The following is a 114,903-nucleotide window of genomic DNA, read 5'->3' on the forward strand; positions in this document are numbered from 1 at the left end:
AACGGCAAAAGTGTCAGGGATGTCTCCGAACACATGTCAACTATGTCTCAAGGCCATACAACAGAGGCGAGGATGACGGAGGGTGGGGAGGTTTCATCGCGCCGTAGGTGCTCACGCATGGCGGTGAGCGCCGCATTGTCTAATGGCGCATGGCAAGCACAGGGGCTTCGGCGACGAGGGCTACTTTAAGCTTTTCCAGGGCGCGGGTTTCGATCTGGCGGACGCGTTCCTTGGAGATGCCGAGGTCGGCGCCGAGTTCTTCGAGCGTGGCGCTGTCTTCGCAGAGGCGCCTGGCGCTGATGATCTTCATCTCGCGCTCGTTGAGCTGGCAAAGCGCGTGGCTGAGCCAGGTGCGGCGGCGCTCGCTGTCGATCATGTCGGAGACCTGCTCGTCGGGCAGGGGAGCGTCGCAGGCGAGAAGGTCGAGGCGCTCGCCGCCGTCTGATTCGCCCGAGGAGGAGATCGGCGCCTGCAGTGATGCGTCATTGCCGGAGAGGCGCGCGTCCATGGTCTGCACATCAGCAAGGCTGACGCCGAGCGCCACGGCGATTTCTTCATGCACGGCGCGCGCCGTCAGCTGGCGGTCGCCCTGGGCGAGCTTGGCGCGCAGGCGGCGCAGATTGAAGAACAGGGCTTTTTGCGCCGACGAGGTGCCGCCGCGCACGATCGACCAGTTGCGCAGCACATAATCCTGCATAGAAGCGCGGATCCACCAGCTGGCATAGGTGGAGAAGCGGACGTCGCGGCTCGGCTCGAACCGGGCTGCGGCTTCCAGAAGGCCGATATGGCCTTCCTGAACGAGATCGCTCATCGGCAGGCCGAAATTGCGGAACTTAGAGGCCATGGAAATCACCAGGCGCATATGCGCCATGGCGATCTTGTTGCGGGCATCCTGGTCCTGGTGGTCTTTCCAGGCCAAGGCCAACGCATGTTCCTCATCCCGTGCGAGATAGGGTGCCGCCATGGCGATCTTGATCATCCGCCGGTCTGCTGAGAGATTTTTCATCGGCTACTCCATGACGGGCACGAGGCGTGCCGCTGAACGATAGGTCGATAGGTAATTCGGGATTTCCAACGCCTGGTGCTTGACCAGAATTCGAACCGCCCTACTTCCCGTTAAGAGCCGAGGCCGGAGAGAGTGGCCGCGGCTGCCCGGATTTGCGCAAGGCACATAATCCGGACGCTTTCAAACGCGCGACCTGACGAAAAGGTTCCCTGCTGCGCTGCCGTATTTTTGCGGCGGCGGGCATTTTTTGCGGCGTGGCTGTGTTTGCGGCGAACAGCACAACCAGCGCGCGTTGCCTGGTCCGCTCGAATCACCTTGAGAAGCAAAAAGTGAAATCCGTCCTGCATTTAGCTTCTGCAGGACGGGCAAATCTTGTGTGACGTGATGATTGCTGCTTGCCGGAAAAGTTAAAAAAGCGTTAACTTTTGATGGTTGTCCCCATAAGTTGCCTGTGAGTTAGTTAAAGACAGGGCTTGGACGGGATTCCTGTTTGTCCGGCACGGGTCTAGAGTCGCGTTATGAAAACACTTTCCATCGAGGTGCGCCCGGGCGAGCCGAGGGACGCCATGTCCATATCGGACGTGCATCGCGTCTCGTGGCTGCAGGCCTATGGTGGCCTCATTCCACACAAGCCGCTGACCCAGATGGTGCACCGGCGCGACCATGCATGGTGGCGCAAGGCGACGCGCGGACCCTCGACGCTGCTGGTCGTCGAAGTGGCCGGCGTGATTGCCGGTTATGCGACCCTGGGCCTCAACCGTTCCCGCTCGCTGCCGCAGGAAGGCGAGGTCTATGAGATCTACCTGCGCCCGGAATATCAGGGCATCGGCCTTGGCCGCATCCTGTTCGGCGAAGCCAAAAGCCTGTTGAAATCGCTGGGCTGCCAGGGGCTCGTCGTCTGGTGCCTGGAAGACAGCCACCATGCCGACCGTTTCTTCCGCATGGCTGGTGGCCGCGATATCTGCGAGGGTATGGAGGATTTCGGCGAGAAGAACCTGAAAAAGATCGGCTATATCTGGGATTGATATTTTTGCCGGTCCTCAGGGATTTCGGAAGGAATGGCTGGGATCGGTTGCAAGCACGCCGCGAACCCCATGAAAAACCGCCTTATCTTTAGCGCAAACAAAACCCGCAGCATTTGCATCGGCGGCCTGACGGGCCAGCACGTTCGGCTCCGGATTTGACAGCGCATCGACATAACCGACGACACAGCCCCTGCCATCGCTTGCAGCAACTTTCGAGATGACGAGAACCTGACCGGTATCGGCGGGGGCGGGGCCAGGCTGCATGATGCCGGAATTGGAGATGAACCAGCGCTGGACGGCTGCTACCGGCAGTCCGCCATCGTCGAGCCGCCATTCGATCGTCCGTCCCGTATAGTTGTAGGCGCCAAAGGTCTCGAACGTGCCTTTGATAAAGGCTTGAGCCACCTTGCCGTAGAGAATGGCCTGGCGCAGTTCGACCTCCGTATAATAGACGGGATAATCGGCGTAGCCCTTGCACATCAGCACGATGGCGCCGCCCGGTTCGTCGTCGCCCGACAGCTGTTTGCAATGATCGGTATCGAGGGTCGTGTAGACGCTCTCATTGGCGCGGGCAGCCTGCGGCACGGCGATGATCAGGGCCAGCGATGCGAGAATGCAGACATGCTTCATCCTGGATGCTCCTGTTCACCGATCCTTCATATCCGGCACGAATATCCGCTGAAACGTCGCATTTTTCGGACGAAAACGAAAGTCATGTTGCGCCGCGTCATGTTTCCCGTTATCGGACTTGCCATCCGAAAAACTGGCCCGTGGGGGAAAACTCATGCGTATTGATGCAATTTCGATTGGAAAGAATCCGCCTGAAGATATCAACGTGATCGTCGAGGTTCCGGTTGGCGGGCATCCGATCAAGTATGAAATGGACAAGGAAGCCGGTACGCTGGTGGTCGACCGTTTCCTCTACACGCCGATGACCTATCCGGGAAATTACGGTTTCGTGCCGCACACGCTGTCGGAAGACGGCGATCCGATCGACGTGCTGATCGCATCCACCCGTCCGCTGGTTCCCGGCTGCGTCATCAACGTGCGCCCAATCGGCGTTTTGATGATGGAAGACAATTCCGGCAAGGACGAAAAGATCGTCGCCGTGCCGAACTACCAGCTAACCAAGCGCTACGACAAGGTGAAGGACTATACCGACCTTCCGGAAATCACCCTGCAGCAGATCGAGCATTTCTTCGAGCACTACAAGGACCTGGAGCCCGGCAAGTGGGTGAAGATCTATGGCTGGAAGGATGTCACCGTTGCCCAGCAGCTGATCCTCGAAGCTGTCGAGCGCGCCAAGGGCGAGAAGTAACAGCGCTGCAGATGCCTTGTCTTCCTTAGCGAAGCAAGGGTTTGTCGGGAATTCAATGCGTATGGCCACCTCATCCGGCCCTGCGGGCCACCTTCTCCCCGGTGGGGAGAAGAGGGTGGGTGGGGTGGCCGCCGCTCCGTAAAACAAAACCTCCGGATTGGGTGATCCGGAGGTTTTTTGTTGTTTGGGGTTCAAGCCTTGGGTTCGAAGGCTCGGGAAGGTTAGCTGAGCAGGGCGGCAGCGACGGTGGTGTTGAGGAAATACCAGAGGAAATAGAGAATGACCAAGACGACCAACGGCGAGAGATCGACGCCGCCCATATTGGGCAGCACGTTGCGGATCGGCCGGTAGAGCGGTTCCGTCAGCTGATAGAGCGAGCGGCCGATCATGTTGATGGCGTTGTTGTTCACGTTGATGACGTTGAAGGCGTAGAGCCAGGAAAAAATGGCCGAGGCGATGACCAGGAACCACGCAATGTTGATGATGAAATTCAGGGTCGCAATGACAGCAAGCATGCCGGTCTCCAATTCGTTGTTGACAGACATGTAGACATTGACGACTAAACCGGCAAGTCCGTGCTTTCGCGATGGGCCAAACATGTTTAATACGGCGGGATAGCCTGCCGTTGTTCGGAAAGATCGCCGCATGTCCGTCCTTCAGGGTGCTGACCGGTTCGCCGCGTTCCGGCATGTCTCCTACGCCCGGTTCTTCTTCGCCCGCTTCCTTGCATCCTTCGCCATCCAGATCATCAGCGTCTCGGTGGGCTGGCAGATGTACGAGCAGACGCAGAATACGCTTTATCTCGGCCTGATCGGCCTTTTCCAGTTCCTGCCGTCGCTGCTGTTGATCCTGATCACCGGATCGGTAGCCGACCGGCATTCGCGGCGCATGATCGTGTCGATCTGCATGATCATCAGCGCACTCTGCGCGGCGGCGCTGCTGGGGCTGACCATCGCCGATGCGTTTTCGCCCTGGCCGGTCTTTGCCATCCTGATCGTCTTCGGGATCGAGCGCGCCTTCATGGCGCCCGCCGTGCAGTCGCTGGCGCCCAACCTTGTTCCGGCCCGGGATCTCGCCAATGCCATCGCCTGGAATTCCTCCTCATGGCAGACCGCCGCCATTCTCGGTCCCGTCGCCGGCGGCCTGCTGTATGGGCTGAGCGCGCTTGTCGCCTATTCCGTGGCGCTTGCCTTCCTCGTCCTGTCGGCCATCCTCGTTTTCATGATCGAGAAGCCGGCGCAGCATAGTCTCAGCGAACCGCGCGACTGGACCTCGGTTCTGGCCGGCTTCAGGTTCATCCGTTCGGAAAAGATCGTGCTGGGGGCGATCTCGCTCGACCTGTTTGCGGTGCTTCTGGGCGGTGCCGTGGCGCTGATGCCGGTCTTTGCCAGCGAAATCCTGATCCTTGGGCCTCTCGGCCTGGGCCTGTTGCGGGCGGCGCCCGGCATCGGCGCGATCCTCGTGGCGGTGACGCTCGCAGCCTACCCGATCCGCCACCATGCCGGCCGGCTGATGTTTGCCGGGGTGGCGCTGTTTGGTCTCGGCACGGTGATCTTCGGCCTGTCGCAGGTTGCCTGGCTGTCGATCATGGCGCTGATGCTGATGGGCGGGGCGGACATGATCTCGGTCTATGTGCGCGAAACGCTGATCGCGCTGTGGACGCCGGATGCGGTGCGCGGCCGGGTCAATGCGGTCAACATGGTGTTTGTCGGCGCGTCAAACGAACTGGGCGAATTCCGCGCCGGTACGATGGCGCATTTCATCGGGGCTGTCCCGGCCGTCGTCATCGGCGGGGTTGGCACGCTGGCGGTCGCGGTGATCTGGGCGCTCGGCTTTCCGCAACTGCGCAAGATCGATTCGCTGGATGCGCCGGATCGTTCTGTTTCGGGGTGATGATCGGGTTTTGCGTGCGTGGTTGGCACCCCCTCTGCCGGCACTGCCGGCATCTCCCCCGCAAGGGGGGAGAGTGGCGGCACGCTTTCATGACCGGTCAGGCCGCCGCGATGGTGCGCCGATCATCGGTCCTGTCACCGAAAAGCATGTCACTTTTCCTCGTGCGCGGTTGCCTCCTCCACGACGTCGAGCTTCGCGGCCACCTCCTGCCGCTTGATGATCCGGTCCCTGCCGGATACGCCGAGCAGGTCAGCGATCCGCCAGATCACATGATCCTCCATCTCGCTGCGCTTGCCATCGGCATAGACAATCTCCCACAGCATGCCGATCAGGTCTATCCGCTGCTCCTCGGAAAAATGCCGCTTGATATCGGAGGTGAAGCGGAAGAAATCGATGGCCTGGCTTTCGGCGGTCTCGCCGGCGGCAATGAGGGCGTCGAGCGACGCATCGTCCAGTTGGTAGTGGTCCTTGACCATCGAGCGAATTTTCTTGCGCTCTTTCTCATGGACCTCGCCATCGGCCTCCATCACCTGGATGCAGAGGGCGGCGATGGCAATGCGGGGATCGCCGGGCTCGATGACAGGCGTTCCACTGCCGGTCAGGCCGTCGAGGAAAGTTCGAAAACGTTCAAACATGGCTTTCCGTTAAAGATCGGGGTTTCTTAAAACAGGCGAAATGTGGTCTTTTCCAAAGGCTTGCTGGCGTCTTCGCGCACGCCGGGATCATCCGGCGGGCGGCCGAAGAAGGGCTCGACGACCGTCTCAACAGGCTTGCCATCTGCAGTCGTCCTGCCGTCGCCAGCCTTGGCCGGGACCGGTTTTGGCTCCGTCTTCACCGTCTGCGGCACGATGACCGATTCGCTCGGGGCCGGAACGGCGATGGTCTTGACCACCGGCTCCTCCGGTTTTTCCTCGACTTCGATAACGTGGCTGGGGGCGTCGCCGGGCAAGGCGGAGGCCACGTCCTGTTCCGGCTGCGGCTCGTCCTTCGGTTCCGGTCGATGATGGACGATGGCCACCGGCGGCAGGCTGCGGATCGCCTCATCGGCGGCATCCGGCGTGCCGTCCTCGATCGGACCGGCGATCTGGGCGACCGGCTGTTTCCATTCGAACGCATCGAGACGGCCGCTGACGGGCGAGACGGGCAGCCATTCGGGTGCAGTGACGCCATCTGCGGTCCAGGCGGGGTCACGCGGGCTTTTCAGTGCCTGGTTCATCCAGTGGCGGATCCGGCCGTCATCATTGGTATCGGCCTCCTCGATATCGGCGAGCAGCAGAAAGATGCTTTCGCTCGGCTGGATCCGGGCTGCGGCTTCCGCCTTGGAGCGGGCAAGCGGCAGCTGGCGGGCCTCGAGCGCGCTTTCGGCAACGGCTGCCAGCGCAACCGCGTTGTTGGGGCGCAGCGCCTCCAGCTTGTTGGCACGCTTCAGCCGGTCGCTGGCGGAATCGCCGCTGCGGGCGCGGACATAGAGCTTGGCCACGTCCGGATGCGGGTCCTGCTTCCAGAGCTTTTCCAGAATACCGGCGCCCTTGCGCAGGTTGTCCTCGCGAAACAGCGCCTTGGCGGCGATGAGGCCGGCGGGAACGAGATCCTCGGCCAGCTTCAAGGCGGCCTGCGCATCGTCGCGGGCGCCCTTCGGATCGGCCTCCAGCTTTTCAGAGGCGCGCGCGGTCAACAGCACGGCCTTCTTGCGGTCGGCCTCCTTGCGTTCGATGACATGCGCCGTGCGGCTCTGGTCGAGCAGGCGGATGGCCTCATCCCACTGGCCGGTCTGGCTGCGGTAATCGAGCGCGGCCAGCGTTGCCCAGGGCAGGTGCGGCGCCTTGTCGGCGGCGCGCTCGGCATATTGGCGGGCCGCCTCGTTGGCGCCCAGCCGCTTGGCTTCGAGATAGAGACCGCGCAGGCCGAGTTCCCGGGTTTCCGGATCGTCGGCCATCAGCTCGAATTTCTTGCGGGCGTCGTCATATTTGCCTTCGATCAGCGCGGTCTGGGCTTCGAGCAGATGGATCAGCGGTTCCTGGTCGGCGCTCAACAGCCCACGGGTGCGGGCGGTCATCTTGCGGGCAAGGGCGCTATCGCCGGCGCCTGCGGCAATCAGGCCGGACGAGAGCGCCTGATAGCCACGGTCGCGCTTGCGGGCGCGGAAATAGCGGGAGATGGAATGGGGCGAGAGCCAGACGACGCGCACGAGCCAGACCGCAATCAGGATGGCTGCGATCAGCGAGGCGAGCAGCGTTGCCGCCACCATCAGGCTCATTTCGATGCGTTGACCCTGCCAGATCAGCGACAGTTCGCCGGGACGGTCGGCAAGCCACGCGAAGCCTGCGCCAAGGGCAAGGACGATGAGAACATAGAACAGAATACGGATCATGAACTCTTCCTTAGCCCTGGTTGGCCGTCATCGCGCCAGCAACGGTGGCGTCGATCAGACCCTCGACGCGGATGCGCTGGTCCAGCTTGGTCTTGAAGTCGGCACCGGCGGCCTTGGCCGGCTCCGGCAGAGTGTCCCATTCCAGGCTCGCGCCCTTGAGATCGCCATTGGTGAGCCTGTCCTCGATCCGGGCAACGACGGCCTCAGGGCCTTCGCCCTCGACGCTGCCGACGGGGCGGACGCGGATGGCCGAGGAGGCGCTGTCCATCAGGCGGGAGAAAACGCCCTGGTTGGGATCGGTGTGCCGCGTCGCCTCAAGCATCGCATCGGCAACATCCGGGAAATCGCGGACCAGATCGGCGCGTGGCGCGACCCCAGTTTTGGCATCCTCGGCAAGGCCCGTGACGGCTGCGTCTGTTGCGGCAATGCTCTTCAGTGCGTCGAGTTCGGCCAGGAACGGTCCGCCGCGGTCGATCGCTGTCTTTAGCGCGGTGACGGCGATGGCGCGCGCGAGCTGCACGTCGCTTGCCGGTTCGTCGATCTTCTTTTCGGCTGCATCGAGGCGGGTCGAAAGCTCGGATTTCGCGGCTTGCGTCGATTGCTGCGCATCGGCAAGCGCCGATTTCAGCGTGGCGATCTCGCCCGTCAGGTTGGTGATCTGGGCATCCAGGCCGGAAACATCGGCGGCCGCGCCATTGCCGGCTTCGGCTGTTTTCTTTTCCAGGTCGGTGATGCGGGTTTCCAGCGGGCCGAGATCGGCCGTCGCTGCCGGGGCGGATGCCAGCTGCGCCTTCAGCGCCTCGATATCGCCGGCAAGGCTCTGTTCGACGGCGCTATTGCCCGGCCCAAGCGAGGGCAGGATGCCGGCATATTGTAGGCCGCCAGCACCCAGAAGCGTGATCAGGCCGCCGAGAATGCCGGCAGCAAGCGCACCGGAATTCGACACGCGGCGCGGCTCGGAATAGGCCGGATCTGCGGAATGCTGCGTTGCCGTTGCAGCCGGTGCCGGTTTCTCGGCAAAGGCGGCAGCAGCGGCTTCGGCGCGGGCTTCTTCCTGTTCCGCTTCGGCTCTCGCCGCAGCAGTATCCAGAATATCTTCGCGCACCGGCTCAGCGGTTTCGCCGAGAGCGGTCTGGCCGTGATCCGGTTCATCCTTTATCTCAGCGGGCCGAATGCCCGTTGCGGCCTCTGCGGCTGCTTCGCGCTCTGCGGCTGCGTTGCCGTCATCGGGTCCCTCCGGTGGCACAGCGGTGGCATCGAGGTCGATCGTCAACGGCTCCTGCCCGGACTTCGAGCGGCGCGGAGGATTTTCCGGTCCCATGATGATCTCTTTCCGTTATCGCATGAACTTGGCGTACTGTCTTAAACCTAGACACGCGGCATGGATAGGGAAAGCCCCCAAGCGACAATTCCTTGACCGGACTGTGTTAACGCGCCGCCGGTCGCGTGGCGCTGACGCAATCAGAGCAGGGCGAGAAGGGCGTCTTCGGAGGGTTGCGAGGCGACGGCAACCGGGCCGAAACCAGGCGGTACCGCGTCTGCCACATGCTGACTGAGGCAGATCAGCCGCAGGCCGGACAGCGTGGCTGCCGTTTGCGGAGACAGCAGCGCGAAAAAATACCGCGCGGTTTCATGCGAATAGAGCAAAGCCAGATCCGGTACGGGCGGACGCAGCACCTGGTCGACCATTTCAGGCGGGTGGGCGATGGCTGACATGCGGTAGGTTTCGGCGGTGCGGCAGGCAATGCCTGCGGCCTTCAAGCCTTCTTCGAATGCCGGAGAGCGCGGCCAGCCGGCGAGATAGACCAGGCCGGCGGGAAGGCTTGCCGATGCACCGGCGGCGATGCCTGCCAGCGACACTCCGGTTCCATCGCCGGTGATCACCTGCCGGAAGCCCAGGCGCTGCGCCGCCAGCGCCGTTGCCTTGCCGACACAATAGACCGGTGTTTCACCATGCGGCGCGATACGGTCGAGATAGGGCGCCAGTGCCCGGCAGGCTTCGGCGCTAGTGATCGCGATGGCGCTGTGGGGATGGCTGAGCGCTTCCAGCGCGACCTGAGGCTGATGGGTGGCTTCCATGACCGGCAGGAGAATGGCGGTGTGGCCCATTGCTTCCAGCCTTGCCGCCGTCACCGCTGCCGCAGGCTGCGGCCGGGTGACGAGAATGCGCAAGGGCACAGATGAGGCGACAGGCATGGGCTCAGGCCCAGCTCGAAAAGAAATCCGGTCCCGCATCGATGCGGATATCGTCTCCGGCCTTGGCGCCGAGCTGTTCGGCATCCGACGCCTTGCCTTCGGTGGACACGCGGAAATATTCGCGGCCGTCCGGGGTCAGCACCATTCCGGAAAAGCGGATGTATTCGCCGTCCGAGACCGCGTAACCGGCGATCGGCGTGCGGCAGGAGCCGTCAAGCGTCGCCAGAAATGCCCGTTCGCAGGTGACGGCTTCGTGGGTTCTCAGGTGGTTGACCGGTTCGAGCAGCGCATTGATGGCGGCGTCGCCGATGCGGCTCTCAATACAGATGGCGCCCTGCGCCGGGGCAGGCGGGAAGCTTTCGGGATCGAGCAGTTCGGTCGGCACGTCTTCCTTGCCAAGCCTTTTCAGGCCGGCAAACGCAAGCAGCGTCGCATCCACCTGGCCTTCTGCCAGTTTCCTTAGCCGGGTATCGACCAGGCCGCGATAGGTGATGACGTTGATATCCGGGCGCAGGCGCTTGATCAAAGCCTGGCGGCGCAGCGACGAGGAACCGATGGTGGCGCCCTCCGGCAGGTCGAGCAGCTTAGCGGCAGTGCGGCCAACAAAGGCATCGCGGGCATCTTCGCGCGGCAGGTAGGCGGAGAGGAACAGGCCGGTTGGAAGTTTGGTCGGCATGTCCTTGGAGGAATGCACGGCAAAATCCAGCCCGCCGGAGATGAGCATATCCTCCAGTTCCTGGGTGAAGAGGCCCTTGCCGCCGATTTCCGACAGCGAGCGGTCGGTGATCCGGTCGCCCATGGTCGAGAGCACGACGATCTCGAACATTCCAGCGGGAAAGCCATGCGCCGCCATCAGCCGGTCCCGTGTTTCATGGGCCTGCGCCAGCGCCAGCGGGCTGCCCCGCGTGCCGATCCGGAAAGGTTTTGTTTGCATCCACTGCGATCCGTTGTTACCGGAGTTCCGTGTAACCGCCTTTCCCCGTGACCGCAATATTCGAGTCCCATCGCCCATGTCCGCCCCCTTGCGCATTCTCGGTATCGAAACAAGCTGCGACGAAACCGCCGCTTCCGTCGTATCGCGCGATGAAAACGGCCATGGCGAAATCCTGGGCGACGTGGTTTTGAGCCAGCTGGAAGAGCATAGCGCCTATGGCGGCGTGGTGCCCGAGATCGCCGCGCGCGCCCATGTCGAGGCGCTGGATACGCTGATCGAGGAGGCGCTGTTGCGCGCCGGCGTCACGCTTTCGGATATCGATGCGATTGCCGCCACCAGCGGGCCCGGCCTGATCGGCGGGCTGCTGGTCGGCCTGATGACCGGCAAGGCGATGGCGCGCGCTTCGGGAAAGCCGCTCTATGCCGTCAACCATCTGGAGGGCCATGCGCTGACGGCGCGGCTGACCGACGAGCTGGCCTTTCCCTATCTGATGCTTCTGGTTTCCGGCGGCCATACGCAGCTGATCCTGGTGAAGGATGTCGGCTCCTACGAGCGCTGGGGCACGACGATCGACGATGCGCTAGGCGAAGCCTTCGACAAGACGGCAAAGCTTCTCGGCCTGCCCTATCCGGGCGGACCGGCGGTCGAACGTGCGGCAAAAAGCGGCAATCCGGACCGGTTTTCCTTTCCGCGTCCGCTGGTCGGCGAGGCGCGGCTCGATTTTTCGTTTTCCGGCCTGAAGACCGCCGTTCGCCAGGCCGCGCAGTCGATCGCGCCGGTGAGCGAGCAGGACATCGCCGATATCTGCGCCTCTTTCCAGAAGGCGATTTCGCGCACGCTGAAGGACCGGATCGGCCGGGGGCTTGCGCGCTTCAAGGAGCAGTTTTCCGGGACGGTGGCGCATCCCGCACTTGTGGTCGCGGGCGGGGTCGCCGCCAACCAGGCGCTGCGATCCACGCTGCAGGAACTCTGCGACACGAACGGCTTCCGCTTCATCGCGCCGCCCCTGCAGCTGTGCACCGACAATGCGGCGATGATCGCCTGGGCGGGCGCCGAGCGCATGGCGGCGGGATTGCCGGCCGATGATCTCGATGTGGCGCCGCGCTCGCGCTGGCCGCTGGATGCGGATGCAAAGGCCCTGATCGGTTTCGGCAAGCGGGGAGCAAAGGCTTAGATGGCGGACCTTGGGCGGACAGATCGTATCGTCGTCGTCGGTTCCGGCGCTTTCGGAACCGCGCTGGCGGCGGTTGCTGCCGCATCCGGCAAGGTGCCGGTGACGCTGCTGACCCGCCGCGAAAGCATTGTCGAGGATTTCAGGCAAACCGGCCGCAACGACAGCGCCCTGCCGGGCATCGACCTGCCGGGCACGCTCGATGTTTCCGACGATCCGGCGGCGCTGGAGGGTGCCGGCATCGTGCTCTTCGCCATGCCATCGCAGGCGCAGCGCGAGGCCGGGCGTTCGCTGCATGGTTTTATCGGCAAGGGTGCCGATGTGGTGATCTGCGCCAAGGGTATGGAGCGCGCCAGCGGCCGGTTGCTCACCGATGTCGTCGAAGAAGAATTGCATCTGCAGAATGTCGCCGTGCTGTCCGGGCCGGGTTTTGCCGCCGATATCGCCAAGGGTCTGCCCACCGCGATGGTGATTGCGGCCGGCACGATCGAGCGGGCGGCTGTTCTGGCCGAAGCGCTGTCGGGTGCGACATTCCGGCTTTATCCGTCCGCTGACCGCATCGGCGTGCAGCTTGGCGGCGCGTTGAAGAATGTGCTGGCAATCGCCTGCGGCATTGTGGAAGGCGCAGGTCTTGGCGATTCGGCCCGGGCGGCGCTGATTGCGCGGGGCTTGGCCGAAATGTCGCGCTTCGTGGCGGCGCGCGGCGGCGAGGCCGGTACGGTGCGCGGGCTTTCCGGGCTGGGCGATCTCGTGCTGACGGCCACCAGCCACCAGTCGCGCAATCTGCGCTACGGCATCGCGCTCGGGCAAAGCGGCAGTGCAAAAGGGCATTCTGGAGAACTGGTCGAGGGCGCGTTTGCCGCCTCGGTGGCCGCCGATGTCGCCCGCAGTCTCGGCGTCGATATGCCGGTGACCGGGGCGGTTGCCGATATCATCGATGGAAAGATGGATGTGAGGACAGCGCTGGAACAGCTGATGTCGCGGCCGATCACCCAGGAATAATCACCTCTCAAAAACGGACAACCAAGGAGAAGACCATGCTGTTTGCGGTTCTGTGCACGGACAAGCCGAATGCCCTGCAGGTGCGGATGGACGCCCGTCCCGAGCACGTCGCGTTTCTGAACGATCTCAATGCCAAGGGCGAGCTCGCCTTCGCCGGACCGTTCCTCGACGATGCCGGCAAGCCGAACGGCAGCCTGGTGGTCATCCAGGCCGAGACGATCGACGATGCGCGGGCAATCGCGGACGCCGACCCCTATGCCAAGGCCGGCCTGTTTGCCAATGTCGATATCAAGCCCTGGAACTGGGTCTTCAACAAGCCGGAGGCTTGAGCGTGGGTTACTGGCTCTACAAGTCCGAACCGTTCAAATGGTCCTGGGCGATGCAGAAGGATGCGGGCGCCAAGGGGACCGAATGGACCGGCGTGCGCAACTATCTCGCACGCAACAACATGCGGGCGATGCAGATCGGCGACAAGGGCTTCTTCTACCATTCCAACGAGGGGCTGGAGATCGTTGGGATCACCGAAGTCTGCGCGCTGTCGCATCCCGATTCGACCGCCGAGGGCGATCCGAAATGGGACTGCGTCGATATCCGCGCCGTCTGCGACCTGCCGAACCCGATTTCGCTGAAGGACATCAAGGCCAATCCGAAATTCGAAAAGATGGCGCTGGTAACGTCGATGCGGCTTTCGGTGCAGCCGGTCACCGAGGTGGAATATCTGGAGATCTGCCGGCTGGGCGGGCTGGATAATCCGCCGCGGTGACTTTTCGCGATCGGCTATGATGGCTGGGACAGGATTCCCTTTGGACGGGGAAAGCCGGCGATTTCCTCTTCTCCCCAGCGGGGAGAAGTGCCGAGCGTAGCGAGGCGATGAGGGGGCGTTTCGGCAAACTCAGAAGCCTATGGAGGTGGCCTTCGGCCCCCCTCATCCGGCCCGTTGGGCCACCTTCTCCCCGCTGGGGAGAAGAGGGACCGTTACCCCCGTCGGCCAATCATAAACCGGAAGACTGATCACGCGTGAAAACCGATCCCGAAACCTTCATCCGCGACAACACGGATATCATGGCGCCGCCGCATGTGCCGGAAATACGGCTGCATCTGGCGAGCGAAGCCCATGATCTGTGGCTGAAGACGGAGGAGGAGCTGGAGGAGATCGGTTTGCCGCCGCCGTTCTGGGCGTTTGCCTGGGCGGGCGGGCAGGGGCTGGCGCGGCATGTTCTGGATCATCCGGACCTGGTTGCGGGTAAGCATGTGATCGATTTTGCCTCAGGCTCGGGTCTCGTGGCAATTGCGGCGATGAAGGCGGGGGCGGCGTCCGTGCTGGCCGTCGATATCGATCCGTGGACCGAAACGGCGATCCGGCTCAATGCCGGGCTGAACGGCGTTGATGTTTCCTCGGCGGGACTGGACATGATCGGCACCGGGCGCGATGCGGATGTCTATCTGGCGGGCGATGTCTTCTATGACAAGGCTTTTGCCGACCGGATCGTGCCCTGGCTGAGCGCGCTGGCAAAAAGCGGTGCCGATGTTCTCGTCGGCGATCCCGGCCGCGCCTATTGCCCGCGAGACCAGATGCAGATGCTGGCGACCTATCAGGTGCCGGTGACCCGGGCGCTGGAGGACAGCGAAGTCAAGAAGACCACGGTATGGCGGTTTCTATAGGGGGTGCCGGATCCTGCGGTGCCGGCTGATCCTGACCGTCTATCACCTGCGGATGACGCAGACGCCGGATTCCCAGGAGCAGGCGCGGTCGGCGGTCGAGGGGGTGACGCGGATGATTTTCGGGCGGGCAGCAGGATAGGTCATGCCGGTATCATCGGAATAATAGCCGTAACCGTTGCGTTCCGAGCGGAAATAGGTGCCGTTGCCGGGATCGGTCCAGGCGGAAAGGCCGCCGAAATAGGTGCCGCCATTGGCATGCGACGGGAAACCGTCATCGCCATAGGAATGGTCCCAACCGTTCCGGCGCTGGCCGCGATCGTCGCGCATCCGATCGTTTCGCACTCTGTAGTCGCGCACTGGAATCGTCGGATCGTAGCGGTCGCGTCCATAGCGTGGTGCAAAATGACCGCGATTGGCATGGCGCCGGTCGAACCGGAACCGGTCATGGCGGCGATCGTGGCGATCCCAGCGCGCTCTGCGGTCGCGGCGGTCAAAATGATGATCGGCAGTCACGCCGGAAATGGCTTCGTGGCGGCTGCGGTTGGGGCGATGGTCATGCGACCGTTCGACATGCGGCCGGCGGGCATGGTGTCTCTCGCTCGTGCGATCACGCGCTTCGGCAAAATTGGCAAACGAGAAGATCACGGCGAGCGCCGCAATCACGACTTTTGTCGCATTCTGCATGATGATTGGACGCATTTCCTGCAGCCCTCCGGATGGTTCTTAACAAATCCTTAAGAGCCAATGTGGGGCAGGTGCCGGAGAAAGTCACGGATTGCCTTGAATTTTCACGGCTTATCGTTAACGCGACGGCCAAAGGCACCCGCCAAGCCGTCCTGTTTTCGTCTAATCGATTAAATTGATTTTGCAGTGCAAACACACTTGTCGTTCATCAATATGGTGATTAAACGTCGGCTGACTGAATTGCGCACAATCAGGTGCAATACCGGATGAAAATAGTCCAGTTTTTGGGCATCTTTCCGGGTCTTCCGTGAGGTTCAGATGACGAATGTCACCAAAAGCCGGCCGCTTTCGCCGCATCTACAAATCTATAAGCCGATTCCGACCATGGTCATGTCCATTGTGCACCGCATCACCGGTTGTGCCCTGTACTTCGGCACGGTGCTTGTTGCCTGGTGGCTGATCGCCGCTGCCAGCGGGCCGGCATATTACGACTGGGCCATGTGGGCCTTCGGTACGATCATCGGCCAGCTCATTCTGTTTGGTTATACCTGGGCGCTGGTGCATCATCTGTTCGGGGGTCTGCGGCACTTCGTCTGGGATCTCGGTTACGGGTATGAAAAGCATTTTGCGACCAAGCTTGCCATTGCCAATCTGATCGGCTCGGTCGCGGTGACCGCGCTGATCTGGATCGTCGGCTACGTTGTTCGCTGAGAGGACAAGAATTCCATGGATATGCGTACTCCCCTCGGCAAGGTTCGCGGCCTCGGTTCGGCCAAGGAAGGCACCGATCATTTCTGGCGCCAGCGGCTGACCGCCGTTGCCAACGTGCCGCTGATCATCTTCTTCGTGCTGTTCCTGATCAAATATGCAGGCGCGCCCTATGCCGAGGTTGTCGTTGCCTTGTCGAACCCCTTCGTGGCGGTGGTCATGGGTCTGGTCGTCCTCTCTGGCCTGATCCATATGAAGCTCGGCATGCAGGTCGTCATCGAGGACTATGTCCACGGCGAAGGCGCCAAGGTCGTCCTCGTCATGCTCAATACATTTTTTGCGATCGCAGTTGGCGGGCTCTGTCTTTTCGCCATCCTGAAGATCGCGTTTGCAGGGTAATTCAAAATGGCACCCACCTCATCGCCTGTTATTAACGGCCACGCCTATGATTATGTCGATCATGCCTATGACGTGATCGTCGTCGGCGCCGGCGGCGCCGGATTGCGCGCCACGCTCGGCATGGCCGAACAGGGCTTCAAGACGGCCTGCATCACCAAGGTTTTCCCGACGCGCTCGCACACGGTTGCAGCCCAGGGCGGTATCGCCGCATCGCTGACCAATATGACGCCGGATAGCTGGCAGTGGCATCTCTACGATACGGTCAAGGGTTCCGACTGGCTCGGCGATGTCGATGCCATGCAATACCTGACCATGGAAGCGCCAAAGGCCGTCTATGAGCTCGAACATTACGGCGTTCCGTTCTCGCGCAATGCCGAGGGCAAGATCTACCAGCGGCCGTTCGGCGGCCACATGCAAAATTACGGCGAAGGCCCGCCGGTACAGCGCACCTGCGCCGTTGCCGACCGCACCGGTCATGCCATTCTGCACACGCTCTATGGGCAGTCGCTGAAGAACAATGCCGAATTCTTCATCGAATATTTCGCGCTCGACCTGATCATGTCGGATGACGGCAGCCGCTGCACCGGCGTCGTCGCCTGGAATCTCGACGACGGTACGATCCATCGCTTCTCGGCCAAGATGGTCGTTCTCGCGACCGGCGGCTATGGCCGTTCCTATTTCTCGGCGACCTCCGCCCATACCTGCACCGGCGACGGTGGCGGCATGGTGGCGCGCGCCGGTCTGCCGCTGCAGGACATGGAATTCGTCCAATTCCACCCGACCGGCATTTACGGCTCAGGCTGCCTGATCACTGAAGGTGCGCGCGGCGAAGGCGGCTATCTCGTCAATTCCGAAGGCGAGCGCTTCATGGAACGCTATGCGCCGTCGGCCAAGGATCTGGCCTCGCGTGACGTCGTGTCGCGTTGCATGACGCTGGAAATCCGCGAAGGCCGCGGCGTCGGCAAGAACAAGGACCATATCTACCTGCATCTCGACCATCTCGACCCAGCCGTTCTGCACGAGCGCCTGCCGGGCATTTCCGAGAGCGCCAAGATCTTTGCCGGTGTCGATGTCACGCGCGAGCCGATCCCGGTCCTGCCGACCGTTCACTACAATATGGGCGGCATTCCGACCAATTATTGGGGTGAAGTCCTGAATGCCGACGGGGAAAATCCCGAACGCATCCTGCCCGGCCTGATGGCCGTCGGCGAAGCCGGCTGCGCCTCCGTGCACGGGGCAAACCGCCTCGGCTCCAACTCGCTGATCGACCTCGTGGTCTTCGGCCGTGCCGCTGCAATCCGTGCCGGCGAAGTCATCGACCGGGCGGCACCCATTCCGGCGATCAACGAAAAAGCCTGCGAAAAGATCATGACGCGCTTCGACAAGCTGCGTTTTGCCAATGGCTCGACGCCGACGGCCGTGCTGCGTGAAAAGATGCAGCGCACCATGCAGGACGACGCCGCCGTGTTCCGCACGCAGGAATCGCTGGAAAGCGGCTGTAAGCGGATGAGCGCGATCTGGCAGGAACTGAGCGACGTCAAGGTCACCGACCGCTCGATGATCTGGAATTCCGACCTGGTGGAAACGCTGGAACTGGAAAACCTGATGGCCAATGCCATCGTCACCGTCTATGGCGCCGAAGCCCGCAAGGAAAGCCGCGGCAGCCACGCACGCGAGGATTTCGTCGATGGCCCGTTTGGCGGCCGCGACGATATCAACTGGCGCAAGCATACGCTGTCCTGGGTGAACGAGGCCGGCGAAGTCAGGCTCGACTACCGCCCGGTTCATACCGAGCTTCTGGCCGAGGGCATCGATCCGAAAAAGATCGAGCCGAAGGCGCGTGTGTATTGAGGGTGTTTGTGGCAGGATAAAACAAGGACCAGATCCGCGAAGGACCCTGATATGGGTGAAATGAATATCAGAATTGAGGACGAACTGCGCACGAAGATAGAAGATTTGGCGAAGAGCAATGCACGTTCGCTCAACGCGGAAATTTCCGATCTTCTGACAAAAGCCGTCAACTATGAGCGCCGCCAGGAGAGCTTTGCCGACATAGCGCGAAGGATCGCTGCCATGACGCCGAAGGATGTGCCGCAAACCGGCAGCCTGGAGATGCTCAGAGAGGATCGCGATCGGTGATCCTCGTGGTTGATGCCTCCGTGGCCGTGATGTGGTTCATTAAGGAAGTGGGGCACGACAAAGCTTTGGCGCTTGCCGAACATGGGAACATCTTGATTGCCCCTGACCTTATCTTTCCCGAGGTCGGCAATGTTCTTAGACGGAAAGTGCGGCAGGGCCTGATATCGGAAACCCAGGCATCGATGGCGGTGCAGAGACTTCCGGATGCTTTTAGGCGGATCGTGCCGTGTGCGGATTTGATCGACAATGCCTTTTCCATGGCATCGCAGCTCGATCATTCGGTTTACGACGCGCTTTATCTGGCCTGTGCGATGGTGCAGCCGGATGGAAAGCTGGTCACGGTGGATGAAAAGTTCAGATCCAAGGCCACCGCTGCCGGGTACGGCGAGAAGATTTTGAATTTGGACGCAGCTTACGCGCTCGTCACGACGTCACAGGAAAACGACAATGGTTGAACTCGCTCTCCCCAAGAATTCGACGATGACCGAAGGCAAGGTTTGGCCGAAGCCGGCTGGTGCCACCAATACCCGCGAGTTCCGCATCTATCGCTGGAGCCCGGATGACGGCAAGAACCCGTCGATCGATACGTTCTATATCGATGTCGATGATTGCGGCCCGATGGTTCTGGATGCGCTGCTCTATATCAAGAACAAGATCGATCCGACGCTGACATTGCGCCGCTCCTGCCGTGAAGGCATTTGCGGGTCCTGCGCCATGAATATCGATGGCACCAATACGCTGGCCTGCACCAAGGGCATGGATGAGGTGAAGGGTACGGTGAAGGTCTACCCGCTGCCGCATATGCCTGTCGTCAAGGACCTGGTGCCGGATCTCACCAATTTCTACGCCCAGCACCGCTCGATCGAGCCCTGGCTGAAGACGGTCTCGCCGACGCCGGCTAAGGAATGGAAGCAGAGCCATGAGGACCGCCAGAAGCTTGACGGTCTCTACGAGTGCATTCTGTGCGCCTGCTGTTCCGCCTCGTGCCCCAGCTACTGGTGGAACGGCGACCGCTATCTCGGTCCGGCCGTGCTGCTGCAGGCCTATCGCTGGCTGATCGACAGCCGTGACGAGGCCAAGGGCGAGCGTCTCGACAATCTGGAAGATCCTTTCCGTCTTTATCGCTGCCATACGATCATGAATTGCGCCCAGACCTGTCCGAAAGGTTTGAACCCGGCCAAGGCGATCGGGGAAATCAAGAAGATGATGGTGGAACGGCGGGTTTGATAACGTCGGGATCGCGGGCAGGGCTTCCACCCCCCTCTGTCACTGCGTGACATCTCCCCCGCAAGGGGGGAGATTGTTCTTTTCCCGGGCTTGCCCCTTGAGGAGGAAATGTCGGCGTCGCCGACAAAGGGGGATGGCCGCATACGCTGACCGTGCTGGACGCTCAAAGTGCGCTCCAAGCGTCCGCTCCATCCGGCAACCTCGCGACGCACGGTTCCAACCGTTTCAATCATGCCACAGGTCTCAAAGATTCCGCCGCATCTTGATTTTAAAGTTAGTTTTAAGCTAATTCCGCCTATATTCCCCTGGACAAAGCGATAGCAGAGATGATCGGGAGCAAAAACATGCGGACAATACATGCGGTGGCGGGACTGGCCGTGGTGCTGGCGCTGGCTGGATGTCAGAGAACGTCCACGAGCGATTTCGGTGGAAACCCCGTTTCGCCGGCTCCCCTGCAGGCGCAGCCTGTGCCGACGGTATCGTCGGGCCAGCTGGCTGCACCCGGCGATACATCGCAGTTTCCGGCAGCGCCCGTCAGCGGCACGGCTGCGGTCGGTGGTGTCACGACACCCGGCGGCACCGAGGTTGCAGCGGCAGCCAATGCGCTTGACGTGACCAAGGAATCGATGGTCGGCAACTGGCGTGTTTCGAACGGCGGCAGTTCCTGCGACATGTTCTTGACGCTCACCAATCTCGGCAGCGGCTCGCGCGGCGGCACGCGCGGTTGCGCTGGCGAACTGACGGCGATGGGCTCCTGGGAAGTGGCCGGCAAGCAGGTCGTGCTGAAGGACCGCAACGGCAATCCGCTCGCCCGCCTGTTCAAGACGGCCGATGCCCGCTTTGACGGCTCGACGAATGGCGGCCAGCCGGTCAGCCTCAGCCGCTAATCCATCAGCCCAGCAGCCCGGCTCCAGCCGGGCTTTTTCTTGCCGTCGTTTCCGACATAGAACCGGTAAAGCGCGTGCCCAATCCACAAGACAGTATTTCGCGAAAACTCGAAGCCATGATCGCGGCGGGAACGCTGACGCGTGACCCCGCGCAACTTGTCATCGCCAAGCGCCTTGATCAGCTCTCCTCGGAACTGGCCGCCAGCCGCGCCCAGCGCAAGTCGAATGCGCTCGGCTGGTTGTTTGCCTCGCGCAAGACCGAGCAGCCGCCGTTAAAGGGGCTCTATCTCTATGGTGGCGTCGGGCGTGGCAAGACGATGCTGATGGACCTGTTTTTCGAGACGGTGCCGATCCAGCGCAAGCGGCGGGCGCATTTCCATGAATTCATGGCCGATGTGCACGAGCGCATCTTCAAGCACCGGCAGAAGTTGAAGAACGGCGAAACGCGCCAGGCCGATCCGATGCCGCCGGTGGCGGCGGAAATCCTGTCGGAGGCCCGGCTTTTGTGCTTCGACGAATTCTCCGTCACCGACATTGCCGATGCGATGATCCTGTCGCGGCTGTTCGGCGAGCTGTTTTCCAAGGGCTGCGTGCTGGTGGCGACATCCAATGTCGAGCCAGGCAATCTCTACAAGGATGGGCTGAACCGCGGGTTGTTCCTGCCGTTCATCGACCTGTTGAAGGCGCATGCGAACATCGTGCCGCTGGATACGGCGACGGATTACCGGCTGGCGAAGATCGAGGGTCTGCCGGTCTGGTCTTCGCCGCTCGGGCCGGAAGCGGATGCCGAGCTCGACAATGCCTGGAAGCTGGCAACGGCCGGGCTGACGGTCAATTCCGCCGAAGTTGCCTTCAAGGGCCGCAAGATCATCGTTCCCAAGGCTGCCGGCGAATGCGCGCGGTTTTCCTTTGCCGATCTCTGCGAGAAGCCGCTCGGGGCTGCGGATTATCTCGCCATTCTCTCGCAGTACCGGACGATCTTTGTCGAGCATATCCCGCATCTGGGGCCGGAGCGGCGCAATGAGACCAAGCGCTTCATCATGCTGATCGACACGATCTACGATCACGGCGCGCGGCTATTTGCCTCCGCAGCGGCGGCGCCGGTCGATCTGCTGACGGCGAAAAAAGGCACCGAAGGGTTCGAGTTTGACCGTACGGTATCGCGCCTGATCGAGCTTCAGAGCAAGGAATATGCCGCAAACCATGACGGCAATTCTGCTGTTTTGTGACACATTGACGACGCATTATATTACGTTTACGTAAGAATTTTATGATCTAACCGATTGAAATTGCTCTACGCAAAAGTATCGGTTGATATTTGAATTTTTGAAGTTTAATTCCTTGCGCCGAAGGTTTGCCATAGCTCGCGCTCGAGGCGCCACGTCAGGCCTTGTCAGATTTGGATCGCAAAGGAAGCACTTTCATGGCGCGCAACAAGATCGCACTTATTGGTTCTGGAATGATTGGTGGCACGCTGGCGCATCTCGCCGGCCTGAAAGAACTGGGCGACATCGTCCTGTTCGATATTGCCGACGGCATTCCGCAGGGCAAGGGTCTCGATATCGCTCAGTCCTCTCCCGTCGAAGGCTTCAATGCCAATCTCACGGGTGCCAGCGACTATTCCGCAATCGAGGGTGCGGATGTCTGCATCGTCACCGCCGGCGTTGCCCGCAAGCCCGGCATGAGCCGAGACGATCTGCTCGGCATCAACCTCAAGGTCATGGAACAGGTCGGCGCCGGCATCAAGAAATATGCCCCGAACGCCTTCGTCATCTGCATCACCAACCCGCTCGACGCGATGGTCTGGGCGCTGCAGAAGTTCTCCGGCCTGCCAAAGAACATGGTCGTCGGCATGGCCGGCGTGCTCGACAGCTCGCGCTTCCGCCTGTTCCTGAGCCAAGAATTCAACGTGTCTGTCCAGGACGTGACTGCCTTTGTTCTCGGCGGCCATGGCGACACGATGGTGCCGCTCGCCCGTTACTCGACCGTTGGCGGCATTCCGTTGACCGATCTGGTCAAGATGGGCTGGGTCACCAAGGAGCGCCTGGAAGAGATTATCCAGCGGACCCGTGACGGCGGCGCCGAAATCGTCGGTCTCCTGAAGACCGGTTCGGCTTACTACGCTCCGGCCGCATCGGCGATCGAAATGGCTGAATCCTTCCTCAAGGACAAGAAGCGCGTGCTTCCGGCTGCCGCCTATCTGTCGGGCCAGTACGGCGTCAAGGACATGTATGTCGGCGTTCCGACGATCATCGGTGCCGGCGGCATCGAGCGCATCATCGAAGTCGAATTCAACAAGGCCGAGCAGGAAGCCTTCGAAAAGTCGGTCGCTTCGGTGGCAAGCCTTTGCGAAGCCTGCGTCGCCATCGCTCCGAGCCTCAAGTAAGAGCGCTCCCGGTATTGCCATCAGGCTGAAACAGGAAATTTCCCGATGAACATTCATGAATATCAAGCCAAGGCTCTGTTGAAGACCTTTGGCGCACCGGTTGCGGAAGGTGTCGCCATCTTCTCGGCGGATGAAGCAGAAGCGGCGGCAAAGTCGCTTCCAGGCCCGCTCTACGTGGTCAAGAGCCAGATCCATGCTGGCGGCCGCGGCAAGGGCAAGTTCAAGGAACTCGGCCCGGATGCCAAGGGCGGCGTTCGCCTGGCGTTTTCCATCGACGAAGCCAAGGCGCATGCCAAGGAAATGATGGGCAACACGCTGGTGACAGCGCAGACCGGCGAAGCCGGCAAGCAGGTCAACCGTCTCTATATCGAAGACGGCGCCGACATTGCCCGCGAGCTTTACCTCTCGCTGCTCGTCGACCGCTCGGTCGGCCGCGTTGCCTTCGTGGTATCCACCGAAGGCGGCATGGACATCGAGGCTGTCGCCCATGACACGCCCGAGAAGATCCACACCATCGCCATCGATCCGGAAACGGGCGTGACGGATGCGGATGTTGCCGCGATCTCCAAGGCTCTGGAGCTTTCGGGCGCTGCTGCCGAAGATGCCAAGTCGCTGTTCCCGATCCTCTACAAGGCCTTCAACGAGAAGGACATGGCGCTGCTCGAGGTCAACCCGCTGATCGTCATGAAGAACGATCATCTGCGTGTTCTCGATGCCAAGATGTCGTTCGACGGCAATGCGATCTTCCGTCACGACGACGTCAAGGCGCTGCGCGACGAGACCGAAGAAGATGCCAAGGAAATCGAGGCCTCGAAGTGGGATCTCGCCTATGTGGCGCTCGATGGCAACATTGGCTGCATGGTCAATGGCGCAGGTCTTGCCATGGCAACGATGGACATCATCAAGCTGTACGGCAAGGAGCCGGCAAACTTCTGCGACGTTGGCGGTGGCGCCGGCAAGGAGAAGGTGGCTGCGGCCTTCAAGATCATCACGGCCGACCCCAAGGTCGAAGGCATTCTCGTCAACATCTTCGGCGGCATCATGAAATGTGACGTCATTGCCGAAGGCGTCGTCGCTGCCGTGCAGGAAGTCGGCCTCAAGGTTCCGCTCGTCGTGCGGCTTGAAGGCACCAATGTCGAGCTCGGCAAGAAGATCCTGAATGAATCGGGTCTCGCGATCACGGCGGCAGACGACTTGGACGATGCGGCCAAGAAGATCGTCGCTGCGATCAACGCCTAATTTGAAGGACCCGAACGTATGTCTATTCTCGTCAATAAAGACACAAAGGTCCTGGTTCAGGGCCTGACCGGCAAGACCGGCACATTCCACACCGAGCAGGCGCTTGCCTATTACGGCACGCAGATGGTCGGCGGTATCCACCCCAAGAAGGGTGGCGAAACCTGGACGGGTTCGAAGGGCGAAAGCCTGCCGATCTTCGCAACGGTTGCCGAAGCCAAGGAACGCACCGGCGCCGACGCGTCCGTGATCTACGTTCCGCCGGCGGGTGCTGCCGACGCGATCATCGAGGCGATCGAAGCCGAGATCCCGTTCATCACCTGCATCACCGAAGGCATTCCGGTCATGGACATGGTTCGCGTCAAGGCCCGCCTCGACCGTTCCAAGTCGCGTCTGCTCGGCCCCAACTGCCCGGGCATCCTGACGCCGGAAGAATGCAAGATCGGCATCATGCCGGGCTCGATCTTCCGCAAGGGTTCGGTCGGCATCGTCTCGCGCTCCGGCACGCTGACCTATGAGGCCGTGTTCCAGACCTCGAACGAAGGCCTTGGCCAGACGACGGCTGTCGGCATCGGCGGCGACCCGGTCAAGGGCACGGAATTCATTGACGTGCTGGAAATGTTCCTCGCTGACGACGCCACGACCTCGATCATCATGATCGGCGAAATCGGCGGCTCGGCTGAAGAAGATGCGGCACAGTTCCTGATCGACGAAGCGAGACAAGGCCGCAAGAAGCCGATGGCAGGCTTCATCGCCGGCCGGACGGCGCCGAAGGGCCGGACCATGGGCCATGCCGGTGCTGTCGTTTCCGGCGGCAAGGGCGATGCGGAATCGAAGATTTCGGCCATGGAAGCGGCTGGCATCAAGGTATCGCCTTCCCCGGCGCGCCTCGGCAAGACGCTGGTCGAAGTCCTCAAGGGCTGAGACAGACCATACCAAGACGTGACCGGGCTTCCCATTGCGGATGGCCCGGTCTGCACCATTTGAAGATGTGAAGGCGCATCAAGCGCTTTCGACAATGCGGTTTACTTTCGCAAATGCGGTTTACCGGGGCCAGCACCCGGCAGAGTTAACAAGTCAGGAGGCGGACGGACAGGTCCGCAGAGCACCATGGCACGGCAAGAAGCCAACGAGCAATTTCAGCTGACTTCGTTCCTTGATGGAGCGAATGCCGGCTATATCGATCAGCTCTATGCGCGCTACGAAAACGATCCCTCGTCGGTCTCCGGCGAGTGGCAGTCGTTCTTCAAGGCGCTGCAGGAGCAGCCGGAAGACGTGATCAAGGCCGCCAAGGGCGCTTCCTGGAAGAAGCCCAACTGGCCGATACCGGCGAGCGGCGACCTGGTCTCGGCGCTGGACGGCGACTGGGGTACGGTCGAAAAGGTCATCGAAAGGAAGGTGCAGGCGAAGGCAGAAGCCAAGGCCGTCGAAACCGGCGTTGCCGCAGCACCCGCCGACGTCCACCAATCGACCCGCGACAGCGTGCGCGCGATCATGCTGATCCGCGCCTACCGCATGCGCGGCCATCTGCATGCCAAGCTCGACCCGCTGGCGATTGCCGCTCCGGTCGACGATTATCATGAGCTGTCGCCGTCCAACTACGGTTTCGGCCCGGAAGACATGGACCGCCCGATCTTCATCGACAACGTGCTGGGCCTGGAATATGCCACCCTGCGCGAGATCGTCGATATTCTCGAGCGCACCTATTGCTCGACGCTCGGCGTTGAGTTCATGCATATTTCCGATCCGGAAATCAAAGGCTGGATCCAGGAGCGCATCGAAGGTGCGGACAAGGGTGTCGATTTCACGCCGGAAGGCAAGAAGGCCATCCTGCAGAAGCTGATCGAGGCCGAAGGTTTCGAGCAGTTCATCGACGTCAAGTACAAGGGCACCAAGCGCTTCGGCCTCGATGGCGGCGAATCGCTGATCCCGGCGCTCGAGCAGATCATCAAGCGCGGCGGCCAGGAAGGCCTGAAGGAAATCATCCTCGGCATGGCCCATCGCGGCCGTCTGAACGTCTTGACCAACGTCATGGGCAAGCCGCACCGCGCGGTGTTCCATGAGTTCAAGGGCGGCTCGGCTGCTCCCGACGATGTCGAAGGCTCCGGCGACGTAAAGTACCATCTGGGTGCTTCTTCAGACCGCGAGTTCGACGGCAACAAGGTGCATCTGTCGCTGACGGCCAACCCGTCGCATCTGGAAATCGTCAATCCTGTCGTCATGGGCAAGGCCCGCGCCAAGCAGGACCAGATGGCCAAGATCTTCGAAGGCGACGTCATTCCGTTGTCCGAGCGGGCGCAGGTCATGCCGCTTCTGCTGCATGGCGACGCGGCCTTCGCCGGCCAGGGTGTCACGGCTGAAATTCTCGGCCTGTCGGGTCTGCGCGGCCACCGCGTCGCCGGCACTGTGCATTTCATCATCAACAACCAGATCGGTTTCACCACCAATCCGGCGTTTTCGCGCTCGTCGCCCTATCCGTCCGACGTTGCCAAGATGATCGAAGCGCCGATCTTCCACGTCAATGGCGACGATCCGGAAGCGGTTGTCTATGCCGCCAAGATCGCCACCGAATACCGGATGAAGTATCACAAGCCTGTCGTCGTCGACATGTTCTGCTACCGCCGCTTCGGCCATAACGAGGGTGATGAGCCGTCGTTCACGCAGCCGAAGATGTACAAGGTGATCCGCGCCCACAAGACGGTTGTGCAGATCTATGGCGAACGCCTGATCGCAGAAGGCCTGATCTCCGAAGGCGAACTGGAAAAGATGCGTGCCGACTGGCGTGCGCGTCTGGAGCAGGAATTCGAGGCCGGACAGTCCTACAAACCGAACAAGGCCGACTGGCTTGATGGCGTCTGGTCGGGGCTTCGCGCTGCCGACAACCAGGATGAGCAGCGCCGCGGCAAGACCTCGGTGCCGATGAAGGTGCTGAAGGATGTCGGCCGCAAGCTGTCGGAAGTTCCGGCCGGCTTTGCCGCTCACAAGACCATCCAGCGCTTCATGGACGGCCGCGCCAACATGATCCAGACCGGTGAAGGCATCGACTGGGCGATGGCGGAAGCACTCGCATTCGGCACGCTCTGCGTTGAAGGCACCAAGATCCGTTTGTCGGGGCAGGATTGCGAACGCGGCACGTTCTCGCAGCGCCATTCGGTTCTCTACGATCAGGAAACCGAAGAACGCTACATCCCGCTTGCCAACCTTTCGCCGGCCCAGGCCCGTTACGAAGTCATCAACTCGATGCTTTCGGAAGAGGCGGTGCTCGGCTTCGAATACGGCTATTCGCTGGCCCGCCCGAATGCGCTGACGCTCTGGGAAGCCCAGTTCGGCGACTTCGCCAATGGTGCACAGGTCGTGTTCGACCAGTTCATCTCGTCGGGCGAACGCAAGTGGCTGCGCATGTCTGGCCTCGTCTGCCTGCTGCCGCACGGCTATGAAGGCCAGGGTCCGGAACATTCCTCGGCCCGGCTCGAACGCTGGCTGCAGATGTGCGCCGAAGACAATATGCAGGTGGCCAACGTCACGACGCCGGCCAACTATTTCCACATCCTGCGCCGTCAGACGAAACGCGACTTCCGCAAGCCGCTGATCATGATGACGCCGAAGTCGCTGCTGCGCCACAAGCGCGCCGTCTCTTCGCTGTCGGAAATGGCTGGCGAGACCTCGTTCCACCGTCTGCTTTGGGACGATGCCGAGGTCATCAAGGACGGTCCGATCAAGCTGCAGAAGGACGCCAAGATCCGCCGCGTCGTGCTGTGCACCGGCAAGGTCTATTACGATCTGCTGGAAGAGCGCGAAAAGCGCGGCATCGACGATGTCTACCTGCTGCGCGTCGAACAGCTCTACCCGTTCCCGGCCAAGGCGCTGATCAACGAACTCTCGCGCTTCCGCCATGCCGAAATGGTCTGGTGCCAGGAAGAGCCGAAGAACATGGGCGCCTGGTCGTTCATCGACCCCTATCTGGAATGGGTGCTTGCCCATATCGATGCCAAGTACCAGCGGGTGCGCTATACCGGCCGTCCGGCCGCTGCCTCGCCGGCAACGGGCCTGATGTCCAAGCATCTCGCCCAGCTTGCCGCATTCCTCGAAGACGCGCTTGGCGGCTGAAAAACGGGAGGCTGAAAGGCCTCCCTCATCTGCCTCACCAGAAACAGACACCCGATCAACGGACGACAAAAAATCATGGCCACAGAAATCCGCGTTCCCACTCTGGGCGAATCCGTCAGCGAAGCCACCATCGGCACCTGGTTCAAGAAGGTCGGCGATACCGTCAAGGCCGATGAGCCGCTGCTTGAACTCGAAACCGACAAGGTAACGATCGAAGTACCATCACCTGCCGCCGGCATATTGTCGGAAATCGTGGCTGCCGCCGGCGAGACCGTCGGCCTCGGCGCACTGCTCGGCAACATCACCGCAGGCGCTGCGGGTGCAGCACCCGCAGCGCCTGCTGCGGCTGAAAAGAAGGCGGCCGAGCCGGCGCCTGCCGCGCCTGCAGCCGCTGCTGCGGCACCCGCCGCAACGCCTGCCGCTTCCGCCATGCCGGCAGCACCGGCTGCTGCCAAGATGCTGGCTGAAAACAACCTTTCGGCTGAACAGGTCGATGGTTCGGGCAAGCGTGGCCAGGTTCTGAAGGGCGATGTCATCGCCGCCGTTGCCAAGGGCATTTCAGCACCTGCAGCCGTGTCCGAGCCGGTCAAGGCCGTGACGCGCGGCCCTTCGGCTGCCGAGGACGCACCGCGCGAAGAACGCGTCAAGATGACCCGTCTGCGCCAGACGATCGCCAAGCGCCTCAAGGATGCGCAGAACACGGCTGCGATGCTCACCACCTATAACGAGGTGGACATGAGCGCCGTCATGAGCCTGCGCACCAAGTACAAGGACATTTTCGAGAAGAAGCATGGCGTCAAGCTCGGCTTCATGGGCTTCTTCACCAAGGCGGTGACGCATGCCCTGAAGGAAATTCCGTCCGTCAACGCCGAGATCGACGGCACCGACATCATCTACAAGAACTTCTGCCATATCGGCATGGCCGTCGGCACCGACAAGGGCCTCGTCGTTCCCGTCATCCGCGATGCCGACACGTTGTCGATCGCCGAAGTCGAGAAGGATCTCGGCCGTCTCGCCAAGCTTGCCCGCGATGGTGCGCTCTCCATGGCCGACATGCAGGGCGGCACGTTCACCATCACCAATGGCGGCGTCTACGGTTCGCTGATGTCCTCACCGATCCTGAATGCGCCGCAGTCGGGCATTCTCGGCATGCACAAGATCCAGGACCGCCCGGTCGTGGTCGGCGGTCAGATCGTCATCCGTCCGATGATGTATCTGGCGCTCTCCTACGATCACCGGATCGTCGACGGCAAGGAAGCCGTGACCTTCCTGGTGCGCGTCAAGGAAAGCCTGGAAGATCCGGAACGTCTCGTTCTCGATCTGTAATTGGACGATCTTGGGGCTCAAGGCCCCTCATCCGGCCTGCCGGCCACCTTCTCCCCGCAGGCGGGGAGAAGGGACAAGCGGCAAACTCCGTCATCCCCTCTCCCCGCGAGCGGGGAGAGGGTTAGGGTGAGGGGCACTTCCCAACACGAGAGCCCAGCCGATCAAAAGGAATAGTCTTCAATGGACGCAGCAGTTCTGGCCGTATCGCCTTTCATTACGCTTCTCGCCTGGAGCGTGGTGCTGCTTTTGGTCCATATCGGGCTGCAGAGCATTCCCGCCACGCTGGAGCTGGGTTCGTCCTGGAACGCCGGCCCGCGTGACGATGGGCAAAAGCCGTCCGGCGTATTTGCCGGCCGTGCGGAACGGGCCTTCGCCAATTTCCGCGAAACCTACCCGGCCTTTATCGGTCTCACGCTATCGCTGGCCATTACCGGCGATCTCAGCGGCTGGGGACTGGTTGGCGCTTGGCTGTGGCTTGTCTGCCGGATCGTCTATATCCCGCTCTACCTCGCAGGCATTCCCTATATCCGCTCGCTCGTTTGGGTTGGATCGTTGATCGGCTTGCTCGTCATGACGGCCGTGCTTATCTTCTGACGGATATCGGAACCCGTAAACGACCGGAGACACCGCCGTGCATCCCCATCTGTTCGAACTTGCTTCCTTGATGGCGATTTTCTCCTTCGCCATTGTCTCGCCCGGTGCCGATCTTGCCATGGTCATGCGGCAGTCGATCGTCAACGGCCGCCGCTCCGCCGTCATCACGTCTTTTGGCGTCGGCACGTCGCTGATGTTTCATGTGACCTATACGATCCTCGGGCTCGGGCTGTTGATCTCGCAGTCGATCTACCTGTTCAACATCGTCAAATGGTGCGGTGTCGCCTATCTCCTTTATATCGGCATTAAGTCTCTGCGCGCCGGAAAGACTGACATGACCACGCAGGCTGACGGCATTGCGGCCAGCGAAAAGCGTCAATCCGGACTGAAAGCCTTTGGTCTCGGCTTTGCCGCCAATGCGCTCAATCCGAAGCCGGTGTTCTTCTTCCTGTCGATCTTCTCGACGGTGGTCAGCGCCCATACGCCGATCATGGTCAAGTTCGGCTATGGCCTGGTGATGGCAAGCTGCCTGATCCTCTGGTTCGTGGGCGTCAGCCTGTTCATGACGACGCCGAAGATGCGCGCCGCGTTTTCGCGTGCCAGCCAGTGGATCAACCGCGCCAGCGGTCTGGTCTTCATCGCGCTTGGCCTGAAGCTCGCCACCGAAAAGGCAGCCTGAGCATGCGCATTGCCGTTTCCGCATCGTTCTTGAGCGCATTGCTGGCGGTTTCGCCGGCAATGGCTGCCGATTGCCTGCAGGAGCGGGCCATTTACGGCGATGCGGACGGTGCCTATGAGCTGCGTTTCGAGCCGGTCGGCTCGACGAGTGCGGTCACCAGCAATCATTTCAAGGTCACGGTCGGCAAGACCGGCCTGGTGCTGGACGGCATCGTCATGCAGTCCGGTGAGCCCGAGCGCGCCAATGGCATGATCATGAACAATTGCCCGGAAGGCGATGTGACCGGCGACGATATCGCTGCCTGCACCGTCTGGCAGGGCGTTATCTATTCCGTCGGCGCCGACGGCAAGGTCGCTTCGCTGCCGGGCGAAGGTATTGCGGCTGCCTCACAGGTGCTTTTGCCCGATTTCGGCCCCTCGATACGCAATTCCGCGATCTGGGGCAAGGCGACGGTCGCGCCGTGGGACGCTCTCACCCTCAAGGGATGCGGCCAATGACGCGCGATGATGTGCCCGTTCTGCTGGTAACCGGCGGCAGCCGCGGCATCGGTGCGGCCATCTGCCGGTCGGCCGCAGCGCAGGGCTGGGCGGTTGCCGTCAACTATACCTCCAATCGTCCCGCCGCCGACGCGGTCGTGGCTGCAATCGAAGCGGATGGCGGTATGGCCATTGCCGTGGAAGGCGATGTCGGCACCCAGGCTGGGATCGATGGTATCTTTGCTGCGGTGGACAACGCGTTCGGCAGGCTCGACGGTCTGGTCAACAATGCCGGTATTGTCGATGTTCCCGTGCGGATCGATGAGATCACGGCGGAGCGGCTGGAGCGGATGCTGCGGATCAATGTCTCCGGTTCGATCCTGTGTGCCTCTGCCGCGATCCGGCGCATGTCGGTGCGTCATGGCGGCAAGGGCGGCGTCATCGTCAATATATCCTCGATGGCCGCCGTGCTCGGGTCCGCCGGGCAATATATCGATTATGCCGCCTCCAAGGGCGCAATCGATACATTCACGGTCGGGCTTGCGCGCGAGGTCGTCGCAGACGGCATTCGCGTCAATGCGGTGCGCCCCGGCGTCATCGATACGGATATCCACGCGTCCGGCGGGCTTCCCGACCGCGCCCGCGATCTTGGACCAACCATTCCCATGCAACGGCCGGGCACCGCGCAAGAGGTTGCCGACGCCGTTCTCTATCTGCTTTCGCCTTCGTCGTCCTATGTAACGGGCGCCATTCTCAACGTCAGCGGCGGACGCTAGCCGCTCTCAGGAAGGACTTTTCCATGGCTTATGATCTCATCGTTATCGGTACCGGCCCCGGCGGCTATGTCTGCGCCATCAAGGCGGCCCAGCTCGGCCTCAAGGTCGGCGTCATCGAGAAGCGCGCCACCTATGGCGGCACCTGCCTCAATATCGGCTGCATTCCATCCAAGGCGCTGCTGCATGCGTCAGAGGTCTTCCACCAGACCGGCCACGGCATCGATGTGCTCGGCGTCGAAGTCGCCGCGCCGAAGCTGAACCTGGAAAAGATGCTCGCCCACAAGGATGCGACCGTCAAATCCAATGTCGATGGCGTCGCCTTCCTGTTCAAGAAGAACAAGATCGATACGTTCCAGGGCACCGGCAAGGTGCTCGGCGAAGGCAAGGTCTCCGTCACCAGCGACACGGGTGAAGAGCAGATCATCGAGACCAAGAACGTTGTCATCGCGACAGGCTCCGATGTTGCCGGCATTCCCGGTGTCGAGGTCGATATCGATGAAAAGATCATCATTTCGTCCACCGGCGGTCTGGCGCTCGAAAAGGTCCCGGCCACCATGGTCGTGGTCGGCGGCGGCGTTATCGGGCTCGAACTCGGCTCGGTCTGGTCGCGTCTCGGCGCCAAGGTCACCGTGGTCGAATATCTCGATACCATCCTCGGCGGCATGGACGGCGAGGTTTCCAAGCAGTTCCAGCGTTTGCTGGTCAAGCAGGGCATCGATTTCAAGCTGGGTGCCAAGGTGACCGGCGTTGAAAAGTCCGATAAGGGCGCCAAGGTGACCTATGAGCCGGTCAAGGGCGGCGATGCCGCAACGATCGATGCCGATGTCGTCCTGATCGCCACCGGCCGCAAGCCGTTCACCGACGGTCTCGGCCTTGCCGAAGCCGGTGTCGTGCTGGACAAGCGCGGCCGCGTCGAAATCGATCATCATTTCCTCACCAACGTGCCCGGCATCTATGCGCTGGGTGACGTCGTGCGCGGCCCGATGCTGGCGCACAAGGCTGAGGATGAAGGTGTTGCCGTTGCCGAGATCATCGCCGGGCAGGCGGGTCACGTGAACTATGACGTCATCCCGAGCGTCGTCTATACCCAGCCGGAAGTCGCCTCCGTCGGCAAGACCGAGGAAGAGCTGAAGGCTGCCGGGATCGCCTACAAGGTCGGCAAGTTCCCGTTCACCGCGAATGGGCGCGCCCGCGCCATGCTGGCCACCGACGGCTTCGTGAAGATCCTGGCCGACAAGGACACCGACCGGGTTCTCGGCGGTCATATCGTCGGCTTCGGTGCCGGCGAAATGATCCACGAAATCACCGTTCTCATGGAATTCGGCGGCTCTTCGGAAGATCTCGGCCGCACCTGCCATGCGCATCCGACCATGTCGGAAGCGGTGAAGGAGGCAGCACTCGCCACCTTCTTCAAGCCGATCCATATGTAAGAAACCTTACATCGAAAACCGGAGGGGGCCGTGACAATCGGCCCCTTTGCGGCTCTGCCATGCGCGGTCTAGGATCGGCGTATTCAAGGAGTGCCGCCATGCCGCAACGTCCCCGCTCAGTTCCGGTCAGTTTCCCGCACCCGGCCTTGCCTTTGGCCGATTGGGCGGATTGTTACGAGCTTCTAGTCCCGGGACAGGCGACCACTGCGATCTCTGCCGCAAGACGGGCCTTGGGTGATTTTCCGGCCTGGGTCCGCGCCATGATGTGGCTGCGAAATGCTGTTGTCAGCCCCTTTGGCCTGAAGGGGCCGGGTGCCGGGGGAAAGCATGAGATGATCGGCTTCTTCCCCATCATCTCGCAATCCAGCGAACAGGCCGTGCTCGGCTTTGACGACACGCATCTGGATTTCCGCATCGTCGTCGATGTGCGCCAGGCGGGCGAACTTGCCCAGCGCGTCAGCGTCACGACGCTGGTGCGCCGCAAGATCCTGTTGGGTAAAATCTATATCGCCGTCATCACGCCGTTTCACCGGCTGATCGTCAAGACCATGCTGGCGCGGCTTGCCCGTCCTCTCGCTTCGATAAGCTGAGCCGGATATTCTTTTTCGCCGTCGATTCGCCCTTGTAAAGCCAAGGTTCAGCACCATTTTTCCTTGGCGGCGCAACCGGTGCCGGTGGCCCAAGGCAGGTATCCGTGGCATCCGATTTCAGTGCGCCCAAACTCTCCCGCCCCAAAACCTCGACGGTCATCCGGCGGATTAGCTATGAGGCGGGGCAGAACCTGCGGCTGATCACGGTTGGCGTGGCAGTCTTCATCATCCTGCTTCTGGGGGCGTCCTTCTGGGTGTCCAAGAAGGGGCAGGAGGCGGACGAGGCCGTGGCGCATACGGTCCACAATGAGCGGCTGATCTCGGTCGTGCAGTCCCAGCTCCAGGATGCGGAAATTGGCCAGCGCGGCTATCTCCTGACCGGCGATCCCTTCTATCTCGAGCCCTATGACAAGGCGCTGAGCGGGCTGGGCGCCAATGTGGAAAGCCTTGCGGTCGGCGTTTCCGACAATCGCCGCCAGGATGGCAATGTTGCCGTGCTGCGCTCGCTTGCGGCGCAGAAATTGTCGGAACTGCGCCAGACCGTCGAGCGCCGGCGTGCCGGCGATGAAGCCGCAGCCGTTGCCGTTTTGCGCAACGGGCAGGGCAAGGTGCTGATGGACGGGGTGCGCGACGTTTTGGAGCGCATGCGTGTAGAAGAGGAAAGCCTGATGACAGTGCGGGCCAACCAGGCGCGCCGCGCCGGGTTCGTGCTGGAGATGATGGTGATCGGGCTGGCGCTTCTGACGGCGCTGCTGGGCGTGATCGCGGTGCGGGCCTCGCTGCGGCGCGCGCGCTCGGCGGAGGCGTCCCGCGACGAGCTGCTGCAGCATCTCGACCGCAAGCTCCTGGCCATCATGGCCGCCGATATCGTCGGCTACAGCAGGATGATGGAGGGCGACGAAACCCAGACACTGTCGCGGCTCAAAGATGTGCGCGACCGCATCGATCCGATCATTGCCAGCCATAGCGGCAGCATCGTCACCACGGCCGGCGACAGCGTGCTGGTCGCCTTTGCCAGCGCCCTGTCGGCGATCGATTGTGCAGTGGAGATACAAGGGGCAATGGCGGCCGACAATGAGGAACTGCCGGAGGCCGAGCATCTGATGTTCCGCATCGGCATCAATGTCGGCGATGTCATCGTGCAGGATGGCGATGTCTTCGGCGATACAGTGAATGTGGCGGCCCGGCTTGAGCCAATGGCCGATCCCGGCGGCATCTGCATTTCACGTGCGGTGCGCGATCATATCCGCAAGCAGAGGCACCTGACGTTCGACGATCTGGGCTTTCTGAAGGTGAAGAATATCGCCCATCCGGTCAGCGCGTTTAAGGTGCGGTTCGATCCGGCGGTGCAGTTGGAAGCGTTGGGTTGATACTGGGTTTGTGGCGGCGTTTTTATATGGTTTCCTGCCACAAGGCCGGAGGTTGAGGAGGCCCACCCCCCCTTTGTCACTTCGTGACATCTCCCCCGCAAGGGGGGAGATTGTTCTTTTTCCCTTTTAGCCACAGAGCTAGCGGTTAATCTCCCCCCTTGAGTGGGAGATGTCGGCGTCGCCGACAGAGGGGGGGGTTAAACCAACCCCGATCTCAAATTCGACGGCCGCGCGATGAGGCGCTTACTGCAGCGTCCGTGGCTGCAGCTGGGCCGGCTGTTCGACGGCGACATTGGCGCCCGTGCCGGCGGCCTGGGCGTCAAGGCCCGTGGCAACGACGGAAACGCGGAATACGCCGTCCAGGCTCTTGTCGAAGATGGCGCCGACGACGATATCGGCATCCTCGTAGACTTCCTCGCGGATGCGGGTGGCGGCCTCGTCGACTTCGAACAGCGTCATGTCGGAGCCACCGGAGATCGAGATCAAGACGCCCTTGGCGCCCTTCATCGACACTTCGCTCAAGAGCGGATTGGCGATTGCCGCTTCGGCGGCCTTGGAGGCGCGGCTTTCGCCGCTTGCTTCGCCCGTGCCCATCATGGCGCGGCCCATACCCTTCATCACCGATTTGACGTCGGCGAAGTCGAGATTGATCAGGCCTTCCTTGACGATCAGGTCGGTGATGCAGCCGACGCCGGAATAGAGCACCCGGTCGGCAATGACGAAGGCGTCGGCAAAGGTGGTCTTGGCGTCGGCGATGCGGAAGAGGTTCTGGTTGGGAATGACGATGACGGTGTCGGCCGCTTCGCGCAGCCGCTCGATGCCTTCCTCGGCCGATTGCATGCGGCGCTTGCCCTCGAAGCTGAACGGCTTGGTGACGACGGCCACCGTGAGAATACCGGCATTGCGCGCGGCCTGCGCGATCACGGGCGCTGCACCCGTGCCTGTGCCGCCGCCCATGCCGGCGGTGACGAAGCACATATGCGTGCCGCCGAGATGATCCATGATCTCGTCGATCGATTCTTCGGCTGCCGCGCGGCCGACTTCTGGCAGCGAGCCGGCGCCGAGACCTTCGGTCACCTGCGCGCCGAGCTGGATCAGCCGGGTCGCCTTCGACATGGTCAGCGCCTGCGCATCGGTATTTGCAGCCACGAATTCGGCGCCCTGCAGGCCCTCGGTGATCATGTTGTTGATGGCATTGCCGCCGCCGCCGCCGACACCGATGACTGTGATCTTCGGCCTCATTTCCGAAATCACGGGTTTCTTGATCTCTGTCATCTTGTCTCCTTGGACGTAAGCGCGGCCCCGGCAAATGGAAGCGCGTTCCGGGGGCTGCATCGAATGCGAAGCGGAGCGGGCGCGAATCAGGCTGCCGCAGGTTATGCTGGCAAAAAGGCAGAGAGACGGCGCGGGTGCAAGAGTCACAGCTAAAATTGCTGTGCCGGCGAAGTTTCTGGGGGGTATCTGTCCCTTCTCCCCGGCGGGGAGAAGGTGGCCTGAAAGGCCGGATGAGGGGGACCGCAGGTGCGGAATGTGCCGGGCCGCCCCCTCATCGCCNNGCAGGGGAGAAGGGAAAAAGAGAGCGCAGGGCTCAGTTCGCAGCCGGCATGCCGGTGACGGTGAAGCCGTCCTTTCGCAACAGTTCGATGACGCCTTCGGTTCCGGGCAGATGCAGGGCGCCGACGGCCATGAAGGCGGCGCCTTGGTCGAGGATCGGCTTGGCGCGGATCGCCATGGTCTTGTTGCGGTCGGTGATGATGCGCTGCTCGAAATCGGCATAGCCTGCGTCATCTCCAGAGGATTTCTCGTCCGAAACGGCTTTCATCATCGGCATGATCATGCCGGTATCGCCGGAGAGGTAGAGTTCGGTCGTCGTTTCCATCACGTCGGTCACGGTGTCGCCGAGCGCCAAGGTTTCGATCAGCGCTTCCAGATGAAACTGCACCGGCAGCGCGTCCATGGCCTGCAATTGCTCGACGAGAGTTTCCAGACCCTTCAGGCTTTTCCCCTGGCTTAAGGCGTCTTGCGCCAGCTTCTTGTCGAGGAAGGCAGCGCCTGCGGCCTTGCGGCTCATTTCGCAGGCCGGCAGGGCAACGAAGCTGGCAATCATCCATGGCTTCATCTTGGCCACCAGCGTCAGCGGGATGCCGCGCGCCTTCAAGCCGGCCTCCAGCTTTTCCGTGTCTCCGGGTTTCAGGAAATCCTTGATCGTCTTGCCATCGGCAAACATCGTCAGACCCGGTTGCATCATGATCGCCGCTGCTGCCTTGCGGTCATCGACGATCTCGTCGGATTCGACGATGACGGTTTTGGCCGTGTCATAGGCCTGGCTGGCGCCTACCGGCATGGCCAGAACGCGCGGATCGGTCACATGCATGGTGCCGAGCAGATAGGATGGCGCAATGCCCGGCTTCTCGATCTTCCAGAACGTGCCCTTGCCGTTGGGAATGGCCGCCGCTTCCGTTTCCAGCGCCGCAAACCTGGCCGGATCAGAGACCTTCATTTCGGTGATCAGGTTCTTGCCGCCGCAGGAGGCATCCTCTGCCCGGGCTGGCGAGATCGACAGGAGGGTGACGACGAGGCTGAGCGCAAACAGGACATGCAGCGTGGCGATCAGCGCAAGGACGTTGTCGCCGAACCGGCCGGTCAATCGGTCTGCCAGGCTGCGTGCCGGTTTTGCCCAGTGCTGAAACATCGTCGATCCCGTCTGCGAAATATCAATCCGGCGATTCTAGCTGGACAGGCCTCACGGCCTGTTTAACAAAACTGGTTAATGACGGCTAACGGCCGAAATTCAAGCGCGCGGATGGGCGCGGTCGTAGATTTCAAGCAGCCTTGCCGAATCGACACCGGTATAGACCTGCGTGGTTGATAGGCTCGCATGGCCGAGCAGTTCCTGGATGGTTCGAAGGTCGCCGCCGCCGGCCAGAAGATGGGTGGCGAAGGAATGGCGCAGCGCATGCGGCGTGGCCGTATCCGGCAGGCCGAGCGCGCCGCGCATCTTCTGCATTTCGCGCTGAATGATCCCCGCCTGCAGCTTGCCGCCCTTGGCGCCGCGAAAGAGCGGGCCTTCCGGGCTAAGATGATAGGGGCAGAGTTTTTCGTAAGCGCGTACGGCATCGATCGCCGCCGATATCAGCGGCACGACGCGGGTCTTGCCACCCTTGCCGTGAATGCGCAACGCGCTCGGCGTTCCCGCAAAATCGGCGGGGGTCAGATCCAGCGCCTCGGAAATGCGCAGGCCGCAACCATAAAGCAGCGTCAGCACCGCCGCGTTGCGGGTGGCGATCCAGGGCTCCTCGGCAAGCTGTGCGTCGCTGGTGACGACCATCAGGGCATCGACCGATGTCAGCGGTTTCGGCAGCGATTTCGGCTGTTTGGGCGAGCGTACGGCGGAAGCGCCGGCGGCATTGGCAAGACCCTTCTTTTCCAGATAGCGCAAAAAGGAGCGTAAGCCCGCCAGCCCGCGGCCAAGCGTTCGGGCGCCGGCGCCGTCCCTGCGGCGGGATGCGAGGAAGCCACGCAGGTCGCCGGGGCGCAGCGCGCTGATATCGCTGAGCCTCGCCGGACCGCTGAGATGGCCGGTCAGGAAATGCAGGAATTGCCGTGTGTCGCGCTCATAGGCCTCGACTGTTTTGCCCGACAGGCGCCGCTCCTCGCCAAGGCCCGAGAGCCAGCGCTGGCGCTCGGCCATCAGTTCGGGATGACCTATGATCAGGAGTTCGTTCACAGCCATGCTCCGCGCGTTCGAGATGGCAGACTCTGCGCTCCCGCCGGTTATGTTTTTCCTAACGGCTCTTGGAATTTGTCATGCCTGGATCATATTCAACTGCGATAGCTCAAGCGCAGACGAGGCGGAAAAGCGATGGCGCGACGGGATTCGGCAGGCGGGTTCACCCATTTCGCGGAGACTTTGGCGCTGGTGTCGCATGGCCAGCCCGGCCATATCGTCGATACGCTGATTGCCGAACGCGGACAGCGCATCGTCAAGCATCCGCTCTGGCCGGTGCTGCGGCCGTTTCTCTATACGGTGCTGAATTACCGCAAGGCGATCGAGTTTGCCGATGCCGTCGCCAATGCGCCGGGCTTTCAGGCCTTCGAGCATCTGAGCCGGACCCTGTCTCTCAATATCCGCGTGCGCAATGAAGAGCGCATTCCCGAAAAAGGCGGCTTCCTCCTGGTCAGCAACCATCCGACCGGCATTGCCGATGGCATCGCGGTGTTCGATCTGTTGAAAAGCCGCCGACCCGACATGATGTTCTTTGCCAATCGCGATGCGATCCGGGTCAATCCGCGCTTCGTCGAGATGGTTATCCCGGTCGAATGGCGCGAGGATTACAAAAGCAAGCTGAAGGCGCGCGAAACCCTGCAGATCACCAACCGGGCGATCTCGGAGGGCAAGGCGACGGTGCTGTTTCCCTCCGGCCGGATCGCCTATTGGGCGGATGGACGGCTCAATGAGCGGCCCTGGAAAACCTCGGCCGTCGGCTTTGCCCGCAAATACAATCTGCCGATCCTGCCGGTGCATATGTCGGCGCGCAATTCCGGGCTGTTCTATTGGCTGGCGAAATGGTCGACGGAACTGCGCGACATGACGGTGTTTCACGAGCTCCTGAACAAGAAGGGCGACCTGTTCGATTTCACCATCGGCAACCTGATTCCGCCGGAAGTGCTGGATGGCGATCCCATGGCGGTGACGCGGGCGTTGGAGCGGCATACCGTCGTCGATCTCGCCCTTGACGGCGATGCGCGGTTCTCCAACCCGGTTCCGTTGCCGGAGATGATCGGGTAAATCTGCGTGATGCAGATTCGCTCGATGTTCGCCGCCAATTACCGGTCGCTCAAATCCATTCGCATGGATATGGCTGGCGTCAACCTGTTCATAGGCGAGAACGGCGTCGGCAAATCCAATCTCTACCGCGCCCTGCAGCTGATCCAGGCTGCCGTGCGCGGGCGGCTTGCCCATGAGATTGCCCGCGAAGGCGGCATGGCGTCTGCATTGTGGAGCGGCAAGCGCCGCAGCGGCGATCCCGTGCGGATCAAGCTCGAGGTCGAGTTGCTCGACGAGGTCCAGGCGCTCAGTTTCCTTTACCGGGTGGAGGCCGGATTGCGGCCGCCGAAAGCGGCTGCCGGTTTCGCGTTCGAGCCGCAGGTGAAGGAGGAGGAACTGAAGGCCGATGCCGGCCGGCCGGTGACCGTGATGAAACGGGCGGGGCCGGGCATCTTCGTCCGCAACGCTGCAGGCCGGATGGAGGAATATCCGGAGCAGGCGCTGACCTCGGAAACCGCGATCGCGCTGTTGGGGGATGCCGGGCATTATCCGGAGATCGGCACGTTCCGCCGCGCCATCGACGGCTGGCGTTTTTTCCATGGGTTCCGCACCGACCGCGATTCGCCGCTGCGCTCCCCCTGCCTTGCCGTCACCGCGCCGATGCTGGACGAGGACGGCTCCAATCTCGCCGCCGTCTTTGCAACGCTGTTTCATACCCGGCAGGACACGGTCGATCTCGATCGCGCCATTGCCGATGCCTTTGGCGGCGCAAGGCTCATCGTGCCGCAACCGCAAGAATTTGCCGAATTTTCGCTGGTCTTTCCGGATTTCCCGCTGCGCCAGTTTTCGCCGCGCGAACTGTCGGATGGACAAATGCGGTTTCTGGCACTTGCCGGGGCGCTGCTCTCCTATCGCAAGCCCCGCTTCATCGCGCTCAACGAGCCCGAAACCAGCCTGCATCCCGACATGCTGCCGGCGCTTGCCGACATGATCGCCCAAGCCTCCAGCGACAGCCAGATCTGGATCGTCACGCATTCGGAACTGCTGGCGACCGAAATCCAAAAACGCTGCGGCACCCGCCCGAAACGGGTCATCCGCAACGACGGCGCGACCTGGATCGAGGGGATGCGGCTGACGGGCGTGATCGATGAGGATGAGGATTGAAAACAAAAAGCCCCGCGATCATCTCGCAGGGCTTGTCTTTCATTCCATGCCTGAAAAATATCAGGCGATCTTCTGGCCGGTCTTGGCCCAGTCGGCCAGGAAAGTTTCGAGGCCCTTGTCGGTCAGCGGGTGCTTGACGAGGGCTTTCAAAGTGGCCGGCGGGGCGGTGATGACGTCGGCGCCGATCAGGGCGGCTTCCTTGACGTGGTTGACCGTGCGGATCGAGGCGGCGAGGATTTCGGTCTCGTAGCCGTAATTGTCGAAGATCTGGCGGATTTCGCGGATCAGGTCCATGCCATCGACGGCGATGTCATCGAGGCGGCCGACGAAGGGTGAAACGAAGGTGGCGCCGGCCTTGGCGGCGAGCAGGGCCTGGTTGGCCGAGAAGCACAGGGTCACGTTGGTCAGGTGACCATCGGACGAGAGGTTCTTGCAGGCCTTGAGGCCGTCGAGCGTCAGCGGTAGCTTGATGCAGATATTGTCGGCGATCTTGGAAATGACAGCCGCTTCCTTCATCATCTGCTCGTATTCGGTGGCCGCGACTTCGGCGGAAACCGGACCTTCGACGATGCTGCAGATTTCCTTGGTCACTTCGACGATGTTACGGCCGGATTTCAGGATCAGCGAAGGGTTGGTCGTGACGCCGTCGACGAGGCCCAGGTCATTCAACTCCCGGATTTCATTCACATCGGCTGTATCGACAAAAAACTTCATGGAATTCTCCCTTTCGGCGCTCGGGCGGACGATGCGCGGGCTGCTCTGTTGTTTCGGGGTTTTCTTTAACGCAATCCGGAGGCAAGGTCACGGCCGATGACTGAAGATTCGACCGATTTGTTTGACGACCTGTTCGCCCGCCGCGTCGTGCCCGTTCTGGTGCCGATGCCCGCCCCGAAACCATACTCCTATGCCGTGCCGGAGGGAATGGCCGTCGAGCCCGGATCGATCGTCCAGGTGCCGCTTGGTCCCCGGCAGGTGCTGGGCGTGGTCTGGGACGGGATCGACGACGGCAGCGTCGATCCGCAAAAACTGAAATCCATTACCCGCGTTTTCGATTGCCCGCCGCTGACCAAGGACATGCGCACCTTTCTCGACTGGGTCGCCACCTATACCGTTTCGCCACCCGGTCTCGTCGCGCGCATGGCGCTGCGGGCGCCCGCAGCGTTCGATCCCGAGCCGATGATCGAGGGTTTGCGGCTGACGGATGCCCGGCCGGAGCGGATGACATCGGCGCGCGAGCGGGTGATTGCGATGGCCGAAAACGGCTTGACCTGGACGCGGCCGGGACTGGCGCATGCGGCGGGAACATCCTCCAGCGTGATCGACGGACTGACGGCGCAAGGCGTGTTCGAGACGGTGTTCATGCCGCCGCCGCCGGTGGTGGCGGTCCCCGATCCTGATTATGTGGAACACCGGCTTGAAGGGCCGCAGAAAAAGGCGGCGCTCGATCTTCTTGCAAGCGTCGATGCTGGCGGTTTTTCCGTCTCGCTGATCGACGGCATTACCGGTTCGGGCAAGACCGAGGTCTATTTCGAGGCGATCGCCGCGACCTTGAAGGCCGGCAAGCAGGTGCTGATCCTTCTGCCGGAAATTGCGCTGACGGCGAGTTTTCTGGAGCGCTTTCAGGACAGGTTCGGCTCAAAGCCGGCCGAATGGCATTCGGATCTGGCACCGCGCACCCGCGAAAAAGTCTGGCGGCAGGTAACGGAAGGGGGCGTGCGGGTTGTGGCCGGCGCGCGCTCGGCGCTGTTCCTGCCGTTCGAGAATCTCGGGCTGATCGTCGTCGATGAAGAACACGACCCGGCCTACAAGCAGGAAGATCGCGTCTTTTACAATGCCCGCGACATGGCGGTGGTGCGGGCGCGGATCGGCGAATTTCCGGTCGTGCTGGTCTCGGCGACGCCGTCGGTGGAAAGCCGGGTCAATGGCGATCTCGGCCGTTACAATCCGATCCATCTGCCGACGCGGTTTGGCGATGCCGCGCTGCCCGATCTTGGCCTGGTCGATATGCGAAAACATCCCCCCGAGCGCGGCGGCTTTCTGTCGCCGGTGATGCTGCGCTATATCGGCAAGGCAGTGGAGCGGGGCGAGCAGGCGCTGTTGTTTCTCAACCGGCGTGGCTATGCCCCGCTGACGCTCTGCCGCGTCTGCGGTCATCGCTTCCAATGCCCGGATTGCTCCAGCTGGCTGGTCGAGCACCGGTTTCGCGGCCAGATCCAGTGCCACCATTGCGGCTATGCGCAAAAGACGCCGGAAAGCTGCCCGGAATGCGGCACGCTCGACCATCTGGTAGCCTGCGGGCCCGGCGTCGAGCGGATTGCCGAAGAAGTGGACCGGCATTTTCCCGATGCGCGCACCATCGTGCTGTCCTCCGATCTGATGGGCGTCAAGCGGCTGCGGCTGGAGCTGGAGGCCATCGCCAAAGGCGAGGCTGATATCGTCGTCGGCACGCAGCTGGTCGCCAAGGGGCACAATTTTCCGATGATGACCTTCGTCGGCATCGTCGATGCGGATATCGGCCTTGCCAATGGCGATCCGCGTGCGGCTGAACGCACATTCCAGCTGCTGAGCCAGGTGACGGGCCGGGCCGGGCGAACCGGCCTGAAGAGCTTGGGCCTGTTGCAGACCTACCAGCCGCAGCACCCGGTGATGCAGGCGATCGTCTCGGGTGATTCGGATGCTTTCTACGAGCGCGAGATCAGCGAGCGGGAAAAGGCGCTTCTGCCGCCCTTCGGGCGCCTCGCATCGATCATCGTTTCCGCCGATACCCGCTCCGATGCGGAGGGACATGCCCGCGGCCTGCGCCAGGCGGCACCCAAGGTCAGCGGCATCAGCATTCTGGGCCCGGCAGAGGCGCCGCTGGCGCTGATCCGCGGCCGCCACCGTTTCCGGCTTCTCGTCCACGGCCGCCGCAACAGCGACATGCAGGCTTTCGTGAAGACGATGATGGCCAACGGGCCGAAGATGCGCGGCTCGGTGAGCGTGCAGCTCGATATCGATCCGCAGAGTTTTTTGTGAAGGCCTGCCACCTGCATGGTCTGCGCGTCACATTATCCCTCTGGGCCTCGATTTTCACGCAGAAGGGATAATGCGTTGTATTTCAGGTGGATGCAGAAATCGGATCGTCTTCCCGGACATATCCGTCTGTGCGATAAGCGATTCGTCTGATCGAGCGAGGAGCATTGCGTGATGGAATTCTACATTCCGACCGAAACGGGAGAATTCCTGGCGTTTTGCGCCGCCGTGGTGACGTCGCTGCTCGGGCTCTTGTTTCTGTTTGCGCCGGGTATCGCCTTTCGGGCCTTGGGGATTGATCTGCGCGAGGGGCGTCGCGGGGGGTATGCCGAGGCGCGCTCGACGATGGGCGGGTTTCATCTGGGGCTTGGTATTGCAGCACTGCTGCTTGCGCAGCCGATGGTCTATCTGGCGCTGGGCGCTGCCTTTGCGCTTGCGGCGTTTGGGCGCATCCTGTCGATGCTGTCGGACAGCGGCAATACAGTTGTGAACTGGTTGTATCTGATCGTCCAGATCGTACTTTCGGCTTTACCCTTGGCCTATGTCTTTGGTTTTATCTGAGCCCGGCCAGCCAGCGCCTACAGAGCAGACCTCGTCAGCTCATACCCAATTTTTGTCAAAATTTGGCCAAACCGGGCGATCTTAAGCGCATTCGTGCGGTTCGCGTGTTGCGAGTCCAGATATCCTATGCTAGACGAACCGCGACTTGTGGGGGAAACAGGCCGCCCGGCCTGTATGTCCTTTAAAATATAGCAACAAATTCAAAGTGTTGGGTTTACGGTTCTCCGCAGACATCGCCCTTGAATTAAAATAAGAGAAGCTTGTGCCCGTGGCAGACACATCCCAGCTTATTTCCGGTGTTGCAGAAAGGTACGCGTCTTCGCTTTTCGATCTGGCCCTGGAAGCAGGTTCGGTAGAGAGCGTGGCGGCGGATCTGGACAAATTCCAGTCGCTGATCAACGAGAGCGCCGATCTGAAGCGTCTTATCGTCAGCCCGATCTTTTCTGCCGACGACCAGTTCAAGGCCATTTCCGCGCTGATCGCGAAGGCCGGTATCACGGGTCTGGTCGGTAATTTCCTCAAGGTGGTTGCACGCAATCGCCGCCTGTTTGCAGTGCCTGGCATCGTCAAGTCCTATCGCGAAACCGCCGCCCGTCATCGTGGCGAAGTTTCTGCCGATGTGACGTCGGCGCATGCCCTGACGGCCGCGCAGCAGACTGAATTGAAGGCGGCGCTCAAGGGCGTCACCGGCAAAGACGTGACGCTCAACGTCACGGTTGAACCCTCTATTCTCGGTGGTCTGATCGTCAAGGTCGGGTCCCGCCAGATTGACACTTCCCTTCGCACAAAGCTTTCTAGCCTTAAGCTTGCACTGAAAGAGGTCGGCTGATGGATATCCGCGCCGCGGAAATTTCCGCAATTCTCAAAGATCAAATTAAAAACTTCGGCCAGGAGGCAGAAGTCTCCGAGGTTGGCCAGGTGCTGTCCGTCGGTGACGGTATTGCCCGCGTCTACGGTCTGGACAATGTCCAGGCCGGCGAGATGGTTGAATTCCCGGGTGGAATTCGCGGCATGGCGCTGAACCTTGAAGCCGACAATGTCGGTGTGGTTATCTTCGGTGCCGACCGTGGCATCAAGGAAGGCGACACCGTCAAGCGGACCGGTTCCATCGTGGACGTTCCGGTTGGTCCGGAACTGCTCGGCCGCGTCGTTGACGCGCTCGGCAACCCGATCGACGGCAAGGGCCCGATCAATGCCAAGCAGCGCTCGCGCGTTGACGTCAAGGCTCCGGGCATCATCCCGCGCAAGTCGGTTCATGAGCCGATGTCGACAGGCCTCAAGGCGATCGACGCCCTGATCCCGGTCGGCCGCGGCCAGCGCGAGCTGGTCATCGGTGACCGTCAGACCGGCAAGACCGCCATCATTCTCGACACGATCCTCAACCAGAAGGCCATTCACGACAATGGCCCGGATGCTGAAAAGCTGTATTGCGTTTATGTCGCTATCGGCCAGAAGCGTTCCACGGTTGCCCAGTTCGTCAAGGTGCTCGAAGAGCGCGGCGCACTGAAGTATTCGATCATCATTGCTGCCACGGCGTCCGATCCGGCTCCGATGCAGTATCTCGCACCGTTCGCCGGTGCTGCGATGGGCGAATATTTCCGCGACAACAGCATGCATGCGCTGATCGGCTACGACGACCTGTCCAAGCAGGCTGTTGCCTACCGCCAGATGTCGCTGCTGCTGCGCCGTCCTCCGGGCCGCGAAGCTTATCCGGGCGACGTTTTCTACCTGCATTCGCGTCTTCTCGAGCGGGCTGCGAAGCTCTCCGACGAAAATGGCGCCGGCTCGCTGACCGCTCTGCCGGTTATCGAAACCCAGGGCAACGACGTTTCGGCGTTCATTCCGACCAACGTGATCTCGATCACCGACGGCCAGATCTTCCTTGAAACGGACCTGTTCTACCAGGGTATCCGCCCGGCCGTTAACGTCGGTCTGTCGGTTTCCCGCGTGGGTTCGGCCGCTCAGATCAAGGCGATGAAGCAGGTTGCCGGCTCGATCAAGGGTGAGCTTGCCCAGTATCGCGAAATGGCGGCATTCGCCCAGTTCGGTTCCGACCTCGACGCTGCAACGCAGCGCCTGTTGAACCGTGGTGCGCGCCTGACCGAACTCCTGAAGCAGCCGCAGTTCTCGCCGCTGAAGACGGAAGAACAGGTCGCAGTCATCTTCGCCGGTGTGAACGGTTACCTCGACAAGATCGCCGTCAACAAGGTTGGCGCGTTCGAGCAGGGTCTGCTGTCGTACATGCGTTCGGAAGGCAAGGACATTCTCGAGGCTATCCGCAAGGAGAAGGCAATCAGCGACGACGTCAAGGGCAAGCTCAAGTCTGCCATCGACACGTTTGCGAAATCCTTCGCCTGATCGGGTACCAGTTAGGACGGACAACGGATGCCTTCACTTAAGGATCTGAAAAACAGGATCGCCTCCGTCAAGGCGACGCAGAAGATCACCAAGGCGATGAAAATGGTCGCCGCGGCGAAGCTTCGGCGTGCGCAGGAGGCGGCCGAGGCTGCCCGGCCTTACTCGCAGCGGATGGCGATCGTTCTTGCGAACATTGCCGAAGCCGTGGGCACGGACGATAGCGCCCCTCGCCTGATGACGGGCAATGGCCGCGACCAGACGCATCTGCTTGTGGTCTGCACGGCAGAACGCGGACTTTGCGGCGGTTTCAACAGCCAAATTGCCCGCTTTGCCCGCGATCACGTGCGCAAGCTGCTCGCCGAAGGCAAGACGGTCAAGATCATCTGCGTCGGCAAGAAGGGCTTCGATATCCTTCGCCGCGAATTTTCATCGCTGATCATCGATCGTGTCGATCTGCGTGAAGTCAAACGGGTCGGCTTCGAAAATGCCGACCTGATCGGCAAGAAGGTCATCAGCCTGTTCGAAAAGGGCGAATTCGACGTTTGCACTCTGTTCTATTCGGAGTTCAAGTCGGTCATCAGCCAGGTTCCGACAGCGCTTCAGCTGATCCCGGCCGCTGCTCCTGCAGTTGCCAAGACCGACGAAGCATCCGCTGCGGCGATCTATGAATACGAGCCAGATGCGGGCGAGATCCTCAACGATCTTATTCCGCGCAACATTTCGGTGCAGGTTTTCCGGGCTTTGCTCGAAAATGTTGCGGGTGAAATGGGTGCCAAAATGAGCGCGATGGATAATGCCACGCGCAATGCCGGTGAAATGATCAACAAGCTGACATTGTCCTACAACCGTCAGCGCCAGGCTCAGATCACCAAGGAACTCATTGAAATCATTTCGGGCGCGGAAGCGCTCTAAGGTTACGGAAAGAGGGTAAGGATTATGGCTAAGGCAGCTACCCCCAGTACAACAGCAGCGGTGAAGAAGCCGACAGCAGTGAAGGCAGCAGCGGAAAAGCCGGCAGCAGCAGCGAGAACCGCTGTGGCGAAGAAGGCACCGGCAGCCCAGGCCGCCGTGACGGCAACCGGCGCGGTCGGCCGCGTGACGCAGGTCATCGGCGCCGTCGTCGATGTGACCTTCGATGAAGGCCATCTGCCGCTGATCCTCAACGCGCTGGAAACCGACAACAACGGCAACCGCCTTGTTCTCGAAGTTGCCCAGCATCTCGGCGAAAACGCCGTCCGCACGATCGCCATGGACTCGACCGAAGGTCTGGTTCGCGGTCAGCCGGTCACCGACACGGGCGCTCCGATCACCGTTCCGGTTGGTCTGGAAACACTCGGCCGCATCATGAACGTCATCGGCGAGCCGGTTGACGAAGCAGGTCCGCTGATCACCTCGGGCAAGCGCTCGATCCACCAGGAAGCACCGTCCTACGTCGAGCAGTCGACGGAAGCGCAGATCCTGGTTACCGGCATCAAGGTCGTCGACCTCCTGGCGCCTTACGCCAAGGGCGGCAAGATCGGCCTGTTCGGCGGCGCCGGCGTTGGCAAGACGGTTCTGATCATGGAACTGATCAACAACGTCGCCAAGGCGCATGGTGGTTATTCGGTATTTGCCGGCGTGGGTGAACGCACCCGCGAAGGCAACGACCTTTACCACGAAATGATCGAATCCGGCGTGAACAAGCACGGCGGCGGCGAAGGTTCCAAGGCAGCCCTCGTGTACGGCCAGATGAACGAACCGCCGGGCGCCCGCGCTCGCGTCGCTCTGACCGGTCTGACGATTGCCGAACAGTTCCGTGACGAAGGCCAGGACGTTCTGTTCTTCGTTGACAACATCTTCCGCTTCACCCAGGCAGGTTCCGAAGTGTCGGCTCTTCTCGGCCGTATTCCTTCGGCTGTGGGCTATCAGCCGACGCTTGCGACCGACATGGGCCAGATGCAGGAACGCATCACCACGACGACCAAGGGTTCGATCACCTCGGTTCAGGCCATCTACGTTCCGGCCGACGACTTGACCGACCCGGCACCGGCAACATCGTTCGCCCACCTGGACGCAACGACCGTTCTGTCGCGCTCGATCGCTGAAAAGGGTATCTACCCGGCTGTTGACCCGCTCGACTCGACCTCGCGCATGCTCGACCCGATGGTTGTCGGCGAAGAGCATTACGAGATCTCCCGCAAGGTGCAGACGACCCTGCAGCGCTACAAGTCGCTCCAGGACATCATCGCCATCCTGGGCATGGACGAACTGTCGGAAGAAGACAAGCTGGCCGTTGCCCGCGCCCGTAAGATCGAGCGCTTCCTGTCGCAGCCGTTCTTCGTAGCCGAAGTCTTCACCGGTGCGCCGGGCAAGCTGGTTGCGCTCGAAGACACGATCAAGGGCTTCAAGGGCCTCGTCAACGGCGATTACGATCACCTTCCGGAAGCCGCCTTCTACATGGTTGGCTCCATCGAAGAAGCGATCGAAAAGGCCAAGCGCCTGGCTGCCGAAGCCGCGTAATGACTTTCGACCGGGGCGCCCTTGCGGTGCCCCGGCCGTCACTCGCTGCGGCTGGCACGATCCGGCCGCGCCGAACGGGATTTTCTGCCGGGGTTTTTCGCCGGTAGCGCCAAAAGAAGCGAATGATCATGGCTGATTTCAATTTCGAACTCGTCTCCCCGGAACGGCTGCTGCTGTCCGAGCGCGTCAGCGAAGTCGTTCTTCCGGCAACGGAAGGCGAAATGACCGTCATGGCCAACCATGCGCCGACAATGACGACCATCAAGCCGGGCGTGGTGAGCGTCAAGGCTGCGGATGGCACCGTAACACGCTATGTCGTGTTCGGCGGTTTTGCCGATATCCTGCCGACCGGCTGCACGCTGCTGGCTGAATCTGCCGTTCCCGTCAGCGAAGTCGATGCCAAGCTGATCGACAAGCGCATCGAGGCAACCAAGTCGGAACTCGACGATGGCTCGCATAGCGACGAGCACAAGACGCGCCTCGAAAGCTTCCTTGCCGAGCTGACACAGCTCAACGAGATCGTCGTCGCCGCCTGAAAGGCATGAACGGTCTGGATTTCAAACCCTGCTTCGGCGGGGTTTTTTATTGTCCGGAGCTTGCGCGGTGCGTTTCCTGCATTCCCTTCTCCCCTGCGGGGAGAAGGTGCCCGAAGGGCGGATGAGGGGGAGTTACCTCCTGGGCTTGTGGCCCCCTCATCGCCTCGCTGTGCTCGGCACTTCTCCCCGCGGGGGAGAAGAGGGAGCCCGGCGTTGGGGCCGGCAGTTCTATTCTCTAGCCATTTGATATGGCAGGAGGGTCAGTGCGTTTCATTGATGAAACCGGCGCAAAAACGCCCGGGATCGTGGGATCCCGGGCGCTGCGGTTTCGAAGTCTTTTTATCCCCGCAGGTCAGCTGGCCAGCTTGTCGGCATAGGCGCGCTGTTCGTAGTGATGTCCAAAGCGGCTCTTGAGGAAGGCGTCGAGGCCTATTTCTTCTTGGCGGATGAAGCCCTTGGTGGGCAGTTCGCCCTTGGCCAGCATGTCGAGAACGGCGCAGATGCTGGTTGCCGTGGTGATCTGGATGGCGCTCATCATGCGGCCGGCAACAACGGCGCTGTAGACCTTGTTGGCATAGGTTTCCTGCACCAGGCGGCCTTCCTTGCGGCCGGAAACGGTGACGAAGATGATGACGACGTCCTGCATGGTCGATGGCAGCGAGTTTTCGAAGATGTCCTTGAGGACTTCGCGACGGTGGCGCAGGCCAAGGTCATTGAGAAGCGCCTTCATGATCGCGGCGTGGCCGGGATAGCGGATGGTGCGGTAGTTGAGCGTGCGCACCTTGCCCTTCAGCGTTTCGCACAGCGTGCCGAGGCCACCCGAGGTGTTGAAGGCTTCATAGGTGACGCCGTCGAGCGAGAATTCCTCGCGCTCTTCCAGCGCCGGCACTTCGATCAGCTGACCTTCGACGATGGCTTCGCAGGGCTCGATATATTCGTTGATGACGCCGTCGGTGCTCCAGGTCAGGTTATAGTTGAGCGCGTTGGACGGGTACTGCGGCAGGGCGCCGACGCGCATGCGGACGCTGTCGAGCGTGTCGAAGCGGCTGGCAAGGTCGTTGGCGACGATCGAGATGAAACCCGGTGCGAGGCCGCATTGCGGGATGAAGGCGGTGTTGGCGGTTTCTGCGATTTCCTTGACGCGGCGGGTGGATTCAACATCCTCGGTCAGATCGAGATAGTGCACACCGGCCTTGGAGGCAGCTTCGGCAATGGCGATCGTCAGGTGGAACGGGGCGGCGCTGAGGACGGCGAATTTGCCTGTCAGCAGGGAGATCATGGCGGCGCTGTCGGAGATGTCGATCTGCGTGACCGAGAGAGCATCGTGCTTTTCGATCATGGCGAGCTGTTCGGCGCTGCGGTCAGCCAGCGTCACCTGGTAGTCGCCGGAATGGGCGAGAAGGCGGGCGATGGTCGAGCCGATCTTGCCGGCGCCGATGACAACGATGTTTTTCATAATGGGTCCCCCCGAATTAAACTGTCTGAGCGTCCATTGTCGTCTGTCTGGTGATTGATCTGAAGCGGTGATCTGATAAAAATGCCGGTCAATAGTCGGCATAGTGCCGATAAGGATGTTCATAATGACGTTGGCAGACAAGGACCGGCATCTTCTGGCGATTCTCAGCGAGAATGCCCGCATGCCGACGGCGCTCCTGGCGCGCAAACTCGGCCTGTCGCGCACCACGGTGCAGGCCAAGCTTGAACGCTTGGAGCGGGACGGCGTGATTGCCGGCTATGGCGTCCGGCTGTCGGATGATTTCGAGAAGGGACTGGTCAAGGCGCATGTGCTGATCACGCTGGCCGCGAAAGCGCTGGGGCGGGTGACCCAGGAGCTGCACGATATCGAGGATGTGCGCACGTTGCATTCGGTCAGCGGCAGCTTTGATCTCATCGCCATCGTTGCGGCGTCATCGATCAGCGAACTCGATCTGGTGATCGACCGGATCGGCGAGATCGACGGCGTGGAAAAGACGCTGTCGTCGATCATTCTGTCGACGCGGATCAATCGGTGAACATTCGGCTGAGGTTTGCGGGATTGCCCCTCACCCTAGCCTTCTCCCCGCAGGCGGGGAGGGAGGATGACGGAATTTGCCGCCTGGTCCTTCTCCCCGTCATGACGGGGAGAAGGTGCCTGACAGGGCGGATGAGGGGCGATGTGCCCCGCAAGTTTCTCTATCCGAACAGCACCATGCTCGCCCGCAGCGTCACCCAGACGCCCCAAAGCATCGGGATGCCGACTATCGCCCAGGCGATCAGGGCCTTGCCATCGAAGCCGCCCGTGCCGATGCCGAAGGAGCCGGTCGGGCCGGCATTGGCCGCGGCGGTCTTGGCCTGCAAGGCTGCCACTTCCTCGTCCTTCATGAACCACTTGTCCGAGAGCGGCCGCACCAGCGCATTGGCAATCAGGCCGAGCGCCAGCATTCCGGCGAGGATGTACATCGTGCCGGTGTAGAGTTCCGGTCCGGGGGCGACGCCGGCCGAGATCTGCGCTTCGCGGATATAGTTGACCACAACCGGGCCGACGATCCCTGCCGTTGCCCAGGCCGTCAGCAGCCGCCCATGGATGGCGCCGACGAACTGGGTGCCGAAGATGTCGGCGAGATAGGCGGGAATGGTCGCAAAGCCACCGCCATACATCGACAGGATGATGCCGAAGGCCAGCACGAACAGCGCCTTGTTGCCAAGGCCGGCCAGCGTGGGAGCCAGCGCATAGAGCACGATGCCGAGCACGAAGAAGCAGAAATACGTGTTCTTGCGGCCGATCTTGTCCGACAGCGATGCCCAGAAGAAGCGGCCACCGATATTGAACAGCGAGAGAAGCCCGGTAAAGCCTGCGGCAATCGCCGCGATCGAAGCCTTTTGCGTAGTGTCGAGATCGGCAAAGGCGACATCCGGCAGGCCGATCAGCGAGCCCGCGAAAATCTCCTGCAGCATGGGCGAGGCCATGCCGATGACGCCGATACCGGCCGAGACATTGAGGCAGAGCACGGCCCAGATGAGCCAGAACTGCTTTGTCTTATGAGCATCGCGCAGATGCACGTGCTTGGTGGTGATCATCGTGCTCTTGGAGGCGGGGGCAGTCCAGCCTTCCGGACGCCAGCCGGCCGGCGGGATGCGGTACCCGAAGGCGCCGCCCATCATGAAGACGAAATAGATGATGGCCATGACGACGAAGGTCTGCCAGACGCCGGCCGACATATCGGTGCGGAAATAGGTCATCAAAAGGTTGGCAAGCGGCGCGCCGATCATTGCGCCGCCACCAAAACCCATGATCGCCATGCCCGTCGCCATGCCGCGCCGGTCGGGAAACCATTTGATCAGGGTGGACACCGGGGAGATATAGCCAAGGCCCAGACCGATACCGCCGATGACACCGGCGCCAAGCCACATCAGCCAGAGCTGGTGGGTGTAGACGCCAAGGGCAGCAACGAGAATGCCGCCGCACCAGCAGCAGGCCGAGACGAAACCGGCTTTGCGCGGCCCCGCACGCTCCAGCCAGCCGCCCCAGATGGCGGCCGAACAGCCGAGAAGCACGAAGAACAGTGTGTAGATCCAGCCGAGATCGGAGACACGCCAGTTGCAGCTGGTGGTGAACAGGGCGGAGGCAAGGTTCATGGTGGAGCAGGTATCGGGCGCGGGGCCGATGGCCTTGGACAAAGGCAGCCAGAAGACGCTGAAGCCATAGGCCATGCCGATGCAGAGATGGATGGCAAGCGCTGCGGGCGGTACGAGCCAGCGATTGAAGCCCGGTTGAGCGATGATGCGCTCGCGGTCGAGCAGGCCGACCGAGCCTCCATTGCCAAGGGTTTGCGTTGTTGCTGCCATGTTCGTTGTTCCTCCATTCGCCCCTGTCCCGTTGGGCGTTCCCAGTGAATGTCATGTCGGGGAATGGCCGAGTGTATCGCCCACACGCGCTCCTCCACGCGTTGGTCGCCCTGCCGTCCCTACCATCACAGAGCAATCGGCGTGCCAAATCGGGCCATTCAAGATTTCAATGACTTATGGCGGAGGCGTTACAGGTATTGGACAAAATGTCCGGACGGCAGCGGACATTTTGTCCGGTTCAGTTGGCTTCCGGCAGCCAGATGGAAAAGGTCGTGCCTTCTCCGGGCTCGCTTTGAACGGAGATCTGGCCGTTCTGGCGCGCGATCAGGCGCTGGCTGATGGAGAGGCCAAGGCCCGTTCCTTCCTGCCGCTTTGTGGTAAAAAACGGATCAAAGATCTTGCCGATCAGCTCCGGCGTCATGCCGACGCCGGTATCTGCGATGTCGATGCGCACGCCGGGCCGCGTCTCAAAATCCTGATCCAGAATGCGGATCGTCAACACGCCGCCTTTCGGCATGGCATGTATGGCATTGACGATCAGGTTGACCGCCACCTGCTGCAGTTCGGTGCGGTTCATCAGCACCAGCCGCCGGGCGCGGTCGTCGCGGACGAGCTTGATCTCGGCCTTGTGGAGCAGATGCTGGACCAGCGGCAGGCAGTCGGAGATCACGTCCGATGGCGCATGGCGCTCGACATAGCCGGCATATTCCTCGGGCTTGGCAAATTGCAGGAGCTTGGTGACGATCTGGCTGATGCGGTGGATCTGTTCGTCGATCAGCCGGAACTCGACCTTTGCTTCGTCTGCCCTTGCGCCGAGAACGCTGCGGACCACATCGAGATTGCCCTGGATGACCGCGATCGGATTGTTGATCTCATGGGCGACGCCGGCGGTGATCTCGCCGATGGCGGCGAGTTTTTCAGACATGATCAGCTGCTTGGTGGTCGCCTCGATCTGACGGTTGGCCAGCTCCAGTTCGCTGGTGCGCTCGGCCACGCGGTCGTTCAATTCCTCGTTCCATTGCCGCAGCTCGCGGTCGCGCTGCTGCAGCTGATCGAGCAACCCGTCGAGATGCAGCGCCACCCGGCCGATCTCGTCGCTTGCCGCCCTCAACTCTGTGCGGGCGCCCATATTGCCGCCTTCGACACGGGTGATGGTGTCGCTCATGCGTTCCAGCGGCTTGAAGATCGCCCGCGCCCAGCGCAGGAAGATCGGCACGCTGGCGGCGGTGACCGCCAGAAAGGCGAGCACGATGGTGAGCAGCGTCGTGTATTTCGCCTGGCGGAAGGGCGTCTCCAGAAAGCCGACATAGAGCATGCCGACGCGCTTGCCAAAACTATCGACGATCGGCTCATAGGCCGAGATGTACCAGTCGTTGACGACAAAGGCGCTGTCGAGCCAGGTGCGGCCCTCGCCCAAAACGGCTGTGCGCACGGCAGCGGACACGCGGGTTCCCAGCGCCCGGCGATCCTCGAACAGGCGCACATTGGTGCTGACGCGCACGTCATCGAGAAACAGCGTCGCGGTGCCCTTGCTGCCCTCCGGCAGGCTCGCCTCACGGTAGACGAGATCATTGATGGTATCGATGAAGACGAGATTCTGATTGAGCAGGATGCCGCCGACCAATGCGGCCTTGACGCTGTTCGCAAGTGTTACCGGACTGGCCGAATGCACGGTCATGCCGCGCGTCTCGCTCTTGCGGCCGGTCGGCACGGCGTTCGGGGTTTCGACCAGCTCGATGCGGGCGCGCTCGGCCAAGGCGGGCGACAGTGCGGCCAGCTGCTCGCTGGAGAAGATATCGATGGCGGTCGAGGAGGTGCCATTCAGTGCTGCGGCCACGACCGGCCACGCGCCCTGTGCCGGCCCTTGCGCATGCAGCGGCCGTCCCTCTTCATCGACAAGCATCAGGAAGTCGAGGCCGAGCGTCCGGCGGCTGTCTTCCAGGAAATTTGGCAGGCCTGCTGCGTCACCGCCGCCCACCGTGTCGCGAAATGCGGCGGAGACGGCCAGCGCCTGGATATGCTCGCCGGTATTTTCGAGGATGCGGGAGAGATATTGATGGGCGATGGTCAGGTCGCCATTGACCTTGGTGATCAGCAGCGCATCGAATTTTGCGTTCCAGCGGACAATGGCGATACCCAGCAGCAGCGGCAGGATGACCAGCGTCGGCAGGAGCGCGATGGCCAGAAGCCGGAAGCGGATGGAGCGGGCAGGGCGCTCCTTAAGGCGAGGCTGTTCAGCCATTCCAGACAGCGCATTTGCGGTCGATGGTCTTGCGCGAAATGCCAAGGCGGCGGGCCGCCTCATCGCGGTTGCCGCCTGTTTCCTCCAGAACGGCCAGGATATGCCGCCGCTCGACATCGTCCAGCGTTTCGCCGGCGAGTTCGGCCTCCTGCGTTCGGCCGCCGCGGAAATCATCGGGAAATTTGCCGAGGATCAGCGAGCGCTCGATGAGATTGCGCAGCTCGCGGACATTGCCGGGCCAGGCGTAGCGCGTAAGCGTCGCGCGCACCGGCGCGTCGATCGGCACCGGCGGCATCCCCAGCTGTTGCGACAGTTTCTGCATAAACAGGTCTGCCAGTTCCTGCACGTCATTGCCCCGGTCGCGCAGCGGCGGCAGATGGAGCTGCATGACGTTGATGCGATAGAACAGATCGGCGCGGAAACGGCCTTTCTCGACCTCCTTCTGCAGGTCGGCATTGGTGGCGAATACGAAGCGCAGATCAACCGGAACCTCGCGCTCCGAACCGACAGGCCGGACGCGGCGGTCTTCGATGACGCGCAGCAGCTTGCTTTGCGTGGCCAGCGGCATTTCGCCGATCTCATCGAGAAACAGCGTGCCGCCCTGCGCATGGGTGAACAGGCCTTCGCGGTTGTTTTCGGCGCCGGTAAAGGCCCCCCTGATATGGCCGAACAGCTCGGTTTCGATCATGTCGGCGGGAATGGCGGCGCAATTGACCGGGACGAACGGCTTGTCTACCCGGTCGGACAAGGTGTGCAGCGAGCGGGCGGCAACTTCCTTGCCCGTGCCGGATTCGCCGGTCAAAAGCACGGAGGTCGGCAGGGGGGCGACGCGCGCGATTGTATCGCGGACATCGCCGATCACCCGCGAGGTTCCGATCAGCCGGTCACGCAGCAGGATATGATCGGACGTAGCCTTCAGCTCGTAGCGCAGCACGAAATTTTCGCGCTGCAGCCGCATGCGATCAAGGCAGCGGGCGACGGAATTGAGGATCTGGTTGGAGCGGAAGGGTTTCAAGACAAAATCGACGGCACCGGCACGCAGCGCCTGGATCGCGGTTTCAAGGTCGGCAAAGGCGGTGATCAGGATGGCTTCGGCAAAAAAGCCGATGGCGCGCTGCTCGGCCAGCCAATCGACGCCGTTCTTGCCGGGCATAATATTGTCGAGGATCACCACGTCGAAATGATGCGCGTCGAGCTTGCGGGAGGCCTCGTCGGTATCGGCCGCCTCCTCGATCCGTTTGCAGCGCGGACCGAGCGTGCGGACGAGGAAGTTGCGCATGCCCGGCTCGTCATCGACGATCAGAATGGATGCCTGCGCAAGCCACGGACCGAACTCGGGATCCCGCTCCGGCATGGACGTTTTTCGCGCTGCCTCTCCCTGCAAAAGTCTCTATCTTTTGACAAGGCCGACCATAGCAAGGCTGACCGGCAGGGACCAAGCGGTTTCGCGTTTGTTTCGGTAAACAGCGGGATTGGTTAGGGCAGGCCGGCTGGCTGCGCCGAAACGGGGCTGGCTGAGGAGGGCCGCCTACCGCACTTTCAGGCCCAGTTCCGCAAGCAGCTGTCCTGCCTGATCGCGCGAGATGGTTGCGCCCTTGAATTGCTTGGCATTCAAAAGGCGGATGCCGCCGAGGTCGGCGCCGCGAAGGTCGGCGCCGTCAAAGCGGCAGTCGACGAGATTGGCGTCGCGCAGGCTGCAATCCTGAAAGATCGCGTCACGGAAATCGCATTTCTTGAGGTCCGCCATCTGGAAATCGAGCCCATTGAGACGGGCCTTTCGAAACGACAGGCCGGGCAGGCGGGCGTCGGCTAGGCGGGTTTCTGTGAAGGTGAGATTGAGGGTCTTTGCTTCCGAGAGGTTCGCGCCGGTCAGTTTACTGCGGACGATCTCAGCCCCGGTCAGCGTCGCGCCCCGGAAATTGCTGTTGTTGAAGTCGCATCCCTCGATCCGGCTTTCGGAGAGATCGCAGCCGGTAAAATCGGCAAGGCCGCCCTTGCAGCTCTTCCAGACAGTGCCGCTGAGCTTTGCGCCGGTGAAATGGACCTGCTTGACGTTGCAATCCTCAAGGATCCAGCCCTCGAGCATCAGGCGTGAAAGATCAGCCTCCTCCAGCACGCAGGCTGTGAGCCGGTGCGGGAGACCGGTTTTCGAAAGGCGTTCGACCGCGTTGCGATCAAGCTCGCTGTTCTCGATGATATTGGCCGGTAGAATCGGGTCCGGGGCGGTGGCCATGTCGCTGTTCCTTGTTGGTGACCGAGGACACATGGCGCAGGACCACTCACCTTGCCGGCCACTGCTGATCGAACCGGTATCGTGGAAACGCGGCAAGCACCATAGACTGCTGACGGCAGGGACCGGAACCGGGCGAACTTTTTCGGTATGGGCGGCTCACCCGGATGCCGGTCTGGCTCAACGGCGGGTGGGCAAATTGTCATGGATCAGCGTAGCCCGGAACGCCGTCATCGCGTCCAGCTCCGCGCGGCAAGGCTTTCGGCGCAATCGATAATGGTTGTCTTGCCGGGGCGCGGCTGGAAACCCAGTACATCGCGTGCCTTTTGCCCAGACAGGAGGAATTTGCGGCCGATCAGGGGTGCAAGGGGTTTCAGGCTTGGCAGGAAGGGCAGTAACAACCGGACAAGTGCCGTCGGCAACTGGTATTTCGGTGCTTTGCGTCCAAGCTGGCCAGGGCTTTCGCGCAACGCCCCGGAAATATCGGCCATCCACATGAATTCCGAAGCGGCAATGAAGCGCTCGCCCGCTGAATGTGGCGAGAGCATTGCCTTGAAATGGATATCCGCCAGATCGCGGACGTCCACGACCCAAAAACCGAGCTTCGGCATGGCTTTCGGCCGCCCCTCGACGAGATCGGCGATGATCCTGACCGAGCCGAGATTGTCTTCTGTCAGCACCGGGCCGAAAACCGCGCCGGGAAGGATGGTTGTGAATTCCGTTGCGCCGCCATGTTCTGCCATGAAATCCCATGCCGCCCGTTCGGCGAGGATTTTCGAGACCCGGTAGGCATCGAATTGCGGGTCATCGGGATCGGCCCAGATCGTTTCGTCGCTGATGCGTCCGGAATCTAGCGGCGGCCGCGCCGTCGCTGCGGCAGAGGTCATGACCACGCGTTTGACGCCTGCAGCACGGCCGCCTTCAAAACCCTGATCGTGCCGTCGCGTGCCGGGGCGACAAACGAATTCCGGTCGCCCTGCGCCCCGCCCCCAAGCGGCGAAGCCACGTGGAGAACGTAATCGCAGCCCGCCATCGCGCTGTCCCAGCCTTCGTCCTGCAAAAGGTCTGCTACGGCGAAGGACAGCCGTTCGGTGTTTTCGACCACGCGCTTCACCGCATCGCGAATGTCCGGCTCCCGCTTCAGGGCGCGTACCGTGGTGCGGACGTGGTGGTTCTGCCGAAGCAGTTCGACGATGCACCATATGGCGACATAGCCGGTGCCGCCGGTAACGAGGACTGTTGCCATGACGATTACAGCTGCGAGGATGAAGGGCTGGCGGCGGCGGCCGGGTGGATCAGACCGGAAATGCCATGCCGCCGGCTGATACGGTAGACCGATGCGGGCGGCAGATTTTGCAAGGTCGTGCCGATCCGCCTTGCCTTCAGGCCAAGCCGGTCGAGGATCGGCCGGGGCACGGGGCACCGGGGTCCATAGGTAAACTGGTAGAAATTGCCGCCGGTCCTTATCCGGGAAAAGGCACCATTGAGGATCGACATCACCTTGCGAGGCGACATGGACAGCAGCGGCAAGCCGCTGATCACGGCGCCGGCCTCCTGCGTGATCGGCAGCCGTCTGTCTCCAAGATGGGCGGCATCGAGATTGAACACGCTGGCTTGCGGAAATCTCTGCTTCAAAAGGCCGGTGAACTCCGCGCCATATTCGATCAGGACCAGATCGGCGGGGGAGAGGCCCCTGTCGAGGAGCGCCTTGGTGAAGACCCCGGTTCCCGGACCGAGTTCAATGACAGGTGCGTTTGCCAGAACGATTTCCTTCGTGATCAAACGGGCGAGAGACTGGCTGGAGGGCGCAATCGCTGCGACGCGGAACGGATCTGACGCCCAAGTCCGGAAGAAATGCCAGCGATCGGATGGGGTGCATATATGGGTCAAAGGCAGATCCTCGTTTTCCGTTGGAAACGCTGCAGCGTCGTTGCAGTCGATTGTCTACAGCTGTATACTTCGGAAGCAATGATAAGTCTACAGGTGTAGATTAAAAGAGGTATCACGATGTTTTGCCGCAAACCGACCCGCTCGCGCGATGCCGCCGCCACGCGCGCGGCGATCCTTGAATCAGCGCGTCATGCGTTTGTAACGTCGGGATATGACGGAGCTGGCGTGCGCGATATTGCCAAGGGGGCAGGCGTTACCGCCATGCTGATCAATCGTTATTTCGGCTCAAAGGAAGCTTTGTTTGAGGAGGTTTTGGCACGCGCAAACCAGAGCCCGATCATCGCCACCGCAGAAACGCTGCACGCACCCGACAGGGCTGCCAGAATCAGCAAGGCGCTGTTGCAGGTCACGCAACCCGGCGCCACGGCACTGGACGGCTTTCTGATCATGTTGCGATCGGCATCCAATGAAAGGGCGCTGGCGATCGCCCGGAATGTGATCGAGGATCACCACCAGAAAAACGTCAGCCTGGCGCTTTCAGGCGAGGCGGGGCCGCAGAGGGCGGCCGTGCTCCTGTCGCTTGTGGCCGGAATCCAGATCATGCGCCAAGTCATCGGGCTGGAGGCCTTGACGGAAAATTTCAACCCGGAGCTGGAAAAGGTCCTGCATGGGCTTGTGAGCCAGCTGGTCGAGGCGTGACGGCAGGCGGCTCCCGGTTAAAGATAAAGCGCGCGAACGGGTCTCAGGCCTTTTCCGGAATGCTCGGTTCGGACAGGGATTCGCCTGCCGCCGTGCCCTTGCCGCCCGGCGCGCCAGCGGCCGCATCGCTGCCGGTGCCGACAGCCTCGGAGCCGGAATAGGGTGGCTTGATGATGGCGGCGGCGGAGATGACGAGCGGATCGAAGCCGGCGTCGCCCTGTTCGATCAGCTCAAAGAAAGCCTTGCGCATGCGTGGCTCCCAGAACTTGTTGATATGGGTGGCCACGCCCTCGACGCGCTCGTCTTCCGGCTGCGATTTGAAGAAGGTGGCGATCTGGTTGGCCATGCGGACAAGTTTGCCATTGGTGTTATCAAGCGACATCGGCGATGGCTCCGGATTGAATGCGGTGGGGTTGCGTGAAGATCTCGAAATCGGCGCCGCGCACCAGTGCAATCAGCGTCATCCCCGCCTCGTCCGCGGTGCGGATGGCAAGGGCCGTTGGTGCCGATATGGCGATGATGAACGGGCTGCCGATGATCGCGGTTTTTTGCACCATCTCGACGGAAACGCGGCTGGTGACGACAACGGCGCCGGTTGATCCGGCATGCCCGGTCCGGGCCGCAGCCCCTACCAGCTTGTCCAGCGCATTGTGGCGGCCGACATCCTCGCGCACGGCGATCAGGCCCTTGCCGGGCACATAGAAGCCTGCGCCATGCACGGCGCGCGTTTCGAAATGCAGCGGCTGCTGGCCGTTGAGGAGGGCGACGGCCTCGATGATTTCCTGTTGCGACAGCCGCAATGCCGAGGCCGCGACCGACGGCGTCTTGCGCACGGCCTGCTCGATCGATTCGATGCCGCAAAGCCCGCAGCCGACGGGACCGGCCATGTGGCGGCGGCGCGAGACGAGCGCGTCGTTCTGCTCGTCCTTCAGCATGATCTGCAGGTCGATGCCCTTTTCATCGGCAACGGCCTCGATCGATTCGATCTCGCCGGGACGGGTGATGATCCCTTCCGTCAGGCTGAAGCCGACGGCAAAATCCTCGAAATCGCCGGGTGTGGCCATCATCACGGCATGGGTCGAGCCGCCATAGGAAAGCGCGATCGGCGTTTCCTCAGGCACCACGCGTGATCCGGCCGTGAGCTTGCCGCTGCGATGCGCAGTCTCGGAAACGGTCTGGGTGAGGTTGAGCGGGGTCATGCCGCGCACTCCCTCTTCTCCCCAGCGGGGAGAAGGTGGCGCAAAGCGCCGGATGAGGGGGGCGAAGCCACTTTAGCTTCGTAATCAATTTTACTGTTGAGAGACGAAACCGTGATTATCGGCGTATGCGGAACTGGCCTGCGGCCCCCCTCATCCGTCCTTCGGGCACCTTCTCCCCGCTGGGGAGAAGAGGGAGTTTGCCGCGCATGCAGCAACCAATCTCCCCCCTTGAGGGGGAGATGTCCCGGAGGGACAGAGGGGGGTGCATGCGTCACATTCATCATTCTTTTGTTCTTCTGCAGTCGCAGTTTGCCGCAGTTCGGCGTCACCTGCTACTCCGCAGCCTCCAGCTTGCCGGAAATCCGGCGGGACTGGCGGGCTTGTTCGTCGTAGTCGATCTGCCACTGCGAGGGGCCGTTGGACGGCGAGATCTGCACTGCGGTGACCTTATACTCAGGGCAGTTGGTTGCCCAGTCGGAGAAGTCGGTGGTGATGACGTTGGCTTGCGTCGTCGGGTGGTGGAAGGTGGTGTAGACGACGCCGGTTGCGACGCGATCGGTAATGAGCGCGCGCAGCGTCGTATCGCCGGAGCGGCTTTGCAGCTTCACCCAGTCGCCATCGCGCACGCCGCGCAGTTCGGCATCGTGCGGGTGGATTTCCAGCCGGTCCTCCTCATGCCAGACGACATTGTCGGTGCGCCGGGTCTGGGCGCCGACATTGTACTGGCTGAGAATGCGGCCGGTGGTGAGCAGAAGCGGGAAGCGCGGGCCGGTCTTTTCGTCGGTCGCAACATATTCGGTGCGGATGAACTTGCCCTTGCCGCGCACGAAGCCGTCAATATGCATGATCGGCGATCCGAGCGGCGCCTTCTCGTTGCAGGGCCACTGTACGGAGCCCATCTTTTCCAGATAGTCGTAGGAGACCATGGCGAAGCTCGGCGTCGTTGCGGCGATCTCGTCCATGATCTCGGAGGGATGGGCGTAGTTCCAGGCAAGGCCCATCGCCTGCGCCAGCTTCTGCGTCACCTCCCAATCGGCATAGCCGTTGCGGGGCGTCATGACGCGGCGGACGCGGTTGATGCGGCGTTCGGCATTGGTGAACGTGCCGTCCTTTTCCAGGAAGGTCGAGCCCGGCAGGAAGACATGGGCGTAGTTGGCGGTTTCGTTGAGGAACAGGTCCTGCACGACGACACATTCCATGGCGGCAAGGCCGGCCTGAACATGCTTGGTATCGGGGTCGGACTGAAGAATGTCCTCGCCCTGGATATAGATGCCTTTGAAAGAGCCATCGACGGCGGCGTCCAGCATGTTGGGAATGCGCAGGCCCGGTTCGTTGGAGATGGTGACGCCCCAGAGCTTTTCGAAGGTTTCGCGGGTCGCATCGTCGGAGACGTGACGATAGCCGGGAAGCTCGTGCGGGAAGGAGCCCATGTCGCAGGCGCCCTGAACATTGTTCTGGCCGCGCAGCGGATTTACGCCGACGCCCGTACGGCCGATATTGCCGGTGGCCATGGCGAGGTTGGCAATGCCGATGACAGTGGTCGAGCCCTGGCTATGCTCGGTGACGCCGAGACCGTAATAGATCGCGCCATTGCCGCCGGTGGCAAACAGGCGGGCCGCGCCGCGAACCTCTTCGGCGGGAACGCCGGTCAGCTGCTCGATGGCTTCGGGGCTATGATGCGGCTCGGACACGAAGGATGCCCAATCCTCGAATTCCGACCAGTCGCAGCGTTCGCGGATGAATGTCTCGTCGAACAGGCCCTCGGTGACGATGACATGGGCCAGCGCCGTGACGATCGCGACATTGGTGCCCGGGCGCAGCGGCAGGTGATGCGACGCCTTGATATGCGGCGAGGAAACCATGTCGGTGCGGCGCGGATCGATGACGATCAGCTTGGCGCCCTGACGCAGGCGCTTCTTCAGGCGCGAGGCAAAGACCGGGTGGCCATCGGTCGGGTTGGCGCCGATGATGATAACGACATCGGTAAATTCGACCGAATCGAAATTCTGCGTGCCGGCCGAGGTGCCGAAGGTGGCGCCGAGGCCATAGCCGGTCGGCGAGTGGCAGACGCGGGCGCAGGTATCGACATTGTTATTGCCGAAGCCGGAGCGGATCAGCTTCTGGACGAGATAGGTTTCCTCGTTGGTGCAGCGCGAGGAGGTGATGCCGCCGATGGATTCGCGGCCATATTGATACTGGATGCGGCGGAATTCGCTGGCCGTATGGGCAAGCGCCTCCTCCCAGCTGACTTCACGCCAGGGATCGCTGATCTTTTCGCGGATCATTGGGTTGAGAACGCGTTCCTTATGGGTCGAATAGCCATAGGCAAAACGGCCCTTGACGCAGGAATGGCCGCGATTGGCCTGTCCGTCTTTCCAGGGCACCATGCGCACCAGCTCTTCGCCGCGCATCTCCGCCTTGAACGAGCAGCCGACGCCGCAATAGGCGCAGGTGGTGACGACGGAATGTTCGGGCTGGCCGATGGCGATGACGGATTTCTCGGTCAGCGTCGCCGTCGGGCAGGCCTGGACGCAGGCGCCGCAGGAGACGCATTCCGATTCCAGGAAGTTCTCGTGCATGCCGGGCGAAACGCGGGAGCCGAAGCCACGGCCCTCAATGGTCAGCGCAAACGTGCCCTGCACCTCTTCACAGGCCCGCACGCAGCGCGAACAGACGATACATTTCGAGGGATCATAGGTGAAATAGGGATTGCTTTCGTCCTTCGGCATCCATTTGGCATTGATATCGCCGTTGTTGCGCGCCTTGACGTGGTTGTCGCCCTCGTAGCCATAGCGCACATCGCGTAGGCCGACGGCACCGGCCATGTCCTGCAGCTCGCAGTCGCCATTGGCAGCACAGGTCAGACAGTCCAGCGGGTGGTCGGAGATATAGAGTTCCATCACGCCCTTGCGGATGTCCTTCAGACGGCTCGTCTGGGTATGGACGGTGATGCCGGGGGCGACGGGGGTCGTGCAGGATGCCGGGGTGCCATTGCGTCCCTCGATCTCCACGAGACAGAGGCGGCAGGAGCCGAAGGCATCCACCATGTCGGTGGCGCAGAGCTTTGGCACCTGGATGCCGGCTTCCATCGAAGCCCGCATGATCGAGGTGCCCTCCGGCACCGTGATCTCGTTGCCATCAATGGTCAGCGTCACCATCTTTTCCGAGCGGGAGGCGGGTGTGCCGAAGTCGATTTCAGAGACGAGGGGCATGGAGGGTCTCCTGCGTGAATGTCGCGGCGATATTTCTGTTGTGGGCGCGAGCGATGTGGCACCTCTTCTCCCCGGCGGGGAGAAGGTGGCGCGTCGCGCCGGATGAGGGGGGCGAAGCCACGAATTGGAGGAAAGACCCCCTCATCGCCTCACTGCGTTCGGCACTTCTCCCCGCTGGGGAGAAGAGGGAGCAAGCCGCTCGGTCCGTGTGGATAGGAAATTTCCGGATCATTCCGCCGCCTCCACCAGAGGTGCCGGCCGGAAATCGTCCGGGAAGTGGTTCATCGCACTGGTCACCGGATAGGGTGTGAAGCCGCCGAGTGCGCAGAGCGAGCCGAATTTCATCGTGTTGCAGAGGTCGGCGAGCAGGGCGAGGTTCTTCTCGGGCTCGATCCCTTGCGCGATCTTTTCGGCGGTTTCCACGCCGCGGGTCGAGCCGATGCGGCAGGGGGTGCACTTGCCGCAGCTTTCGATGGCGCAGAATTCCATGGCGAAACGGGCCTGTTTCAGCATGTCGGCGGTGTCGTCGAAGACTGTAATGCCGGCATGGCCGATCAGGCCGTCCTTGGCTGCAAAGGCCTCGTAGTCGAATGGCGTGTCGAACAGGGCGCGGGGGAAGTAAGCGCCAAGCGGGCCGCCGACCTGCACGGCCTTGACCGGGCGCCCGCTTGCGGTGCCGCCGCCGATCTCATCGACGATCTGGCCGAGCGTCAGGCCGAAGGCCGCCTCGTACAGTCCACCATGCTTGACGTTGCCCGCGATCTGGATCGGGATGGTGCCGCGCGAGCGGCCCATGCCGAAGTCCTTATAAAAGGCCGCGCCCTTGTCCATGATGACGGGTACTGAAGCAAGCGAGATAACGTTGTTGATGACGGTCGGACAGTTGAACAGGCCCTTATGCGCCGGCAGCGGCGGCTTGGCGCGCACGATGCCGCGCTTGCCTTCCAGCGAGTTGAGAAGCGCCGTTTCCTCGCCGCAGACATAGGCGCCGGCGCCGGTGCGGATTTCGATGTCGAAAGCCCGGCCGCAGCCCATCACCGAAGGCCCCAGAATCCCGGCGGCACGGGCAATGCCGACAGCCTCGGTCATCGTTGCGATGGCGTGCGGATATTCCGAGCGGATATAGACGAAACCCTTGGTGGCGAGGGTTGCAAGACCGGCGATTGCCATGCCCTCGATCAGCACGAAGGGATCGCCCTCCATGATCATCCGGTCGGCAAAGGTGCCGCTGTCACCCTCGTCGGCGTTGCAGACGATATATTTGCGGTCGCCGGCCGTATCGAGAACCGTTTTCCATTTGATGCCGGTCGGGAAGCCTGCGCCGCCGCGGCCGCGAAGGCCGCTTTCGGTGACCTGCGCCACCACGTCGGCAGAGGTCATCGCCACGGCCTTGGCCAGGCCCTTCAGGCCGTCATTCGCCTTGTAGTCGTCCAGCGACAGCGGATCGATGATGCCGCAACGGGCAAAGGTGAGCCGCGTCTGGTTTTTCAGGAACGGCAGGTCCTCGGTCTTCCCGAGACAGAGCGGGTGGTAACTGCCGGTCACAAGGCCCGCATCCAAGAGAGAGGCAATATCGGAGGTCTTGACCGGACCATAGGCGATGCGGCCTTCAGGCGTTTCCACCTCGACCAAGGGTTCCAGCCAATGCAGGCCGCGCGAGCCATTTCGCACGATCGTGGCATCAAGGCCGCGCGTGCCGATCTCCTGCGACAATGCCTTGGCAACGCGATCGGCGCCAAGGGCCAATGCTGCTGCATCCTGGGGAACGAAAATCCGCACGGTCATGCCCGCACCTCCGCAACGAGGTCACGCACCGCATCCGCATCGAGCCGCCCGTGCACCTCGCCGTCGAGCATCGCGGCGGGTGCGGTGGAACAGAGCCCGAGACAATAGACGGGTTCCAGCGTCACCGCGCCATCGAGCGTCGTCTGGTGGAAATCGATGCCGAGCAGGGATTTTACCCGTTCGGCCAGCGCATCGCCGCCCATCGATTGGCACGCTTCTGCCCGGCAGAGCTTGAGCACATGGCGGCCGGCCGGGTGATCGCGATAGTCGTGATAGAAGGAGACGACGCCGTGAACTTCGGCGCGCGACAGGTTGAGTTCGCGGGCGATGACCGGCAGGGCTTCCTGCGGCACATAGCCGAACTCGGCCTGGATCTCGTGCAGGATCGGCAGAAGCGGCCCTTCAAGCGACTTCATTTCGCTGACAATATCCAGCGTCCGTTCACCGATATCACGGCTTGATACATGCAGGTTCAACGTTCAGACCTCCCGAACTGAAATGAACAATCTGTCGTGATCTGCAATCCTTTAACCAAACGAAGTCCCCTCCAGAACTTCGTTTATCCGTGTTCCAGCCGGTAAGAGCCAGAAACACGCGGTTTTGCAGTCCACACACTGAAAACACAGGGTGTCAGCAGGTGGGAAGGGGGTCAATAGGCGTATTCCGTTAAGCGATAGATGTTTTCTATCAAAGAGCCTGCGCGTCAGCCAGAATGCGGGCCTCATGCAGCAGGGCTGAAACGAGCGGCGTGAACGGTTCGCGATGCGTTGCGACCAGGCCGACCGTGTGCCGGGCATCCGGTTCGATGATCGGGATCAGCTTGATGTCATCGTGAAAGCCGAAGGATTTCGCGACGTTATAGGGCATGATGCTGGCCCAGTGACCGGTGCGGACATGGGAGAACAGCACGATCATCGAGTTGGATTCCAGCGTTGGCGACACGGTGACGCCGGCTTCTGCAAAATGCTGGTTGATTATGCGCCGGTTCTGCATGTCGGCCGTCAATAGGCAAAGCCGAATAGCTCCGACTTGCTTCCAGGTCACAGTTTCGCGATCGGCAAGGCTGGTGCCCGCAGCGGTAACCAGATGATAGCGCTCCACCTGCAACGGCACGCTGGTGACGCGGCCGAGCGGTTCGTTTTCCAGATAGGTGAGACCGGCATCGATCTCCAGGTTTTCCAGGAGGCCGAGGATTTTCAGGGATGTGGTGGAGAGAATGGAGAATGTGACGTCCGGATGCTTCTCCTGGAAGGGGCCGGTGATGCGCGGTACCATGGCAAGCGTGGTTGGAACCGCCGCCAGCCGGATATGACCGACAAGGCCACGGCGGGCGGCGCGCATCTCCTCGTGCATGGTGCGGCTATCACCAACGATCCGCCGTGCCCATTCCAGCACGCGCTGACCTTCCGGCGTCAGGCTCTGGTAGCGCGAGCCGCGATTGACCAGCATGACGCCGAGCTGATCCTCCAACTGCTTGATCGCAGCCGATAGCGTTGGCTGGGTGATGCCGCAGAGATCGGCGGCGCGGCCGAAATGGCGCTCCTGCGCCAGGGCGATGAAGAATTCCAGCTTATCGATCAACCGCCACCCTCCCGCTGCGGAGATCTGCCCTTAGCAGATCAACTGGCCGCCATTCACTTCCAGCACCTGCCCGGTGATGTACCCCGAGAGCGCGTTCGACGCGAGGAACAAATAGGCCGGCGCGCAATCCTCGGCCGTGCCGAGCCGTAGCAAGGGGATAGTCTTGCGGGTGGCTTCGAGCTTTTCGGCGGATGAATAGCGTTCGTGGAAATCGGTGGTGATCGTTCCCGGCGACACGCAGTTGACGCGAATGCCGTCCGGCGCCAGTTCGCGGGCGAGTGCCTTGGAATAGGTCGAGACGAAGGCCTTGGTGGCAGAATAGATCGCCGATCCAGCGCTGCCGCCGGTGAGGGCCGAGATGGAGACGGTGTTGACGATGGCCGGATGCGTGCCGCGCCGGATGAGCGGCAAGAGTGCGCGGGTGGTCTGCACCACGGAGGTCTGGTTCAGCTGAACCACCGTCTCATATTGCTCGTCCGTCAGTTCGCCGGCCAAAAACCGTCCGACCATCGTGCCGGCATTGTTGACGAGGACATCGATCGCCTGGAACCGCCTGGCAATACCGGCCGCCAGAAGCTCGATACCGCCTGCGGTCGAAAAATCGGCATAGGAGAGAAACGCCCGGCCTTCGGTCAGGGCCGCATCAAGAAAATCCGGCAGCGGTTCGCGCGCCATGCGGCCGCCGTGCAGATAGACGGTGGCGCCGCAATCGAGAAACTGGCGTGCGACCTCCAGGCCGATGCCACGGCCGGCGCCGGTGACGACGATGTTGAGGCCCTTGAACAGAGATGGATGAAACATGGTGAAAACCCTCCCGCGGCCGACAGGCTGTCGCATGATGACCGGAATTGCAACGCGGCGGTTCCGTCTTCCTGTTCCAAGGCTTCATTTTTCAAGCACTCGCCGCGTTTATGAAATTGCGCTGCTTTCGTTTTTGCCTATTATGAAAGAAAACGAAAACGACGGGGAGGAATAAACATGTATCTGACGGGGCGCCAGTCGGAAATCCTGGACCTTGCCAAGACCGAAGGCCGGGTTCTCGTCGATGAACTGGCGGCGCGCTTTTCTGTCACACCACAGACCATCCGCAAGGACCTGAACGATCTCTGTGACGGCCGGGTGCTGACGCGTATCCACGGCGGGGCGATTTTTCCGCGCGGCAACGAGAATGTGAAATACGAGGCCAGACGTTCGATCGCGGCCTTGGAAAAGCAGGCGATCGGCCAGGCGGCGGCGGCGATGATCCCGAACAATTCGTCGCTGTTCATCAATATCGGCACCACGACCGAAGCCGTCGGCGACGCGCTTCTCGACCACACGGAGCTGATGGTCATCACCAATAACATCAATGTTGCCAATCGGTTGCGGGTTTTTCCCTCGATCGAGGTGGTGATTGCCGGAGGCGTCGTGCGCGGTGCCGATGGCGGTATCGTCGGCGAGGCGGCGGTGGATTTCATCCGCCAGTTCAAGGTGGATTATGCCGTCATCGGCGCATCCGCGATCGATCATGACGGCGCGCTTCTGGATTTCGATTATCGCGAAGTGAAAGTGGCGCAGGCGATTATCGCCAATGCGCGGCATGTCATTCTGGTGTCGGATTCAACCAAATTCGAGCGCACAGCGCCGGTCCGGATTGGCCATATTACCCAGGTTCACACCTTCATTACCGATATTTGTCCGATCGAGAACGTCCGCAATATCTGCCAGGAGCAGGATGTGCGGCTGATCGAAACCGCGCGCTGAAATTGCTGATTTTAGCGGCGTCCTGTTTTCTATAAACATTCGTTTGACATTCGTACGGTTTTCGCTTTAATTATTTTTGCTTTCGCATCTGCTCAAAATTGTGCAATGCGAAATGTGGGAGGGGAAGCAGTGCCTGCGCAGGATGTACTCGACATTTTCGTGATCGGTGGCGGCATCAATGGGTGCGGCATCGCCAGGGATGCGGTTGGCCGTGGGTACTCGGTCGCACTAGCGGAAATGGACGATTTCGCTTCCGGCACATCCTCACGCGCCACCAAGCTCATTCATGGCGGGCTGCGCTATCTCGAACATTACGAATTCCGTCTGGTGCGCGAATCGCTGATGGAGCGCGAAGTGCTCTGGGCGATGGCGCCGCATATCATCTGGCCGATGCGCTTCGTGCTGCCGTTCCACAAGGGTGGCATCCGCCCGGCCTGGCTCATCCGTCTCGGCCTCTTCCTCTACGATCATATCGGCGGCCGCAAACTTTTGCCCGCGACCCGCACGCTCGACATGCGGCGCGATCCGGCTGCCAAGCCGTTGAAGGCGCTGTTTACCAAGGCTTTCGAATATTCCGACGGCTGGGTCGATGATGCCCGCCTGGTCGTGCTCAATGCGAAGGATGCAGCGCTGAAGGGCGCGCGGATCATGACGCGCAGCCGCGTTGTGTCGGCGGAGCGCAAGGACGGCCTCTGGTCTGTCAATGTCGAGGATACGGCGACCGGTGCCGTCAGCACGTTCAAGGCGCGCATGGTGGTCAATGCGGCCGGCCCCTGGGTCGATGTGGTTCTGTCCCATGCGGTGCGCAAGAACGATGTCCACAATGTCCGGCTGGTGCAGGGCAGCCATATCGTCGTGAAGAAGAAGTTCAGCGATCCGCGCGCCTATTTCTTCCAGAACCCAGACAACCGCATCATCTTTGCGATCCCCTACGAGACGGATTTTACGCTGATTGGCACGACCGACAACGATTTTACCGGCGATCCGAAGAACATCCAGATCACCGAAGGCGAGATCACCTATCTCTGCAATGCGGCGAGCGAGTATTTTTCCGAACCCGTGAAGCCCGCCGATGTGGTCTGGACCTATTCCGGCGTGCGGCCGCTGTTTGATGACGGTGCGTCGAAGGCGCAGGAAGCAACGCGCGACTATGTGCTGAAGGTCGATGGCGCAGAGGGCGAAGCGCCGCTGCTCAACGTCTTCGGCGGCAAGCTGACGACCTATCGCCGTCTCGGCGAGCACGCGCTGGAAAAGATCGCCGGCGCGATCGGTGCAAAGGGCAATCCGTGGACCGCAAAGAGCGTGCTGCCGGGCGGCGATTTTCCGGCGACCGGCTATGAGGCCGAGGTGGCCAAGCTCAAGAGCCGCTATCCCTTTCTGGCCGAGCGCTACGCCCGCCGCCTGGTTCGGCTTTATGGGACGCTGGCAGTCAGCCTGCTCGGCAATGCCGGCAAGACGGAGGATCTTGGGCGGCATTTCGGCGCTGATCTCTATGAGGTCGAGGTGCAGTGGCTGATGGGGCAGGAATGGGCGCGGCATGCCGAGGACATCCTGTGGCGCCGCACCAAGCTCGGATTGACATTGACCCAGGCGCAAGCCGCCGGGTTGGAGGAATACATGCGGGAGACTATCCGCAACGTTGCCTAAGGGCCGCGCCGGGATGGCGCTGCCTGCGGCTGGGAGGAAGCCTGAGAATGCTGGAACTGAAAAACATAACCAAGGTCGTGGGGGCGGATACGCATATCCATCCGACGGATCTTGTGCTGGAGCGGGGCTCGCTCAATGTGCTGCTCGGCCCGACGCTCTCCGGCAAGACGTCGCTGATGCGGCTGATGGCCGGCCTCGACAAGCCGACGACCGGGACCATCACCTTCGACGGCAAGGACGTGACCGGCGTGCGGGTGCAGGATCGCTCCGTCGCCATGGTCTACCAGCAGTTCATCAATTACCCGGCCATGACCGTCTACGAGAACATCGCCTCGCCGATGCGCATTTCCGGCAAGGATGCGGCAACGATCGACCGGGAAGTGCGCAAGGCGGCCGAGCTGATGAAGCTGACGCCCTATCTGGAGCGCACGCCGCTCAACCTGTCGGGTGGCCAGCAGCAGCGCACGGCGCTGGCGCGCGCCATCGTCAAGAATGCCAGCCTCGTCCTGCTCGACGAGCCGCTCGCCAATCTCGACTACAAGCTGCGCGAGGAACTGCGCGAGGAACTGCCCAGACTGTTTGCCGCCGCCGGTTCGATCTTCGTTTATGCGACCACCGAGCCGCAGGAAGCGCTGCTGCTCGGCGGCCATACCGCGACGATGCACCAGGGGCGCATCAGCCAGTTCGGGCCGACGATCTCGGTCTATCGCAAGCCGGCCGATATAGTCACCGCGAAAACCTTTGCCGATCCGCCGCTCAATACGATCGACGTGGTGAAGGCCGGCAATGCATTCGAGCGTGGCGGGCTTAGCGTCCTGCCGGTGCCCGCACATCTTAGCGGCATGGCTGATGGCGCCTATACGATCGCCTTTCATCCGCACCACCTGTCGCTGGCGCGCCCGCACGACACAGCGGCACCGCTGAAGGCACGCATTATCATTTCGGAAATCGCCGGTTCGGAAAGCTTCATCCATGTCGATTGTGCGGGATCGCGCTGGGTCATGCTCGAACACGGCATCCACGACATCGAGCCGGATACGGCGATCGAGCTTTTCGTCGATACCCGCCACCTGATGGCTTTCGGGCCGGAGGGACGCGCGATCGGCGGCTCTGCCGCAAGCCAGACCGTTCGGGGGGCGTGAGGAAAACATCATGGCACGCATCAATCTCGACCATATCCGCCACGCCTACGGCCCCAACCCGAAGAAGCCCTCGGATTATTCGCTGAAGGAAGTGCATCACGAATGGAACGATGGCGGCGCCTATGCGCTGCTGGGCCCGTCCGGCTGCGGCAAGACCACGCTGCTCAATATCATTTCCGGCCTGCTGCAGCCCTCCGAAGGCAAGATCCTGTTCGACGGCAAGGATGTCACCAATCTGTCGACGCAGGAGCGCAATATCGCCCAGGTGTTCCAGTTCCCGGTGATCTACGACACGATGACCGTTTACGACAATCTGGCCTTTCCGCTGCGCAATCGCCGGGTTCCGGAAAATGAAGTCGATCGCCGCGTCACGGAAATCCTCGAGATGATCGGCCTGTCCGACCGTGCCAAGAAGAAGGCTCAAGGGCTGACCGCCGACCAGAAGCAGAAGATCTCGCTTGGCCGTGGTCTTGTCCGCTCCGATGTCAGCGCCATCCTGTTCGACGAACCGCTGACCGTTATCGATCCGCATATGAAATGGGTGCTGCGCTCGCAGCTGAAACGGCTCCACAAGCAGTTCGGCTTCACCATGGTCTATGTCACCCATGACCAGACCGAGGCGCTGACCTTCGCCGACAAGGTCGTCGTCATGTATGATGGCGAGATCGTCCAGATCGGCACGCCGGCTGAGCTTTTCGAAAAGCCGAAGCACACATTCGTCGGCTATTTCATCGGCTCTCCGGGCATGAATGTTCTGCCGGCAAAGATCGATGGCGCGTCGGTCGATCTCGGTGGCGAGACGCTCGCCCTGTCGTTTGCGCCGAAATTCGCATCTGGCGCCAAGACGGAGCTCGGCATCCGCCCGGAATTCGTCCGGCTTGGCCGCGAAGGCATGCCGGTTGTGATTTCCAAGGTCGAGGATATCGGCCGCCAGAAGATCGTGCGCGCCACATTCGCCAACAGGCCGATCGCCATCGTCGTGCATGAGGACGGCGAGATCCCGGCGGAACCGAAGATCACCTTCGATCCTGCGGCCATCAATATCTACGCCGACAGTTGGCGTGTAGGCGGGGAGGCCTGATCATGGAAAAGACCTGGAACAACAAGGCCTGGTTCATGGTCCTGCCGGTGCTGGTGCTGGTCGCCTTCTCGGCGGTCATCCCGTTGATGACGGTGGTCAACTATTCGGTACAGGACACGTTCGGCAACAATGAATTCTTCTGGGCGGGCACCGACTGGTTCATCCAGGTGCTGCAGTCCGACCGCTTCTGGGATGCGCTGACGCGTAACCTGATCTTCTCCGGGATCATCCTGGCGATCGAGATTCCACTGGGTATCCTGATCGCGCTCAACATGCCAAAGACCGGGTCCGGCGTTCCCGTGTGCCTCGTCCTGATGTCGCTGCCGCTGCTCATTCCGTGGAATGTCGTCGGCACTATCTGGCAGGTGTTCGGCCGCGTCGATATCGGCCTGCTCGGCTATACGCTGGAAGCGATCGGCATTCGCTACAACTATGTCAACAACGTCTTCGACGCCTGGGTGACGCTGATCGTCATGGACGTCTGGCACTGGACGAGCCTTGTCGTGCTGCTCTGCTATGCCGGTCTGGTATCGATCCCGGACGCCTATTATCAGGCAGCCAAGATCGATGGTGCATCGCGCTGGGCCGTGTTCCGCTATATCCAGCTGCCGAAGATGAAGCGCGTGCTCCTGATCGCCTTCCTCCTGCGCTTCATGGACAGTTTCATGATCTATACCGAGCCCTTCGTCATCACCGGCGGCGGCCCCGGCAATGCCACCACATTCCTGTCGATCGATCTCGTCAAGACGGCCATCGGCCAGTTCGACCTTGGTCCGGCAGCAGCACTTTCGCTCATCTACTTCCTGATCATCCTGTTGCTCTCATGGATATTCTACACCGTGATGACCAATAGCGATGCGCAGAGCTGACGGGCGGAGGGAGGAAAACAATGACCACCGCAACACATTCCACCGGCCGCAGCTTCTCCTGGATCGTGCCCACGATCTACATCATCTTCCTGCTCCTGCCGATCTACTGGCTCGTCAATATGAGCTTCAAGACGAATACCGAGATTACCGGCGCTTTCTCGCTATATCCGCATGCGCCGACGCTGCGCAACTATGCCGTCATCTTCACCGATCCGTCCTGGTATAACGGCTATATCAACTCGATCATCTATGTGGTGATGAACACCGTCATCTCGGTTTCGGTGGCGCTGCCTGCGGCCTATGCGTTCTCGCGCTACCGGTTCCTCGGCGACAAGCATCTGTTCTTCTGGCTGCTCACCAACCGCATGGCGCCGCCGGCCGTGTTCGCGCTGCCGTTCTTCCAGCTCTATTCTGCCTTCGGCCTGATCGATACGCATATTGCCGTGGCGCTGGCGCACTGCCTGTTCAACGTGCCGCTGGCGGTGTGGATCCTTGAAGGCTTCATGTCGGGCGTGCCGAAGGAAATCGACGAGACCGCCTATATTGACGGTTACTCCTTCCCGCGCTTCTTCATCCGGATCTTCATCCCGCTGATCGCATCCGGTATCGGCGTGGCCGCATTCTTCAACTTCATGTTCTCCTGGGTCGAACTGCTGATCGCCCGGACACTGACGACGACCGATGCCAAGCCGATTGCCGCGATCATGACACGGACGGTGTCTGCCTCCGGCATGGACTGGGGCGTGCTGGCGGCGGCCGGCGTGCTCACCATCATTCCCGGCGCGATCGTCATCTATTTCGTCAGAAACTATATTGCCAAGGGCTTTGCCCTGGGGAGGGTTTAATGGCCGCTATCACCCAACGCACCAACCGCTGGCCGCTGGCACTAGCTGCCGTCCTCGTCGTCTACGCTGTCTTGACTGGGCTGCTGATCATGGCGCTGCCGGTCAAGGACGGCGCGCGCGACTGGTTTGCGCCGCTGGTCCGCGGCGGCTGGATGGCCTGGTCGTTTCCCGGCGCCATGTTCTTTCTGACGATCTTTGCACTTCTGTCGCTGATGGCGGTCTGGGAATATGCCAGCCCGGGCGGCAATCCGCGCGTCGGCATCCTGCGGTTCGAAACGACGCGCGGCGACCGGCTGTTCGTCTCGCTGCTCGGCAGCGCCTTCATTCATCTCGCATGGCTGGGACTTGTCGGTCCCAACGTGTGGTGGGCTCTTGCTCTTTCCGTTGTCTACGCCTTCGGCGTGTTCAAGCTGGTTTGAGACAAGATTACTGAAACGGATTGCCGGGGAGGCAGTCCGATACTGCAATCGCAAAACCTTTAAGGGAGGACAATTATGCGACGGCACCTTTTAACATCGACAGCAGTTCTGCTGCTGGCCTTTACCGGGTCCGCATATGCGGGCATGGACGAAGCAAAGCAGTTCCTGGACAAGGAAGTCGGCGACCTCTCGTCGCTCGATCGCGCCTCCCAGGAGAAGGAAATGCAGTGGTACATCGATGCTGCGAAGCCTTTCGCCGGCATGGATATCAAGGTCGTTTCCGAAACCCTGACGACGCATGAATATGAATCCAAGGTTCTTGCCCCGGCCTTTACCGCGATCACCGGCATCAAGATCACCCATGACCTGATCGGCGAAGGCGACGTCGTCGAAAAGCTGCAGACGCAGATGCAGTCGGGCGAAAACATCTATGACGCCTATGTCAACGACTCGGATCTGATCGGCACGCATTGGCGCTACCAGCAGGTTCGCAACCTGACCGACTGGATGGCCAACGAAGGCAAGGATGTCACCTCGCCGACGCTCGACCTGCCGGATTTCATCGGCACGTCCTTCACGACGGCACCGGACAAGAAGCTCTATCAGCTTCCCGACCAGCAGTTCGCCAACCTCTACTGGTTCCGGTATGACTGGTTCAACGACGAGAAGAACAAGGCGGACTTCAAGGCGAAGTACGGCTACGACCTCGGCGTTCCCGTCAACTGGTCTGCCTACGAAGACATTGCCGAATTCTTCACCGGCCGCGAGATCGACGGCAAGAAGGTCTATGGTCACATGGACTACGGCAAGAAGGATCCGTCACTCGGTTGGCGCTTCACCGATGCCTGGCTTTCGATGGCCGGCAATGGCGATAAGGGCATTCCGAATGGCTTGCCGGTCGATGAATGGGGCATCAAGGTCAACGAGAAGTCCCAGCCGGTCGGTTCCTGCGTCGCGCGTGGCGGCGATACCAATGGCCCGGCCGCCGTTTACTCCATCCAGAAATATCTCGACTGGATGAAGGCCTATGCACCGCCGGCAGCCCAGGGCATGAACTTCTCCGAATCCGGCCCGGTTCCGGCCCAGGGTGAAGTTGCCCAGCAGATCTTCTGGTATACGGCGTTCACCGCCGATGCCGTCAAGAAGGGCCTGCCTGTCGTCAACGAGGACGGCACGCCGAAATGGCGCATGGCACCGTCGCCGCATGGCGTCTACTGGAAAGACGGCATGAAGCTCGGCTATCAGGACGTGGGTTCCTGGACGCTGATGAAGTCGACACCGGAAGACCGCGCCAAGGCCGCATGGCTCTACGCGCAGTTCGTGACCTCGAAGACCGTTGATGTGAAGAAGAGCCATGTCGGCCTGACGCTCATCCGCGAATCCTCGATCCGCCATGAAAGCTTCACCAAGCGTGCGCCGGAACTCGGCGGTCTGATCGAGTTCTACCGTTCGCCGGCCCGCGTCCAATGGTCGCCAACCGGCACCAACGTTCCGGACTATCCGAAGCTGGCGCAATTGTGGTGGCAGGCTGTGGGTGATGCCGCAGCTGGCAACAAGACGCCGCAGGAAGCCATGGATTCGCTGTGCGCCGAGCAGGAAAAGGTGCTTCAGCGCCTTGAGCGCGCCGGTGTCCAGGGCGATATCGGTCCGAAGCTCGCCGAAGAGCACGATCTCGAATACTGGAACAAGGATGCCGTCTCCAAGGGCAATCTTGCACCCCAGCTGAAGATCGAGAACGAAAAAGAAAAGCCGGTTACCATCAACTATGACGAACTGGTCAAGAGCTGGCAGTAACAAGCGAGCAAACCGGCGCCGGGTCATTCCGGCGCCGGAGCGCGCTTTCAGCACCCGTTGAAAATGAAACCGCCCGGAGAGATGATTTCCGGGCGGTTTTCGTTTGTTAAAATGGGATGCGCGGCGGTTAGAAACGTGTCTGGCGCTTCACAGCATTGATCGCTGTGTGAAAAATGATCTTCATGTCCAGGAACAGCGAGAAATTCCGGATATAGTCGGCATCGCAGATGATCTGGCGGATCGCCATCCAGCGCTGGCCGGCCGGGCCAGTGAGGCCGCGCGTTTGCGCCAGTCCGGTCAGGCCCGGCCGCATCAGGTTGCGGTCTTCATATCCCCGCACGAGGCCGTCATAGCTGCGCCCAGCAGCCATCATGTCGGGAACATGCGGGCGCGGGCCGATCAGCGAAAGGTCGCCTACGAGCACGTTCCACAATTGCGGCAATGCGGCGAGGCGGGTCCTTGTCAGGAAGCGTCCCAGCGGCGTGAACGGAGGATCGAGGACAGGCTGGCGTGGGGTCTCCGCCGTATCGCAGCGGAATGTCAAAAGTTCGAACGGGGCGCCGTTGAGGCCCGTGTGCAGCTGCCGGACGAAAACCGGACCTCTGCTGTCCAGCTTGATGAGGATGGCAATGGCCGTCAGGGCGGGAGATAGCACGATCAGCCCCAGAAGAGCGCTGGTGGCATCGATGGTTCGTTTGATTGCAAACTGAACAGGCAGGTTCGGGACTCGGACCGGGGTGAGGTAAAATTGGCTGGCGTCCGCGTGGGATTGCTCGCCGCGAAGCGTGGCGGCGCTTGCGCTCAGCGGGCCGCTCTCGATTGTGCGGATCAGCGCTGTTGGTTGCGGCAATGTTTTTTCCGTCATGATTTTACATCTCGTCGGCTTTGGACAAGCAATCCGTTGTCGCATCGATCGTTCTCAATGAAGAATTCGCGGCAGAGGCGGAGTTGCAGTTGTATAGAGCGCCGAATGCAGCTGATGATGCGTCAGATGCTTTCGGGACTGTTCCGTCTTGGGCGCGATATCGTCCATTTTAACGATTTGTTAAAGAATAGCCTCTTTGCGAAAGCCTCGCGAATCCAATCCGTTGCCGTGGTTAATATGCGGCGGGCCGGAATTGCCCGGCCGGGCTTCCAACGAGCTCGAAGTTTGCGGCTGAATTGCCGGTTTTAAGGCGCCGGGGTGCCTGGTTCTGTCAGGGGGAGACCGCCTTTGCTTTCGCCAGCCATCATGCCATCTATCATCGGCAGTCCGTCCGTGCCGGTGAGCGGAAACCATTTGCTCCGGTCGAAGAACAGGTCTCCCGGCACGTTGCGGTCCGGCTTGCTGATCTGATTGGCAAGGAAATTGTAGCGCGGGATTTCGCCGAATTCCCGTTTGAGCTGGATGCGGCTGCCGAAATTGCTGACATCGAAGGGTTCAAGCGCCTGGATTTTGGCAATGATCTCTTCCGGGTTTCCCCAGCGAACCTGATGCAGGAAGATGTTGGCGGCTTTCCCGGCGCGTTCGGCAACCTCAGCCGTGTCGGCTGTGTTTTCGATATTCAGTTTGACGCGAAAGGAGGTGACGCGGTTTTCCCCGTCGCCCTTGATCAAGATGAAAAGCGACGACTGCACGGTTTGAGCAGCGCCTTCTGCCGGAAGGTCTATCGACGAGGAGCATTCCCAATTTTCATTGTTGGCGCGGCTGCTCGTCCACTCCAATTGGCCGAAACCACCGTCCCGCAACTGCTCGCACAGGGTGCCTGGATCGCTTTGGATCAGGCGGATGAAGCGCTGCTCTGCGGTCTTCAGATTGGCAAAGGCGTAGACCGGCAGGACCATGCGCGCCGGCGGCAGCCGTATGCCGCGGCTGTGCTTGATCGTCACTTTTTGTGGCGGCGGGGCGGGCTTGATGATCAGGCCGGGATAGCCGAGATAGGTCAGCAGCAGATCGAGATTGCGGTGATTGTTGGCTAGCAGAACCGTCGCCAGAATGCCGGCAAAGACCAGCCCGACGGCAGCAAGAAAGAAAATCTTTCCGGACCGGTTTTTTCGCGGCACGTTCATGGCGAGACCTGAAACGCGCAGGTTTCACCAGTCCTAGACGTCATCGATCCGCATGCCCTAGCCATCCGGCGCTTCCCGCTACCCTGGCGATAGGTATTGTCGAGAAAAAACAGACATATCAAGGTATAAAAATGACCGAGGCCTCACCATCGCGTGACGCTCGGGAGTTTGTCGCAGGAAAAAGCCGACTTCACGCGGATTCATCCCGGTATGGCCACCGGTAACCTGCGCAGGCATCGTGACTTCAGTTCTGCTTTTTACTGCAGAGCGGTTGCCCGGCTGGCCGATGTTTCGCCGCCGAAGATGATCACCGCAAACAGCAGGACGCCCGCGAACGTGATCAGCGATGCGATGGCGACAACCGGCTCCATCTCCGGGTACCCGGTCAGCATGAGGTAGAGTGCCGGCACCATCAGCGCGACGCCTGCGGTATAGACCAGATATTGGATCATCGCGATCCGCCGTAGGGCCTTGGCAGGGTTCAGCGCGTGATATCCGCCAAAGATCGCCATGGTCACCCAGCCGAGCAGATTGGCATGGGCATGGGCGCCGATGGCGCTGTGATCCTGCGAGATGGCCATGTTCAGGCCCATGGCGATGCCGATGATCAGGAAAATGATGGCCGTGCGGAAATAGAGCGTTGCGATGCGTGGCATTGTGTCTTCCCCCGAAGTGTAACCCCGGGAATATTAGCATTCCCTCCAGCTCTGCGCGAGAAGCCAAATTTGGCCGTTTCCAAACCGCGACGGGTTCTTCAACTTCCCTCGTCGGGAATGTTGAGGACATGGCCGCAGGCCTTGCAATGCACCGCATCGGCATCGTGACGCTGCAGGCCGCATTGCGGGCAGGGGAAGACGACCTTGTGCGGCCGCACGATCGCCTGCGCCAGCCGCACGAACAGCGAGATGCCGAAAATCATCGTGATGATCGAGGTCAGCTTGCCGAGCGTTCCGGGCAGGGTGATGTCGCCGAAGCCGGTTGTCGTGATGGTGGCGACGGTAAAATAGAGCGCATCGACGAAGCCCTCGATGCCTGCCGCCTGATGATAGAAGAACGCGGTATAGACAAAGCCGGTGACGAGGAACAGGAAGGTGACGAAGTTGATGCAGGCGCGGACCACTTCTTCCCATTCGCCGTATCCTGCCCGTTTGATCAGCAGCGTGAACACCTTGCTCTGGCCGAGCGACCAGATGCGCAGGGCGCGCAGGAAGGCGAAGTTGGAAAACTGCGCGGGAAAGAGCAGGGTCGCGAGGATGGCAATATCCACCCAGGTCATCGGCCTGGTCAGCCAGCGCCGGAAGCTTGAGGCGATCAGCGCCCGGGCGCCAAGCTCGAAGGCGATCAGGGCGGCGATGGCATAGTCGATGATGAGAAAGGTGCTGCCGGCGGCGAAATAGGGGCCGACGAGGAAGAAGATGATGATGGCGAGATCGATGATCGCCATGGTGATCTGGAACCGGATGGCCCGCAGACTGGTGCCCAGATAGAGCATGCGCAGCCAGGCGCGTACACCCTGCAAAACCGGTTGTTCGGGTTCATCAATCTTTGCGTGCTTCGTCATGAAATTGAGATAGGCTGGTGCGCCGGAGCGGTCAATGCTGCGCATGCGGGACGCAGGCATTGTTCGCCGCAATGGCCTTCGAATTTGCGGGCGTTTTGACCGTCGCGGGAACGCCTGGAATCCGGCAGATGAAGATTACATTAAGTTCACTTTATTTAGCTGTTGCAGGATGTATATCGTTGGAGAAATCACAGTCTGCAATGCCCCACCAGGTGCTCCATGTCCAATCCAGCCGATAGAAACGATGAGCCCGGCGGCGCTCAGGTCCTTGTTCAGCGGGTGTGGCTTCAGGGCCGGCTGCTGACGGCGATTGCCACGATCCTCATCCTTGCCCTTGCGGGTTACGCAATCTTCCACCTGACGAGTGAAGTCCGCTACGAAGACGTGATGTCGGCGCTGGACAAAACCAGCGCAACAGCCATCGCGCTGGCGATCGGTTTTACCGGCTTGAGCTTCTTCGCGCTGACCTTCTACGATGTCGGGGCGTTGATCTATCTGAAGAAAAAATTGCCCTATGCGGATGTCGCGCTGACGGCGGCGGCGGCCTATGCCGTTGGCAATACCGCAGGTTTCGGGCCGCTCAGTGGCGGCGCCATCCGTTACCGCGCCTATTCGCGGCTGGGGTTGAAGCCTGAGGAAATCGGCGGGATCATCGCCTTTGTCACGCTTGCCTTCGGACTGGGGCTGGCAAGCGTCGCAGCGCTCAGCCTGTTGATGATCGCTCCGGAAGTGGCGCCGCTGGTCGGCATGAGTTCATCTGCGCTGCGCGCCATCGCGATTTTGATCCTCGCCGTTCTTGCCGCGCTGATGGTGGCCGGACGGGACAATCGCACCCTGCAACTGGGGCAGTTTTCGCTGCGTGTTCCCGATTCGCGCACGGCGTCCCGCCAGTTTCTCGTCACCGTCTTCGATCTCGCCGCCTCGGCCTCCGTCCTTTACGTGCTGTTGCCCGATAATGTCATCGGCTGGCCGGCCTTTCTGGCCATCTACGCGGTGGCTGTCGGGCTTGGCGTACTCAGCCATGTGCCGGCTGGCCTTGGCGTGTTCGAGACCGTCATCGTTGCCGCGCTTGGCCAGGCTGTCGATGTCGATACGGTTCTGGGTGCGCTCGTCCTTTACCGCCTGATCTACCATGTCCTGCCGCTGCTTCTCGCCGTCATCTTCGTCATCGGTGCCGAGTTGCGCAGCCTGTACCGCAAGCCGATGGCTTCCAGTCTTCGCCGGGTTGCCGGGCGGTTGACGCCGCTGCTGCTTGCCACGCTGGCGCTGATCCTGGCCGCCATGCTGGTGTTTTCCAGCGTCACGCCGACGCCGGACGACAATCTGGCCTTCCTGTCGGATTACGTGCCGTTGCCGATCATCGAAGGCACGCATTTCCTGGCAAGCCTGCTTGGCCTCGTTCTCGTCATTGTCGCGCGCGGTCTTGCGCGGCGGCTGGACAGCGCCTGGTGGGCGGCACTTGTGGTTGCCGTCATTGCCCTGCTGTTTTCGCTCCTCAAGGCGGTCGCGCTGATCGAAGCCAGCCTACTGGCCTTCTTCATCGTCAGCCTGCTGGCCACGCACCGCCTGTTTGACCGGCCGGCAAACCTGTCGAACGAACGGCTGACGCTGCCCTGGCTGACGGCGATGCTGGCGCTCTGCGCCTTCGCCGTGATCGTGCTGTTGTTCGTCTATCGCGACGTCGAATACAGCAATACGCTCTGGTGGCAGTTCGAACTGTCGGAGGAAGCGCCGCGTGGCCTGCGTGCGGTGCTCGGCTTGACGATCTTTTCGGGTGCGGCCGCACTCTGGAGCCTGTTGCGGCCGGCCAAGGGTCCACGCGAAGCGTCGTCCACGGCCGATATCGACAGGGCGATCGCCATCGCGAGGGCGCAGGACATGTCGGACGCCAATCTCGTGCGGATGGGCGACAAGAGCCTGATGTTTTCGACCGATGGCCGCGCCTTCATCATGTATGGCCGCCAGGCCCGGTCCTGGATTGCGCTGTTTGATCCGGTCGGCCCGCGCGATGCCTGGCCGGACCTGATCTGGCAGTTCATCGAGGAGGCACGGTCTTGCGGCTGCCGCCCGGTCTTCTATCAGGTGTCTCCCGCCGGACTGTCCTATTACGCGGATGCGGGGCTGCGGGCGTTTCGCCTGGGCGAGCTTGCGACGGCCGATCTGACGACGTTCGAGCTCAAGGGCGGCAAATGGGCCACCCTTCGCCAGACCGTCAGCCGGGCGCAGCGCGATGGGCTGGAATTCGCTGTGGTCGAGCCGGATGGCATCCCCGCCATCATGGGCGATCTGGTTGCGGTCTCCGACGCCTGGCTTGAGCATCACCGTGCCAAGGAAAAGGGGTTTTCGCTGGGAGCGTTCAATGCCGGCTATATTGCCGCCCAGCCGGTTGGAATTCTCAGGCTGAACGGCAAGATCGTCGCCTTTGCCAACATTCTCGTGACCGATGTCTGCGAGGAAGGGACGATCGACCTCATGCGCTTCCTGCCGGATGCACCAAAGGGCTCGATGGATTTTCTGTTCGTATCGCTGATGGAATATCTGCGTGACAAGGGGTTCAAGCGGTTCAATCTGGGCATGGCGCCGCTCGCTGGACTTTCGGGACGGCGGTCGTCGCCGGTGTGGGACAAGGTCGGCCGCACGGTTTTCGAACACGGCGAACGCTTCTATAACTTCAAGGGCCTGAAGGCCTTCAAGTCGAAATTCCATCCGCACTGGCAGCCGCGCTACATGGCGGCGGGTGGTGGTATCAATCCCGTTCTGGCACTGATGGATGCAACATTCCTGATTGGCGGCGGCGTAAAGGGAATTGTAAAGAAATGATCTTGAAGACATTTTGCCAGGCCGCCTTCGCAGCCAGTCTGTTGCTTGCCGCAGTCCCGGCGCGGTCGCAAGATCCGGCCGCCTTCGATACCGGCATGATCCCTTCGCCGCATATCCTCATGCCATCCGGCGACGTCGCAGCCGCCGTCGTCCTGATTTCCGACAAGGCCGGCTGGTCGGACAAGGAAGACACGCTTGCCAAGAGCCTCACGGATGGCGGGGCGCTGGTCATCGGTATCGATCTGCCCAGCTATCTGGCGTCGCTCTCAAAGGATGACGGCGACTGCATCTATATGGTCTCCGATATCGAGGCGCTGAGCCAGCAGGTTCAGCGGGCCGCAAAAAACAATGATTACCGGCTGCCGATCGTTGCCGGTGCGGGGGCGGGCGGTGCCTTGGCCCTTGCCATTGCCGCGCAGACCCCGGCAGCGACGATCGGGCAGACGCTGGCGATCGATCCGGAGGCCGGGATCGCGCTGAGCAAGCAACTCTGTACGCCTGCCGAGAAGAAAAAGCTGGGCGATCACATGCTCTATGGCCTGACCGACGGGCCGCTTCCCGATCCGGTCACCGTGCTGTTCACAAAGGACGCACCGGCCGATGGCCGCGCCCATGTGGCGGAACTGACCGCCAAGCATAGCGATATCGAGATCACCGAAACGGATGACGACATGTGGACGGCCTTTTCCGATGCGCTGTCGGCGCTGGTGACCGCATCTGCAGGTGAGGACAATCCGCTCGGCCTGCCCTTGACCGTGCTTGAGGCCAAGCCGACGCGCGATACGATGGCGATCGTCTATTCCGGCGACGGCGGCTGGCGCGATATCGACAAGGAAGTCGGCGATGTCCTGCAAAAGCAGGGCATGCCGGTGGTCGGCATCGATTCGCTGCGTTACTTCTGGTCGGAACGCCAACCGCAGGAAACCGCCGATGACCTGCACCGCATCATCGCGCTCTATAGCAAGCGCTGGAGCGTCAAGCACATCCTGCTGATCGGCTATTCCTTCGGCGCCGATATTCTGCCGAGGACCTACAATCTCCTGCCGCAGGCCGATCGCGACCGCGTGGCGCAGGTGTCGCTTCTCGCCGTATCGCATCAGGTGGATTACAAGATTTCGGTGCTTGGCTGGCTGGGTGCGTCTGCCGCCGATGGGGCGGGCGATCCGGCAGATGATATCACCAAGATGAAGCCGGCGCTCGTGCAGTGCATCTATGGCACGGACGAAGAAGACGACGTATGCCCGACCTTGAAGGATACCGGCGTCGAAGTCATCGGCATCGAGGGCGGTCATCATTTCGATGAGGACTATCCGGCGCTGGTGAAGCGCATCCTGGATGGATTCGACCGCAGGATTGCTGCGGGCGCCAAACCTTGAGGTATAGTCAAAGACACAAAAAAGCGCTGGACCAAATTTGCGGTTGGTCCAGCGCTCTATTGAAAACTGTCGTCTGCTGTCGACGCTATTGCTTCTTGGCTTCCTCTGTATCCGCGCGGCCGCTTGGGATCGAGCTGGAGGTGACCGAAACCGGGTCGCTGGCGGGGAAGGACGATTCCAGGCCTTCATCCAGCTGCTCTTCCAGTGTCCCCGTATCGCTGGCAGCGCGCGCGCTGCGCAGCGAAATCACGGCGGGTGATTCCGTTGAAGAATCGTCGTTGGCGCCGGCATCTGCCTCGCCCTCGTCGGGTTGCTCAAAGCTCGCCACCTGCAGCATCATCTGTTTGGCGCGTGCGATGGCATTGAGACGGTTGAGGCCATCGGATTGCGTCTGCTGCATCTGAACCGAAATCACGTCGCCGCCTTCGCCGACAAATTCGACGGTCATGAGGCCGGATGACGGTTGCGGATGGACCTGTGTGCCGATGACTTCCATAACAATTGCCTCCGTGAATACGTTACCGCTGATAACAACGTCTGGGGAGGTTTTGTTCCGTGCTCAAGCTTGCGTTCTGCACCACGGCGAGATGCCTGAATTGCAGATCCGGCCCCTGATTTTGGCCAGCAAGACGGGCCGCAAAGACAGTTGCCGGAATGCAAAAAGAGCGGCCGGAGCCGCTCTTTGATGGATGAAAATGAAGCGCAGCGATCAGGCTGCGACGTCGTCCAGTTCGCGATCCTTGAACATGCGCGCAAGGTTGAGGAAGCAGATCATGCCGGTTTCGTTGGCGATGATGCCTTCCGCATAGCTCTTGTCGAAGGATGTGGTGATTTCCGGAACCGGCTGCACCTGGTCGCCGCGAACGGTCAGGATGTCGGAGACGCGGTCGACGACGAGGCCGATGACCATGTTGTGGACTTCGGCGACGACGATGGCGCTGCGCTCGTTGGCAACCGTGCTCTTCATGCCGAGCTTATGGGCAAGGTCGATGATCGGAATGACGGTGCCGCGCAGGTTCATGACGCCGAGAACGTCGGCCGGCGAATGCGGGATCGGGGTGGAGGGCGCCCAGCCGCGGATTTCGCGGATCGTCGTGGTCTTCACGCAAAATTCCTGATCGTGAAGACGGAAGGCGATGATCTCGAGTGTTTCGTGACCAAAGGTACCTGTAGAGATCGTAGTGTTCATCAAAATTCTTCCCAGCTATCCCGATTGGCGGCAACTGCCATGTTTGAACTAAAGGCCTTCGCTACCCGGTTGGCCATGGTTCGGGCCGGGGAAGCGACCGGTTTTGCGTCCTGCCGCGCTGTCGCCAAGCGACCCTGCGATGCCTCGCCGACCTTGAACTGGCTGAGCAGACTGAAAAGACTGTCCGCTTCCTTTGCCAAGGCATGGCTGGCAGCCGTGGATTGCTCGACCATTGCTGCATTCTGCTGTGTACCTTGGTCCATTGTATTCACAGCCAGGTTAATTTCTTTCAAACCTGTCGCCTGTTCTTTTGCACCTTCGACAATCGCGGTCACATTGGTGTTGATCTGATGCACCTGTGCCAGGATTTCCTCCAGCGCCTTGCCGGCTTGCCCGACGAGGGAGACGCCGGTCTTGACCTGATCGCTGGAGGTGGTGATGAGGCTCTTGATTTCCTTGGCCGCTTTTGCCGAGCGCTGGGCAAGTTCGCGCACTTCCTGCGCCACCACCGCAAAGCCCTTGCCGGCATCGCCGGCGCGGGCCGCCTCGACGCCGGCATTCAGCGCAAGCAGGTTGGTCTGGAAGGCGATCTCGTCGATGACGCCGATAATGCTGGAAATCTCGCGCGAGGAGTTTTCGATCCTGCCCATCGCCTCGACGGCGTTTTGCACCACAGCGCTGGAGCGCTCGGCGCCGAGCTTGGTCTGTGCCACCAGCGTGCCTGCCTCTTCGGCGCGGCGGCTGCTGTCTGCCACCGTCGTGGTGATCTGTTCGAGGGCGGCGGCAGTTTCCTCGATCGATGCTGCCTGCTGTTCCGTACGCTTTGAAAGATCCACGGCCGCATTGTGGATCTCGCTCGATCCGGCAGTGATCGCTTGCGCATTGGTGCCAACGGCGCGCATGGCCTGTTTCAGCTTGTCGATGGACTCGTTGAAGCTGATGCGCAGGTTTTCGAGCGCCGGGATGAATTGCCGGTCGAGATGCTGATCGAGATTGCCCTCGGCCAGATCCTTCAGCGCGCCTGCCAGTTCCTGGCTGTTGTTGACACGGCCGGTCACGTCGGTGGCGAACTTGACCACTTTCACGACCGATCCATTCAGGCCGAAAATCGGATTGTAGCTTGCCTGGATCCAGACCTGCCTGCCGCCCTGACCGATCCGCTTGAATTCATCGGCGATGAACGCGCCGGTGCGCAGCTTGGCCCAGAAGTCCCTGTATGCGTCACTGCGGCTATAGGCGGGCTCGCAGAACATGCTGTGATGCTTGCCCTGGATATCGGAGAGTTTGTAGCCCAGCGTGGCGAGAAAATTCTCGTTCGCGCTCAGGATATCGCCGTTCGGGGTGAATTCGATGACGGCCTGGGCGCGCGAGATCGCATCGATCTTGCCGGCATCCTCGGCGTTTTTCAGTTTTGCTTCTGTGACGTCGGTTGCAAACTTGATGATCTTGTAGGGTTTTCCTCCCCGGAAGACGGGATTATAGGATGCCTCGATCCAGATTTCCCGGCCACCTTTTCCGATGCGTTTATATTGGCGGCGATCGAACTCGCCACGGGCAAGCCGCTGCCAGAACTGGCTATACTCGGCGCTAACCGCATCAGCCGGATCGACAAAGATGCGGTGGTGCTGGCCGATGATCTCGGACAGGCTGTAGCCCAGGGTTTTGCAGAAGTTCTCGTTGGCTGTCAGGATCTTTCCCTGCAGATCGAACTCGATGATGGCCTGCGATCGCTGCATCGCAGACAGGATTGCCTTGGCATCGCGGCCGAAAGGCGATGGGAAACTGCTCATGGCTGTCGGTCCTTATGGCATGGCGAAGCAAGGCGCGCGGATGCGCGCCGCTCGATCGGGGCGAAGTTGCGTTGCTTGGAAATGCGCACGTCTGGAACGGTACCCTCATCGTGTGAGGGTCCGTCAGTTCATGCCGGGTTACCGGCGTTGCGCGAAAGCGTCATGCCCGGTCCTTACCGGTCGCGTAGCAATATCTAGGGGTTAAAACTTGAACAGATATTTAAGATTTGGCGTTTCCCGATCAGGATCGGCAAAAATATGACAAATAAAAATACCCGGCTCAACGCCGGGTATGGAGTGAAAATCGGGCACATTCAAAGGGTGCAGAAAGCCGCATTTTCAGGCTTTGCGCCGCCAATCACTGTGCGGTGAGAACGCCGGCGAATTGTTCGACGGCCCAGTCCACCTGATCGGCCGTTATGACCAGCGGCGGAGCGATGCGGATCGTGTCACCATGGGTGTCCTTGGCAAGGATGCCGCGTTCTTTCAGCGCTTCGCAATATTTGCGGGCGCCGCCGGCTTCAGGAACCAGTTCGACGGCGAGCATCAGGCCACGGCCGCGCACCTCCTTGATGATGTTGGAGCGGATATCCTTGAGGCCCGCCTGGAAACGATCCCCCATGCGGGCGGAGTTGCCGATCATGTCTTCGTCCGTCAATGCTTTCAGCGAGGCGCGGGCAATGGCGCAAGCCAGCGGATTGCCGCCGAAGGTCGAGCCATGCTGGCCGGGCTTCAGGACGCCCAGAACCTCGGAATTGGAGAGCACGGCCGAGACCGGATAAAAGCCGCCCGAGAGCGCCTTGCCGATCAGGGTCACGTCGGCTTCGATGCCCTCGTGTTCTTCGGCAAGCAGCTTGCCGGTGCGGCCAAGGCCGGTCTGGATCTCATCAAGGATCAGGGTAATGCCGTGCTTGGAGCAAAGCGCGCGCACTTCCGGGAAATAGCCCTGCGGCGGGATCATCACGCCGGCTTCGCCCTGGATCGGCTCGATCAGGAAGGCCACGGTGTTTTCATTGATAGCAGCGCGGAAGGCTTCGATATCGCCGAACGGAACGGTCTTGAAGCCGGGTGCGAACGGGCCGAAGCCCGAGCGGGCGTCCGGGTCGGTGGAGAAGCCCACAATGCCCATGGTGCGGCCATGGAAATTGTTGGAGCAGACGATGATCTCGGCCTTGTTCTCTGCAACGCCCTTGACCTCGTAACCCCATTTACGCACCGCCTTGACGGCGGTTTCGACGGCTTCGGCACCGGAATTCATCGGCAGGATCTTGTGGCTACCGGTCAGGGCTGCCAGTTCCTCGTAGAAATGCGCGAGCTGGTCGTTGCGGAAGGCGCGCGAGGTGAGCGTCAGCTTGCCTGCCTGCTCGACCATCGCGGCAAGGATCTTCGGGTGGCAATGGCCCTGATTGACGGCAGAATAGGCCGACAGGCAGTCGAGGTAACGATTGCCGTCGAGGTCCCAGACATAAACGCCTTCGCCGCGCGACAGGACGACGTCGATCGGTTTGTAGTTATGTGCGCCCAGCCGGTATTCGGTTTCGATCAGTGCGTTGGTCGTGTTCATGGTTCCTCCGGTCGTTTGTTTGGGTCAGGCGCTACGGGTCGGGCGATCAAGGATGCGGCGGCCGAACAGGCTGGCTGTCAGCTCGACGAGGATGCGGGCGCTCTTGCCCCGGTCGTCGAGAAAGGGGTTGAGCTCGACCAGGTCCAGCGAGGAGACGAGGCCGCTGTCGCAGAGCATTTCCATGATCAGATGCGCTTCGCGGAAGGTCGCGCCGCCGGGAACCGTTGTGCCAACGCCGGGTGCCAGTTCGGGATCGAGAAAATCGACGTCGAGGCTGACATGCAGCAGGCCATTGGCGGCTTTGATCGTGGCGATGATCTCGTGCATGATATGGGCCATGCCGGTCTCGTCGATGGCGCGCATGTCATAGACATTGACGCCATGCGCGGCGATTTCCTCGCGTTCGCGGTCATCGACCGAGCGGATACCGACCTGAAAGACGTTCTTCGGATCAACCATCGGCCGGTCCTTGTCGAGGATCGGCGTGAATTCGGCCTGGCCGCAGAAGAAAGCCACCGGCATGCCATGCATGTTGCCGGACGGCGATGTTGCGGGCGAATTGAAATCGGCATGGGCATCGAGCCAGAGGACGAAGAGCGGACGGCCCTGCTCCTTGGCATAGCGCGCCATGCCGGAGACCGAGCCCATCGACAGGGCATGATCGCCGCCGAGGATCACCGGGAATTTGCCGGCGCGGGCAGCCTGATGCACCGATTCGTCGAGCGCGCGGGTGATGGCCGCGACGATCTGCAGATTGTTGGCCTTCGGATGATTGGGCAGGTCGCGGGCAGGAAGCGGCCTCAGGTCGCCTTCGTCGGTCACGTTGTGGCCAAGGCCGGCCAGGATGGTGTCGAGACCGGCAATGCGCAGGGCCGCCGGACCCATGGCCGCACCGCGGCGGCCGGAGCCTTCTTCGAGTGGCGCGCCGATAAGCACAATGTTCTTGTTGGATTCAGCCATGATCTTCCCCGCAAGTTCGCGTGATGCCGGTTTGCCCGGTTTGTGCGCGGATTATACGGGTTTGTTCGTTGGCAAATAGATGGAAAACTGGCAAATAGGCAGCTATAATTGACAGTATGAGAAGTGCGGATGGACAGAATGATAAGTCTTGATGATCTCGATCATTCCCTGATCAGTGCGCTGCGTCACAATGCCCGCACGCCGGTTTCCGCCCTTGCCGCGACAACCGGCGCATCACGCGCGACGGTCGCTGCCCGCATCGACCGGCTGGTGGCGTCCGGCACTATTGCCGCATTCACTATCCGGACCGGGGCGGAGCTTTCCGGCAGCGGCGTGCGCGCTATCGTCATGATCGAAATCCACGGCAAGATGGCCGACCGTGTCGCCATGCAGCTGCGCGGCCTGCCGCAGGTGCGGGCGCTTCACTCGACCAATGGCCGGTGGGATTTCATTGCGGAGCTGGAGGACAAGGATCTTGCGACTTTCGACGAGACATTGCGCCTCATCCGGCTGATCGACGGGATCAACCTGACGGAGACGAACATCCTCTTGAAGACCAGCAAGATTTCAGCGGCGGTTTAATCCAGGACGGTATCGAGCGGCTTCGCCGCTCAATATTCCTTCTCATAGAAGATACCGCCGCCAGCGCCGCTGGCGCCAGCTTCGCCGCGCAGCTTGACGCCCCGGCCGACATCGAGATTGATGATCGCCTTGCCGCCACCGGCCTCGGCGCCCGATTGCAGTTCGAGATAGGTCCGGTCGTTGAGATACTTTCCGGCCGTCACCGTGGCCCCGCCGGTCGCGTCCGTCGAAACGTCGAGATCATCCACACCCAGCTTGTTGCGCAGCCCGCTCAAGAGCGAGTTGGAGCCACCGCCGGCCAGTTCGCTCACCGCGCTGGCGAGCTGCGCGATCTGCAGGGCCGACAGATTGGACAGCGACCGGTTGAAGATCAGCTGCGCCAGGATTTCGTCCTGCGGCAAGGCAGGCGACGAGGAGAACGTGATGGCCGGGTTGTTGGCCGGGCCGGCGACGTTGACGGTGACTGTCGTTGATCCGGCGGTGGAAGTAGCGTCGAGATCGAGCGTGGGCACCAGATTGCCGCCGAAGCTGATCGTGCCATCGGCAAAGGTGAGACGCTTGCCGAGAATTTCCAGCCGGCCGCGCCGCATTTCGAAAGCGCCGGAAACGGCGGGTTCGGCTGCGGTGCCGCGAATGGTCAGGTCGCCGCCGAGTTCGGCATCGATACCGCGTCCGCGCACGAACAGTTTGCTTGGCGCGCTGACGGCCAGATCGAAAGCAATGCCGCCGCTCTTGGTGCTGCCGCCGCTGCCCGTATCCTTGCGGACGTCCGCTTCCATCTGCCTTACCTTGGCAGGCGCGTTCTTGTGCTTGATGTCGATCTCCGACAGCGACGCGGGAAGCTTTTCGGGAATGGTGATCGCGGCCTTGCTGATCGTCACCTTGCCGCCCAGCACCGGCGTTGCGGTCAAGGAACCCGTCAGCGTCAACGCACCATCAACGCTGGCTGTAAACAGGCTGCCATCGACATAGGTTGCCTTGGCCAGGCGGATGGAAAGATTGGCCGGAAAGCCGGACCCTGGGGCGATGCCGACCGTTCCGGTGACATCGAGCGTGCCGCCGCTGGCGAGCTTGCCGGAAAGCTTCTGGATATTTGCCTGCCTGCCATCGAGCGCAACATTGGCGGTCAGATCGGTGATCGCCACATTATGCCGGACATCGACGAAGCGTGCGCCTGATGTGGAGATCGTGCCGGTAACCTGCGGTGCGGTGGCGGCACCCGTGATGGACAGATCGACATTGGCTCCGCCGGTCAGGGTAAAGCCCTGTGCGGCCAGGAGGTCTGCGGCAAGGCCGAAGGGCAGATTGCCGGAGGCCTTGATGTCGAGCGGCATATTGCCGGTGATGCCGACCTTGCCGCCGGCTTTGAAGGCGAGGCCGCCGGCGCCATTCAGCGTGGTGTCGAGCGTCACGACATTGTTGGCAAACTGGCCTTTCGCTGCGATATCGAGCGCGCCGACGCCGGCGGATTTCGCCTGCGCGATTGCGGCATTTGCCCAGCGCAGATCATAGGCGACGACGGGTGCTGCCGATGTTCCGGTGACATCGACCTTGCCGCTGATGGCGCCATCGGCCCCGAGCGACGGCACGAATGTGTTGGCGAGGCTTGCGGGCAAGGCATTGAGGTTGACGTCGAGATCGAGCTTTTCTCCGGCCGCGCCGGTGACAGCGACCGTACCTCCGGAGGCGCCGATCGTCAGCTTCTGCAGGCTGACCCTGCCGTTCTCGATGGTGATCGTCGTTGGCGCCGACAGTTTGACCGGGATTTTTCGTGGCGTCGCGGTAAAGGACGCCAGATTGACGGTCGTCTTGCCGTTCACCGTCTGGATATCGGCCCGTAGGTTGAGCGGCGCACCGTCATACCGGCCGTCGAGCGTCACGTCGGTCTTGCCGGCCTGCTGGGTGAAGTCGAGCTTCAGGCCGTTGACGCGGTTTTGACCCTGCGCAAAGGCCTCGACCGAGAGATTGCCCTTGATCGCCAGAGCCTTGAGGTCGGCGATCGTGATGTCTGCGACGGGCTTTGTGATAACGAGATCGCCGCGCCTGATGCCCGAACCGCTGGCTTTCAGCGCAATCGAGGTCTTGCCGCCGTCGCTGTTGATTGACGCCGATCCGGCCAGATCGCCGGAGGCCTTTTCGCCCGCCATGGCGGCCAGCAGGCCGACATCGGGGAATGTGAAGTCGATATTGCCCTGCGGCAGGAAATCGGTGGTGAACTGGATCTTGCCGTTCAGCCTGTTGTCGCCGATCTGCACCTGCAGAACCGGAAGGCTGGTGCGGCCATTCTCGGAGACGAGCTCGGCATTGACGTTGATCGCCTGGCCGCCCAGCGCGCCGGTGGCCTTGATCTTTGCCTGCGGATTGTCCGGGTTGGCGGTCGCATCGGCGGTGAGCTGAAGGTCGCTCAGGGTGCGCCCGGCCAGCGTCGCGCCGCTGGAGGTGACTTCGGCCTTGATGGCGAGATTGTCGAGCGGGCCGGTGGCATCGACCTTGAGATCGGCAATGCCGCTTGCATCCGCCAGTACCTTGCCGAGATCCGGCAGGGTGCCGGTCAAAGCGGCCGTAAGAGCGCCATCCTTGAGGCCGACGGAGCCGGCGACCTGGATCGTACCGGAACCGACGGCCAGCCTGCTGACATCCACTGCACCATCCGCACCGGTGGTCACCATGCCGGACAATGTGATTGGGGTGTCGAACTTGGTGGAAACGGATGTGGGAAGGCCGGCCGGGAGAATGGAGAGGTTGAACCCGGCATTCAGCGACTTTGCAGCAATCTCGTACGCGCCGTTGACCGTGCCGCCAAGATGGTTGCTGTCGATGGTAACGGGATCAAAGCCGATCCGGTTCGGAGACACATCGAGAACGGTTTCGACCTTCAACGGCCCTTTCACCAGACGGTCGAGATCGGCGCTCGTCAGTTGCGTATTGCCGGTCTCGATGCGGGTGTTGATCAGGCCGGTCTGGGTCGACAAGTTGAAGGCATCGCTGCGAGCCGTCAGCCTGATCGCTTCGAGGCGGCCTTGCGGCAGGGCGAGCTGGCCGATATCGGCGCGGACGTCGAGCACGGCGGACTGCATTGTGCCGGTGATCGATGCGGTGCCGGTATCGAGCACGACATGCGCCTCGCCGTTTTCCAGCGGCAGGCGTGCGTCGATGCCGGCGAGTGCCGCGGTGATATCGAGCTTTTCACCGGCGCTGCCGTTCAGGGTCACCGTGCCGCCGGATGCGGCGATCGCCAGTTCCTGCAGATTGACCGCGCCGTTTTCGATCGTGATCGTCGTTGGTGCTGCCAGTTGCAGCGGGATCTTCTTCGGTGCTGCGGCAAACGACTGGAGATTGATCGTCGTCTTGCCGCCAGCGCTTTCAAGGTCGCCGCGCGCTGTCAGGGGCGCTGCGTCATAGGTGCCGTCGAGGGCGAAGTTCGTCTTTGGCCCCTGTTGCTCGAAGCCGAGCTTGAGCCCGGCAAGACGCGTGTCGCCCTGGCTGATCTCTTCGACGGTGACCGCGCCCTTGATCGCCAGCGCCTTCAGATCGGCGATGGCAATGTCGGCTGCGGGTTTGCTGATGACGAGATCGCCCCGCCTGATGCCCGACCCGTTGGCCTTGACGGCAACCGAGGTGACACCGTTGTCGGACGTGATGCTGGCCGTGCCCGCAAGGTCTCCGGACGCGGTCTGGCCGGCCATGGCGGCAAGCAATCCGAGGTCGGGGAAGTTGAAGGTGAGCGCGCCATTCGGCTGGAAATCCGCCGTCAGGTCGAGCGCCCCCGTCAGCGTGTTCTGGCCGATTGTCGCTTCGATCGAGGGAAGGCTGGTCGCACCTTTGGCAGACGCGATTTCGGCCTTGGCGTTGATGGCCTGTCCATCCAGGGCGCCGGTGGCGGTCACTGTCGCATTCGGGCCGTTCTGGCCGACTGTCGCGTCGGCGTTGATTGCCAGATCGTTGAGCGTGCGCCCGGCAAGCGTTGCGCCGTTCGCCGTTACCTCGGCCTTGATCGCCAAAGCATCGAGCGGGCCGCTGACATCCGCCTTGAAATTGGCCGCACCCTTGGCGTCTGCGAGGAACCTGCCGATTTCCGGGACGACGCCGCTGATGGCCGCTGTCAGGTTTCCGGTTTCGAGTGCCGCCGAGCCCGTCGCCTCCACGGTTCCGGACTTCAGCGCGAGATCGCTCACCGTGACATTGCCATTCGCCCCGGTGCCGAGATTGCCGGTCAGCGCAATGGTCGTATCGAATTTTGCCGCAAGCGCCGGGGGCAGGACAGCAGGAAGGGCGAAGAGCTTGAAGCCGGTGGCAAATGTGTTTTCGGCGATGGTGTAGGAGCCGGTGAGCGTTCCGCCAATACTGGCGCTTTCCAGCGTCAGCGGATCGAAAGAAACGGTTTCGGGGGTGACCGACAAAGTGCCATCGATTTTCACGGGGCCTTTGACCAGGCGGTCGATATCGGCGCTGACGAAGCGTGTGGCGCCCGTCTCGATGGCTGTCTTCAAGGGGCCGGTTTTGGTCGAGAGATTGAAGCCGTCGCTGAAGGCATGCAGCTTGATCGCCTCGATCTCGCCCTGCGGCAGCGTTGCCTTGCCGATATCGGCGCCGATGTCGAGGACGGCGGCCTGAGCTTCGCCGATCAGCGAAACGCTGGCATTGTTGATCGAGAGCTGCGCCTCGCCCTTGGCCAGCGGCAGGCGGAAGTCGATCGGGCCATTGGTCCCGGTCAGACTTGCCTGCAGGTCGTTTTGACCGGCTGTGCTATAAGTGCCGGATGCGGCAAATGTCAGCGCGGCGGTGGAGAATTTGCCTCTGTTGATGCGCATGGTCGTGCCATCGAACGCTGCCGACAAATCGATGTCGGTCGTGCCTTGAAACAGCGGCCGGAAGGCGGGCGGCAGGAGATCGCTGAACGTGCCGCCGCCCTTCAGCGACAGGGTGCGGAATCCATCCGGAGCCAGCGTGTGCTCGCCGTCCACCTTCAGCACTTCATTGCCATCTAGGGCTGCGGTTGCCGTGCCTGTCCATTTCGTCAGCGGACCATCGCCGGTGACGGAAATGCTGACCGCCGGTTCGCCCGGCAGGCGCATGGCCTTTGCCAGCAATCCGCCCTTCGGTTCGTTGATCGTGGTTTCGAGCTTCAGCTCGTTGGCGGCCGGATTGAAGACGATATCGGCAATCGCCTTGGCGTCCGGCCGGTCGCGCTGCGCAACCGCAAGGGCTGCGGCAATGCTGGCATTGGTCGCATTCAGCTTACCTTGCGCATTCAGGAACTGATCGACGCCGGCAATATCCTTGCCGATGATGATTTCTTCCAGATCGAAGGCATCGATCTTGACCTCGAGCGGCAGGGCGAAAGATTGGCGGACTTCCCTGGTTTCCTGCGAGGGGATCGGCAGCCGTTCAAGGCGCACGGATCCTGCCGATACGTTTGCCGCATCAAAGCGCTTGGAGAACAGGGCTGTCGGCGACCAGTCGATCTTGACTTCGCGGATTTCCGCATAGACGCCCTTGCTGTCGAACAGGGTCACGCTGGAAGCGGTGAAATCACCGGTCAGGAGTGCGCTCGGGTCGTTGATGCGAACGATCTGGTCCGGGGTCGAGGCATATTTCTCGATCATCGCGGCGACAAAACGCGCGCCGGGCGCGGTAAAACCTGCGAATAGGACCAGAAGCACGAGGGCGATCAGGGCAAAGCCTGCGCCATAAGCCAGCCAGCGCGACGCGATTTTCAGAAAACGGAGCAAACGATTCATTGTTCATCCATAGCGCAAGTCGCGTTGCGGTGAAATTGCGGTTCCCCAAAACCGGCGCTTTGCATCCGGAATCAGGCCGTGGTGACTGCCTCAGGCAATCAGAAGGATTGGCCGATACCGGCGTAGATTCCATATTTCGTGCCGCCCGGATAGGGATTCAGCGGCACGGCGACATCCAGCCGAATCGGCCCGAACGGCGTATTGTAGCGCAAGCCGATGCCGGCGCCGGCGCGGATATCGGAAAAATCCGGTGCCGTCTTGGCCGAGACAGTTCCCGCATCGATGAAGGGAACGATGCCGATCGTATCGGTAATGCCGATGCGCGCTTCCACCGTTCCGTTGACATAGGAGCGTCCGCCGAGGATTTCATCGTCGCCGTTGCGCGGGCTGATCTCCTGATAGGAATAGCCGCGCACGGTGCCGCCGCCGCCGAGATAGAAACGCCGGTTTGCGGGGATGGAGGCCAGGCCATCACCACCCGCAATCACACCGGCGCCGAGCCTTCCGGCGAGAACGAAACGGTTTTCCGCACCCAACCCGACATAGGCCGCCGCCGACCCTTCAAACGAACTGAAGAAGCTCTGGCCGTTGATCTCGTAGCTCGGCTTGGCATTGATCGAGGCGCGGTAGCCGGTTGTGGGATTGAGCTTATTGTCGCGGGTATCGCGGATATATTCGATCGGGATCGATGCGGTCAGATACTCGTTCTTTCCAAACGCATCCTCGACATCGGCCCAGGAAACCTCGCCACCGGCCGAGACCGTGTCAGTATCGGACAACTCGAACGTCGCCCCGGCCGCGCCCGTGAAAATCGTCGCCTTGTAGGCATCGGGATCCAGCAGCTGCGCCTTCAGGCTGGCATTGAAAGTGGAGGCAGGCCCGAATGCGCCGGGCTTGGCGAACAGAAGACCGGCCGAATAATCGAGGCTGCCGACATCGGTGGTTTCGCCGATGCGGCTGACCGATCCCTCCAGGCGCAGGGATTCAGCTCGCCCAAACAGGTTGCGGTGGCCCCAGTAACCCTGCAGGCCGAAGCCGTCCGTGGTGGAATATTGCGCGCCGGCGCCGAAATAGCGCTGCTTGCCTTCGGAAACCTCGATGGTCATCGGAATGGTGCCGTCAGGAGCAAGCTCGTTTGCCTGCTTGATGGTGATGCTGGAAAATACACCGAGCTGGCGCAACCGGTCGGACGCCTTGCGCAGGGCTTCCGGAGAATAGGGCTTGCCGCCGTTCAGACGGGAATAATCGGCAACGAAAGTGGGGTCCACGGTCTTGGTGCCGTTGACGGTGACGGTGCCCACCGGAGCGACGGGGCCGCCTTCGGCTGCGATCGTGACATCGACGGTGTTGGTGGCGTGATCAGCGACGACGCTGCGCTCGACCAGCTTGGCAAGCGGGCGTCCTTCTTCCTTCAAATCCTCGACGATCTTCTCGCCGGCCTTGATGATCAGCGTCGAATCTGCCCTGGCGCCGGACTTCAGATATTCGTCGGGACGGCGGCCGACGGCGTCACCTTTCAGAACGACGTCGCCAAGGGTGAAAACAGGGCCGGGGGTCACGGTGATCTCGACGGGCACCGGTGCGCCGTCCGGAAAGACGGGATCGGGCGGCAGCGTGTCGATATCCTGACCGTTGACCTTGACGGCGACGGTGCCGCCGTAACGGGCCTGTTCGTAAAGCGCTGCCAGCAGGCGGTCGCGGTCGTCACGCGCCTTGATGGCCAGGCCAAGATCACCGGAAACCGGCTTGTCCTTGTCCTGAAACAGCCGCGAGCTGTTTTCCAGCGCCTCTTTCAGGTCGGGGTCGGCGGAGGATTCGTTCAGTGTCAGGGTGAAATTGACGGGATCGACGATGTCGTTGGGTTCTTCGTCTTTTTCAAAAAACCGCATGCCGAAAATCTTGAAGGCATAGGCATCGGTCACCGACAAAGGTCCGCAGGCAGCCAGAGCCGCGACCGCAAAAGCAGCACCAACCTTCCGATACGCAACACTCATTGTCGGCAAACGCATAATTTCCGCATTCCGCTGTTCAGGCCACTTCGAACACCTGCCTGCCATCACGGCAGGGGCACAATCGCATGACAAGGTTTGCCGTTAGTTAACGATGACCCTACACAGCATTGACCGGAGGATGAAGACTTTTTGCCCTCTTTTTATGGAAAACCCCTTGAGGTGTGGCATGAGGGGAACAAAAAACCCCGGATTTCTCCGGGGTTAAACGTGGAAAAGCGGCGAACTGCCTGCCTTTTCCCGGTCGCGCCTGCAATCAACGCGGGCAGTCGTCGATGTAGCGGCGGCCGTAGCGGTCGCGGTAGTAGCACTGGCCGGGCTGCTCAGAAACGTTGCCGATCACGGCGCCCGAAACGCCACCGATCGCAGCGCCAACGGCTGCACCGCGCACGTCGCCGGTGATGGCGCCGCCGATGATTGCGCCGGAAACCGCCCCGATACCGGCACCCTTTTCAGTCTGCGTGCAGCTCGCGACGGATAAAGCGAGCAGGACAAGCACGATGGCCTTCTTCATTTGTTTCTCCAAATTCTGGACGCGAGAGGCAAGTTCCCCGCCGTCCGTTTCTCCCCAGGAATGGAAGCTGGACTTTAAGGTCCCCCTCCGGTCGAACTTGCACCTTCGAAAGATAAATGCCTGTCTGTGAAAGTCTACAGACATCCCGCACAATCCCCGTGGTGCCAAGTAATGCTATTCAACCTGAACGGAAGCTGAAGGCTGTTCCCTTAGTGACAGGCCGGTGCGTTTTCCCGCCCGCCAGGCCCTGCTGCGCATGACGATTACCGCTGATCCGATTGAAACAGAATATAAGGACGGGATACTCCATCCCTGTCGCGCGGTCTTGACACAGATCAAGGTTAAGTGGAATGAAATCCATGACGGATAGTTTGGAACTGTTCAAAATTAGGGGCCTTTTGCCGCAGATGGCCGCGATAACCTTTGAAGAGGTTGACGCCGCCGTGCTTTGGATCAAAAAGACGGCAAGGTTCTGGAGACAATGATGGATTTCGAGAGTTTCTTTAAAGGTGAGCTGGACGGCCTGCATCAGGAAGGCCGCTACCGCGTTTTTGCCGATCTGGAGCGCCAGAGCGGACAGTTTCCCAAGGCGACCCGTTATAATTCGGCCGGCGAAAAACAGGACGTGACCGTCTGGTGTTCCAACGACTATCTGGGCATGGGCCAGCATCCCAAGGTCACCGAGGCGATGAAACTCGCCATCGACCAGTGTGGCGCGGGTGCTGGGGGCACCCGGAATATTTCGGGCACCAACCACTACCACGTGCTTCTCGAGCGCGAACTTGCCGATCTGCATGGCAAGGAATCGGCGCTGCTGTTTACTTCCGGCTACGTGTCCAACTGGGCGGCGCTTGGAACGCTCTGTTCGAAGATTCCCGGTGTGATCGTCTTTTCGGACGCCGGGAATCATGCATCGATGATCGAAGGCATCCGCTCCTCCAAATGCGAGCGGGTCATCTTCAAGCACAATTCGCTCACAGACCTCGAAGCCAAGCTGCAGGCCGCCGATCCGCGTGCGCCCAAAATCATTGCTTTCGAATCGGTCTACTCGATGGACGGCGATATCTCGCCGATCAAGGACATCTGCGATCTCGCCGACAAGTATGGCGCGATGACCTATCTCGATGAAGTGCACGCCGTTGGCATGTACGGTCCGCGCGGCGGCGGCATTGCCGAGCGCGAAGGCCTGATGCATCGTTTGACGGTGATCGAGGGCACGCTCGGCAAGGCTTTCGGCGTCATGGGCGGCTATATCGCTGCGTCCACCGCATTGTGTGATTTCATCCGCTCGTTTGCCTCCGGCTTCATCTTCACGACGGCGCTGCCGCCGGCGCTTGCTGCCGGTGCGGTTGCCTCGATCCGTCATCTGAAGGAAAGCCAGGTCGAACGTTTCGCCCACCAGGAGCGTGTCCGCCGGCTGCGCAACCTGCTCGACAAGAACGGCATCCCGCACCTCAACAATCCCAGCCATATCGTACCGGTGATTGTCGGCGACGCCTCCAAGTGCAAGTGGATCTCCGATCTTCTGCTCGACAATTGCGGCGTCTATGTCCAGCCGATCAACTATCCGACGGTGCCGAAGAAGACCGAGCGTCTGCGCATTACCCCGACGCCGCTGCATTCGGATGCCGATATCGACCATCTGGTCGGCGCGCTGCATCAGCTCTGGTCGCGCTGTGCGCTGGCAAGGGCGGTTGCTTAAAACAATTGCCAAAGGCTTGAAGTTGGAATGCGGATTGTCGAAAGATGATCCGCATTTTTGATTCTTGGCAGGCTTTCAAGGGGACTTCGCATGGGCATCGAGCGCAGGCTCAATCAGGTCATCGACCAATTTCTCGAATCGGGGAAAATTACCGGGACCGTGGTGCTTGCCTATCAACATGGTCAACCGCTTTTCCGCCGCGCCGCAGGCTATGCCGACCGGGAAGCGGGCAGGCCGGTTGAATTCGACACGATCTTTCGCTTTGCTTCGCTGACCAAGCCCATCGTTGCGGCAACCGCGCTTGCGATGATCGATCGTGGGCTGATGTCCTTGTCCGACCGGGTGACCGCGCATCTGCCCTGGTTCCAGCCGAAGACGCCGGATGGCGTCGTGGCCGATATGTCCGTTCACCATCTGCTGACCCATACGTCGGGTCTGGTCTATGACGTGACGCTTGAGCATCTTCCCGACGGACAAGCCATCACTTGCGGATTGCTGGACACCGATCTCGATTTCGAGGCCAATTTCAGCCGTCATAACGCCGTGCCCCTGGCATTTGCTCCGGGCGCCGCCTGGTCCTATTCCTTTGCCACCGATATTTTGGGCGCGGTGATTGCCAAGGTTCATGGCGGATCGCTGGAAGATGCCGTGGTCACCTATATTGCCGGTCCGCTGGGGATGGCCGACAGCCGTTTTCACGTCACCGACCCCGCGCGCCTTGCCGCGCCCTATGCCGACGCGTACCCGGCCGCGGTCCGGATGACCGATCCCTATTACGCGCCGGGAGAGGCAGGCTGGACGCTCGGGTTTTCGCCGTCGCGGATTTTCAATCCAAAGGCGTTTCAGTCCGGCGGGGCCGGCATGGTGGGAACGGCGGGCGATTTTCTGGTTTTCCTGGAGACATTGCGGACCGGAGGCGGTGCTGTCCTGTCGCCGCAAACGGTGCATCTTGGCCTTTCCAACCGGATTGGCGGATTGGTCTCGGATCCCGGCTGCTCGTTCGGCTATTTCGGTGCCGTGGTCGATAACCCTACCGAGGCGGGCACGCCGCAATCGGCCGGAACCGTTCGCTGGGGTGGCGTCTACGGGCACAACTGGTTCATCGACCGGGCCAATGGACTGACGGTGTTCAACATGAGCAACAATGCGCTGGAAGGCTGCATGGGCGAATTCCCCGGCCGGATCGTCGAGGCTGTCTACGCCGCGTGACGTCTTACGCTGCGGCCACGTCGCGTTCGACGATGGCTTTGGCGATCCGGCGGGCTTCGGCATCTACCGAAAAGACATCGTCCATTCCGGTTGCTGCCGGCGCTGCAACCAGCGCCTCCATCACGGTTTCGGTGATTTCCGCCATCTGCAGGAAGCCGACGCTGCCGTCGATAAACGCTTCCAAGGCCACCTCCTTGGCGCCATTCAGCACGGCGCTCTGCATGCCGCCGCGCTGCATCGCCAGCCGGGCAAGACGCAAGGCCGGGAAACGCTCTTCGTCCGGCGCTTCGAAATCCAGCCGCGAGAGTTTGGCAAAATCCAGCCGCTCGACATCGAGAGACGGCCGCGCCGGGTGCGACAGGGCATAGCCGATGGCGGTGCGCATATCCGGGCAGCCGAGCTGCGCCAGCACGGAACCGTCGCTATAGCCGACCATGGAATGGATGACCGATTGCGGATGGACGATCACTTCGATCTGGTCCGGCCGCATGCCGAAAAGATGCTTGGCCTCGATCATCTCGAGCGCCTTGTTGAACATCGAGGCGCTGTCGATCGAGATCTTCAGGCCCATCGACCAGTTGGGATGGGCGCGCGCCGTAGCGGCGGTAACATCGCGCATCTCGGTCAGCGTGGAGCGACGGAAGGGGCCGCCGGATGCGGTAAGGATAATGCGCTCGACCGCATGGCGTTGATGTTCTTCCAGCACCTGATAGATGGCATTGTGCTCGCTATCGACAGGCAAAAGCTTGCCGCCTCCGGATTGGACGGCGGCCACGAAGAGATCGCCGGCGGAGACCAGGCATTCCTTGTTGGCAAGCGCAATATCGGCGCCGCGCCGGGCTGCAGCCAGCGTCGGGGCGAGGCCCGCCGTGCCGACGATGGCGGCCATCACCCAGCCGGCATCGCGTTCGGCCGCTTCGATCAGGCCGCTGCGCCCGGCCGCGATCTCTATGCCGGTGCCTGCAAGTGCGGCTTTCAGATCGTGATACTGGGTCTCGTCGGCGGTCACGGCGAGTTCGGCGCCGCTTACCTTCGCCTGTTCGGCCAGGAGCGCGATATTGCCATTGCCGGTCACGGCGGCAATATCGAATGCATCGCGTCCGCCAAGCTGGCGGATGACGTCGAGCGTGTTGGTGCCGATCGAGCCCGTCGAGCCCAGAATGGTCAAGCGGCGTTTGCCTTGCGCGCCGGAGGTCATGGCCAAATCCCGTTATTTTTGTTTTCCTGTTAGCCTCTACAGGTGAAAGCCGATGCCAACAAGGGTAGCCTCGCTCCGGGTGGGGGCGATAGGGTCGCAGGTGCTGCGAATCACGGGCGCAGGGTGGGGCGGATCCTGCTCTTTGCCGGAAAGGATGTCCTCATGCTGAAACTTGCGCTGTTTCTTTCCTGTTCCTGCGTCTTGATCGATGCGACATCGGTTTCCACCGTTGCTGCCGAATCGGTGCCGTCCGAGCTGGTCGGCACATGGCTGGCCGAAGATATCGGCGGCGGCGGTGTCATCGATTTTCTGCAGACAACGCTGGAAATCAATGATGACGGAACCTATTCCGGCTTTGCCGGCTGCAACAGTTACACCGGTACATTCGACCTGAAGGGCGGCGAGATCATTTTTGCGCCGGCGGGTGCGACACGCAAAATGTGCGTGCCGGCGGTGATGGACCAGGAGACGAAGTTTTTTGCGGCCCTGACGGCCGGCCTCTCGTTCAAGATTAAAGACACGAAGCTGGTTCTGAAAACGGCCGATGCGAAGACGGCACTGCGGCTTGCGCCGCATACCGTGTCCTCAGATGTGCTGATCAATATTCCCGGCGCCCGCACTGTCGAGCGGCAAGCCGTGCGTTACGATTGTGCGGGCCAGGCCGTTGCCGCCGACTATATCAATGCCGGTCCGGTTTCGCTGGTGACGCTGACCATCGGCAGCGAGTTCGTCGTCGCCTCCAACGTGCTTTCGGGATCGGGTGCGAAATATGCGGGCGGACAATATGTCTGGTGGACGAAAGGCGAAAATGCGACGCTGATCGACACGATCAAGGGCGACAACGACCCGGGTATCGCCTGCTCCAAGGTGGAATAAACCCGTCAGGACGAGGCCTTGCGGCGGGTGATGAAGCTCAGGGCAAGGACGGCAAAGATCAAGAGGCCGGTGCCGACCTGTTGCCAGTAGAAGTTAAGCCCGGTGAGCAGGAGGCCGTTGGCAACGATGCCGAGCAGCAGCACGCCGAGCACGGTGCCTGGAATATTGGGACGGCCGAGGCGCGAGAGGGTGGTGCCGATGAAGGTCGCGCCGATCGCGTTGAGCAGGAAGGCGCTGCCGGACGAGGGAATGTAGACGGTGACCGTTGCAGACAGGATCAGCCCGGCCACCGCCGCAATCAGCCCGGCAAGGATGAAGGCGACGGCGACATGGGCGCGCGCCGCAATGCCGGAATAGCGCACGACACTTGCCAGAATACCAATTGCAAGCGCGACGCGGCCGAAGCGGGCGCGGGTGAGGACCACGGTGGCGCCGAGGATGATGATGGCGGCGATGATGAGCGGAACCGGAATGCCGGCGATGGCGCCGCGTCCGAGAAAGCGAAAGGCTTCGGGAACGCCGGATGGCGGCAGATAGACCGGGTTGCCGCCATTGGTCAAAAGCTGCTGGATGCTGCGGCCAATGAACAGCGTGCCGAGCGTGGCCAGAAACGGCGAAATGCCGATGCCGGAAATCAGGACCGCATTGAATGCGCCGACCGCTGCACCCGCGCCAAGACCGGCCAGGGCTGCGACGGCGACCGGTTGACCGGCAAGGACCAGCGAGACAAAGGCAAAGCTTGCAAAATCGACAGCCGTGCCGACCGACAGATCGATGCCGCCAACGGAGACGGCGAAGGTCATGGCGATGGCGACGATGGCCAGAAGTGTGAAGTTGTTGACGAGAATGCTCTGCAGATTGGCGATGGTGAGAAATGTCGGGCTTGCGAAGGAGAAGATCGCAAACACCGTGATGAGGGCGAGCACGAGCGCATTGTTGACGATCACGCCGGCGACGGCGCGAAAGGGTGTGGGTGCTTCGAGCGCCGGGGTCTGCAGGGTCATGGGATCAGGCCTCCTGCCTGCGCAGCAAGGTCGTTGCCGAAACGACGAGCAGGATCAGCACGCCCTGGACGCCGCTCACCAGTACGCTTGAAATGTTGAGAAGCTGGAAACCGTTGATGAGGAAACCGACGAACAACGCCGACAGGAGAGTGCCGATCACCGTCGGCACAAGCCGCCGCGAGAAGACGGAGCCGAGCAGGGCGGTGACCACCACTGGCAGGAGCATCTCGCCGGAGCCCGTCGTGCTGCCGCTGAGATTGGAGACCGACAAAACACCGGCAAACCCGCCGCAGAGACCGCTGGCGACGAAGGCGCCTGCGACCAGCCGGCGAACCGGCAGGCCGGCGGCGCGGGCGGCATCTGGAAATTCGCCGACAGCGTAAAGCCGCAGCCCTGTCGCCGTGTATTGCACGATGGCGGCTGCAATCAGCGTGAAGACGAGAAGCACATAGGCGAGTGCCGGAATGCCCAGAGGACCGGAGGAGGACAGGGCGCTCAGCAGCGGCGTCGAGGCCGGAATGACGGTATTCTGCGTCAGCACCAGTTCGAGGCCGGCGACGATATTCATCACGGCGAGCGTTGCGAGCAGCGGCACGATGCCGGCGCCGACAACGGCGATGGCGTTGACCGCGCCGATCAGGAGGCCGGTGAGAAGCGCTGCCGCAACTGCCGCCGCATCGCCATAGCCGAGTTGCGCTGCTGTCGCATAGACAGCGGCGCTCAGGCCCATATTGGCGGCGAGCGACAGGTCGATACCGCCGGTGACGACATTGGAGCCGCCGGCGATCAAAACGATGGTCAGGCCGATCGCAAGCACGCCCGAAATAGCCGACTGTCCCAGCACATTGCCGATATTGCCGACGCTGAGAAAATAGGGCGCGGTCAGCGAAAACACGAGCAGGATGGCGACGAAGGCAAGCAGGGACCCGGCGCGCAACGCGCTGGCGGCGAGAGTGCCACCCCGGCCCGGCTTGGCTGATGGTTCGCCCGCTTTAAAATGGATGGCGGGGGCAAGCTGGATATCAACCGACATGACGAAGAGCCTCTGAAGCGCCGGTGGATGCAGCCAGCAGGTCGTCCGGCGCGGTCTGCGACGAGACGAATTCTCGGATGATGCTGCCGCGGAAAAGCACGAGTATGCGATCGGTAATGCCGATCAGTTCGGACAGGTCGGACGACAGCACAATGATGCCAGCGCCACGGGCGGCGAGATCGCCGATGAGATTGTAGATCTCGACCTTCGAGCCGATATCGACGCCGACCGTCGGCTCGTCCAGCAGGTAGATTTCGGAGTGGCGGCTCAGCCATTTAGCAATCGCCACTTTCTGCTGGTTGCCGCCCGAGAGCGTGCGCACCAGCGCGTCGCGGCCCGATGTCTTGATTTCGAGGCGGCGGATCAACTCATCCGCCTCCTGCCGTTCGCTGTTGAAATCCAGAAAGCCGAGGCGGGTGAAGCGTTTCAGCGACGAGAGCGTGATGTTCTCGGTGACGCTGAGATCGAGCGCCACGCCGTTGCCGCGCCGGTCTTCCGGGACAAGCGCCAGATGTTGATCGACGGCCTGTGCGGGGTTTGCGGAGCGTGCCGGTTTGCCGTCGATGCTGATCGCGCCGGATGTGGCGCTCTCCAGGCCGAACAGCGTGCGGATCAGGTCTTTTGCGCCGGAGCCGAGAAGGCCGGTCAGGCCGAGAACCTCGCCCCGCCGCAGCGTCAGGGAAATATCCTGGTATTTTCCATGCGACGAGAGGTTCTTGAGGGCAAGGATGTCCGTGCCGGGCGGGACGCTGCGTTTTGGAAACATGTCGGCGATATCGCGCGCCACCATCAGCCGGGCGATCGCCGCAGCCGAGGTTTCACGAAGCGGCAGGGTGGCGACATCTTCGCCATTGCGCAGCACCGTGACGGTGTCGCAGAGTTCTTCGATCTCGTTCAAATAATGCGAGATGTAGATGATCGTCACGCCCTCATCGCGCAGGCGGCGGATCAGGCGGAAGAGGATATCGGCCTCGCGGCGCACAAGGGCTGCCGTCGGCTCGTCGAAAACAAGCACTTTGGGCTGGTCCAGCAGCGCGCGGGTGATCTGGACGATCTGTTTTTCGGCGGTGGAGAGTTCGCTGATCAGAGCGCTGTTGGGCAGCCGGACGCCGAAATAATCGCCGAGAATTTCACCGGCACGGCGCTGCATCAGGCGCCGGTCGAGAAAAGGCGTGCCGGCAATGCGTGGTTCGCGTCCAAGGAACAGCGCTTCGCCGACCGTGAAGGTCGGAACGAGCAGGCGGTCCTGATGGATGAAATGGATGCCGAGTTCTTCAACGCGGTGCGGGGTCAGCTTGTCATAGGTCTGGCCATCGATTTCGATGCGGCCTTCGTCGGGCTGATGCAGGCCGGCCAGCAGTTTGATCAGCGTCGATTTCCCGGCACCGTTTTGGCCAACCAGGCCGTGGACCGTGCCGCGCTTGACGCGCAAGGAGGCATGGTTGAGCGCCAGCGCGCCATCAAAGCGCTTGACGATCCGGTCGAGATGAATGGCATCGCCGGTTCCGTCTCGTGAAGCTGCGCTCATGGCGAATTGTCCCGATGATCGACCCGTGTGGAAAGGCGACCCGGAACTTAACCGGATCGCCATGAGACATGATGGCGTTAGCCGATGCCGAGCTTCTTGGTGACTTCGTTGACATTCGCCTTGTTGGCGATCAGCGCGTGCACGTAGGTTTCGCGCGGCAATGTCTGGCCAGCGAGAAGCTTGGCGACATTCTGGATGGCCGTGCGGCCGATTTCGGCCGGCTGCTGCGCCACGTCGGCGCCCGCCGGCGAGTTCGGATCGGCCACCAGCTGCAGCACTTCCGGGCTGCCATCGACGCCGTATGTGCGGATCTCGGTGCGGCCAGCCGCGGTCAGGGCCTGCGTCGCGCCAAGCTGGGGAATATCCCAAGCCGACCAGATCGCCTTGATCGAGCCCTTCTCCGGATATTTGTTGAGAAGTGCGGTGATCTGCGTGAAGGCGTCCTGAACCGTGTTCGGGATGACGTCGCGCAATTCCGGCTCAAGGATATTCACCTTGGGGAAATATTTGACGACATTGACCAGCTGGTCGTAGCGGATGGCGCAGGGCGTAACGCCGTAAAAGCCGTTGAACACGACGATATTGCCTTCGCCGCCGATATCGGAGACAAGCTGCAGCGCCAGGTCCTTGCCGATACCCCAATTGTCCGAGGTGGTGTTGTTGATCGAATGAGTGGAACCGACATCGACTGTCAGTACCGGAATACCGGCGTCGCGGGCCTTTTTCAGCCAGGGATCGATGACGCTGAGCGTTCCAAGGATCTGGACGATCGCATCCGGCTTCTGGGCAATCAGCGTCTGCAGCTGTGAGACGAGCTTGCCGTCATTGCGGCCGGCATCTACCGCGATCGGTTCGCCGCCGAGACGTTTCACTTCCTCGATCTGGGCATTGTAAGCCTGAAGGTCGAAGAAGTGATCCGTGCCGGTGGCGCTGATGCCGATGCGCTTGCCCTTGAGCGAAAGCTCTCCATCCGCTGCTGCCGCTGTCCGGCTGCCAATCAGGCTCGCACCGGCCAGTGCCGCACCCGCAACGGCCGAGAGTTTCAAAAGGTCGCGGCGGCCGACGCCTGGTGCCGCTTTTTCCTGTGTCATGGTCAATCCCCGATTAAATAATGTCTATAGAATAAGTGCATTGTTGCCAAAGCCGAGGAAGAAATTTCCAAAGATGACGCGGCGGCCGGAAAACTTGGCCGGGCAAGCCGCCAGACCGCGAAATCCCGGCAGCGGACAATGTCAGGACGAGATGCTGCGCCCCGTGCCATAGGTTAGCGCCAGGGCACCGACGAGGACGGCGCCCTTGACGAAGTCCTGCGTGTAATAGGGCGCATTGAGCATGGTCAGACCGTTGAGCAGAACGCCGACGAAGACAGCGCCGACGATGGTGCCGAGCACATTCGGCCGCCGCTTTCCAAGGACCGCAAAGCCGATCAGCGCGGCTGCCACCGCGTCCATCAGCAGAGAGCCGCCGGAGGAGACATCGCCGCGCCCGACGCGGGCGGCAATGACGATGCCGCCGAGGGAGGCAAGCGTGCCGGAGATGACATAGGCGAGCGTCTTCAGCCGCGCCGTCGATGCGCCCGCCAGCCGCGTGGCCACTTCGTTGCCGCCGGTGGCAAACAGCAGGCGCCCAATGCGGGTGCGCTCCGTCAGAACGAACAGGGCGACGGCGACGAGCGCCATCAGCACGACAGATACCGGCACGATGCCGAACAGGCTGGAACGGCCGATCAGCAGGAAGGCGGGATCGTAGGCGCCGGTGGCTGTCGTGCCATCCGGCAGGATCAGCCCGGCGGAGATCGAGCGGCCGGCGGTCGGGATGAGCTGCAGGCCGGAGAGCAGAAACATCATCGACAACGTTGCCAGCAGATCGGGAACGCGCAGCCGGACGATGAGGAAGGCGTTGACGAGACCGATCAGCGCTCCAAAGGCGAGAACCAGCGGTACGGTGGCAAATGTATCGAGCCCCCAGACGATCATGGCATAGCTGGCGGCCATGACGCTGGAGGCGGCAATCGCCCCGATCGAAAGATCGAAACCGCCGACGGCCAGCGTGACGGTAACGCCGGCCCCCAGGATGGCGACGACGGCGACGGCCTGCAGGATGCTCATCAGATTGCCGAGATTGGCGAAGGCAGGCTCGGCCGTAGAAAAGCCGATGAGCAGTGCTGCCAGAAGGATGAAGACGGCACCGGATCGCAAGGCGTTGCCGAGGTCTGCAAGCCGGGCCCAGCTGTTTGCGTTGCGCGGCTCAGGCGGCGCGGTTTCGTCAATGATCGAGGTCATGCATGTCTCTCCTGGGGGAGGCGGGATGGCGCGCCGTTGGGCGCTGCGGCAAGGCTGTGGTGGTCCATGACGAGAATACGGTCGGCAACCTCATAGGCCTCCTCGGGGTCGGAGGTGGCAATCAGGGTGGCACGGTCGTTGCGGCTGCGGATCGCCTGGATAATATCGTGGCGGGCGCCGACATCGACGCCCTGGAAAGGTTCATCGAGCAACAGAAGCAGGCTCGGTTCCGCTTCCCAGCGGGCAAGAACCGCCTTTTGCTGGTTGCCGCCGGACAGCGACCCGATCGGCGCGTGCGGTCCGGACGCCTTGATGCGCAGGCGGTCGATCGCCTTTTCCGCTTCGCGCTGTTCGCGGCCGCCAAACAGCAGGCCGTGCGGGTACCATTTTGCCAGATGCGGCAGGCTGACGGTGGCTGCCAGAGAACTTCCCGGCCAGCCGGCTGGCATCAGCGAGGACCGGTGCCGGTCCTCTGCCGCCATGGCGACGCCGGTGGCAATAGCCTGCGCCGGTGTTGCCGGCCGGTGCCTGCGGCCGTGAAGATACATCTCTCCTGCGGTAAGCCGGCCAGCGCCGAAGATGGCGGAAAGCAGGCGGCTCTTGCCGGCACCCAGCACGCCGGTGATCGCCACCACTTCGCCAGTATGGACGGTAAGATCGAAAGGAATGGCGCCGGGTTTAAGCTGCGCATCGCGCATTTCAAAGACCGGCGGCCCCTCTGGAATACGTATGCCGGGCCGGGCCGATTGCAGCTTGCGGCCGATCATGGTCTCGATGGCGGCGTTGAAATCGATGGGATGCTGGAAGGCACCGGCGACCGCGCCACCGCGCATCACCAGGACCCGATTGGCGATCGCCTGCAGATCGGCAGTGCGATGCGAAATATAGAGAATGGCAAGGCCGCCGTCGCGCAGGCGCTTGAGAATGTCGAACAGGCGCTGGCTTTCGGCGATCGACAGGCTGGCCGTCGGTTCGTCGAGGATCAGCAGGTCTGCCCGGTCGGCGAGCGCGCGGGCTATGGCCACCAGTTGCCGGTCTGCGGCGGTCAGATCGGCGAAGTCCCGGTCGAGCGGCAGATCGAAACCGGCGGTGTCGAGGATCGCCTGCGCCTGACGTCTGATCCCGGTGCGGGAGACGAAGAACGGCTGGCCGCGCTGGGTAAAGCGCGTCAGAAGCAGCGTATCTGCAACAGTAAGCCCGGCAGCACCGACCAGGTCTGTCGATTGATGAACCGTGACCACGCCGGCGGCGGCAGCGTCGGCGGGGGTGCGTGGCGTATAGGCCTGTCCGTTCAGCGTGATCGTGCCGCTATCGGCCGGCAGGACGCCGGAGAGGATTTTGACCAGCGTCGATTTGCCGGCGCCATTCGCCCCCATCAGCGCGACGATCTCGCCTGCGTCAATTGTCAGCGTCGCGTTCGCGAGAGCGCGCGTGGACTGAAAGCTGCGGCTGAGCGCATCGACCTGGAGCAACGGCATGACGGGAAATCCTGAAATGCTTATAGTCTATATAATTTGTCATATATCAGTTGCCGATGACAGCCGTCGTGGCGGAACAGGTTTGCGAACAACCGGCTGCGGCGGTAATTTCTTTGCGGGTGGATAGGGGAAGGCAGAACGTTCACGCCGCCTGACTGAGAACAAGTGATATCGCGCGGCGCCGGTAGGACTTTGCCGCGCAGGGCAGTTGGCGCGAAACAGGTTTCTCCCCAACCGGCAAAAATGGGACTAATTAGTCTATTAAAATTATGGATTGAATATCTAATAGACGCTGCGTCCCGAGAAGGGCTGGCTGCTTGCCGGAGACGTGTTCGATTGTCTTCAGAAGGAACGCCGTCATGAAAACCATTCTCCGTCTGGCGGCAACCGCCGCTCTCATTCCCGTCCTGTTCGTCTCAGCGGCCAAGGCCGATGGCGTGGCCGGCGCGCCGGCCCCGTTCGACAAGGGCGGCGTCAAGCTGGCACTGATCAGCTATATTTCCGCCGGCGATTTCTTCCAGGCCTATCAGGCCGGCGCCGAGGCGCAGGCGAAGGCGCTTGGGATCGATCTGCGGGTCTTCCCCGGCCGCCAGAACGCGGCCGAACAGCGCGAGCAGATCCTGCAGGCGATCAATCTCGGCGTTGAAGGGATCGTTGTCGATCACGGCGTGCCCGAATCGCTTGGCGATGTCGTGCAGCAGGCGCTGGACAAGGGCATCAAGGTCGTCGCCTTCGACGTCAATCTCAACAATCCGAAGGTGCCGCAGGTCGAGCAGAGCGACCATGCGCTGGCAAAACAGGCGCTGGAGCAGGCCGTCAAGGACAATGGCACCAGCTTCAATGCCGGTTACGTCTATGTCGCCGGCTTTGCGCCGCTCGATCGCCGCAACGAGGTCTGGGACACGTTCAAGGCGGAAAACAAGGGTGTCGTCGAAAAGGCGCGCTTCGGCAATGTCAGCGACACGACGGCAACCAGCACAGCCGATCAGGCCAAGGCGGCGCTGCGGGCCAATCCCGATATTACCGTGGTTTTTGCGCCCTATGACGAATTTGCCCGTGGCGTGAAGCTGGCGGCGGCCGATCTTGGCATTTCCGGCAAGCTGAAGATCTACTCCGCCGATGTTTCGACCGCCGATATCCAGGAGATCGTCGAGGAAGGCAGCCCCTGGGTCGCAACGGTTGCGACCAATCCGGCGGTGGTCGGCGCGGTCTCGATCCGTGCCGCAGCGCTTGAAATTGCCGGGCAGCCGGTTCCCCGCCAGATCACCGTCGAGCCGACGCTTTTGACCCAGAAAAGCCTGCGCGACGCCGGTGTCAAAACCATCGAGGAACTTGCCGCCAAGATCCCAGCCTTCAGCGCCAGCGATGCCGTCACGGCAAGCTGGATCCCGGCCAAACTGTTCTGATCCCTTGCAGTGCGACGGCGGAGCCGCTGGTGGTTCCGCCGCTTTCCTTCGTTGAAACTGGAGCATCTCCTCATGAGCCAATCCAATGTCGTCTATGCAGCCGGTCTCGGCGTCACGCGCGACAGCCTGTTTGCCAGCGCTGCTGAAATCTCCCATGACCTGTCGCTGCATGCGGCGGATCTCGACCGGGACGGACGCCCGCCGATCGGCGAGATCGTCAAGCTGAAGAAGGCCGGCCTGCTCAACGCCTTGCATGCGCGCGAGATCGGCGGTGGCGGGCTGGATTGGGTCGATGGCCTGAAACTGGTTCGCATCCTGGCGCGCGGCGAAAGCTCCATC

Annotated in this window: 102 protein-coding genes (1 of these 102 only partly in view); 55 read left to right on the forward strand and 47 right to left on the reverse strand. The window is 61.6% G+C overall.

Going from position 1 to position 114,903, the window contains the following annotated elements; all coding sequences use genetic code 11:
- Positions 1-139: 139 nt before the first annotated feature.
- Entirely contained in the window at positions 140-1,006 is an 867-nt protein-coding gene (locus ASD32_RS15685; RefSeq protein ID WP_060638993.1) for an RNA polymerase factor sigma-32, read from the reverse strand.
- A gap of 518 nt (positions 1,007-1,524) precedes the next feature.
- Here ASD32_RS15685 and ASD32_RS15695 point away from each other — a divergent pair.
- Entirely contained in the window at positions 1,525-2,031 is a 507-nt protein-coding gene (locus ASD32_RS15695; RefSeq protein ID WP_060638995.1) for a GNAT family N-acetyltransferase, read from the forward strand.
- Positions 2,032-2,046: 15 nt separating this feature from the next.
- On the opposite strand, the gene ASD32_RS15700 is transcribed toward ASD32_RS15695, so the two are convergent.
- On the reverse strand, positions 2,047-2,661 hold the full coding sequence (locus ASD32_RS15700; RefSeq protein ID WP_060638996.1) for a hypothetical protein: 615 nt from the start codon (positions 2,659-2,661) through the stop codon (positions 2,047-2,049).
- Positions 2,662-2,815: 154 nt separating this feature from the next.
- Between ASD32_RS15700 and ppa the strand changes: the two genes are divergently transcribed.
- Positions 2,816-3,349 carry an inorganic diphosphatase gene (ppa, locus tag ASD32_RS15705; protein ID WP_060638997.1) on the forward strand — a complete coding sequence of 178 codons (534 nt, stop codon included), beginning with the start codon at positions 2,816-2,818 and terminating at the stop codon, positions 3,347-3,349.
- 221 nt (positions 3,350-3,570) lie between these two features.
- Here ppa and ASD32_RS15710 read toward each other — a convergent pair whose 3' ends face one another.
- Entirely contained in the window at positions 3,571-3,864 is a 294-nt protein-coding gene (locus tag ASD32_RS15710; RefSeq protein WP_113241811.1) for a YggT family protein, read from the reverse strand.
- A gap of 130 nt (positions 3,865-3,994) precedes the next feature.
- Between ASD32_RS15710 and ASD32_RS15715 the strand changes: the two genes are divergently transcribed.
- Positions 3,995-5,242 (forward strand): MFS transporter, encoded by a 1,248-nt coding sequence (locus ASD32_RS15715; RefSeq protein WP_060638998.1) that lies wholly within the window; start codon positions 3,995-3,997, stop codon positions 5,240-5,242.
- Positions 5,243-5,391: 149 nt separating this feature from the next.
- On the opposite strand, the gene ASD32_RS15720 is transcribed toward ASD32_RS15715, so the two are convergent.
- The 5 genes from ASD32_RS15720 to hemC all read right to left on the reverse strand — a co-directional run bounded on the left by ASD32_RS15720 (position 5,392) and on the right by hemC (position 10,743).
- Positions 5,392-5,877 (reverse strand): TerB family tellurite resistance protein, encoded by a 486-nt coding sequence (locus ASD32_RS15720; protein WP_060638999.1) that lies wholly within the window; start codon positions 5,875-5,877, stop codon positions 5,392-5,394.
- 26 nt (positions 5,878-5,903) lie between these two features.
- Positions 5,904-7,613, reverse strand: a complete 1,710-nt coding sequence (locus ASD32_RS15725; protein ID WP_060639000.1) for a heme biosynthesis protein HemY — start codon at positions 7,611-7,613, stop codon at positions 5,904-5,906.
- A 10-nt stretch (positions 7,614-7,623) separates the two neighbouring features.
- Positions 7,624-8,934 carry a COG4223 family protein gene (locus ASD32_RS15730; RefSeq protein ID WP_060639001.1) on the reverse strand — a complete coding sequence of 437 codons (1,311 nt, stop codon included), beginning with the start codon at positions 8,932-8,934 and terminating at the stop codon, positions 7,624-7,626.
- Positions 8,935-9,074: 140 nt separating this feature from the next.
- Positions 9,075-9,809 (reverse strand): uroporphyrinogen-III synthase, encoded by a 735-nt coding sequence (locus ASD32_RS15735; protein WP_162252671.1) that lies wholly within the window; start codon positions 9,807-9,809, stop codon positions 9,075-9,077.
- 4 nt (positions 9,810-9,813) lie between these two features.
- Positions 9,814-10,743 (reverse strand): hydroxymethylbilane synthase, encoded by a 930-nt coding sequence (gene hemC, locus ASD32_RS15740; protein WP_060639003.1) that lies wholly within the window; start codon positions 10,741-10,743, stop codon positions 9,814-9,816.
- A 76-nt stretch (positions 10,744-10,819) separates the two neighbouring features.
- Between hemC and tsaD the strand changes: the two genes are divergently transcribed.
- The 5 genes from tsaD (at position 10,820) to ASD32_RS15765 (ending at position 14,578) form a co-directional block, all read left to right on the forward strand.
- Complete coding sequence (gene tsaD, locus ASD32_RS15745; RefSeq protein ID WP_060639004.1) at positions 10,820-11,917, forward strand: tRNA (adenosine(37)-N6)-threonylcarbamoyltransferase complex transferase subunit TsaD; 1,098 nt, start codon at positions 10,820-10,822, stop codon at positions 11,915-11,917.
- Complete coding sequence (locus ASD32_RS15750; protein ID WP_060639005.1) at positions 11,918-12,916, forward strand: NAD(P)H-dependent glycerol-3-phosphate dehydrogenase; 999 nt, start codon at positions 11,918-11,920, stop codon at positions 12,914-12,916. It abuts the gene before it with no gap.
- Between the two features lie 35 nt (positions 12,917-12,951).
- Positions 12,952-13,245, forward strand: coding sequence for a YciI-like protein (locus ASD32_RS15755; RefSeq protein WP_060639006.1), 294 nt, complete (start codon positions 12,952-12,954; stop codon positions 13,243-13,245).
- 2 nt (positions 13,246-13,247) lie between these two features.
- Positions 13,248-13,679: an EVE domain-containing protein gene (locus tag ASD32_RS15760; protein WP_060639007.1), complete on the forward strand. Its 432-nt coding sequence runs from the start codon at positions 13,248-13,250 to the stop codon at positions 13,677-13,679.
- 254 nt (positions 13,680-13,933) lie between these two features.
- Positions 13,934-14,578 (forward strand): methyltransferase, encoded by a 645-nt coding sequence (locus ASD32_RS15765; protein WP_060639008.1) that lies wholly within the window; start codon positions 13,934-13,936, stop codon positions 14,576-14,578.
- A gap of 42 nt (positions 14,579-14,620) precedes the next feature.
- Here ASD32_RS15765 and ASD32_RS15770 read toward each other — a convergent pair whose 3' ends face one another.
- Positions 14,621-15,262 (reverse strand): hypothetical protein, encoded by a 642-nt coding sequence (locus tag ASD32_RS15770; protein WP_156383202.1) that lies wholly within the window; start codon positions 15,260-15,262, stop codon positions 14,621-14,623.
- A 318-nt stretch (positions 15,263-15,580) separates the two neighbouring features.
- Between ASD32_RS15770 and sdhC the strand changes: the two genes are divergently transcribed.
- From sdhC to ASD32_RS15870, 20 genes are all read left to right on the forward strand, one after another.
- Positions 15,581-15,973: a succinate dehydrogenase, cytochrome b556 subunit gene (gene sdhC, locus ASD32_RS15775; protein ID WP_060639010.1), complete on the forward strand. Its 393-nt coding sequence runs from the start codon at positions 15,581-15,583 to the stop codon at positions 15,971-15,973.
- A gap of 15 nt (positions 15,974-15,988) precedes the next feature.
- Entirely contained in the window at positions 15,989-16,369 is a 381-nt protein-coding gene (sdhD, locus tag ASD32_RS15780; RefSeq protein WP_060639011.1) for a succinate dehydrogenase, hydrophobic membrane anchor protein, read from the forward strand.
- A 6-nt stretch (positions 16,370-16,375) separates the two neighbouring features.
- A complete protein-coding gene (gene sdhA, locus ASD32_RS15785; RefSeq protein WP_060639012.1) occupies positions 16,376-18,220 on the forward strand; it encodes a succinate dehydrogenase flavoprotein subunit in 1,845 nt (614 codons plus the stop codon).
- A gap of 51 nt (positions 18,221-18,271) precedes the next feature.
- Positions 18,272-18,508: an Arc family DNA-binding protein gene (locus ASD32_RS15790; RefSeq protein WP_060639013.1), complete on the forward strand. Its 237-nt coding sequence runs from the start codon at positions 18,272-18,274 to the stop codon at positions 18,506-18,508.
- The gene (locus ASD32_RS15795) at positions 18,505-18,963 is read left to right on the forward strand and encodes a type II toxin-antitoxin system VapC family toxin (RefSeq protein WP_060639014.1); all 459 of its coding nucleotides are present in this window, start codon (positions 18,505-18,507) and stop codon (positions 18,961-18,963) included. The genes ASD32_RS15790 and ASD32_RS15795 overlap by 4 nt, the downstream gene beginning before the upstream one ends.
- A complete protein-coding gene (locus tag ASD32_RS15800; protein WP_037097354.1) occupies positions 18,956-19,735 on the forward strand; it encodes a succinate dehydrogenase iron-sulfur subunit in 780 nt (259 codons plus the stop codon). Before ASD32_RS15795 ends, ASD32_RS15800 begins: the two co-directional genes overlap by 8 nt.
- 344 nt (positions 19,736-20,079) lie before the next feature.
- Positions 20,080-20,622, forward strand: coding sequence for a protease inhibitor Inh/omp19 family protein (locus ASD32_RS15805; protein WP_060639094.1), 543 nt, complete (start codon positions 20,080-20,082; stop codon positions 20,620-20,622).
- Between the two features lie 74 nt (positions 20,623-20,696).
- Positions 20,697-21,851: a cell division protein ZapE gene (zapE, locus tag ASD32_RS15810; RefSeq protein WP_156383203.1), complete on the forward strand. Its 1,155-nt coding sequence runs from the start codon at positions 20,697-20,699 to the stop codon at positions 21,849-21,851.
- A 194-nt stretch (positions 21,852-22,045) separates the two neighbouring features.
- On the forward strand, positions 22,046-23,008 hold the full coding sequence (mdh, locus tag ASD32_RS15815; RefSeq protein ID WP_060639016.1) for a malate dehydrogenase: 963 nt from the start codon (positions 22,046-22,048) through the stop codon (positions 23,006-23,008).
- A gap of 45 nt (positions 23,009-23,053) precedes the next feature.
- Positions 23,054-24,247 (forward strand): ADP-forming succinate--CoA ligase subunit beta, encoded by a 1,194-nt coding sequence (gene sucC, locus ASD32_RS15820; protein WP_060502749.1) that lies wholly within the window; start codon positions 23,054-23,056, stop codon positions 24,245-24,247.
- A gap of 18 nt (positions 24,248-24,265) precedes the next feature.
- Entirely contained in the window at positions 24,266-25,168 is a 903-nt protein-coding gene (gene sucD / locus ASD32_RS15825) for a succinate--CoA ligase subunit alpha (RefSeq protein ID WP_060639017.1), read from the forward strand.
- Between the two features lie 186 nt (positions 25,169-25,354).
- Positions 25,355-28,351, forward strand: a complete 2,997-nt coding sequence (locus tag ASD32_RS15830; protein WP_060639018.1) for a 2-oxoglutarate dehydrogenase E1 component — start codon at positions 25,355-25,357, stop codon at positions 28,349-28,351.
- Positions 28,352-28,426: 75 nt separating this feature from the next.
- Entirely contained in the window at positions 28,427-29,677 is a 1,251-nt protein-coding gene (gene odhB, locus ASD32_RS15835) for a 2-oxoglutarate dehydrogenase complex dihydrolipoyllysine-residue succinyltransferase (protein WP_060639019.1), read from the forward strand.
- Between the two features lie 180 nt (positions 29,678-29,857).
- Entirely contained in the window at positions 29,858-30,271 is a 414-nt protein-coding gene (locus ASD32_RS15840; protein WP_060639020.1) for an MAPEG family protein, read from the forward strand.
- 37 nt (positions 30,272-30,308) lie between these two features.
- Positions 30,309-30,950, forward strand: coding sequence for a LysE family transporter (locus tag ASD32_RS15845; RefSeq protein ID WP_060639021.1), 642 nt, complete (start codon positions 30,309-30,311; stop codon positions 30,948-30,950).
- Positions 30,951-30,952: 2 nt separating this feature from the next.
- Complete coding sequence (locus ASD32_RS15850; protein WP_060639022.1) at positions 30,953-31,447, forward strand: hypothetical protein; 495 nt, start codon at positions 30,953-30,955, stop codon at positions 31,445-31,447.
- Positions 31,444-32,202 (forward strand): SDR family oxidoreductase, encoded by a 759-nt coding sequence (locus tag ASD32_RS15855; protein WP_060639023.1) that lies wholly within the window; start codon positions 31,444-31,446, stop codon positions 32,200-32,202. The genes ASD32_RS15850 and ASD32_RS15855 overlap by 4 nt, the downstream gene beginning before the upstream one ends.
- Before the next feature lie 23 nt (positions 32,203-32,225).
- Entirely contained in the window at positions 32,226-33,632 is a 1,407-nt protein-coding gene (gene lpdA, locus ASD32_RS15860) for a dihydrolipoyl dehydrogenase (protein ID WP_060639024.1), read from the forward strand.
- A gap of 98 nt (positions 33,633-33,730) precedes the next feature.
- Entirely contained in the window at positions 33,731-34,222 is a 492-nt protein-coding gene (locus tag ASD32_RS15865; protein WP_060639025.1) for a DUF2867 domain-containing protein, read from the forward strand.
- Between the two features lie 104 nt (positions 34,223-34,326).
- On the forward strand, positions 34,327-35,592 hold the full coding sequence (locus ASD32_RS15870; RefSeq protein ID WP_060639026.1) for a CHASE3 domain-containing protein: 1,266 nt from the start codon (positions 34,327-34,329) through the stop codon (positions 35,590-35,592).
- Positions 35,593-35,835: 243 nt separating this feature from the next.
- Here the strand turns inward: ASD32_RS15870 and ftsZ are convergent, their stop codons facing one another.
- From ftsZ to ASD32_RS15885, 3 genes are all read right to left on the reverse strand, one after another.
- Complete coding sequence (ftsZ, locus tag ASD32_RS15875) at positions 35,836-36,927, reverse strand: cell division protein FtsZ (RefSeq protein ID WP_348270740.1); 1,092 nt, start codon at positions 36,925-36,927, stop codon at positions 35,836-35,838.
- A 253-nt stretch (positions 36,928-37,180) separates the two neighbouring features.
- The gene (locus ASD32_RS15880) at positions 37,181-38,284 is read right to left on the reverse strand and encodes a TraB/GumN family protein (protein WP_082546790.1); all 1,104 of its coding nucleotides are present in this window, start codon (positions 38,282-38,284) and stop codon (positions 37,181-37,183) included.
- A gap of 99 nt (positions 38,285-38,383) precedes the next feature.
- Positions 38,384-39,325 (reverse strand): tyrosine recombinase XerC, encoded by a 942-nt coding sequence (locus ASD32_RS15885; RefSeq protein ID WP_060639028.1) that lies wholly within the window; start codon positions 39,323-39,325, stop codon positions 38,384-38,386.
- A 129-nt stretch (positions 39,326-39,454) separates the two neighbouring features.
- On the opposite strand from ASD32_RS15885, the gene ASD32_RS15890 reads away from it, so the two are divergent.
- Together ASD32_RS15890 and ASD32_RS15895 are read left to right on the forward strand one after the other, a co-directional pair.
- Positions 39,455-40,381: a GNAT family N-acetyltransferase gene (locus ASD32_RS15890; RefSeq protein ID WP_060639029.1), complete on the forward strand. Its 927-nt coding sequence runs from the start codon at positions 39,455-39,457 to the stop codon at positions 40,379-40,381.
- 9 nt (positions 40,382-40,390) lie between these two features.
- The gene (locus tag ASD32_RS15895) at positions 40,391-41,524 is read left to right on the forward strand and encodes an AAA family ATPase (protein WP_060639030.1); all 1,134 of its coding nucleotides are present in this window, start codon (positions 40,391-40,393) and stop codon (positions 41,522-41,524) included.
- Positions 41,525-41,584: 60 nt separating this feature from the next.
- Here ASD32_RS15895 and fsa read toward each other — a convergent pair whose 3' ends face one another.
- The gene (fsa, locus tag ASD32_RS15900; protein WP_060639031.1) at positions 41,585-42,238 is read right to left on the reverse strand and encodes a fructose-6-phosphate aldolase; all 654 of its coding nucleotides are present in this window, start codon (positions 42,236-42,238) and stop codon (positions 41,585-41,587) included.
- A gap of 96 nt (positions 42,239-42,334) precedes the next feature.
- Between fsa and ASD32_RS15905 the strand changes: the two genes are divergently transcribed.
- From ASD32_RS15905 to ASD32_RS15935, 7 genes are all read left to right on the forward strand, one after another.
- Complete coding sequence (locus tag ASD32_RS15905) at positions 42,335-44,539, forward strand: primosomal protein N' (RefSeq protein WP_060639032.1); 2,205 nt, start codon at positions 42,335-42,337, stop codon at positions 44,537-44,539.
- A 171-nt stretch (positions 44,540-44,710) separates the two neighbouring features.
- Positions 44,711-45,097: a hypothetical protein gene (locus ASD32_RS15910; RefSeq protein WP_060639033.1), complete on the forward strand. Its 387-nt coding sequence runs from the start codon at positions 44,711-44,713 to the stop codon at positions 45,095-45,097.
- 262 nt (positions 45,098-45,359) lie between these two features.
- Entirely contained in the window at positions 45,360-45,926 is a 567-nt protein-coding gene (locus ASD32_RS15915; protein ID WP_060639034.1) for a F0F1 ATP synthase subunit delta, read from the forward strand.
- Positions 45,926-47,455, forward strand: a complete 1,530-nt coding sequence (gene atpA, locus ASD32_RS15920) for a F0F1 ATP synthase subunit alpha (protein ID WP_060639035.1) — start codon at positions 45,926-45,928, stop codon at positions 47,453-47,455. Before ASD32_RS15915 ends, atpA begins: the two co-directional genes overlap by 1 nt.
- Positions 47,456-47,482: 27 nt before the next feature.
- Entirely contained in the window at positions 47,483-48,367 is an 885-nt protein-coding gene (locus tag ASD32_RS15925; protein WP_060639036.1) for a F0F1 ATP synthase subunit gamma, read from the forward strand.
- Positions 48,368-48,391: 24 nt separating this feature from the next.
- Positions 48,392-49,954: a F0F1 ATP synthase subunit beta gene (atpD, locus tag ASD32_RS15930; protein WP_060639037.1), complete on the forward strand. Its 1,563-nt coding sequence runs from the start codon at positions 48,392-48,394 to the stop codon at positions 49,952-49,954.
- 128 nt (positions 49,955-50,082) lie between these two features.
- Positions 50,083-50,490, forward strand: a complete 408-nt coding sequence (locus ASD32_RS15935; protein ID WP_060639096.1) for a F0F1 ATP synthase subunit epsilon — start codon at positions 50,083-50,085, stop codon at positions 50,488-50,490.
- A gap of 352 nt (positions 50,491-50,842) precedes the next feature.
- On the opposite strand, the gene ASD32_RS15940 is transcribed toward ASD32_RS15935, so the two are convergent.
- A complete protein-coding gene (locus ASD32_RS15940; RefSeq protein WP_060639038.1) occupies positions 50,843-51,946 on the reverse strand; it encodes a saccharopine dehydrogenase family protein in 1,104 nt (367 codons plus the stop codon).
- A gap of 124 nt (positions 51,947-52,070) precedes the next feature.
- Between ASD32_RS15940 and ASD32_RS15945 the strand changes: the two genes are divergently transcribed.
- Positions 52,071-52,502, forward strand: a complete 432-nt coding sequence (locus ASD32_RS15945; RefSeq protein ID WP_060639039.1) for an Lrp/AsnC family transcriptional regulator — start codon at positions 52,071-52,073, stop codon at positions 52,500-52,502.
- A 160-nt stretch (positions 52,503-52,662) separates the two neighbouring features.
- Here the strand turns inward: ASD32_RS15945 and ASD32_RS15950 are convergent, their stop codons facing one another.
- The 7 genes from ASD32_RS15950 to ASD32_RS15975 all read right to left on the reverse strand — a co-directional run bounded on the left by ASD32_RS15950 (position 52,663) and on the right by ASD32_RS15975 (position 60,677).
- Complete coding sequence (locus tag ASD32_RS15950) at positions 52,663-54,315, reverse strand: OFA family MFS transporter (RefSeq protein ID WP_060639040.1); 1,653 nt, start codon at positions 54,313-54,315, stop codon at positions 52,663-52,665.
- Positions 54,316-54,553: 238 nt separating this feature from the next.
- Positions 54,554-56,557, reverse strand: a complete 2,004-nt coding sequence (locus tag ASD32_RS15955; protein WP_060639041.1) for a HAMP domain-containing sensor histidine kinase — start codon at positions 56,555-56,557, stop codon at positions 54,554-54,556.
- A complete protein-coding gene (locus ASD32_RS15960) occupies positions 56,550-57,911 on the reverse strand; it encodes a sigma-54 dependent transcriptional regulator (RefSeq protein ID WP_060639042.1) in 1,362 nt (453 codons plus the stop codon). Before ASD32_RS15960 ends, ASD32_RS15955 begins: the two co-directional genes overlap by 8 nt.
- 174 nt (positions 57,912-58,085) lie before the next feature.
- A complete protein-coding gene (locus ASD32_RS15965) occupies positions 58,086-58,790 on the reverse strand; it encodes a pentapeptide repeat-containing protein (protein WP_060639043.1) in 705 nt (234 codons plus the stop codon).
- Positions 58,791-59,017: 227 nt separating this feature from the next.
- The gene (locus tag ASD32_RS30290) at positions 59,018-59,674 is read right to left on the reverse strand and encodes a hypothetical protein (RefSeq protein WP_200953606.1); all 657 of its coding nucleotides are present in this window, start codon (positions 59,672-59,674) and stop codon (positions 59,018-59,020) included.
- On the reverse strand, positions 59,671-60,033 hold the full coding sequence (locus ASD32_RS30295) for an NAD-dependent epimerase/dehydratase family protein (protein WP_200953607.1): 363 nt from the start codon (positions 60,031-60,033) through the stop codon (positions 59,671-59,673). The genes ASD32_RS30290 and ASD32_RS30295 overlap by 4 nt, the downstream gene beginning before the upstream one ends.
- A gap of 5 nt (positions 60,034-60,038) precedes the next feature.
- Complete coding sequence (locus ASD32_RS15975) at positions 60,039-60,677, reverse strand: hypothetical protein (protein WP_060639044.1); 639 nt, start codon at positions 60,675-60,677, stop codon at positions 60,039-60,041.
- Positions 60,678-60,794: 117 nt separating this feature from the next.
- Here ASD32_RS15975 and ASD32_RS15980 point away from each other — a divergent pair, with 117 nt between their 5' ends.
- A complete protein-coding gene (locus ASD32_RS15980) occupies positions 60,795-61,376 on the forward strand; it encodes a TetR/AcrR family transcriptional regulator (protein WP_060639045.1) in 582 nt (193 codons plus the stop codon).
- A gap of 43 nt (positions 61,377-61,419) precedes the next feature.
- Here ASD32_RS15980 and ASD32_RS15985 read toward each other — a convergent pair whose 3' ends face one another.
- The 7 genes from ASD32_RS15985 to ASD32_RS16020 form a co-directional block, all read right to left on the reverse strand.
- Positions 61,420-61,758: a formate dehydrogenase subunit delta gene (locus ASD32_RS15985; protein WP_060639046.1), complete on the reverse strand. Its 339-nt coding sequence runs from the start codon at positions 61,756-61,758 to the stop codon at positions 61,420-61,422.
- Positions 61,748-62,575: a formate dehydrogenase accessory sulfurtransferase FdhD gene (gene fdhD / locus ASD32_RS15990; RefSeq protein ID WP_060639097.1), complete on the reverse strand. Its 828-nt coding sequence runs from the start codon at positions 62,573-62,575 to the stop codon at positions 61,748-61,750. The genes ASD32_RS15985 and fdhD overlap by 11 nt, the downstream gene beginning before the upstream one ends.
- A gap of 332 nt (positions 62,576-62,907) precedes the next feature.
- Positions 62,908-65,787, reverse strand: coding sequence for a formate dehydrogenase subunit alpha (fdhF, locus tag ASD32_RS15995; protein WP_060639047.1), 2,880 nt, complete (start codon positions 65,785-65,787; stop codon positions 62,908-62,910).
- Between the two features lie 228 nt (positions 65,788-66,015).
- A complete protein-coding gene (locus tag ASD32_RS16005) occupies positions 66,016-67,572 on the reverse strand; it encodes an NADH-quinone oxidoreductase subunit NuoF (RefSeq protein ID WP_060639049.1) in 1,557 nt (518 codons plus the stop codon).
- Entirely contained in the window at positions 67,569-68,048 is a 480-nt protein-coding gene (locus ASD32_RS16010; protein WP_060639050.1) for a formate dehydrogenase subunit gamma, read from the reverse strand. The genes ASD32_RS16005 and ASD32_RS16010 overlap by 4 nt, the downstream gene beginning before the upstream one ends.
- A 211-nt stretch (positions 68,049-68,259) precedes the next feature.
- Positions 68,260-69,153: a LysR family transcriptional regulator gene (locus ASD32_RS16015; protein WP_060639051.1), complete on the reverse strand. Its 894-nt coding sequence runs from the start codon at positions 69,151-69,153 to the stop codon at positions 68,260-68,262.
- Positions 69,154-69,183: 30 nt separating this feature from the next.
- Positions 69,184-69,954 (reverse strand): SDR family oxidoreductase, encoded by a 771-nt coding sequence (locus ASD32_RS16020; RefSeq protein WP_060639098.1) that lies wholly within the window; start codon positions 69,952-69,954, stop codon positions 69,184-69,186.
- Between the two features lie 177 nt (positions 69,955-70,131).
- Here ASD32_RS16020 and ASD32_RS16025 point away from each other — a divergent pair, with 177 nt between their 5' ends.
- The 8 genes from ASD32_RS16025 (at position 70,132) to ASD32_RS16060 (ending at position 78,693) form a co-directional block, all read left to right on the forward strand.
- Complete coding sequence (locus ASD32_RS16025; RefSeq protein WP_060639052.1) at positions 70,132-70,896, forward strand: DeoR/GlpR family DNA-binding transcription regulator; 765 nt, start codon at positions 70,132-70,134, stop codon at positions 70,894-70,896.
- Positions 70,897-71,001: 105 nt separating this feature from the next.
- A complete protein-coding gene (glpD, locus tag ASD32_RS16030) occupies positions 71,002-72,543 on the forward strand; it encodes a glycerol-3-phosphate dehydrogenase (protein WP_060639053.1) in 1,542 nt (513 codons plus the stop codon).
- 47 nt (positions 72,544-72,590) lie between these two features.
- Positions 72,591-73,685: an ABC transporter ATP-binding protein gene (locus ASD32_RS16035; RefSeq protein WP_060639054.1), complete on the forward strand. Its 1,095-nt coding sequence runs from the start codon at positions 72,591-72,593 to the stop codon at positions 73,683-73,685.
- Positions 73,686-73,695: 10 nt separating this feature from the next.
- Positions 73,696-74,766 (forward strand): ABC transporter ATP-binding protein, encoded by a 1,071-nt coding sequence (locus ASD32_RS16040; RefSeq protein ID WP_060639055.1) that lies wholly within the window; start codon positions 73,696-73,698, stop codon positions 74,764-74,766.
- A gap of 2 nt (positions 74,767-74,768) precedes the next feature.
- Entirely contained in the window at positions 74,769-75,635 is an 867-nt protein-coding gene (locus ASD32_RS16045) for a sugar ABC transporter permease (RefSeq protein WP_060639056.1), read from the forward strand.
- 20 nt (positions 75,636-75,655) lie between these two features.
- Positions 75,656-76,480, forward strand: a complete 825-nt coding sequence (locus ASD32_RS16050; RefSeq protein WP_060639057.1) for a carbohydrate ABC transporter permease — start codon at positions 75,656-75,658, stop codon at positions 76,478-76,480.
- A complete protein-coding gene (locus ASD32_RS16055; protein ID WP_082546791.1) occupies positions 76,480-76,899 on the forward strand; it encodes a DUF2160 domain-containing protein in 420 nt (139 codons plus the stop codon). Before ASD32_RS16050 ends, ASD32_RS16055 begins: the two co-directional genes overlap by 1 nt.
- A 75-nt stretch (positions 76,900-76,974) precedes the next feature.
- A complete protein-coding gene (locus ASD32_RS16060) occupies positions 76,975-78,693 on the forward strand; it encodes an ABC transporter substrate-binding protein (RefSeq protein WP_060639058.1) in 1,719 nt (572 codons plus the stop codon).
- 127 nt (positions 78,694-78,820) lie between these two features.
- Here ASD32_RS16060 and ASD32_RS16065 read toward each other — a convergent pair whose 3' ends face one another.
- The 4 genes from ASD32_RS16065 to ASD32_RS16080 form a co-directional block, all read right to left on the reverse strand.
- A complete protein-coding gene (locus tag ASD32_RS16065; protein ID WP_082546792.1) occupies positions 78,821-79,558 on the reverse strand; it encodes a sugar transferase in 738 nt (245 codons plus the stop codon).
- A gap of 305 nt (positions 79,559-79,863) precedes the next feature.
- The gene (locus ASD32_RS16070; protein ID WP_060639059.1) at positions 79,864-80,742 is read right to left on the reverse strand and encodes a DUF6030 family protein; all 879 of its coding nucleotides are present in this window, start codon (positions 80,740-80,742) and stop codon (positions 79,864-79,866) included.
- A 257-nt stretch (positions 80,743-80,999) separates the two neighbouring features.
- Complete coding sequence (locus ASD32_RS16075; protein ID WP_060639060.1) at positions 81,000-81,398, reverse strand: hypothetical protein; 399 nt, start codon at positions 81,396-81,398, stop codon at positions 81,000-81,002.
- A 98-nt stretch (positions 81,399-81,496) separates the two neighbouring features.
- Positions 81,497-82,234 carry a potassium channel family protein gene (locus ASD32_RS16080; RefSeq protein ID WP_162252672.1) on the reverse strand — a complete coding sequence of 246 codons (738 nt, stop codon included), beginning with the start codon at positions 82,232-82,234 and terminating at the stop codon, positions 81,497-81,499.
- Between the two features lie 288 nt (positions 82,235-82,522).
- Between ASD32_RS16080 and mprF the strand changes: the two genes are divergently transcribed.
- Both mprF and ASD32_RS16090 read left to right on the forward strand, forming a co-directional pair.
- The gene (mprF, locus tag ASD32_RS16085; RefSeq protein WP_060639061.1) at positions 82,523-85,123 is read left to right on the forward strand and encodes a bifunctional lysylphosphatidylglycerol flippase/synthetase MprF; all 2,601 of its coding nucleotides are present in this window, start codon (positions 82,523-82,525) and stop codon (positions 85,121-85,123) included.
- Positions 85,120-86,499 (forward strand): AcvB/VirJ family lysyl-phosphatidylglycerol hydrolase, encoded by a 1,380-nt coding sequence (locus ASD32_RS16090; RefSeq protein WP_060639062.1) that lies wholly within the window; start codon positions 85,120-85,122, stop codon positions 86,497-86,499. The genes mprF and ASD32_RS16090 overlap by 4 nt, the downstream gene beginning before the upstream one ends.
- Positions 86,500-86,584: 85 nt before the next feature.
- On the opposite strand, the gene ASD32_RS16095 is transcribed toward ASD32_RS16090, so the two are convergent.
- From ASD32_RS16095 to rocF, 5 genes are all read right to left on the reverse strand, one after another.
- Entirely contained in the window at positions 86,585-86,995 is a 411-nt protein-coding gene (locus ASD32_RS16095) for a hypothetical protein (RefSeq protein WP_060639063.1), read from the reverse strand.
- A 213-nt stretch (positions 86,996-87,208) separates the two neighbouring features.
- Positions 87,209-87,688 carry a chemotaxis protein CheW gene (locus tag ASD32_RS16100; protein ID WP_060639064.1) on the reverse strand — a complete coding sequence of 160 codons (480 nt, stop codon included), beginning with the start codon at positions 87,686-87,688 and terminating at the stop codon, positions 87,209-87,211.
- Positions 87,688-89,478 carry a PAS domain-containing methyl-accepting chemotaxis protein gene (locus tag ASD32_RS16105; RefSeq protein WP_060639065.1) on the reverse strand — a complete coding sequence of 597 codons (1,791 nt, stop codon included), beginning with the start codon at positions 89,476-89,478 and terminating at the stop codon, positions 87,688-87,690. The genes ASD32_RS16100 and ASD32_RS16105 overlap by 1 nt, the downstream gene beginning before the upstream one ends.
- A 358-nt stretch (positions 89,479-89,836) precedes the next feature.
- A complete protein-coding gene (gene rocD / locus ASD32_RS16110; RefSeq protein ID WP_060639066.1) occupies positions 89,837-91,042 on the reverse strand; it encodes an ornithine--oxo-acid transaminase in 1,206 nt (401 codons plus the stop codon).
- A gap of 24 nt (positions 91,043-91,066) precedes the next feature.
- A complete protein-coding gene (gene rocF, locus ASD32_RS16115) occupies positions 91,067-92,002 on the reverse strand; it encodes an arginase (RefSeq protein ID WP_060639067.1) in 936 nt (311 codons plus the stop codon).
- A gap of 138 nt (positions 92,003-92,140) precedes the next feature.
- Here rocF and ASD32_RS16120 point away from each other — a divergent pair, with 138 nt between their 5' ends.
- Positions 92,141-92,584 carry an Lrp/AsnC family transcriptional regulator gene (locus ASD32_RS16120; RefSeq protein ID WP_060639102.1) on the forward strand — a complete coding sequence of 148 codons (444 nt, stop codon included), beginning with the start codon at positions 92,141-92,143 and terminating at the stop codon, positions 92,582-92,584.
- 29 nt (positions 92,585-92,613) lie between these two features.
- Here the strand turns inward: ASD32_RS16120 and ASD32_RS16125 are convergent, their stop codons facing one another.
- From ASD32_RS16125 to ASD32_RS16135, 3 genes are all read right to left on the reverse strand, one after another.
- Positions 92,614-98,325: a translocation/assembly module TamB domain-containing protein gene (locus ASD32_RS16125; RefSeq protein WP_060639068.1), complete on the reverse strand. Its 5,712-nt coding sequence runs from the start codon at positions 98,323-98,325 to the stop codon at positions 92,614-92,616.
- A gap of 98 nt (positions 98,326-98,423) precedes the next feature.
- Positions 98,424-100,334, reverse strand: coding sequence for an autotransporter assembly complex family protein (locus ASD32_RS16130; RefSeq protein ID WP_060639069.1), 1,911 nt, complete (start codon positions 100,332-100,334; stop codon positions 98,424-98,426).
- A 256-nt stretch (positions 100,335-100,590) separates the two neighbouring features.
- The gene (locus ASD32_RS16135) at positions 100,591-100,848 is read right to left on the reverse strand and encodes a glycine zipper family protein (protein WP_060639070.1); all 258 of its coding nucleotides are present in this window, start codon (positions 100,846-100,848) and stop codon (positions 100,591-100,593) included.
- A gap of 484 nt (positions 100,849-101,332) precedes the next feature.
- Here ASD32_RS16135 and hemA point away from each other — a divergent pair, with 484 nt between their 5' ends.
- Entirely contained in the window at positions 101,333-102,550 is a 1,218-nt protein-coding gene (gene hemA / locus ASD32_RS16140; protein ID WP_060639071.1) for a 5-aminolevulinate synthase, read from the forward strand.
- A 90-nt stretch (positions 102,551-102,640) separates the two neighbouring features.
- Positions 102,641-103,759: a serine hydrolase domain-containing protein gene (locus tag ASD32_RS16145; RefSeq protein ID WP_060639072.1), complete on the forward strand. Its 1,119-nt coding sequence runs from the start codon at positions 102,641-102,643 to the stop codon at positions 103,757-103,759.
- Positions 103,760-103,763: 4 nt separating this feature from the next.
- On the opposite strand, the gene dxr is transcribed toward ASD32_RS16145, so the two are convergent.
- Positions 103,764-104,957: a 1-deoxy-D-xylulose-5-phosphate reductoisomerase gene (gene dxr / locus ASD32_RS16150; RefSeq protein ID WP_060639073.1), complete on the reverse strand. Its 1,194-nt coding sequence runs from the start codon at positions 104,955-104,957 to the stop codon at positions 103,764-103,766.
- Between the two features lie 162 nt (positions 104,958-105,119).
- On the opposite strand from dxr, the gene ASD32_RS16155 reads away from it, so the two are divergent.
- Positions 105,120-105,833: an META domain-containing protein gene (locus ASD32_RS16155; RefSeq protein WP_060639103.1), complete on the forward strand. Its 714-nt coding sequence runs from the start codon at positions 105,120-105,122 to the stop codon at positions 105,831-105,833.
- A 5-nt stretch (positions 105,834-105,838) separates the two neighbouring features.
- Here ASD32_RS16155 and ASD32_RS16160 read toward each other — a convergent pair whose 3' ends face one another.
- The 6 genes from ASD32_RS16160 to ASD32_RS16185 form a co-directional block, all read right to left on the reverse strand.
- Positions 105,839-106,837, reverse strand: coding sequence for an ABC transporter permease (locus ASD32_RS16160; RefSeq protein ID WP_060639074.1), 999 nt, complete (start codon positions 106,835-106,837; stop codon positions 105,839-105,841).
- Between the two features lie 4 nt (positions 106,838-106,841).
- Positions 106,842-107,870, reverse strand: a complete 1,029-nt coding sequence (locus ASD32_RS16165; protein ID WP_060639075.1) for an ABC transporter permease — start codon at positions 107,868-107,870, stop codon at positions 106,842-106,844.
- Positions 107,860-109,398, reverse strand: coding sequence for a sugar ABC transporter ATP-binding protein (locus ASD32_RS16170; RefSeq protein WP_060639076.1), 1,539 nt, complete (start codon positions 109,396-109,398; stop codon positions 107,860-107,862). Before ASD32_RS16170 ends, ASD32_RS16165 begins: the two co-directional genes overlap by 11 nt.
- A 77-nt stretch (positions 109,399-109,475) precedes the next feature.
- On the reverse strand, positions 109,476-110,489 hold the full coding sequence (locus ASD32_RS16175; protein ID WP_060639077.1) for a sugar ABC transporter substrate-binding protein: 1,014 nt from the start codon (positions 110,487-110,489) through the stop codon (positions 109,476-109,478).
- 141 nt (positions 110,490-110,630) lie between these two features.
- On the reverse strand, positions 110,631-111,680 hold the full coding sequence (locus ASD32_RS16180) for an ABC transporter permease (RefSeq protein ID WP_060639078.1): 1,050 nt from the start codon (positions 111,678-111,680) through the stop codon (positions 110,631-110,633).
- A complete protein-coding gene (locus ASD32_RS16185; RefSeq protein ID WP_060639079.1) occupies positions 111,677-113,158 on the reverse strand; it encodes a sugar ABC transporter ATP-binding protein in 1,482 nt (493 codons plus the stop codon). Before ASD32_RS16185 ends, ASD32_RS16180 begins: the two co-directional genes overlap by 4 nt.
- Before the next feature lie 359 nt (positions 113,159-113,517).
- Here ASD32_RS16185 and ASD32_RS16190 point away from each other — a divergent pair, with 359 nt between their 5' ends.
- Both ASD32_RS16190 and ASD32_RS16195 read left to right on the forward strand, forming a co-directional pair.
- Complete coding sequence (locus ASD32_RS16190) at positions 113,518-114,564, forward strand: substrate-binding domain-containing protein (protein WP_060639080.1); 1,047 nt, start codon at positions 113,518-113,520, stop codon at positions 114,562-114,564.
- Positions 114,565-114,636: 72 nt separating this feature from the next.
- Positions 114,637-114,903, forward strand: the 5' end (the start) of a protein-coding gene (locus ASD32_RS16195) for an acyl-CoA dehydrogenase family protein (protein ID WP_060639081.1). 945 nt of this gene lie beyond the right edge of the window; the window shows 267 of its 1,212 coding nt (coding positions 1-267); it begins with the start codon at positions 114,637-114,639; its stop codon lies off the right edge, out of view.

This window comes from Rhizobium sp. Root483D2, assembly GCF_001426685.1.
In the GTDB taxonomy this organism is placed as follows: domain Bacteria; phylum Pseudomonadota; class Alphaproteobacteria; order Rhizobiales; family Rhizobiaceae; genus Pararhizobium; species Pararhizobium qamdonense.

Bases quoted from the DNA above. Each gene is read 5' to 3' on its own strand.
- ASD32_RS16145 (WP_060639072.1), top strand. From the start codon at position 102,641: ATGGGCATCGAGCGCAGGCTCAATCAGGTCATCGACCAATTTCTCGAA.
- rocF (WP_060639067.1), bottom strand. From the start codon at position 92,002: ATGGCTGAATCCAACAAGAACATTGTGCTTATCGGCGCGCCACTCGAA.
- ASD32_RS15980 (WP_060639045.1), top strand. From the start codon at position 60,795: ATGTTTTGCCGCAAACCGACCCGCTCGCGCGATGCCGCCGCCACGCGC.
- ASD32_RS15850 (WP_060639022.1), top strand. From the start codon at position 30,953: ATGCGCATTGCCGTTTCCGCATCGTTCTTGAGCGCATTGCTGGCGGTT.
- ASD32_RS15925 (WP_060639036.1), top strand. From the start codon at position 47,483: ATGCCTTCACTTAAGGATCTGAAAAACAGGATCGCCTCCGTCAAGGCG.
- hemA (WP_060639071.1), top strand. From the start codon at position 101,333: ATGGATTTCGAGAGTTTCTTTAAAGGTGAGCTGGACGGCCTGCATCAG.
- ASD32_RS16005 (WP_060639049.1), bottom strand. From the start codon at position 67,572: ATGACCGTGCGGATTTTCGTTCCCCAGGATGCAGCAGCATTGGCCCTT.
- ASD32_RS15945 (WP_060639039.1), top strand. From the start codon at position 52,071: ATGACGTTGGCAGACAAGGACCGGCATCTTCTGGCGATTCTCAGCGAG.
- ASD32_RS15895 (WP_060639030.1), top strand. From the start codon at position 40,391: ATGCAGATTCGCTCGATGTTCGCCGCCAATTACCGGTCGCTCAAATCC.
- ASD32_RS16100 (WP_060639064.1), bottom strand. From the start codon at position 87,688: ATGAACACTACGATCTCTACAGGTACCTTTGGTCACGAAACACTCGAG.
- ASD32_RS15695 (WP_060638995.1), top strand. From the start codon at position 1,525: ATGAAAACACTTTCCATCGAGGTGCGCCCGGGCGAGCCGAGGGACGCC.
- ASD32_RS15800 (WP_037097354.1), top strand. From the start codon at position 18,956: ATGGTTGAACTCGCTCTCCCCAAGAATTCGACGATGACCGAAGGCAAG.
- ASD32_RS16075 (WP_060639060.1), bottom strand. From the start codon at position 81,398: ATGCCACGCATCGCAACGCTCTATTTCCGCACGGCCATCATTTTCCTG.
- ASD32_RS15880 (WP_082546790.1), bottom strand. From the start codon at position 38,284: ATGTTTCAGCACTGGGCAAAACCGGCACGCAGCCTGGCAGACCGATTG.
- ASD32_RS16020 (WP_060639098.1), bottom strand. From the start codon at position 69,954: ATGTTTCATCCATCTCTGTTCAAGGGCCTCAACATCGTCGTCACCGGC.
- fdhF (WP_060639047.1), bottom strand. From the start codon at position 65,787: ATGCCCCTCGTCTCTGAAATCGACTTCGGCACACCCGCCTCCCGCTCG.
- ASD32_RS15830 (WP_060639018.1), top strand. From the start codon at position 25,355: ATGGCACGGCAAGAAGCCAACGAGCAATTTCAGCTGACTTCGTTCCTT.
- ASD32_RS15685 (WP_060638993.1), bottom strand. From the start codon at position 1,006: ATGAAAAATCTCTCAGCAGACCGGCGGATGATCAAGATCGCCATGGCG.
- ASD32_RS15965 (WP_060639043.1), bottom strand. From the start codon at position 58,790: ATGGCCACCGCCCCGGACCCGATTCTACCGGCCAATATCATCGAGAAC.
- ASD32_RS15910 (WP_060639033.1), top strand. From the start codon at position 44,711: ATGGAATTCTACATTCCGACCGAAACGGGAGAATTCCTGGCGTTTTGC.
- ASD32_RS16040 (WP_060639055.1), top strand. From the start codon at position 73,696: ATGGCACGCATCAATCTCGACCATATCCGCCACGCCTACGGCCCCAAC.
- ASD32_RS16170 (WP_060639076.1), bottom strand. From the start codon at position 109,398: ATGAGCGCAGCTTCACGAGACGGAACCGGCGATGCCATTCATCTCGAC.
- ppa (WP_060638997.1), top strand. From the start codon at position 2,816: ATGCGTATTGATGCAATTTCGATTGGAAAGAATCCGCCTGAAGATATC.
- ASD32_RS15730 (WP_060639001.1), bottom strand. From the start codon at position 8,934: ATGGGACCGGAAAATCCTCCGCGCCGCTCGAAGTCCGGGCAGGAGCCG.
- hemC (WP_060639003.1), bottom strand. From the start codon at position 10,743: ATGCAAACAAAACCTTTCCGGATCGGCACGCGGGGCAGCCCGCTGGCG.
- ASD32_RS16155 (WP_060639103.1), top strand. From the start codon at position 105,120: ATGCTGAAACTTGCGCTGTTTCTTTCCTGTTCCTGCGTCTTGATCGAT.
- ASD32_RS15770 (WP_156383202.1), bottom strand. From the start codon at position 15,262: ATGCAGAATGCGACAAAAGTCGTGATTGCGGCGCTCGCCGTGATCTTC.
- ASD32_RS16060 (WP_060639058.1), top strand. From the start codon at position 76,975: ATGCGACGGCACCTTTTAACATCGACAGCAGTTCTGCTGCTGGCCTTT.
- glpD (WP_060639053.1), top strand. From the start codon at position 71,002: ATGCGAAATGTGGGAGGGGAAGCAGTGCCTGCGCAGGATGTACTCGAC.
- ASD32_RS15865 (WP_060639025.1), top strand. From the start codon at position 33,731: ATGCCGCAACGTCCCCGCTCAGTTCCGGTCAGTTTCCCGCACCCGGCC.
- ASD32_RS15805 (WP_060639094.1), top strand. From the start codon at position 20,080: ATGCGGACAATACATGCGGTGGCGGGACTGGCCGTGGTGCTGGCGCTG.
- ASD32_RS15715 (WP_060638998.1), top strand. From the start codon at position 3,995: ATGTCCGTCCTTCAGGGTGCTGACCGGTTCGCCGCGTTCCGGCATGTC.
- ASD32_RS16165 (WP_060639075.1), bottom strand. From the start codon at position 107,870: ATGTCGGTTGATATCCAGCTTGCCCCCGCCATCCATTTTAAAGCGGGC.
- odhB (WP_060639019.1), top strand. From the start codon at position 28,427: ATGGCCACAGAAATCCGCGTTCCCACTCTGGGCGAATCCGTCAGCGAA.
- atpA (WP_060639035.1), top strand. From the start codon at position 45,926: ATGGATATCCGCGCCGCGGAAATTTCCGCAATTCTCAAAGATCAAATT.
- ASD32_RS15905 (WP_060639032.1), top strand. From the start codon at position 42,335: ATGACTGAAGATTCGACCGATTTGTTTGACGACCTGTTCGCCCGCCGC.
- fsa (WP_060639031.1), bottom strand. From the start codon at position 42,238: ATGAAGTTTTTTGTCGATACAGCCGATGTGAATGAAATCCGGGAGTTG.
- rocD (WP_060639066.1), bottom strand. From the start codon at position 91,042: ATGAACACGACCAACGCACTGATCGAAACCGAATACCGGCTGGGCGCA.
- ASD32_RS15940 (WP_060639038.1), bottom strand. From the start codon at position 51,946: ATGAAAAACATCGTTGTCATCGGCGCCGGCAAGATCGGCTCGACCATC.
- ftsZ (WP_348270740.1), bottom strand. From the start codon at position 36,927: ATGCAGCCCCCGGAACGCGCTTCCATTTGCCGGGGCCGCGCTTACGTC.
- ASD32_RS15735 (WP_162252671.1), bottom strand. From the start codon at position 9,809: ATGCCTGTCGCCTCATCTGTGCCCTTGCGCATTCTCGTCACCCGGCCG.
- ASD32_RS16065 (WP_082546792.1), bottom strand. From the start codon at position 79,558: ATGACGGAAAAAACATTGCCGCAACCAACAGCGCTGATCCGCACAATC.
- ASD32_RS15885 (WP_060639028.1), bottom strand. From the start codon at position 39,325: ATGGCTGTGAACGAACTCCTGATCATAGGTCATCCCGAACTGATGGCC.
- ASD32_RS16125 (WP_060639068.1), bottom strand. From the start codon at position 98,325: ATGAATCGTTTGCTCCGTTTTCTGAAAATCGCGTCGCGCTGGCTGGCT.
- ASD32_RS15700 (WP_060638996.1), bottom strand. From the start codon at position 2,661: ATGAAGCATGTCTGCATTCTCGCATCGCTGGCCCTGATCATCGCCGTG.
- ASD32_RS16055 (WP_082546791.1), top strand. From the start codon at position 76,480: ATGGCCGCTATCACCCAACGCACCAACCGCTGGCCGCTGGCACTAGCT.
- ASD32_RS15710 (WP_113241811.1), bottom strand. From the start codon at position 3,864: ATGCTTGCTGTCATTGCGACCCTGAATTTCATCATCAACATTGCGTGG.
- tsaD (WP_060639004.1), top strand. From the start codon at position 10,820: ATGTCCGCCCCCTTGCGCATTCTCGGTATCGAAACAAGCTGCGACGAA.
- ASD32_RS16130 (WP_060639069.1), bottom strand. From the start codon at position 100,334: ATGCGTTTGCCGACAATGAGTGTTGCGTATCGGAAGGTTGGTGCTGCT.
- ASD32_RS30290 (WP_200953606.1), bottom strand. From the start codon at position 59,674: ATGACCTCTGCCGCAGCGACGGCGCGGCCGCCGCTAGATTCCGGACGC.
- ASD32_RS15890 (WP_060639029.1), top strand. From the start codon at position 39,455: ATGGCGCGACGGGATTCGGCAGGCGGGTTCACCCATTTCGCGGAGACT.
- ASD32_RS16070 (WP_060639059.1), bottom strand. From the start codon at position 80,742: ATGAACGTGCCGCGAAAAAACCGGTCCGGAAAGATTTTCTTTCTTGCT.
- ASD32_RS16090 (WP_060639062.1), top strand. From the start codon at position 85,120: ATGATCTTGAAGACATTTTGCCAGGCCGCCTTCGCAGCCAGTCTGTTG.
- ASD32_RS15755 (WP_060639006.1), top strand. From the start codon at position 12,952: ATGCTGTTTGCGGTTCTGTGCACGGACAAGCCGAATGCCCTGCAGGTG.
- ASD32_RS16160 (WP_060639074.1), bottom strand. From the start codon at position 106,837: ATGACCCTGCAGACCCCGGCGCTCGAAGCACCCACACCCTTTCGCGCC.
- ASD32_RS16045 (WP_060639056.1), top strand. From the start codon at position 74,769: ATGGAAAAGACCTGGAACAACAAGGCCTGGTTCATGGTCCTGCCGGTG.
- ASD32_RS16175 (WP_060639077.1), bottom strand. From the start codon at position 110,489: ATGACACAGGAAAAAGCGGCACCAGGCGTCGGCCGCCGCGACCTTTTG.
- ASD32_RS15720 (WP_060638999.1), bottom strand. From the start codon at position 5,877: ATGTTTGAACGTTTTCGAACTTTCCTCGACGGCCTGACCGGCAGTGGA.
- ASD32_RS16035 (WP_060639054.1), top strand. From the start codon at position 72,591: ATGCTGGAACTGAAAAACATAACCAAGGTCGTGGGGGCGGATACGCAT.
- ASD32_RS15960 (WP_060639042.1), bottom strand. From the start codon at position 57,911: ATGCCGGAGCGGGATCCCGAGTTCGGTCCGTGGCTTGCGCAGGCATCC.
- sucC (WP_060502749.1), top strand. From the start codon at position 23,054: ATGAACATTCATGAATATCAAGCCAAGGCTCTGTTGAAGACCTTTGGC.
- ASD32_RS16190 (WP_060639080.1), top strand. From the start codon at position 113,518: ATGAAAACCATTCTCCGTCTGGCGGCAACCGCCGCTCTCATTCCCGTC.
- ASD32_RS15950 (WP_060639040.1), bottom strand. From the start codon at position 54,315: ATGGCAGCAACAACGCAAACCCTTGGCAATGGAGGCTCGGTCGGCCTG.
- ASD32_RS16105 (WP_060639065.1), bottom strand. From the start codon at position 89,478: ATGAGCAGTTTCCCATCGCCTTTCGGCCGCGATGCCAAGGCAATCCTG.
- ASD32_RS15750 (WP_060639005.1), top strand. From the start codon at position 11,918: ATGGCGGACCTTGGGCGGACAGATCGTATCGTCGTCGTCGGTTCCGGC.
- ASD32_RS15725 (WP_060639000.1), bottom strand. From the start codon at position 7,613: ATGATCCGTATTCTGTTCTATGTTCTCATCGTCCTTGCCCTTGGCGCA.
- ASD32_RS16050 (WP_060639057.1), top strand. From the start codon at position 75,656: ATGACCACCGCAACACATTCCACCGGCCGCAGCTTCTCCTGGATCGTG.
- ASD32_RS15855 (WP_060639023.1), top strand. From the start codon at position 31,444: ATGACGCGCGATGATGTGCCCGTTCTGCTGGTAACCGGCGGCAGCCGC.
- ASD32_RS16120 (WP_060639102.1), top strand. From the start codon at position 92,141: ATGATAAGTCTTGATGATCTCGATCATTCCCTGATCAGTGCGCTGCGT.
- ASD32_RS16180 (WP_060639078.1), bottom strand. From the start codon at position 111,680: ATGACCTCGATCATTGACGAAACCGCGCCGCCTGAGCCGCGCAACGCA.
- ASD32_RS16080 (WP_162252672.1), bottom strand. From the start codon at position 82,234: ATGCTCTATCTGGGCACCAGTCTGCGGGCCATCCGGTTCCAGATCACC.
- ASD32_RS15955 (WP_060639041.1), bottom strand. From the start codon at position 56,557: ATGGCTGAACAGCCTCGCCTTAAGGAGCGCCCTGCCCGCTCCATCCGC.
- atpD (WP_060639037.1), top strand. From the start codon at position 48,392: ATGGCTAAGGCAGCTACCCCCAGTACAACAGCAGCGGTGAAGAAGCCG.
- ASD32_RS16095 (WP_060639063.1), bottom strand. From the start codon at position 86,995: ATGGAAGTCATCGGCACACAGGTCCATCCGCAACCGTCATCCGGCCTC.
- sdhD (WP_060639011.1), top strand. From the start codon at position 15,989: ATGGATATGCGTACTCCCCTCGGCAAGGTTCGCGGCCTCGGTTCGGCC.
- sdhC (WP_060639010.1), top strand. From the start codon at position 15,581: ATGACGAATGTCACCAAAAGCCGGCCGCTTTCGCCGCATCTACAAATC.
- lpdA (WP_060639024.1), top strand. From the start codon at position 32,226: ATGGCTTATGATCTCATCGTTATCGGTACCGGCCCCGGCGGCTATGTC.
- mprF (WP_060639061.1), top strand. From the start codon at position 82,523: ATGTCCAATCCAGCCGATAGAAACGATGAGCCCGGCGGCGCTCAGGTC.
- ASD32_RS15985 (WP_060639046.1), bottom strand. From the start codon at position 61,758: ATGTCGCTTGATAACACCAATGGCAAACTTGTCCGCATGGCCAACCAG.
- ASD32_RS15935 (WP_060639096.1), top strand. From the start codon at position 50,083: ATGGCTGATTTCAATTTCGAACTCGTCTCCCCGGAACGGCTGCTGCTG.
- sucD (WP_060639017.1), top strand. From the start codon at position 24,266: ATGTCTATTCTCGTCAATAAAGACACAAAGGTCCTGGTTCAGGGCCTG.
- ASD32_RS15790 (WP_060639013.1), top strand. From the start codon at position 18,272: ATGGGTGAAATGAATATCAGAATTGAGGACGAACTGCGCACGAAGATA.
- sdhA (WP_060639012.1), top strand. From the start codon at position 16,376: ATGGCACCCACCTCATCGCCTGTTATTAACGGCCACGCCTATGATTAT.
- ASD32_RS15840 (WP_060639020.1), top strand. From the start codon at position 29,858: ATGGACGCAGCAGTTCTGGCCGTATCGCCTTTCATTACGCTTCTCGCC.
- ASD32_RS30295 (WP_200953607.1), bottom strand. From the start codon at position 60,033: ATGGCAACAGTCCTCGTTACCGGCGGCACCGGCTATGTCGCCATATGG.
- dxr (WP_060639073.1), bottom strand. From the start codon at position 104,957: ATGACCTCCGGCGCGCAAGGCAAACGCCGCTTGACCATTCTGGGCTCG.
- fdhD (WP_060639097.1), bottom strand. From the start codon at position 62,575: ATGACCCCGCTCAACCTCACCCAGACCGTTTCCGAGACTGCGCATCGC.
- ASD32_RS16185 (WP_060639079.1), bottom strand. From the start codon at position 113,158: ATGCCGTTGCTCCAGGTCGATGCGCTCAGCCGCAGCTTTCAGTCCACG.
- mdh (WP_060639016.1), top strand. From the start codon at position 22,046: ATGGCGCGCAACAAGATCGCACTTATTGGTTCTGGAATGATTGGTGGC.
- ASD32_RS16135 (WP_060639070.1), bottom strand. From the start codon at position 100,848: ATGAAGAAGGCCATCGTGCTTGTCCTGCTCGCTTTATCCGTCGCGAGC.
- ASD32_RS16025 (WP_060639052.1), top strand. From the start codon at position 70,132: ATGTATCTGACGGGGCGCCAGTCGGAAATCCTGGACCTTGCCAAGACC.